The sequence below is a fragment of the Modestobacter lacusdianchii genome (genome assembly GCF_054177765.1).
In genome coordinates, this window is record NZ_JBJJTJ010000009.1 from 57,466 (window position 1) to 156,823 (window position 99,358).

Below are 99,358 nucleotides of genomic sequence, written 5' to 3' on the forward strand. Positions count from 1 at the left end.
GACGTCGAGGAGAACGCCGACCCGACCGCCTCGACCTTCACCTTCCGCGGTGAGGCCAAGCCGATCGACCTGCCCGACACCCCGCCCGTCGCCCTCACCGGCGCCGACGGCGAGGACGACGGCCCGGCGGCAGCCCAGGCCGAGTGACACCACGCCCGTCTCCGGACGGGTCATGACCAAGGGCCGTCCCCCGCGCGAGCGGGGGGCGGCCCTTTGTCATGCCCCCCGGACCGCCCGAACCCCCGCGCGTGACCGCCCCCCGCGCTTTCGCGCGACGAAGCCCCGCGCTCTCGCGCGATGAAGCTCCGTGCTTTCGCGCGATGAAGCTCCGTGCTTTCGCGCGATGAAGCCCCGCGCTTTCTCGCGATGAAGCTCCGCGCTTTCGCGCGATGAAGCCCGCGCGCTGTGGTGAGGGCGGACGGGGGTCAGTGGGGGAGCGCGAACCGGCCGTCGGGGGTCTGCTCGACCAGGCCGTCGACCAGCAGCGAGTCCAGGCACCGGGACCGCTGCACGGCGTCGTCCCAGGTCGCGGTCAGGGCCTCGGCCGGCACCGGCCCGTCTGCCGCGCGCAGCACGTCCAGCAGCCGTCCTCGGACCTGCCGGTCGGTTCCGGCGAACTTCTGCACCCGCCGTGCCGGGCCGTCGTGAGCGGGGGAGCCGGACAGCCGCCACGCGCAGCGCTCGCGCACCGGGCAGACCCCGCACCGCGGCGTCCCGGCGACGCAGACCAGCGCCCCCAGCTCCATGACCGCGACCGAGAACCGGACGGCGCGGGCGTCGTCGACCGGAGCGAGGGCGGCGATGTCGGCCAGGTCGGACGCACGGGCCGACGCCGCCTCCGCCCGGCCGTGCACCAACCGGGCGACCACCCGGCGCACGTTGGTGTCCACCACCGGCTGGCGACTGCCGTACCCGAAGCAGGCGACCGCCCGCGCGGTGTAGGTGCCGACCCCCGGCAGCGCCTCGAGCTCGGCGACGTCTGCGGGCACCACGCCGGCGTGCCGCTCGGTGATCGCGACGGCGGCCTCCCGCAGCCGCAGGGCGCGCCGTGGGTAGCCCAGCTTCCCCCAGGCGCGGATGACGTCCGCCGGGGTGGCGGCGGCCAGGTGTGCGGGGGTCGGCCAGCGCTCCAGCCAGGCGCGCCAGACCGGCTCGACCCGGGCGACCGGGGTCTGCTGCAGCATCACCTCGCTGACCAGCACCGCCCACGGGTCGGTGCCGGGCGCACGCCACGGCAGGTCCCGGGCCGCGCCGGCGTACCAGTCGACGACCACCTCACCGACCGGGACGTCGACGGGGCCGGCCTCGGGCAGGGGAGTGCTCACAGGCGTCCAGTCTGCCCCCGACGGTGCGGCTGCCGGTGCGGTGGTGGGTGGGTCCTGCCGCCACGCTGGGTCACCAAGCGCCGGGCGTCGGCGGCGGGCGGCGCGCCCCTGATCGACGAGCACTCGGGATGCGTGGCGTGGCGTGCCTGCGTGGAGCGGACAGCCGGTTAGCGTCGCGGCGTGCTGCACCCGGTCGGCCCGCTGCCAGCCTCCGTCTACTGGCGGCGGCGTCTGCTGGCCCTCGGCTGCGCCCTGGGTGTGCTCGGCGGTGGGGGATGGGTGGCCGTGGCCGCTGCGACCGGTGACGCCAACACATCGACCGACGTCGCCGGGGAGGCCGCGGCGGCAGCGGCACCCATCCCGGGCCTGGAGCAGGTGGTGCCCGCCCTGGCCGCCGTCCAGCTGCCCACCGTCCCGCCGACGACCGCACCGGCGCCGCCCGCGCCGGAGCCGGCCGCTGATGAGGTGCCCGCGCCGCCGGCGCAGGTGGCCGGTGGTCCGTGCGGCGACGACATGATCGCGGTGGAGGTGCGCCCCGACCCGGCCAGCGCACCCGTCGGCAGCAAGCCGACGTTCGACCTGGTGGTCACGAACACCTCGCCGGTGTCCTGCGTCCGCGACCTGGACAAGGCGCTGCAGGAGATCGTGCTGCTGGACCTGACGGGCACGCGGGTGTGGGGCAGCAACGACTGCTTCCCGGAGACCACGACCGACCAGCGCACGCTGCAGCCGGGCGAGACCGCCGTCTTCCCGGTGCTCTGGGGCGGACTGACCAGCGTCCCGGGCTGCACCGGCGACCGGGCGACACCGCCGCCTGGCGACTACGTGCTGCGCGCGCGGCTGGACACCGACACCAGCGCCGACGCCGCGTTCACCCTGACCTGACGGGCGCGGGGGTCGTCAGGCTCGCTGCGGGCCCTCCGTCAGCTGTAGCGGTCGAGGATCGAGGTCTCTGCGAGCCGGGACAGGCCCTCGCGGATGCCCCGGGCCCGGGCCTCGCCCACGCCCTCGACGGCCAGCAGGTCCTCGATGGTGGCGGCCAGCAGCTTCTGCAGCCCGCCGAAGTGGCTGACCAACCGGTCGATGATGCTGGCCGGCAGCCGGGGCACCCGGGCGAGCAGCCGGTAGCCGCGCGGGCTGACCGGGGAGTCGAGGGCGTCGGGGGACGTCGGCAGCCCGTAGCAGCGGGCGACGGCGGAGAGGTCGAGGAGCTCGGTGGCCGACAGTGCCCGCAGGTCGCCGAGCACCTCCTCGCCGGTGCGCTCCCGGCGACCGCTGGGCAGGTAGTCGCGGACCAGCAGACCGCGGTCCTCCTCGACGCCGGCGAGCATCTCGTCCAGCTGCAGGGCCAGCAGGCGGCCGTCGGTGCCCAGCTCGACGACGAAGCCCTCGATCTCGTCGGCGATGCGGCGGACCATCTCCAGGCGCTGGCTGACGCTCATCGCGTCGCGCACGGTGACCAGGTCCTCGATCTCCAGGGCAGAGAGGGTGCTGGCGACCTCGTCGAGGCGGAGCTTGTAGCGCTCGAGCGCGGCCAGCGCCTGGTTGGCCCGGGCGAGGATCGTGGTCGGGTGCTCGAGGGTGTACCGGCGGCCGGCCACGTACACCGAGATGATGTGCATCGACTGGCTGACCGAGATGACCGGGAAGCCGGTCTGCAGCGCCACCCGCTCCGCGGTGCGGTGTCGCGTGCCGGACTCCTCGGTGGGGATCGTCGGGTCGGGCATCAGGTGCACCCCGGCGCGGACGATCCGGGTGCCGTCGTAGGAGACGATCACCGCGCCGTCCATCTTGGCCAGCTCGCGGAGCCGGGTGGCCGACAGCGCGACGTCCAGGGCGAACCCGCCGGTGCACAGCGACTCGACCACCCGGTCGTAGCCGAGCACGATCAGCGCCCCGGTGCGGCCGGCGAGGATCCGCTCCAAGCCGTCCCGGAGGGCGGTACCAGGGGCGATCCGACCGAGCAGTTCCCGCAGTGCGGCCTCAGAGTCCACAGCGGGGGGCACGAGCGCTCCTGACGGTCGGTGGTCCTGCGTCCGATCTTACGGGGCGGGGGTGCGGCGCTGACCACCTCGGGTCATCCGGAGGGCGGACGCGAGGTGGTGCCGGTCGCACAGCGTCACCAGAGCCGGGCGAACGCGGCACCGATGTCGGGCACCTCGATCAACCGCAGGCCCTTCGGCGCCGGGCCGGAGTCCTCGGGCACGAGCGCGGCGGTGTAGCCCTGTCGGGCCGCCTCGGCCAGCCGGCGGCCGGTGCCCCCGACCCGGCGGATCTCGCCGGACAGCCCCACCTCACCCAGGGCGATCATGCCGTGCGGCAGCGGGCGGTCCTTGGACGCCGAGGCGATCGCCAGCGCCAGCGCCAGGTCTGCGGCCGGCTCCACGATCCGCACGCCCCCGACGGAGGCGGCGAACACGTCCGCGTCGGCCAGGCGGACCCCACCCCGTCGCTCCACCACGGCGTTGACCATCGCCACCCGCTGTGAGTCCAGCCCGCTCACCGCCCGCCGGGGCGAGCCGCCGCCACCCGCGGTGGCCACCAGCGCCTGCACCTCGGCCAGCAGCGGCCGGCTGCCCTCCATGGTGACGGTGACGCAGCTGCCGGGCACCGGGGCCGACCGGCGGGACACGAACAGGTGCGAGGGGTCGGGCACCCCGACGACGCCGCCGTCGCCGATCTCGAAGCAGCCGATCTCGTCGGCCGGGCCGAACCGGTTCTTGGTGGCCCGGACCATCCGGAGCGTCGAGTGCCGCTCGCCGTCGAAGGAGACGACCACGTCGACCAGGTGCTCCAGCGCGCGCGGGCCGGCGATCGCGCCGTCCTTGGTGACGTGGCCGACCAGGATGGTGGTCATCCCGCGCCCCTTGGCCACCGCGGTGAGCGCGCTGGCCACCGCGCGGACCTGGGTGGCCCCGCCGTCGGTGCCGTCGACGGCGGGGGAGCGGACGGTCTGCACGCTGTCGAGCACCAGCAGGGACGGGTTCACGTCGTCGACGTGGGAGAGGACGGCGGACAGCTCGGTCTCGGCCGCGAGGTAGAGGTCGTCGTGCAGGGCGCCGATCCGCTCGGCGCGCAGCCGGACCTGGGCGGCGGACTCCTCGCCGGAGACGACCAGGGTCGGGCCGTTGGTCGCGGCGACCCGGTGCGCCACCTCCAGCAGCAGGGTGGACTTGCCGACGCCGGGCTCGCCGGCGACCAGGAGGACGGCCCCGGGCACGAGCCCGCCGCCCAGCACCCGGTCGAACTCGGCGATCCCGGTGGGCACGGCGCGGGCACCGGCCAGCTCGACCTGGGCGATCGGCCGCGCCTTGGCGCTCACCGGCCCGGCGGAGACGGCGCGGAGCGAGGAGGCGACCGCGCCGACCTCCTGGATGCTGCCCCAGGCCTGGCACTCCGGGCAGCGACCGACCCACTTGGGGGAGGTGTAGCCGCACTCGGAGCACCGGTGGGCAGGACGGGCGGACTTCACACCGGATGCTGGCACGCCGCCATGGTGGCGGCGGGGTACGACAGTCCGGGGGGAGCGGACGACCAGCAGGTCACTCGGACCCGCCGGCCTCCTCGCCCTCGCCGTGGTGGAAGTCGAAGCCCTCGCCGCGGGGGAGGTCGCGGGACGCGATGCCGACCGGGACGGCGACGGTGACCTCGCCGGCCTCCTCGAAGGTGAAGGTGACGTCGACGTACTGGCCGACGCCGATCTCCTCCGACAGGCCGATCAGGGTGACCGCAGGGCCCGAGCCGTCGCTCATGTGCAGCACGCCGTCGGCGGGGACGGTGAGACCGAGGTCGTCGCTCGCGGCACCGTCGGCCGCCGCGGCCTCCGCGGAGGGGTCGACGACCTCGACGTCGTCGAACGCCTCACCGGTGATCGAGACGAGCGTGTCGTCGGTGGAGGCGGTGCTGGCGACCGCGCCCACCAGCCGGGCGTCGCTGCCGCTGGCGTACTGCCCGCCGGTCGGGTAGGGGAGCTGCAGGTTGCGCAGGCTCAGCGCACCCACGTCGGCGCTGTTGCCGATGTTCTGCTCCTGGGTGTTGGTCTGCGCCACCTGGCCTGCGCTGCAGGCGGTGAGCACGACCGGGGACAGCAGCAGGGCACCCATCGCGGCAGCGCGCAGTGCGCGGTTCACAGCGTCGACCTCCAGGAGACGTGATCGGCCACCGAGGACGCCGGTGGACGAGTCGCGCAGAGCCTAACGGTCACCTGAGGATGTCCGCTGGGAGGTGAGGTCGATGGCGGCACGGCGGTCTGCCCCGCAGGCAGGTCCGGGGCCCGCGGTGGGAGACCCGGCACTGGCCGACTTCCCAGCTCACGCGCCCGACACGAGGCGCTGGTGCTTCGCCGACCAGCTCGGCCCGCACTTCCTCGACGCGCCGGGGCAGCCGGTGCTGCTGGTCGAGTCGCGCGGCGTGTTCCGCCGGCGGCGCTTCCACCGGCAGAAGGCGCACCTGCTGCTCTCGGCGTTGCGGCACCGGGCCGCCGAGCTCGGCGACCAGGCCGTGTTCCTGCGGACCGACAGCTACGCGGAGGCGCTCGACCAGGTCACCGAGCCGCTCTCGGTCTGCGCGCCGACCACCTGGCCGGCCCGCGACTTCGTGCTGCAGCGCAGGGGCGTCACGGTGCTGGAGGCGCGCGGCTTCGTGACCCGGCAGGCGGACTTCCGGCGCTGGGCCGAGGGGCGGTCCCGGCAGCGGCTGCTGATGGACGACTTCTACCGCGCGGCCCGCCGCGCCCACGACGTCCTGATGGACGGCGCCGAGCCGGTCGGTGGCACCTGGAACCTCGACCACGACAACCGGGAGCCACCGCCGGCCGACGGTCGGGTGCCCGCCCCGCCGCCGGAGTGGCCGGTGGAGGACGAGATCGACGAGCAGGTGCGGGCCGACCTGGACGCGTGGGAGGCCGCCGGGGACGTCGCCTTCGTCGGCGAGGACGGCCCCCGGCTCTTCCCGGTCACCCACGCCGAGACGGTGCAGCGCCTGGAGGACTTCCTGACGCACCGGCTGCGGGCCTTCGGGCCGCACGAGGACGCCATGCTCGCCGGCGACCCGTGGCTGGCCCACTCGATGCTGTCCGCCCCGATGAACCTCGGGCTGGTCGACCCGGCCGACGTCGTGGCCCGTGCCGAGCAGGCCCACCGCGACTCGGTCGCCGACGGCGACCCGCTGCCGCTGAACTCGGTCGAGGGCTTCACCCGCCAGGTGATGGGCTGGCGGGACTGGGTCTGGCACCTCTACTGGCACCTGGGCCGGGAGTACCGGCACGGCAACGCGCTGGAGGCGCACGAGGAGGTGCCGGGCTGGATGGGCGAGCTGGAGGCCGAGGCGGTGGACGCGAACTGCCTCTCCTCGGTGCTCTCCGACGTCCGCGAGCGCGGCTGGGTGCACCACATCCCGCGGCTGATGGTGCTGGGCAACTACGCGCTGCAGCGCGGGATCGAGCCGCTGGCGATGACCGACTGGTTCCACCGGCTCTTCGTCGACGGGTACGACTGGGTCATGGTGGCCAACGTCGTGGGCATGAGCCAGCACGCCGACGGCGGGGTGCTGGCGACCAAGCCGTACGCGGCCGGTGGCGCCTACATCGACCGGATGAGCGACTACTGCGGTGGCTGCCGGTACGACCCGAGGAAGCGGGTCGGGGAGGACGCCTGCCCGTTCACCGCGGGGTACTGGGCGTTCCTGGAGCGCAACCGGGAGCGGCTGGCGGGCAACCAGCGGATGCGCCAGCCGCTCAACGGGCTCGGCCGGCTCGCGGACCTCGAGCTGGTCGTGGAGCAGGAGCAGCTGCGCGGCACGCAGGCGCCCTAGGTCAGCGCCGCGCCCCCGGCCAGCAGCAGGAGGACGTCCAGCACGGTCAGCAGCAGCACGGCGGGGAAGGCCAGCCGCCGGGCCCGCGGGTCGCCGGCCATCGCCGCGACCACGACGGCCGGGGCGGCGACGACGCAGGCGATCCAGCCGGCGGGGGAGGGGGCGCCGGCCGGGCCGAGGACGAGCAGCAGGGTGGCGGCGCCGAGCAGCAGCGCGCCGGCGACCGCGGAGGGCACCGCACCCACCCGGTGCGGCAGCCCGCGGACACCGGTGGCCAGGTCGTCGGCGACGTCGGGGGCGACGTTCGCGACGTGGGCGGCCCCGCCGAGTGCGGCCCCTGCGGCGACCAGCCACCACGGGGCGAGGGGGGCGCCGGGCGCGGCGGCGACCACGCCGGCGGGCAGTGCGCCGAAGCCGGTCAGGTAGGGGAGGGGGGACAGGGCGGTCCGCTTCAGGCCGGCGTCGTAGGCCAGGCCGCTGGCGACCAGCACGAGCAGCAGCAGCCCCGGGACGACGCCCAGGGCCAGCGACGTCAGGACGGCGACCGCGACGGCGACCGCGGTGGCGTTGCGCAGCAGTGCCGGGCTGACCAGACCGCGGACGACGGGCTTGTCGGTGCGGCCGACGGCCCGGTCGCGGTCGGCGTCCAGCCAGTCGTTGCACCAGCCGATCGAGGCCTGACCTGCCAGGACGGCCACCCCGACCAGCGCCGTCCGGCCGGGGGTGACGCCCGCGGCGACCGCGAGCAGGACGGCGACCGCCGTCACGGCCAGCGCGGGCTCGAGGTGGGTCGCGCGGGCCATCGCCGCCGCCCTCGCGAGCGGCCGGGACGGCCCTCCGGTGCCTGTCGACTGCACACCGACCACCTCCCTGTCAACCCCTCGCTGACCTCGGTCAGGCCCCTGACCAGCACTTTTGTCACGGTCTGCCGAGCCGGACGGCATTCTCCCGTGGTAACCTGGGGTGAGCGAAAGGGGTCACACACACATGGGCTTCACTGTCGGCGAGACCGTCGTCTACCCGCACCACGGCGCTGCGCTCATCGAGGCGATCGAGAAGCGGACCATCAAGGGCGAAGAGAAGGCCTACCTCGTGCTCAAGGTCGCCCAGGGCGACCTCACCGTGCGCGTCCCGGCGGACAACGCCGAGATCGTCGGCGTGCGCGACGTCGTCGGCCAGGAGGGCCTGAACAAGGTCTTCGAGGTGCTGCGTGCCCCCCACACCGAGGAGCCGACCAACTGGTCGCGCCGCTACAAGGCCAACCTCGAGAAGCTGGCCTCGGGTGACGTGAACAAGGTGGCCGAGGTCGTGCGCGACCTCTGGCGCCGCGACAAGGACCGCGGCCTGTCCGCCGGCGAGAAGCGCATGCTCTCCAAGGCCCGGCAGATCCTGGTCAGCGAGCTCGCGCTCGCCGAGGGCACCAACGAGGACAAGGCCGAGGTCCTCCTCGACGAGGTCTTGGCCTCCTGATCGACCAGCACCACCCCCGAGACACCCGGACCACTCCCGTGCACGCTGTCGGCATCGTCGCAGCGGCCGGGAGTGGTCTGCGTCTGGGTGCAGAGCTGCCGAAGGCACTGGTCGCCCTCGACGGCCGGCCCCTGGTCTGCTGGGCGGTCGACGGGCTGCGCGCCGGCGGGGTGGACGAGGTCGTCGTCGCCGTCCCGGCGCCCCAGCAGGCCGCCTTCACCGCCGTGCTCCCGGACGACGTGCACGTCGTGGTGGGCGGCGACACCCGCACCGCCTCGGTCCGCGCGGCCCTGGCCGCCGCCCGCGAGCAGGCCGATGCGGTGCTCGTGCACGACGCGGCCCGCCCGCTGACGCCACCGGACGTCGTGGCCCGGGTGCTCGCCGCTCTGGCCGCGGGCGCCCGCGCGGTCGTCCCGGTGCTGCCGGTGGTCGACACGACGGTCGTCGTCGACACCGACGGGGTGGTCGAGGCCGACGTCCCGCGGGCCTCGCTGCGCCGCGTCCAGACCCCGCAGGGCTTCGACCGGGCGACCCTCGTGGCGGCCTACGCACGCTCGCACGGCACCGCCGCGGAGTTCACCGACGACGCCTCGGTGGTCCGCGCGGCCGGCGTCCCGGTCGAGACCGTCGCCGGTGACGAGCGGGCCGCCAAGATCACCGTCGCGCACGACCTCGCGCTGGCCGAGCTGCAGGTGCGCTCGTGAACCTGCCCCGGGTCGGCATCGGCACCGACGTCCACCCGATAGAGGCCGGCCGGCCGTGCTGGCTCGCCGGGCTCGAGTGGCCGGGCGTCGACGGCTGCGCGGGGCACTCCGACGGCGACGTGGTCGCGCACGCGCTCACCGACGCACTGCTGTCCGCCGCCGGGCTGGGCGACATCGGCGGGCTGCTGGGCACCGACGACCCCCGCTGGGCCGGGGCCCGGGGCGCCGCCGTCCTCGAGCACGTGCGGGAGGTCCTGACCGCCGCCGGCTGGGCGATCGGCAACGCCTCGGTGCAGCTGATCGGCAACAACCCGAAGGCCTCGCCGCGGCGCGCGGAGGCCGAGGCGGTGCTCTCCACGGCGCTCGGTGCCCCGGTCAGCCTGACCGCCACCACCACCGACGGCCTCGGGCTCACCGGCCGGGGCGAGGGGCGGGCGGCGGTGGCCACCGCGCTCGTGGTCCGGAGCACGTCGTCGCCGCCCGTAGGATCGGCCCGGTGACCCTCCGCCTGTACGACACGGCCGCGCGCGCCGTGCGTGAGTTCACGCCCCTGCGTGCCGGACGGGTCTCCATGTACGTGTGCGGCCTGACCGTGCAGGGGCCGCCGCACATCGGGCACGTGCGGTTCGCCCTCGCCTTCGACGTGCTGCGCCGCTGGCTGGTGCACCGGGGCAACGAGGTCGCCTACGTCCGCAACGTCACCGACGTCGACGACAAGATCCTGGCCAAGGCCGACGCCGCCGGGGTGCCGTGGTGGGCCTGGGCCTACGAGAACGAGCGGGCGGCCACCCGCGCCTACGACGTCCTCGGCACGCTGCCGCCCACCTACGAACCGCGGGCGACCGGCCACGTGCCGGAGATGGTGCAGCTGATCGAGCGGCTGATCGCCGGTGGGCACGCCTACGCCGTCGACGGCGACGTGTACTTCGACGTCCGGTCGTTCCCCGGGTACGGGGAGCTGACCGGGCAGAAGCTCGGTGACCTGCAGCCGGCCGCCGACACCGAGACCGACGAGCGCAAGCGCGACCCGCGCGACTTCGCGCTGTGGAAGGGCGGCAAGGACGGCGAGCCGCTCACCGCCTCCTGGCCGACCCCCTGGGGGCGTGGCCGGCCGGGCTGGCACCTGGAGTGCTCGGCGATGGCCGAGAAGTACCTGGGCGCGGAGTTCGACGTGCACGGCGGTGGGCTGGACCTGCGCTTCCCGCACCACGAGAACGAGCGGGCCCAGTCGCAGGCCGCCGGTGACGGGTTCGCCCGCTACTGGCTGCACAACGGCTGGGTCACCATGGGCGGCGAGAAGATGAGCAAGTCGCTGGGCAACACCGCGCTGGTCGACGAGGTCGTCCGGCGGGTGCGCCCGGTCGAGCTGCGCTACTACCTCGTCGCCCCGCACTACCGCTCCACGATCGAGTTCACCGAGGCGGCGCTGGCCGAGGCCGGGGTCGCCTACCGGCGGATCGAGTCGTTCGTGACCCGCGCGCACGAGCGGGTCGCCGGCGGGTCGCCGGGGGAGTCGCCGATCACCTCCGACGTCCTGCCGGAGCCGTTCGTCGCGGCCATGGACGACGACCTGGGCACCCCGGCCGCGGTCGCGGCCGTGCACGACGCCGTCACCCGGGGCAACACCGCCCTGTCCGCCGGCGACGAGGACGGCGTGACCGTGGCCCTCCGCGAGGTGCGGGGGATGCTCGGCGTCCTCGGCCTCGACCCGCTCGACCCGCAGTGGGCCGACGCCGGTGGCGACCGCCGCCTGGCCGAGGCCACCGACGGCCTGGTCCGCCTGGCGCTGGAGCAGCGTGCCGCGGCGCGCGCCCGCAAGGACTACGCGGCCGCCGATGCCATCCGTGACCAGCTCGGTGCCCTGGGCGTGCAGGTCGAGGACACCCCCCAGGGCACACGATGGGAGCTGACCTGATGGCCGGCAACAGCCAACGACGGGGCCGCACCAGCGGCGCGAGCAAGAAGGGCGCCACCGCCGGCACCGGTGGCAAGAACCGCCGGTCGCTGGCCGGCCGGGGGGCGACCCCGCCGGCCGCGGCGCGGCCCAACCACCCGGCCTACAGGAAGGCCCAGGCGGCGGCCGCCCGGCGGGACACCCGCGCCCGGGTGCAGCGCCGCAACGAGGAGTCCCCGGAGCTGCTGCTGGGCCGCAACCCGGTGCTCGAGGCGCTGCGTGCCGACATCCCGGCGACGGCGCTCTACGTGGTCACGGGGGACACCACCCGTGGCGGCACCGACGAGCGGATCGCCGAGTCCGTGCAGCTGGCCGCCGACCGCGGGCTGCCGCTGCTCGAGGTCGGCAAGGCCGAGTTCGACCGGATGTCCGACGGTTCGCTGCACCAGGGCATCGGGCTCATGGTGCCGCCCTACGACTACGCGCACCCCGACGACCTGCTCGACATCGCCCGCGACTCCGGCCGCCCACCGCTGCTGGTCGCGTTGGACGGCGTGACCGACCCGCGCAACCTCGGGGCGATCATCCGCTCGGCTGCGGCGTTCGACGCCCACGGCGTGGTCATCCCGCAGCGGCGGTCGGTGGGCATGACCGGTTCGGCCTGGCGCACCAGCGCCGGTGCCGCGGCGCGGCTGCGGGTCGCCCGAGCGGTCAACCTGGCCCGGTCGCTGGCCGGCTACCAGGAGGCCGGGCTGCAGACGGTCGGGCTGGCCGCCGACGGCGACATGAGCGTGCACGACTACGACGGCTTCGCCGACCCGATCGCGCTGGTGGTCGGGGCCGAGGGAGCGGGGCTGTCCCGGCTGGTGCGGGAGCGCTGCGACGTCGTCCTGTCCATCCCGATCACCAAGGACACCGAGTCGCTCAACGTGAGCGTCGCGGCCGGGATCGCGCTGTTCGCGGCGGCCTCCGCCCGGCGGTGAGCTGAGCCGGGAGCGCACGGCCGGGCGGACGGCGCTCGTCAGCCGAGCAGCTGGGCGATCGTGTAGATGACCAGCCCGGCGAGGCCACCGACGACGGTGCCGTTGACCCGGATCCACTGCAGGTCCCGGCCGACCTGGAGCTCGATGCGGCGGCTGGTCTCCTCGGTGTCCCAGCGGGCCACGGTGGTGCCGACCAGGTCGGCGACGTCGCCGGCGAAACGCTCGACGGCGTAGCCGGCGGCCCGCTGGGACTGCCGCTGCACCAGCTCGCGGATCGTCGGGTCGGTCTGCAGCAGCCGGGCGGCGTGCCGGATCAGCCGCACCACGCGGGTGCGCAGCTCGGAGTCCGGGTCGGCGGCGGCGGTGACGACGGCGGTCTTCGCGGTGCTCCACAGCGAGCCCGACCAGGTGCGCACCGCCGGGTGGTCGAGCAGCTCCTCCTTGAACCGCTCGACCCGGGCCGCGGTCGCCGGGTCGGTGCGCAGCGCGTGCACGTAGGCCCGCAGCCGCTTGTCGTAGCTGCGCCGCAGCTCGTGCCGGGAGTCCGCGCCCACCTCGGCGAGGAAGCCCTGCAGCAGGTCGAACACCCGGTCGAAGACGCGGTCGTCGACCCAGTCGGGCACCCAGGCGGGGGAGGCGTCGCCCAGCCGGGCGCGGAACACCACCCGGTTGTCCGACAGGAACGTCGCGAGCCCGGTCAGTGCCGCCGACAGCACCTCCTGGTGCCGGTCGCCCTCGATCACCAGCTCGATGCCGCGGGCCACGGCCGGGGCGGCGGGGGTCTCCCGCAGCTTGCGGTCCACGAGCGCGGCGACGGCGGGCTGCAGCTCGTCGTCCTTGAGCAGGTCGGTCAGTGCGCCGAGCGCGGCGCCGGCGTCACCGGCCAGCCGCTCGGCGCGGCCGGGTGACTCCAGGAAGGCGCCCAGCCGGCCCGGGACGTCGACGGCGGCCAGCCGCTCGTCGACCACCGCCCGGGTCAGGAAGTTCTCCTGGACGAAGGTGCCCAGGCTGGCGCCGATCTGGTCCTTCTTCCGCGGGATGATCGCGGTGTGCGGGATGGGCAGCCGCATCGGGTGGCGGAAGAGCGCGGTGACCGCGAACCAGTCGGCCAGCGCCCCGACCATCGAGGCCTCGGCGGTGGCCCGCAGGTAGCCGACCCAGGCGCCGGCCTCCTCGCCCAGCAGCACACAGCCCAGGAACACCGCCGCGGCGAGCACGAACAGGCCGGTGGCCAGCCGTTTCATCTTCGCCAGGTCACGGGCCCGCTGGGGGTCGTCGAGGGACTCGGCCAGCGGTGCGGTCAGCTCGGGTCCGGGCACCCGACCGAGCCTAGGCGTCGGGCCGGGGCGGGTCCGTCGCCGGACGTGCGACGACCCCGGGGCCGCGGGGTCGGCACCGGGGTCGTCGGTCGGAGGAGGGGCCCCTGCAGCGGGGCCGGCCTCAGTCCGAGGTCTCGTCGAGGGTGACGTCGACCTCGGAGCTGTCCTGGCCGCGGCGGACGGTCAGCGTCACCGTGTCGCCGGGCTGGGCGCTGCGGATGGCGGCGGTCAGCTCCGTCGAGGTGGTGATCGGCCGGTCGCCGACCGCGGTGATCACGTCGCCGGCCCGCAGCCCGGCGTCGGCGGCGGCGGAACCGTCCTGGACGGAGACCAGCTCGGCGCCGCTGCCCACCGCGGAGCCGGACTCGGCCGCGGTCCGGGCGCTGACCCCCAGCAGGGCGTGCGACGCCGACCCGGTGTCGATGATCTGCTGGGCGATCCGCTGAGCGGTGTTCGACGGGATGGCGAAGCCCACGCCGATGTTGCCGCTCTGCGACTCCTGACCGGGCAGGCCGGTGCTGGCCACCGAGGCGATGGCGGTGTTGATGCCGACCACCTCGCCGTCGGCGTTGACCAGCGCGCCACCGGAGTTGCCCGGGTTGATCGCCGCGTCGGTCTGCAGGGCGTCGATCACCGTGCTGTCGTCCTGGGTCGAGCCGGTCTGCACGGCGCGGTCGGTGGCGCTGATGATCCCGTCGGTGACCGTGTTCGACAGCCCCAGCGGGGCCCCGATCGCCACGGCGAGGTCGCCCACCTGGACCTCGTCGGAGTCGGCGAAGGTCGCCGGGCTCAGCCCGCCGGCGTCGGCGAGCTTGACCACGGCCAGGTCCGAGGACGGGTCGGTGCCGACGACGGTGGCGTCGTAGAGCGTCCCGTCGGAGGTGCGCACCTGCACCGTCACGTCGCTGGTGCTGCTGTCCAGGCTCACCACGTGGTTGTTGGTGAGCACGTAGCCGTCCTCGGTGAGGACGACGCCGGACCCGGACCCCGAACCCGCGGCCGCGCTCACGTAGAGGGTGACCACGCTGGGTGCGGCGGCCGCAGCGGCCGCGGTGGTGCTGGTGGCGGTCTCGGCGTCCTTGATCACCACCGGCTGGGTGGTCGCGCCGCTGGCGGTGACGACCGTGTCGTCGTCGGTCAGCGCGACGACGCCGGCGCCGGCACCGCCGCCGATGAGCGCACCGGCGACCAGCCCGGCCACGCCCAGCCGCCAGCGACCGGCGCGGGCCGGCGCCGCGGGAGCGGGCGCAGCCTGGAAGGCCGGCGGCACCGCACCGGGCGCACCCGCCGGGGCGCCGCTGGTGTGACCGGTGGAGGAGCCCCAGCCGAACGGCGGCCACGGCTGGTGCGCGGGCGCCGGTGCAGGGAACTGCTGGGTGCCCGAGCCGGTCGGCCCACCGCCGACCGGGAACTGCTGCGTCGGCTGGCCGGAGGCCGCACGACCGTCGGCGGGGGCGCCCGGCGCCGGGAACTGCTGCGGGGTCGCCGGAGCGGTGGGCTGCTGCGCGGCCCAGCTGACGTCGCCGTTCCGGTCGGTGCCGTGTCCGGTCTGGTCGGCCGGGCGGTTCTGCTCGCTCACGATCTGGTCCCTCCCCACGGCAGGACCTCCCCGCCGCGATGACACCACTGTGCGTCCTGGTACTGGTCCGTCGCTGGTGGTCCGCTGTGAGTTCCCTGGACGTGTCGGTTCAGTCGTGCAGGGTGCCGCGGGCCACCTGCTCGGTCACCACCCACACGGCGATCGCCTCGGCGGCGAGCAGGCCGACCAGCACCAGCAGCTGGGCCGCGCCGGCCTGCAGCGCGCTGCCCCCGCCGAGCAGCACCCCGACGAAGGCGCCGGGCAGGGTGACCAGGCCGACCGTGCGGGTCTGGTCCAGGGCGGGCACCAGGGCGGTGGCGGCGACCGGGCGGGCCACCTCCAGGACGGCGTCGCGCGGCAGGAACCCCAGGGCCAGTGCCGCGTCCACCTCGCCGCGCCGCTGGGTCAGCTCGTCCCGCAGCCGCCGTCCGGCCAGCGAGGTCGCGGTCATCGCGCCGCCGATGACGATGCCGGCGATCGGCACGACCGCCGCCCCGTGCCGGGGGACGGCGCCGCTGAGCAGCACCAGGGCGACCACCGGCGCGCTCCCGGCCACGATCGCCAGCCCCGTCGCGGCGGCCCGGTGCCGGGCGCCCGGGGCGCGCAGCGGGAGGCCGGTCACCCGGCCGGCCGCGGTGACGGCCGCGACGGTGAGCATCAGCAGCACGAACGCCGCCGACAGCGCCAGGGACCGCAGCACCACCACCAGGACGGCGGACACCACGGTCAGCTGGACCGTCGCCCGGAGCGCGGCGAGCAGGACCGGCCGGTCCTGGCCCAGACCCGACCAGGCGCCCACCGCGGCGGCGAGCGCGGTCAGCGCGAGGAGGGCGACGACGAGCCCCGGTCCCAGGTCGACGACGGAGCTGCCCACGGCGGGTCATCGTGCCCGGCCGGCGTCCCGCCGGAGCGCGGGGGGCGACGGCGGGTCGTCCGCCGGGGACGGTGGGTGATCAAGCACCCGGTGGGGAAGGGAGGGGCGGTCGGCGCCCGCCGCGCCCGCTCCCGCCCCACCGCCCCGGAGGCCGCCGGTGCCCGCTCGTTCGTTCCTCGCCCAGACCGGGCTCGCGTTGCTGGTGCTCACCGGTGGCGCGCTCGCCGCGGTCGGTGGTGTCTCGCTCGGCCCGTCGGGGCTGGTCGCGGTCGTGCTGGCCGCGGTGGTCGCCGGCTGCCTGGGCGCCGGGACCGCCCGGGAGGGCGACGGTCCACCGTCCCGCCAGAGGGCGCTGGACGCCGCCTGGCGCACCGCTGCGCTCACCGTGGCGGCGCTGCTGGTGCTCAGCGGGTCGGTGGTGGTCGCCGGTGGCGCGGTCACCCTGCTGCTGGCCGCCGCCGTCCTGGGCGCGCTGCTGGCCCGCTGGGCGCTGCGGGCGGCCCGACGGTCGCGCGGCGCGGGGCTGGCGCCGGTCGTGCCGCTGCACGCGGTGGACGGCAGCTGGGCGCGGGGCCTGTCGGTGCGGGCGCTGGGCCAGGAGTGGGTGCGCAGCTCGGCGGCCCTCCCGGCCACGGGCGACCCGGTGGCCCGCCAGGAGCTGGTGCGCCGGCGCCAGGAGGCCCTCGACGAGCTGGAGCGCCGGGACCCGGCCGGGTTCGCTCGCTGGCTGGCCGACGGGGCCACGGTGGACAGCGACCCGGCGGAGTACGTCTCCGGCGACCCGGCGGCCGGGTCCGACGCGGCCTGAGGCCGGGCGGGCCTCAGAGCCCGGCGACGATCGCGCTGACGTCGACCGCGGTCGGGTCCTCCACGGCGGCCGCTGCGGCCTCCATGGTCGCGACCACCGCGGCGTCCAGCCGGTCGGAGACCCCCGCGGTGCGCAGCGCCGCCTGGATCAGCCGGGCGTCCTTGGCCGCCCCGGTGAGGCCGAAGCTGACCGGGTGGTCCCCGGTGAGCATCTGGGCGCCCTTGGCGTGGGCGTAGGGGGTGTCCAGCGGGCCGCCGGCGATCGCCGACAGGAAGTCCTGCGGGTCGACACCGAGCCCGCGGGCCAGCGCGATCGACTGCGCCGCCCCGGCGGTGACCATGAACAGCCAGGCGTTGCAGGCCATCTTCAGCCGGCTGCCCGCACCGGCCTCGCCCAGCCACAGCGTCCTGGACCCCAGGGCGTCGAGCACCGGGGCCAGGAGCTCGCGGGTGTGCTCCGGCCCGGAGGCGAGCATCACGAGGGCTCCCTGCTCGGCGGGGGCCCTGGTGCCCAGCACCGGGCAGTCGACGAGCACCAGGCCGAGCTCGTCGGCCACCGCCGCGGTGCGGTCGGCGCCCTCGACCCCCACGGTGCTGCACTGCAGCCACGTCGTCCCGGCCGAGGGGGCCGCCTGCCGCAGCACGTCGACCACCGCGTCGGCGTCGAACAGCATGGTCAGGACGACGTCGGCGCCCGCGACCGCCTCGGCGGGGGAGCCGGTCGCCGTGGCTCCGGTGTCGGTCAGCGCCTGCGCGCGGGCCGGGTCGCGGTTCCACATCCGCACCGGGATGCCGGACCGGCGCAGGGAGCGCACCATCCCCGCGCCCATCGTGCCCGTGCCCAGGACCGCCACCACCGGGTTCGTCATGGCCCGATCCTCACCCGTCGTCGCCGGCGCGGCAGTGCGGCGGGCCGGCCGCCCGGCTGGCGGCTGACCGGCACGGTCGGGCCGTACGGGCAGGGCGCTGCCACGTGTCCGAGGAGGCGGCCCGGTAACCTCGCCGGGTCGCCCCATTAGCTCAGTGGTAGAGCACCCGCCTTGTAAGCGGAAGGTCGTCCGTTCAATCCGGACATGGGGCTCCACCTGCGGCCGGTGCCCCGGCGTGCCAGGCTCGACGGGAGCGCTGCCGACCAGGGCGGCCTGCGTCGAGGAGCCCCCGTGAGCGACCACGTCTACCGGCTGAGCGAGATCGTCGGCAGCTCGACCACCAGCGTCGACGACGCCATCCGCACGGCGGTGCGCAAGGCCTCGCAGACGGTGCGCAACATCGAGTGGTTCCAGACCACGGAGATCCGCGGCCAGGTCGTGGACGGCGACGTCGCCCACTTCCAGGTCACCATGAAGATCGGCTTCCGCGTCGAGGACTGACGGCCCCCGTGCCGGGGGTCGCCTCCTGCTCGCCAGTGGTGGGGGCCCGAGGGCCTTCAGTCGTAGCTGCCGGCGCCACCCGACCGGTACCGGGCGCGCTTCTCGATCCGCTCGCGTTCGGTGCGTTCCGCGCGGCGGGCCGCCGTCGTCCCGGGTGGCCAGCCGGCCTTGACCGCGCGGTGCTCGGTCGTCTCGGTCATGTAGGCGAGGGAGAACATCAGCCCGATGACCAGCCCGCCACCGGCTGCGGTCACCCGGAACTCCAGCGGCACCGGCGGGACGAGCAGGCACAGCACGATCACCGGGGCGAGCTGGACGAGCGCGCGGGTGAGGTGGCGCAGCACCCAGCTGTGCCGGGTGGTGTCGTCGAGCACCCAGTCCGACAGCGAGCGGGGGAGCCCTCCGCCGTAGGCGTACCAGAGCCACTGGGCCGGGTTCGGTCGTCCAGCGTGCACGGCCCCACGGTAGGCCGCCGGCGGCCCGGCCGGGGCCCGGTCGCGGCAGGCGTACGGTGCGCCGGTGGACGAACGCCGGGTGGGGGTGCTCGCCGGCCTCGGCGCCTACTCCCTGTGGGGTGTGTTCCCGCTCTACTTCCCCCTGCTGGAGCCGGCCGGCGGGCTGGAGATCGTCGCCCACCGCGTCGCCTGGTCGTTGCTGTTCGTCGGGCTGCTGCTGAGCGTGCGCCGTGGCTGGGGGCAGGTGCGGCGGGCCGTGGGCGACCGGCGTGCCCTGCTCGTGCTCGCCGCCGCCGCCGTCCTCATCGCGCTGAACTGGCTCGTCTACGTCTACGCGGTCAACTCCGGGCACGTCGTCGAGGCGTCACTGGGCTACTTCATCAACCCGCTGGTCAGCGTGGTGCTGGGCGTGGTGGTCTTCCGGGAGCGGCTGCGCCGGTTGCAGTGGGTCGCCGTCGGCACCGCCGTGGTGGCGGTCGGCGTGCTGACCGTGGACCACGGCAGCCCGCCGTGGATCGCCCTCGCGCTCGCCCTCAGCTTCGGCCTGTACGGGCTGATGAAGAAGCTGGTGCGGGTCGAGGCGGCCCCGGGCCTCTTCGTCGAGACGGCGGTGGTGTTCGTCCCGGCGCTGGTCGTCATCGGCTTCCTGCAGGCCGACGGGCAGGCCGCCTTCGCCCACGAGGGAGCCGGGCACGCCCTGCTGCTGGTGAGCTCCGGGCTGGCCACCGCCGTCCCGCTGCTGCTCTTCGCCGCGGCCACCCGGCGGGTGCCGCTGTCGACGGTGGGGCTGCTGCAGTACGTGACCCCGCTGATGCAGCTGTCCATCGGCGTGTTCGTCTACGACGAGCCGATGCCCCCGGCCCGGCTCGCCGGCTTCGCCATCGTCTGGCTGGCCCTGGCGGTCTTCACCGTGGACAGCCTGCGGCAGGCCCGGGCCCACCGCCGGACCGTGCCGGACCCCCTGCCGGCCGGCATCTGAGGCCCGCCCGGCGGCATCGGGACCCGTCCGCCGGCCCGGGGCGTGGGGAGCCCCGCGGACGACCGGACGCGGCTACCGTCGACGGGGTCCGGACCTCCCCGGGCGGCGCGCCGTGCGCCGCCCGACGCCCCATCGACCGGAGGCACGTCACCGTGAACAGCGAGCCCGCCCCGACCGCCGGCCCGGCGCCGGACGGCGTGCCGGCCCCGCCGGCCGTCGGCGCCGGCACCGCGACGGAGACCGCCGGGGGTGGGGCTGGTGTGACGGGTGGGGCGCCTGGTGACGACACGGCTGCGGACCTGCCCGCACGTGATCGGGAGGTGCTGGCCTTCGAACGGCAGTGGTGGCGGTTCGCCGGGGCCAAGGAGGCAGCCATCCGGGAACGTTTCGGCATGACCCCCACCCGTTATTACCAGGTGCTCAACGCCCTGATCGACCGGCCGGAGGCGCTCGCGGCCGACCCGTTGCTGGTGCGCCGGCTCCGCCGGTTGCGTGGCGCCCGGCAGCGTCAGCGCTCCGGTCGGGTCCTGGGCACGGACCCCGCGCGCGACTAGCCTCTCTCACCGTGGGGAGGCATGCGGCACCAGGCAGTGACGGGAGCGCGCCGCCCGAGGTGTCCGCACCGACGGGTCGCCGCCGCGCCGACGCGCGTCGCGAGGACGCCGTCCCCGGCCCGCCGGAGGCCGACGCGCCACTGGAGTCCCGGGCCACCGGGGCCATGCAGCGGACGGCGAGCACCGGGCCGGACAGCGGTGCCGCGATGACGATGCCGCGGCAGAGCCGGGCCGAGCGGCGCCGCGAGGGGCTGCTGCCTCCCGGTGAGGACCCGATGGTGCGCCGCCCGCCGGCGCGCCCGGAGACGCCGGCGCCGGCCGCCGGCCGCCGTCGCACCGACCTGCCCGCCGCGGCACCCGGCCCCGACCGTCTGCCGACCGCGGAGCGGACGCCCGCCCCGCGGACGGCGCCGCCGGTCTCCGGTCCGATGACGTCGGCCGCGCCCCGCCCGGGTGCGCCCCGCCCGGCCGCCGACCCCTCGGCCCCGGCGACGACGGCCACCCCGCGCCCGACGCCGCCCGCGGCCCCGGCCACGCCGCCCGGCGCACGCACCAGCGGGGCGCCCGGCCGGTCGGCCGAGCCGGCCCCACTGCCCCTGGACGTCACCCAGCGGGTCTCCGGGTCCGCGCCGGCCGAGTCGGCGTGGGGAGCGGCGGCCACCGCGGTCCCGCCCGCGGCCGCCTCACCCACGACCGCCCCGCCCGCTGTCGCGCCCACCCCGCCGGTCGCCGCGCGCACCGGCCGGCCGGCCGCCGCGCCGCCGGCCGCGGGCCGGCGTCCGGCGACGCCGCCCCCCGCCGTGCCGGAGCTGCCGGCCGCCGGTCGCGCCGAGGCCGTCGAGGAGCCGGCGGCCCCGGCCCGGCGCGCCGTCGACGTCCCCGTGGGTGGACGCGCCGCGCTCCGGCTGGAGCGCCAGGCGGCCGAGGCGGCCCGCAAGAAGTCCGGCACCCGACGCCCCGACGCCGAGGCGCCGTCGGCGCAGCCACGGCTCGACCGGGACGACGCCCCCGCGGAGGACGCGCGGCGTGGCCCCCGCCGGCTGGCGCAGGGGCTGGTCGCCGTCGTGGTGGTGGCGCTCGCGGTGCTGGGCTGGTGGTCGTTCGCCTCGCCGGGCACCACCGAGACCTCGGCCCAGACCCCGGCCCCCAGCAGTGCACCCGCGCCGTCCGTTCCCCCGGTGCAGGAGAGCGTCGCGCCCGCACCGGAGATCACCCCGGCCCCGGTCGGCCCGGTCTTCGCGCCGATCACGGTGCTGAACAGCACCACCATCAACGGCCTGGCCGCCGACGTCGGCGAGCAGTTCGCCGCCGGTGGCTGGGAGGTGCTCGACACCGGGGCGTCGCCGGTCGACGACGTCGCCACCACCACCGTGTACTTCAGCGAGGGCAACACGGTGCAGCAGCAGGCGGCGACCCAGCTGGTCGAGCAGTTCCCCGACGTCTCCGGCCCGGTCGCCCGCTACTTCGAGGTGCCCGGCGTCGCCGACCCGGGGCTGGTCGTCGTGGCCACCGGGAACTGGCAGCCCTGACCCCGTCCGGCCCGGAGCGGAACCACTCCGCCGCGCCGTCCGTTGCCGCCTCCGTGCGCACCGCCTCCGGGCCGGCGCGGATCGGCCCGCGCTCCGGCGCCCGGCTGCTCCCCGCCGCCCTGCTCGCCCTCCTGCTCGCCGTCCCGTTCCTCGTGGGCACCGCCCTGCCCGCGCGGGCGGCCGAGGAGGTCACCACCACCGAGGCGACCGTCCCCTCCGGCGCGGGGGCGGACGCGGTCGAGCTGGACACCACCCTGTACGTGCCCGCCTCGGCCACGGCCGAGGAGCCGGCACCGGCGGTGCTGCTCGCCCACGGCTTCGGCGGCAGCAAGGAGTCCGTGGCCACCGACGCACGGGACCTGGCCGGCCGGGGGTACGTGGTGCTCGCCTGGTCGGCCCGCGGCTTCGGGGCCAGCACCGGGCAGATCGGGCTGGACGACCCGCGGTACGAGGTCGCCGACGTCAGCACCCTGCTCGACGTCCTGGCCGAGCGGGACGACGTGCTGCTCGACGCTCCGGGTGACCCGCGGGCCGGGGTCGCCGGGGCCTCCTACGGCGGTGCGCTCTCGCTGCTGGCCGCCGCCTACGACCAGCGGGTCGACGCGATCGCCCCGCAGATCACCTGGAACTCGCTGACCACCGCCTTCTTCCCCGACCAGACCGGCGTGGTCGCCGACGCCGGCACCCCGGCCGCCGTCCCGCGCACCGAGGACGCCGGGGTGTTCAAGCGCACCTGGGCCGGCCTGTTCTTCGGCACCGGCTCGGTGCCCGGCGGCGGGCTGCTGGGGGGCCGGACCGGCGACGGCACGGCGGACGGCGCGACCCCGGCCGACGCCGCGGCCCAGGCGGACGGCGTCGACCCGGCCGCGGTGCAGGCGCTGACCTGCGGCCGGTTCCGGGCCGACGTCTGCGCGGCCTACGAGCAGGCCGCCTCGACCGGCACGCTCACCCCGGAGGTCGCCGCCGTCCTGGACCGGAGCAGCCCGGCCGGCGTGCTGGACCGGATCACCGCACCGACCCTGCTCGTGCAGGGCACCCAGGACTCGCTGTTCGGGCTGGGTGAGGCCGACGCCAACGCCCGGGGGATCGCTGCCAACGGCACCGACGTGCGCGTGGTCTGGTACGCCGGCGGCCACGACAGCGCCGCCTCCGACCGGGTCACCGCCGAGCTGCGCGAGGAGGTCGCCGGCTGGTTCGACCGGCACCTGCGCGACGGCGGGGCCGGCGCGGACGGCGGCTTCCGGTACCCGGCGCCCACCGGGCTGGCCGGCGGGCTCAGCGCGCAGGGCGGCTCGCAGACCGTGTCCGCCGCCGAGTACCCCGGCATCGAGGGCGCGGCCCCGGTCGGGCAGCGGCGGATCGAGCTCCGCGGCGGCACCCAGCCGGTGGTGACCCCGGCCGGCGGCAGCCCCGCGGCCCTGTCGACCGTGCCCGGCCTCGGCGCGGTGTCGGCGGCGCTGGGCGGCAGCACGCTGGAGATCCCCGGCCAGTTCGCCGCCTTCGACAGCGCCGAGCTCACCGAGGCCGTCGACGTGGTCGGCGCGCCCACCGTCACGCTCTCGGTCGCCGCGCCGGCCGGGACGGCGACGATGTTCGCCAAGCTCTACGACGTCGCCCCCGACGGCACGATGACGCTGCCCAGCGGCCTGGTCGCGCCGCTCGCGCTGACCGGCCTGTCCGCGGAGCCGACCGAGGTGCCGGTGACCCTGCCCGCGATCGTGCACCGGTTCGAGGTCGGTCACACCATGCGCGTGCTGGTCTCCTCCACCGACCAGGCCTACGCCCTGCCCACGGCGTCGGCGGTGTCGACCGTGGGGCCGGCGGAGGGGACGACGCTCGCCGTCCCGCAGGTCGACGGCGAGGTGCAGGCGACCGCCGGGTCGGGCCGGTGGTGGGTGCTGCTCGGCGTGCTGGCAGCCCTGGGGCTGCTGGGCTGGCTGGCGACGGTGCTGCTCGGCCGGCGCCGGCGCCGACGGGTGTCGGAGTCCTCACCCGACGGCGAGGACGTGCCGCTGCGGTTCGAGGGGGTCACCAAGGCCTACTCCGACGGCTTCGTCGCCGTCCGGGACCTGTCCTTCGAGGTGCGCCGCGGCCAGGTGCTCGGCCTGCTCGGGCCCAACGGAGCGGGCAAGACGACCTCCCTGCGGATGCTGATGGGCCTGATCCGGCCGACCGAAGGCCGGATCGAGGTGTTCGGTCACGCCGCCGGTCCGGGCGCTCCGGTGCTGTCCCGGCTCGGCTCGTTCGTCGAGGGGACCGGGCTGCAGCCGCACCTGTCCGGCCGGGACAACCTGACCCTCTACTGGGCGGCCACCGGCCGGCCGCTGGCCGATGCGCACATGGACGAGGCGATCGAGGTCGCCGGCCTGGGCGCGGCGCTGGACAAGCGGGTGCGCAGCTACAGCCAGGGCATGCGCCAGCGGGTGGCGATCGCCCAGGCGATGCTCGGCCTGCCCGACCTGCTGGTGCTCGACGAGCCGACCAACGGGCTGGACCCGCCGCAGATCCACGCCATGCGCGACGTGCTGCGCTCCTACGCGGCGACCGGCCGCACGGTGATCGTCTCCAGCCACCTGCTCAGCGAGATCGAGCAGACCTGCAGCCACGTCGTCGTCATGGCCAAGGGTCAGAAGATCGTGCAGGGCACGGTGGAGGAGATCGTCGGCACCGGGGGAGCGGTGCTCGTCGGCCTCGCCGACCCGGCCGACACCGACCGGGCGGTCGCCGTGCTCACCGGGCTGCCCGGCGTCGGCGAGGTCGAGCGGACGGCCGAGGGCCTGGTCGCCGACCTCGGGACGACCGGCCGGGCCGCCGCGGTGGCCGCACTGGTCGAGGCCGGCATCGGGGTCGACCAGCTCACCCCGCGCCGCCGGCTCGAGGACGCGTTCCTGTCACTGGTGGGGGAGTCATGAGCCACGCGACCGACGAGCCGGCCGTGGTGGCCACCACGGCCGGAACCGGGACGGGGGCGGCGGCCGGGTACCGGCCGGAGCGGACGCTGCGGCTGGGGGTCGAGCTGCGCCGCCAGTTCAAGCGCCGCCGGACCATCGGGGTCTTCGCGCTGATGGCGGCCCTGCCGCTGGTCCTGATCGGTGCGCTGCAGCTCGGCGGCACCGAGGAGGCGTCGGAGAACACCCGGGTCAACCTGGTCGACGTCGCCTCGGCCAGCGGGCTGAACCTCACCCTGTTCACGCTGTTCGCCACCACCGGCTTCTTCCTGGTGGTCGTCTTCGCGCTCTTCTTCGGCGACACAGTGGCCAGCGAGGCGTCCTGGGGGTCGCTGCGCTACGCACTGGCCACCCCGGTGCCGCGCGCCCGGCTGCTGCGGCAGAAGTGGCTGGCCGCACTGCTGCTGTCGGTGGGCGCGATGGTGCTGCTGGTCGCCGTCTCGGTGGTCGCCGGCGGCATCGCCTTCGGCTTCGGCGACGTGCAGACCCCGGTCGGCCTGGCGCTGGACCAGGGGACGGCGCTGGTGCGGCTGGCCGGGATGGTCGGCTACCTCGCCGTCCACCTGCTGGTGGTGGGCACGCTGGCGTTCTGGCTGTCCACCGTCACCGACGCGCCGCTGGCCGCGGTCGGCGGGGCGGTGTTCACCACCGTCGTGTTCGCCGTGCTGGAGCAGGTCGAGCAGCTGGGCGGGGTCCGCGACTGGTTCCCCACCGCGTTCAACTACGCCTGGACCGACCTGCTGCAGACGCCGGTCGACTCCGGTGACCTGTTCCGCGGCGTGGTCCAGGGGCTGGTCTACTCCGCCGTCTTCACCGCCCTCGCCGTCCGGCACTTCGCCCGCAAGGACGTCACCAGCTGAGGAAGGACCCCGCTGCCCCCCGGACCTCGCGAGCTCGGCCCGGGACCCCGCAGCGGGGCCGACCACGTGGGAGCCGCGGGTTCACAGGCTGCTGAGCACCGCCTGGGCCCAGCCCTCGCCCATCGGGGCGTCGGTGACGGTGGCGTTCGGGACGGCGGCGACCCGGTCGGCCATCCCGGCCACCGCGGCGCCGTTGGCGGTGACCCACAGCCGGCCGACCGCGGGCGCCATCTCCAGGTCGCTGACGCTGTCGCCGACGGCCACCGCGTCCTCGGGGCCCAACCCGCGGCGGGCGAGGTCCCAGCGGATCGCCTCGCCCTTGGAGATCCCGCGCGGCATCAGGTGGTAGACGTGCGGCGGCAGCGCGTCGGCGTGCAGCGTCATCCGCGGGGTGGCCGGCACCGCGCCGTTGTCGTTCATGGTCAGCCAGCCCCAGCCGCGCTCGGCCAGCCAGGCGTCGACCGCGGCGGCGTCCACCCGGCCGCGCAGCAGCGCGTCGGCGGAGTGGGTGGCGTGCCAGGGCTCGTGCCACTCGATCCGGCCCGGGTGGGCGGCGATCAGCTCCGCCACCACGCCGAGCTCGGCCATGACGTCCATCGGCGTCCGGCCGGCGTACTGCGCGGGCAGGTCGCCGGTCAGCAGGTGGGTCTCCCGGCCGCCGGCCCAGCTGACCAGCGAGCCGAGCTCGGCGATCGCGCCGTCGGCGGCGAAGATGCGGCCGGCCTCCAGCAGCTGGGCGTGGGTGCGGCCGCTGACCAGCACCAACGGCACGCCGGCCCGGTGCAGCTCCAGGAGCGCGGCGGCGGGGGAGGCGGTCGGCACGCGGTCGGCGGTGTGCCAGAAGGAACCGCGCGGGCCGACCATCGTGCCGTCGAGGTCGGTGTAGACGATGCGGGTGGCCACGGGCCCATCCTGTCGGTGCCGGGCGGGCCGGGGTGCTCCGGGTAGAGTCGGTGACGTTCCACTCATCCAGAGGGGCAGAGGGACACGGCCCGATGAAGCCCCGGCAACCGCCGTCTGTGCGCATGCGCAGCGGGAGGTGCCAATTCCGTCCTGCGCGGCTCGACGGCCCGACGCGGGGAAGATGAGGAGGTAGTCGTCGAATGACCCTGACCGCTCCCGGTTCCGCCCAGGCAGACGTGCACGCCGGTGGCCCCGTGCCGCCCAACCCGGCCAAGGGCCTGGTCTGTCGCAACTGTGGCGCCACCTTCGGCCTGATCGCCGAGCACGCCTGCGCCGAGTGCTTCGGCCCGCTCGAGGTCGACTACGACAAGGACCTCCTGCGGGCGGTCACCCGCCAGCAGATCGAGGCCGGCCCGCAGAACATCTGGCGGTACGTGGCCCTGCTGCCGGTGGGCCACGACCCCGCCGACCGGGTCACCCTCGACCCGGGCATGACGCCGCTGGTGCGGGCCGACCGGCTCGCCGCCGAGCTGGGCCTCACCGGCGGGCTGTGGGTCAAGGACGACTCGGCCAACCCCACGCACTCGTTCAAGGACCGGGTGGTGAGCCTGGCCGCGACCGCGGCGAAGACCTTCGGCTACGCCAAGATCGCCTGCGCCTCCACCGGCAACCTGGCCAACTCGGTCGCCGCGCACGCCGCCCGGATGGGGCTGCCCTCGTTCGTGTTCGTGCCCAGCGACCTGGAGCCGGGCAAGATCACCCAGTCCGCGGTCTACGGGCAGGCGCTGGTCGCCGTCGACGGCAACTACGACGACGTCAACCGGCTGACCAGCGAGCTCGCCGAGACCGACGAGTTCGAGGACACCGCGTTCGTCAACCAGAACGTCCGGCCCTACTACGCCGAGGGCTCGAAGACGATGGGCTACGAGATCGCCGAGCAGCTGGGCTGGCGCATCCCGGCCCAGGTGGTCATCCCGATGGCCTCGGGCTCGCTGCTGACCAAGGTCGACAAGGCCTGGCGCGAGCTGGTCGCCGCCGGCATCGTCGAGGACACCGAGTGGAGGGTCTTCGGCGCCCAGTCGGCCGGTTGCGACCCGATCGCCACCGCGTTCGACAACGGCTGGGACGTCGTCAAGCCGGTCAAGCCCACCGGCATCGCCAAGTCGCTGAACATCGGCAACCCCGCCGACGGGCCCTACGCCCTGGACGCCATCCGGCGCACCGGTGGCTCGGTCGGCCGGGTCGGGGACGACGAGATCGTCGCCGGCATCCGCGACCTGGCCCGCACCACCGGGGTGTTCGCCGAGACCGCCGGCGGCGTGACCACCGCGGTGCTGCGGCAGCTGGTGGAGAAGGGGCTGCTGGACACGGCGAAGGAGACCGTCGTCCTGAACACCGGTGAGGGGCTCAAGACCCTGGACCCGCTGCTCCCGGTGGTCGGCCCCTCGCACCACGTCCAGCCGTCGCTGAGGTCGCTCCGCGAGGCCGGCCTCATCGCCTAGGCCCCGTCCGGAGGTCGCCCCGAGCGTGCGAGGGGTGAGGGGGACGGGGTCCCTTAACACACCAGCGGGTGACCCGCGCGCGGGCCAGTGACCAAGAACACCCCGTTCCTGTACCGTTCCGCGCGGTTTCAGTTCCACGTTCGTGATCGGCGGGCGGAAGGGCGAGACCCGACCTCCCGGATGCAGGGGGGTCGTCCGCACGCACCGAACGTGGGAGCACACGTGGCACAGGGCACCGTGAAGTGGTTCAACGCCGAGAAGGGCTTCGGCTTCATCGCCGTGGACGGCGGCCAGGACGTCTTCGTCCACTACTCGGCCATCCAGATGGACGGGTACAAGAGCCTCGACGAGGGCCAGCGGGTCAGCTTCGAGGTCGTCCAGGGCGAGAAGGGGCCGCAGGCGGACGCCGTCCGCAGCGCCTGACCGGCGGCACCACCGCCGCCCTCACCGGCGGCGCAGCGAGGCCCGGTCCCCCTCGGGGGCCGGGCCTCGTCGTGTTCCGCGACCGGGCCTGCTGCCTGCGGGAACAGCCGGAGCCGACCCCCCGTTCTTGCACTCGCACAGGCCGAGTGCCAGACTCCTTCTTGGCACTCACGCCTGTCGAGTGCCAACCAGGTCGGAACGGTGAGGTACCGGGACGTGGGCCGCAGGAGCGTCCACGCCACCAGTGCCGTCCGTCGCGGGCGCCGGAGCCGGCCGTGCAGCGATCCACGCTCGGAGGACATCACCACATGGCCAAGATGATCGCGTTCAACGAAGAGGCGCGCCGCGGCCTCGAGCGAGGGATGAACACCCTCGCCGACGCCGTCAAGGTGACCCTCGGCCCCCGTGGCCGGAACGTCGTGCTGGAGAAGAAGTGGGGCGCCCCCACCATCACCAACGACGGTGTCTCCATCGCCAAGGAGATCGAGCTCGAGGACCCCTGGGAGAAGATCGGGGCCGAGCTCGTCAAGGAGGTCGCCAAGAAGACCGACGACGTCGCGGGTGACGGCACCACCACCGCCACCGTGCTGGCCCAGGCCCTCGTCCGCGAGGGGCTGCGCAACGTCGCCGCCGGCGCCAACCCGATGGCCCTGAAGAAGGGCATCGAGAAGGCCGTCGCCTCGGTCTCCGAGTACCTCCTGACCACCGCCAAGGACGTCGAGACCAAGGAGCAGATCGCGGCCACCGCCTCGATCTCCGCCGCGGACCCGGCCATCGGCGAGCTCATCGCCGAGGCGATGGACAAGGTCGGCAAGGAAGGCGTCATCACCGTCGAGGAGAGCAACACCTTCGGGCTCGAGCTCGAGCTCACCGAGGGCATGCGCTTCGACAAGGGCCACCTGTCGGCCTACTTCGTCACCGACACCGACCGCATGGAGACCGTGCTCGACGACCCGTACATCCTGGTCGTCAACAGCAAGATCTCCTCGGTCAAGGACCTGCTCCCGCTGCTGGAGAAGGTCATGCAGTCGGGCAAGCCGCTGGCCATCATCGCCGAGGACGTCGAGGGCGAGGCCCTCGCGACCCTGGTGGTCAACAAGATCCGTGGCACCTTCAAGTCGGTCGCCGTCAAGGCCCCCGGCTTCGGTGACCGCCGCAAGGCCATGCTCGCCGACATCGCCATCCTCACCGGTGGTCAGGTCATCAGCGAGGAGGTCGGCCTCAAGCTGGAGAACGCCGACCTGTCCCTGCTGGGCCGGGCGCGCAAGTTCGTCACCACCAAGGACGAGACGACCATCATCGAGGGCGCCGGTGACGCCGACCAGATCCAGGGTCGCGTCAACCAGATCCGTGCCGAGATCGAGAAGTCGGACTCCGACTACGACCGCGAGAAGCTGCAGGAGCGCCTGGCCAAGCTGGCCGGTGGCGTCGCCGTCATCAAGGCCGGTGCCGCGACCGAGGTCGAGCTCAAGGAGCGCAAGCACCGCATCGAGGACGCGGTGCGCAACGCCAAGGCCGCCGTCGAGGAGGGCATCGTCGCCGGTGGTGGCGTCGCCCTGGCGCAGGCCACCGCCGTCGCCTTCGAGAAGCTCGACCTCGAGGGTGACGAGGCCACCGGTGCCGCCATCGTGCGCGTCGCGCTCGAGGCCCCGCTGAAGCAGATCGCCGTCAACGCCGGCCTCGAGGGCGGCGTCGTGGCGGAGAAGGTCCGCAACTCCGAGACCGGGCACGGCCTCAACGCCGCCACCGGCGAGTACGTGGACCTGGTCGCGGCCGGCATCATCGACCCGGCCAAGGTCACCCGCTCGGCGCTGCAGAACGCCGCCTCCATCGCGGCGCTCTTCCTCACCACCGAGGCCGTCATCGCCGACAAGCCGGAGAAGAACGCCCCGGCCATGGCCGGTGCCGGCGACGGTGGCATGGGCGGCATGGACTTCTGACGAAGGACCACGTCGCCCCCCACGACGCGCTCCGCGCGCCGCGGGTCCCTGCGACGTAGCCGCACCAGCACTGCCCGGCAGGGGCGGTCCCGCTTCCGCGGGGCCGCCCCTGTCGGCGTCCGTGGCTGGGTCCGACTCCAGCCGGCCGCGACACGTCGGTGATCACCTCGGGCTGACGGGGGTCACCGGCCGGGTGAGACGCCGCTCAGCCCGTGGTGATCACGTCGGGTGCTGGCTGGGTCGCTCATGACCCGTCGGGGGCGAAGCAGCAGAACTCGTTGCCCTCGGGGTCGGCGAGCACGTCCCAGCTGATCGAGCCGGTGGCGTGATCGGCGTCGTCCCGGGCGCGCACCACGGTGGCGCCGAGGGCGAGCAGCGCGGCGGTGTCGCCCACGACGTCGTGGTGCACCCGGTTCTTGACCGTCTTCGGCTCCGGCACCGGGTTGACCCAGATCCGTGGCCCGGCGCCGGCCGGGTCGACGATCAGCACCGGGCCGGCGAGGTCCGCACCGGGCGGGGCGTGCCGGGTGTATCCCATCGCGGCGCACCACCAGTCGGCCAGCGCCTGGTGGTCGACGGCGTCCAGGCACAGGTCCAGGAACCGGGCGGGGGAGTCGGTCATGGCCGAGCAGGGTAGGCGGCTCCGGTGACGGTGGTCATCGGGACGTCGGGCTGGCAGTACCGCGACTGGCGCGGCCGCTTCTACCCGCCGGTGCTGCCGCAGCGGCTGTGGCTGGAGCACCACGCCGAGCACTTCGCCACCGTGGAGAGCAACAACGCCTTCTACCGGCTGCCCGAGCGCCAGACCTTCGAGCGCTGGCGTGAGCGCACCCCGCCGGACTACCGGTGGGCGGTGAAGGCCTCCCGGTTCCTCACCCACCTCAAGCGGCTGCGCGACCCGGCCGAGCCGGTGGCCCGGCTGATGGAGCGGGTCGTCGGGCTGGGCGACCGGCTGGACGTCGTCCTGCTGCAGCTGCCACCCACGCTGCAGGCCGACGTCGACCTGCTCAACGAGTGCCTGGGCCAGTTCCCGGCCGGTACCCGGGTGGCCGTGGAGCCGCGGCACGTGAGCTGGTGGACCGACGAGGTGCGCGCGCTGCTGGAGCGGTACCAGGCGGCGTTGTGCTGGGCCGACCGCGGCGAGCAGCCGGTCGCGCCGCTGTGGCGCACGGCCGAGTGGGGGTACCTGCGGCTGCACACCGGCCGCGACGGCTGGGACTACCGCCCCGAGACCCTGCAGCTGTGGGCGCAGCGGCTGCAGGAGACCTACGGCGACGACGACGTGCTGGTCTACCTCAACAACGACCCGGGCGGTGCGGCCACCCGGGACGCGGTCACCCTCGCCGACGCCGTCCGGGCCGCCGGCGGCACGCACACCCGGGTGCCGACGATGGCGCAGGCCAGCGGCGCGGCCTGGCCGCCCAAGCCGCCCCCGCGGAGTCAGAGGACGGCGGGGTCCTCGGCGAAGGCGACGCCCAGCTGACCGGCGGCCTGCTCCAGCACCGCCTGCACGGCGAGGGTGTCGGCCAGCGGCATCACGGCGCTCTCGGTGCGGCCGGCGCGCAGGCACTCGGTGACCTCGATCAGCTCGTGCGAGTAACCGCCGCCCAGCTGCGGGAGGGTGATCTCCTCAGCGTTCGCCCCGGCGCGGTGCAGCACGATCGTCTGCGGGTGGTGGAAGCGGGGGAGGACGTCGATCCAGCCCGCCGTCCCGAACACCCGTGCCTGGCCGGGCAGGGCGTTGCGCAGCGAGGTCATCAGCGTCGCCGAGCGACCGTCGGCGTACCCGAGCAGCAACGACGCCTCGGCGTCGACGCCGGTCTCGAACCGCGAGCCGGTGGCGGTGACGGTGTCCGGGTCGCCGAGCAGCATCTGGGCGAAGGAGACGACGTAGACGCCCAGGTCGAGCAGCGCGCCGCCGCCGAGCTCACGCGCGAACAGCCGGTCGGTGGGGTCGAACTCGCGCTGCACGCCCAGGTCGGCCTGCACCGAGCGCACCTCCCCGATGGCGCCGTCGGCGACCAGCTCCCGCAGCCGGACGACGGCCGGCTGGAAGCGGGTCCACATCGCCTCCATGACGAAGACGTCGGCGGCCCGGCTGCGCTCGACGACCTCTCGGGCCCCGGCGACGGTGGCGGTGAACGCCTTCTCCACCAGCAGCGCCTTGCCCGCCTCGATGGTGGCGAGCGCGACGGCGTGGTGCTGCGGGTGCGGGGTGGCGACGTACAGCACGTCGACGTCCGGGTCGGCGAGGACCTCGGCGTAGGAGCCGTGCGCCCGGTCGATGCCGTGCCGGCCGGCGAAGTCCCGGGCGCGGTCCAGCGAGCGGGAGGCGACCGCGACCGCCCGCGCCCCGTCGACGACGGCGAAGTCCTCGACCACCTTCTCCGCGATGCGGCCCGGCCCGACGACTCCCCAGCGGATCTCCTCAGTCACGCCCTGACCGTAGCCGGGGCAGACTGTCGGGGTGGCACTGCTGATCGACACCCCGGTGTGGCCCTGGCGGGGGCGGCGGTGGTCGCACCTGGTCAGCGACACCGGCTACGACGAGCTGCACGCCTTCGTCCAGCAGCACCTCGACATCCCGCGCCGGGCGTTCCAGGGCGACCACTACGACGTCCCGGAGGAGCTGTACGCCCGGGCGGTCGCCGCCGGCGCCGAGCCGGTGGGCAGCCGGGAGCTGCTCCAGCGGCTGATGGCCGCCGGGCTGCGCCGCAAGAAGGCCCGGGCCTAGTAGGACTCCTCCGTGGTGGAGCGGCGGACCGGGCCGCCCTCGTACCCGTCGGTGCGCACCACGCGGCGGCGGCGCGGTGCCCAGACCGCCAGTTCGACGAGGACGCCCAGCGCGCCGACGGCCATCAGGATCCAGCCGACGACGTCGAGGTCGACGCCGCTGACCTGGGCGCTCACCGCGAAGGTGAGGATGGCGCCGAGAGCGAGCAGGAAGATGCCGGTACCGAGGCGCACGAGGAACTCCTCCGTCAGGCGACCGGTCCCGGACGGGAGCCGCCGGGTCGGCGGCGGGTCGCCGGGCCACCCTGGACCAGGGGCGCGCCCGGCGCGACCCGATGATCACCCGATCGGGTGGACCGGGTCAGCTGCGGGCGCGCAGCAGGGTGAGCTCGGCGGTCAGGTTGGCCCGGGCCGGCTCGGTCCACCGCTCGGCCGCGGCCGGTACCCGGAACAGCTGCGGCAGGGCCAGTAGCTGCTCCAGCACCGCGATCCGCCCGGCGGTGAAGTCGGCGTCGGAGAGGTGGCCGTACTCCGCGCGCACCGCGGAGGCGTAGCCGGCGTAGGCCGCGGGCGGGCTGGCCAGCACGGCCAGGTCGGCGTCGCAGAGCACGGCCCCGTTCGGGTCGTCGTCCGCCGGGTCGTGGCCGGCGGTGAGCAGCACCAGGCGCTCCACCTCGGCGACCGTGGCGTCGGGGACCAGCCCGAGCAGCCCGATCCGGGCGCGGGCCGCGCTGACCTCCTCGTTGTCGCTGCGCTCCGGGTCGTAGGCGACGTCGTGGTACCAGGCGGCCAGCCGGACGGCGGTGGGGTCGGTCGCGTGCCCGGCCAGCTGGTCGACGATGCCGAGGACGGCGGCCAGGTGGGCCAGGTCGTGGTAGCTGCGGTGCGGCTCGGACCAGGCGCCCACCAGCGCGGCCCACTCGGTGCGCGAGGTCTCGGAGTCCCCGGCCAGCGCCGTCCAGTCCTCGAAGCCGACGCCGCTCATGGGCGCGAGTCTGGCACGGCTGGGCGAACGGGCATGGCTGGCGAACGGGCATGGCTGGCGAACGGGCATGGCTACCGTCGGCGCGTGACGCAGCCACCCCCGCCGCCGCCCGGCTGGTACCCCGACCCGGCCGGGGGCGGCGGCGTCCGCTGGTGGGACGGCCGGGACTGGACGGCGCACGTGCAGCCGCCCCAGCCGCACGGCGGGCCGCGGTCGGTGCTGCTCGAGCAGCCTGTGCTCGTGGTCGAGCAGCGGGCGAAGCTGGTCGAGCTGACCAACGAGTACGCGGTGTCCGACGGGAACGGCCAGCAGCTGGGCGCCGTCGTCCAGATCGGGCAGAGCGCGCTGCGCAAGGCCTTCCGGTTCGTCTCCCGGTACGACCAGTTCCTCACCCACCGGCTGGAGGTGCGCGACCCGACCGGCGTGGTGGTGGTGCTGACCCGGCCGGCGAAGCTGGTGCGCTCCCGGGTCCTGGTGACCGGGCCCGACGGCCGCCCGGTGGGGGAGATCGTGCAGGCCACCGTGCTCGGCCGGATCCGCTTCGACCTCGTGGCTGGGGGTCAGCTGGTGGGTGCGGTCCAGGCGGAGAACTGGCGGGCCTGGGACTTCGCGATCACCGACGCGGGCGGGGTCGAGGTCGCCCGGATCACCAAGCGGTGGGAAGGCCTGGCCCGGACGCTGTTCACCACCGCGGACCGGTACGTCGTCCAGGTGCACCGGCGGCTGGAGGAGCCGCTGGCCGGCCTGGTGCTGGCGGCCGCGCTGACCGTGGACACCGCGCTCAAGCAGGACCGGCGCGGCCTCGACTGAGGCCCCCGCCATGTGTGTCGGGCCGACCCTCGCGGGTACGGTGAACGACGTCCGGGCCGGGCGACCTGTGTCCCCGGGCTCCACTAGATAACTGCCGCTGGGGAACACCGCCCCGACTCCGGTCGGGGGCCTGGAGCCCCAGATGTGCAAACCGCCGCGAGGCGACCAGCGCTCGGTCCGGACCCACTCCGCAGAACGGCCCCTCTCCTGGTCGGAGAGGGGCCGTTGCGCGCTTCTCAGTCCTCCGTCTGGCCGAGCAGCCAGCCGTGCTCGCCGGCCAGCTCGTTGGCCGCCGCCGGGCCCCAGGACCCGGGCTCGTAGGGCTGCACCTCGGGCCGGTCGTCGAGCACCGGCTGCAGCGCCCGCCAGGTCTGGGCCAGGCCCTCGCTGGTGGTGAACAGCGACCGGTCACCGACCAGCACGTCGTGGATCAGCGACACGTAGGGCGGCAGCGGCTCACCGCCGGGGATCTTCGACAGGTCCAGCGACACCCGGGCCGGGGCCATCGCCAGGTCGGGGCCGGGGCGCTTGGCCATCACGTCGATGTCGACCGCGCCGGCGCCGGCCAGCGACAGGGAGACCACGTTGCCGTTCGCCGGCACCCCGTTCACCGGGCCCTTCGGCCGGTGCAGCACCAGGCTGACCCGCTGCTGCTTGGCCGCCATCCGCTTGCCGGTGCGCAGCAGGAAGGGGACGCCCCGCCAGCGGCCGGAGTCGATGAACAGCCGGGCGGCGACGAAGGTGTCGGTCTGGCTGTCGTCGGGCACGCCGTCCAGCTCGCGGTAGCCGTCGAACTGGCCCAGCACGACGTCCTCGGGGGCCAGCGGGCGGAAGTTCTTCAGCACCGACTCGCGGGCGGAGAGGATGTCGTCGGCGGAGAAGCTGACCGGCGGCTCCATGGCGACCTCGGCGGCCACCTGGAACAAGTGGGTGACCAGCATGTCCAGGGTGGCGCCGGTGGCGTCGTAGAAGTCGGCACGGTCGGCGACGTCGAGGTCCTCGGGGACGTCGATCTGCACCTGGGCCACGTGCTCGCGGCTCCAGATGTGCTCGAACAGCCCGTTGGCGAAGCGCAGCACGTGCAGGTCCTGGGTGCCCTCCTTGCCCAGGAAGTGGTCGATCCGGAAGACCTGCTCCTCGTCGAACACCGAGTGCACGACGCCGTCGAGCTCGCGGAAGCCGTCGGGGGAGTCGCCGAAGGGCTTCTCGTAGACCACCCGCGAGCCCTCGGCCAGCCCGTGGGCGCCCAGCGCCTCGGTGTAGCCGGTGAAGGCCTTGGGCGGCAGCGACAGGTAGTGCACCAGCTGGGCGTCCTCGCCGACCTCGGCGCGGGCCTTCCCGACGACGTCCAGCAGCTGGCCGGGGTCGTCGGCGGTGAAGCCGCCGCCGGCGAAGCGCAGCCGGGTGCGGAACTCGTCCCACGGCCCGTCGTCGGGCGCGGGCCCGAACTCCTCCAGCGCGCCGCGCACGTGCTCGACGAACTCCTCGTCGGTGCGCTCGCCGCGGCCGCTGCCGATGAGCCGCCACTCGTCGGGCAGCAGGCCCTGCTGGGCCAGCTGGAAGAAGGCCGGCAGCACCATCCGCCGGGCCAGGTCACCGGTCGCGCCGTACAGCACGAACACGGTGGGGGTCAGGTCGTTCGTCGTCCCGGTGTCGGACACGGGGCTCCTCTCGATGGGCGCCGCGGGGCGCCGTCCAGTGGTTCGTGTGTCCCCAGCGGTTGGTCCCCACGCCGGTGAGGTGGACGACCCGTGGAGCTCGTGTGGTGTGGAACCGCGGACACCCGGGCAGCAGTCCCGGTGTGACCCGACACCATCGTGCCCTGCCCGCCGTCGCGATCGCAGCCGCGGTCGCGCTCTCCTCCGCCTGCGGGTCCGGGGACGGCGCCTCCGTCGCCGGCGACGAGCTGTCGCCGTCCTCACCGGCCACGGCCGGGGCCACGACGGTGGCGCCGGACGGGGAGGCCGGCAGCGGACAGCAGGCCGAACTCGAGTTCGAGGACCAGGCCGGCGACGGCAGCACCGTGGTCGTGGGCACCGTCTCGGCGCCGGAAGGGGGCTTCGTCGTGCTCACCGCCGACGGCGCCGACGACGCCGTCCTCGGCTGGTCCGAGGTCCAGGTCGGCACGTCGGCCGACGTCGAGGTGACCCTCGACCCGCCGCTGGACGCCGACACCGACCTGGTCGCGACGCTGTACGCCGACACCGACGGCGACGGGTCCTTCGACCCCGAGGCCGACGAGGTGGTGCCCGCGCCGATCGACGGCGGGGACACCGACGACGACGTCTCCGAGCTCTCCGACCCGGTGCAGGACGACGCCCGGTACAGCCTCGGCTGACCGTGGTTCCGCACCGGGGGATCCGGGGCATGGGCAGACCGTGACCCGTCTGCGCGCCGCCGTCCTCCTCGCCCCCGCCACCGTCCTCGTGCTCTCCGCCTGTGGCGGGGGCGACGAGGACGGCGACCCGGCCCCGGCCGTGGGGACCACCTTCGCCAGTGACTCGGCGGCCGCCTCGTCGGCGACCGCGACCGGCAGCGCGGCGGCCACCGGCGAGGTCGCCGACGTCGCGTTCGAGGACCAGTCCGGCGCCGGTGACTCCGCCGTCGTGGCCCGCGTCGTCCTGCCGGTGGCCGGTTTCGTGGTGATCACGGCCGACGACGGGGACGACGGGACCGACGACCTGCTGGTGGGCACCGTCGCGCTGCCGGCCGGGGAGTCCACCGACGTCCAGGTGCCGCTGTCCCCGGTGCTGACCGAGGACACCGACCTGGAGGCCACCCTCTACGGCGACACCGACGACAGCGGCACCTTCGACCCGGCGATCGACCAGCAGGTGCCCGACTCCGACGACGAGGGCGATGACGACGGAGATGACGACGGCGACGTCTCGGAGGACGCCGACTACGACGTGCGCTGATCCCCTCGGGATGCCGGAGGTGAGCCGGCTCACTACGGTGAGCCGGACGCCGCGGCACCGACGGAGGGCAGCCCCATGGCCGGCACCACAGAACAGGTCACCGGGACGACCGAGCGACACCGACTGCCGATCCGGACGCTGGTCTCGGCCAGCATCGGCAACGCGGTCGAGTGGTTCGACTGGACGGTCTACGCGACGTTCGTCGTCTACTTCTCCACCCAGTTCTTCCCCAGCGACAACGAGGCGCTGGCGCTGATCGGCGCGACGTCGACCTACGCGCTGGCGTTCTTCTTCCGGCCGCTGGGCGGCTGGCTGCTCGGCCGGTTCGCCGACCTGCGCGGCCGCAAGGCCGGCATGCTGCTGACCATCCTGCTGATGGCCGGCGGCTCGCTGGTCATCGCGGTCCTGCCCACCTACGAGGCGGTGGGCTGGCTGGCGCCGATCCTGCTGCTGCTGGCCCGCATCGCCCAGGGCATGTCGCTGGGTGGTGAGGTCTCCAACGCCTCGGCCTACCTCGCCGAGATCGCCCCGCCGGCCCGGCGCGGCCGGTACTCGGCGTTCTTCTACATCTCCACCGGCACCGCCCTGCTGGCCGCCTCGCTGCTGGGCGTGCTGCTGACCAACGTGCTCGACGACGACCAACTGAGCTCGTACGGCTGGCGGATCGCCTTCGCCATCGGCGGGCTGCTGGGCTTCGTCGGGCTGTGGCTGCGCCGCTCGCTGTCGGAGACCGACCAGTTCGAGGAGAACGCGGCCAAGGCCCGGGCGGTGAAGAACCCGCTGTGGATGACGGTCAAGGAGCACCCGCGGGCGGTGCTGCAGCTGTGCGCGTTCACGATGCTGTCGACGCTGTCGTACTACACGTTCTTCAGTGCCCTGACCCCGTTCGCGATCAACTTCCGGGACGCCGACGCCAGCGACGTCTTCGTCGCGCTCTCGATCGGGACGGCGCTGTTCGTGGCCTGCTGCTACCCGTTCGGCGCGCTGTCGGACCGGTTCGGCCGCAAGCCGCAGATGCTGGTGTGGGCGGCCGGGATCGCGTTGCTCATCGTGCCGCTGTCGTTCCTGGTGCAGGACGACCTGGGCTCGCTGGTCGTCGTCTTCAGCACCGGGCTGGTGCTCTACGCGCTGCTGGCCTCGATCGCCCCGGCGGTGATGAGCGAGCTGTTCCCGACCGAGCTGCGGGCCACCGGCATCGGCGCCTGGTACAACCTCACCGTCGCCGTCTTCGGCGGGACGGCACCCCTGGTGATCACCGCGCTGTCCGAGGCCGGGCACCCGCTGTGGTTCTTCTGGTACGTCGCGGTGGCGGCGGCGATCGCCTTCTGCGCGATCCTCACCCTGCGCGAGACCAAGGGCACCGAACTGCGCTGACCTGAGGGGCCTCAGACCGCTGGGGCCCACCTGAGGGGTGCACCACTGCGTGGTCGACCGATGTGCCGGCCACCCCCTCAGGACGAACGTCCTCCTCGTCCCGATCGAACGGCACGAGGAGACGTCATGACGCAGTACCCGAACCCGGCACTGGAAGCGGAGCTGGCCTACCGGCACGAGCTGATCCGGTCGGCGTCCCGGCGCAGCGGGAGCCGCCGGGGCTCCTGGCTGGGGCGGCGGCGAGCGCACTGAGCGGGTCGCCGGCCGCCGCGGCACCGGCGGTGCTGTCGGTGGGCTCTGCCACGATCGGCGCCGTGCGGCGCTGGGAGGACTCACCACTCATCGGCCGGGCCGACGAACTGGCCCGGCTGGTGGCGCACGTCGAGCGGGCGGGGCCCGGTGGCCCGTCGGCGGTGCTGGTCTCCGGCGACGCCGGGGTCGGCAAGACCCGGCTGCTCGACGAGCTGGCGCGCCAGGCCACCGCCCGCGGGGTGCGTGTGCTCACCGGCCACTGCGTCGACCTCGGCGACGTGGGCCTGCCGTACCTGCCCTTCGTCGACCTGCTCCGCCCGGTGGTCGCCGACCCGGCGCTCGCGCCGGTGCTGGCCGGCCACCCGGTCCTCACCGGCCCGCTGACCGGCCGGCCCGGTGCGGTGGTGCCCGAGAGCGCCGCTGCCGAGCTGGGCCGGTCGCTGCCGGGGTCGGGGCTGCGCCCGCCGGACGACGACGGCCGCCTCCAGCTGTTCGAGTCGGTCGCCGCCCTGCTCGGCGAGCTGGCCGCCCACCAGCCGCTGCTCGTCGTCCTGGAGGACCTGCACTGGGCCGACCGGTCCAGCCGCGACCTGCTGCGCTACCTGCTGGCCCGGCTGGTCGACCGGCACGTCGAGGAGCCGGTCACCGTCGTCGCCTCCTACCGCACCGACGACCTGCACCGCCGGCACCCGCTGCGCCCGCTGCTGGCCGAGCTGGTCCGGCTGCCCGGTGTCGAGCGGCTCGAGCTCGACCCGCTGCCGGACGCCGAGGTGGAGCAGCTGGTCCGCCGGCTGGCCGCCGAGTCCGGCGGGGCCGCTGCCGCCACGATCGAGGACGTCGTGGCCCGCGCCGAGGGCAACGCCTTCTACGCCGAGGAGCTGGTCGCCGCGGGGCTGGCGGGGGAGGTGCTCCCCGGCGGGCTCTCCGACGTCCTGCTGGCCCGGGTCGAGCAGCTGAGCCCGGCCGCCCAGCAGGTGCTGCGGGTGGCGGCGGTCGCCGGTCGCCGGGTGCGGCACGAGCTGGTGGCGGCGGTGAGCGGGCAGGCCGACGGCGCGCTCGAGCAGGCGCTCGCCGAGGCCGTGCACCACCACCTGCTGGTCGTCTCCGAGGGTGGCCGCTACCGCTTCCGGCACGCGCTGCTGCGCGAGGCCGTGCTCGCCGACCTGCTGCCCGGCGAGCGGGTGCGGCTGCACGCCGCCATCGCCGCCCAGCTGGCGGCCGAGCCGGGGGCCGGCACGGCGGCGGAGCGGGCCCACCACCTGCGGGAGAGCAACGACCTGCCCGGTGCGCTGAGCGCGTCGCTGGAGGCGGCCGACGCCGCCCGCCGGGTGGGCGCACCGGCTGAGCGGCTGCAGCACCTGGAGGCGGTGCTCAGCCTCTGGTCGGCGGTGCCCGACGCTGCTGGGCGAGCCGGGCGGCAGCAGTGGGCGGTGCTGCTGGACACCGCCGCCGCGGCCCGCGCGGTCGGTGACCTGCACCGGGCCGTGGCGCTGCTGCGGTCGGCCCAGGAGCTGCTGGGCGCCGACGGCGACCCCGAGGCGCGGGCCCGGGTGCACTACACGGCGGCCCAGGTCCTCGGCCGGATCGAGGAGGCGGCCGAGGCGCACCGCGAGAGCGCGGCGGCGATGGCGCTGGTGCCGGCCCACCCGCCCTCGGTGGTGCGCACCTGGGCGGCGGCCACCCATGCCCGCACCAGCTACAGCCTGGGCCTGGTGGCCGAGGCCGATGCCGCGGCGGAGGAGGCGCTCGCGGCGGCCGACGCCCTGGGGCTCGACAGCGCGTGGGCCGACACCGCGGTCTCCCTGGTCCGCGGCTCGGGCGTCGGCGACCGGGAGGCGGTGCGGGCGCGGTTCGCGGAGGCCCGGGCCCGGGCGCAGCGGTCCGGGGACGCCGACGTCGAGATGCGGGTGTGGTTCAGCCAGGCGGTCACCGCCCACGACGCCGGCGACATGGCCGAGGCGCTGGACCACGCGACGGCGGGGCTGGCCCGGGCCCGGGCGCTGGGGGTCGACTGGTCGTTCTACGGCGCCGAGCTGCGGCACCTGGAGGTGCTGGCCCGCTACGTCCTCGGTGACTGGGACGGCAGCCTGGCCGCCGCCGATGCGCTGGCCCGGGTGCCCGACATGGCCGCGCACGTGCGTGCCGACGGGCTGCTGGTGCTGGTCGGCCGCGGTGACCCCCGGGCGGCCGAGCGGCTGAGCTGGGCGCAGGGGCCGGCCGCCCGCTGGGACAACCACGTGCTGCTCATGCTGGCCACGGTCGCCGCGGAGATCGAGCTGGCCGGCCAGGCCGGTGACGCCGCCACGGCGGCGGAGCGGGCCCGATGGGCCGACCGCCGGCTCCGGGAGCTGTGGGGCGATGAGCGGCTCGCCTCCGTGCGGCTGGTCGCGACCGCGCTGGCGGCGGTCGGCGACGCGGCGGTCGCCGCTCGGCGCGCGGGGGACGACGATGCCGTGGGCCGCTGGGTGGCGGCGGCCGCGGACCTGGCCGAGATCGGCCGCGCAGCGACCCGGACGCCCTGGCCGGTGGGCATCGAGGCGCGCGCCTGGGGTACGCGGCTGGCGGCCGAGCTGGCCCGGGTGCGCGGCGAGGCCGCGGTCGAGCAGTGGCGGCAGGCGGTCGAGGAGTTCGGCTACGGCCACGTCTTCGAGCAGGCCCGCTCCCGGTTCCGGCTGGCCGAGGCGCTGCTGGCCGGCGACGACCGCACCGGCGCAGCCGAAGAGCTGCGGGCCGCGCACGAGGTGGCCGTGCGGCTGGGCGCGGTGCCGTTGCGCACAACGGTCGAGGCGCTGGCCCGGCGCGGGCGGCTCGAGCTCCCCGGGGTGCTGACCGCGACCACCACCGTCTTCACCCCGCGGGAGGCGGAGGTGCTGGCGCTGGTCGCCCAGGGACGCACCAACCGGCAGGTCGGGGCCGAGCTGTTCATCAGCGAGAAGACCGCCAGCGTGCACGTCAGCAACATCCTGGCCAAACTCGGCGCCGCCAGCCGCGCCGAGGCCGTGGCCATCGCCGCCGCCCGCGGCCTCCTCGGCTGACCGGCGTCCCCGCCGTCCCGTCGTCCCGTCGTCCGTCCGTCGTCTGCGCGCATCCGGCCGTCGCCACCGGAGTCGGTCATCGGTGAACGGGTGCCCGCGCTGTGGCGGGCGGCCGGGCGCTGACGCCCGCCGGGTCAGCGCGTGCGCTGGCGGGTGACGGTGCCGCGGAGCCGCTCGACCCAGCCGTCGAGCAGGTTCGTGCGGTCCTGCGGGGTGGCCGGCGCGGTCGGCATCAGCAGCCACAGCGCCAGGTAGAGGAACAACCCGGCGCCGCCGGCGAAGACGAGCGCGACGAACCCGAGCCGCCAGAGCAGCGCGTCGATGCCGGTATGTCGGGCCAGCCCGGCGGCGACGCCACCGACCAGCAGGTCGGTGCGGTCGCGCAGCAACGGCGGACGCTCGGCGGCGCGGTACGGCGTCCCGGCCTGGAGCTGCGGGGTCTCGATCTGCGGGGTCTCGGTCTGCGGGGTCTGGGTGTGCACCGTCTCGGTCATGACACGAGCCTGCGCCCGGCGGCGCCCCGCCGGCATCGGGGAACGCCCGGATCCGACCCTGGTCCGGCAGCTCAGGGTCGCGGGGAGCCGGCCGTCCCGGCGCCCGCCATCCAGCCGATCACCGAGTGACAGCTGGGCGGGCTCTCCGGCTGCCCTCAGCCCCGCTCAGCCGTCACTCGGTGACGGCAGCGGGGCGGCCGCTCGCGGCAGCGGGCGTCAGAGCATGGTGCGGAGGCGCTCACGGCGGGCGCGGAGGACGTCGACCGACGCCGACGCCGACGGCGGGCCGGGCACCGACTGGCGCAGCTGGGTGTGCACCACGGCCTGCGGGGTGGAGGTCTTCGCGGCGATCCGGTTGACCAGCCGGTTGATCTCCCGGCGGAGCTCGGTGGCGTCGCGCCAGGAGCGGCCGACCTCGTCCTCCTCAGGGTGGTCCTCGACGACCATGAAGCCGTCGTCGTCGCCGTTGCGGTGCGAGGCGGCGATCCGGGCGCGCAGCTCGTCGTCGCGCTTGGCCAGCAGCTCGGCGGTCTGGGCGGCGGTGAGCAGGCCGGGGATGCCGAGGAAGTCCTCCGCATCGGCCTCCAGCGGCTCGACGGCGCCGCCGCTGCCCTCGCCGGTGTGCGCCGTCCCGCTGGACAGCACGTGCGCGAACCGGGCGTCGGCCTCCAGCGCCTCCCACTGCTTCATCTCGCCCTCGCGCGGCTCCCGCGGCGGCAGGTCGAGCGCCTCCAGCTCCTCGTCGGGCTGGCTCTTCGGCGGGGGCATGACGTGGTTGCGCTGTTCCTCCATCGAGGCGGCCAGCGCGAGCAGCGGGCGCACCGCGGGGAGGAAGACCGTGGCCGTCTCGTGCGGCGCCCGGGAGCGCACCACGCGGCCGACGGCCTGGGCGAAGAACAGCGGCGTCCGGTAGGAGGTCATCCAGGCCAGGACGGCGGCGCGGGGCACGTCGACCCCCTCGGACACCATCCGCACGCAGACCGCGATCCGGGCCCCGCCGAGGTTGAACTTCTCGATCTTCTTCGACGCCTTCGGGTCGTCGGAGAGGATCAGCTCCGGCGCCTTGCCGGTCACCCGGCGCACGATCTGGGCGTACTCGCGGGCGTCGTCCTGGTCGCTGGCCAGCACCAGGCCGGCGGCGTCCGGCATCCCGGACTCGCGCAGGTGGGTGATCCGGTCGTCCATCGCGGCGATCACGTGCGGCACCCACTGGCCCTTGGGGTCCAGGGCGGTGCGCCAGGCCTGCATCTCCACCGAGCGGGTGCCGGCCTCGCTCAGCGAGGCGGCGACGACCTCGCCGGCGGAGTTCCGCCAGCGCGAGGTGCCGGTGTACGCGGCGAACACGACGGGCCGGACGACGTTGTCGGCCAGCGCCTCCTTGTAGCCGTAGGTGAAGTCGGCCATCGACATGAGGCCGCCCTGGCCCTCGAAGCCGTCCTCGACGTACCGCACGAACGGGATGCGCTCGTCGGCCTTGGTGCGGAACGGCGTCCCGGTCAGGCACAGCCGGCGGGCGGCGCGGCCGTAGGCCTCCTCGACCGCCTCGCCCCAGGAGAGGCCGTCACCGGCGTGGTGCACCTCGTCCAGGATCACCAGCGTCTTGACCGTGGTGGCCCGGGCGGCGTGCAGCATCGGCTTGCCGGCCACCTGCGCGTAGGTGGTCACGTAGCCCTGGGTGCCGGCGCGCACCGGGCCGACGGCGTTGGTCAGGTTCGGGTCGAGCACGATGCCCAGCGCGTCGGCCGCGTCGGCCCACTGCATGCGCAGGTGGTCGGTCGGGCAGACCACGATCACCCGGGCCACCTCGCGGCGCGACAGCAGCCGGGCGGCCAGGGTCAGGGCGAAGGTGGTCTTCCCGGCGCCCGGGGTCGCGGTGACCAGGAAGTCCTTCGGGGACTCCTCCTCGTACTTGCCGAGGGCCGCCTGCTGCCAGGCCCGGAGCGGTCGGCTGGTCGTCTGCGGGGCCCGGGCCGCCGCCTGTGTTGCAGTCGCCATGTCGGGAGTCATTCTGGACGGCGGCCGGGCAACACGCCCAACCACCCACCTCCCGCGCGCGTCCCCTGCCGCCGCGTATGGCGGGCGCCGGCGCGTCGCTGACCTGGGCATACGCGCCCGCTGAGCGGGAGGTGTGGTGCTCGTCATGTCCCGGGCCGGACCGTCCCGTCACCCTCCCCGGCCCCGCCGTCCCCAACCGCCCCGCAGCGCGTCGGCAGACTCCCGGGAGTGACCCGCGGAGCCGACCTGTCCCTGTCCTGGCTGACCTCTGCCGAGGCGGTGCCGGAGGAGGTGCGGGCCGAGCTCACCGCGTGCTGGCGGGACGTCGCCAACGGCGGGGGAGCGGTCGGGTTCGCCCAGCAACTGCCGGTCACCGACGCCGTCGTCCGGCCGGTGCTCGACGACACCGTCGACGCGTTGGGCACCCACGCGCGCCTGCTCGTGGCCCGGCGCGGGGGAGCGCTGGCCGGCTGGCTGGTGCTGACCACGAACGCCGGCCCGGTGCTCGCCCACTGGGGGCGGGTGACCCGGGTGCAGACCGCGCCCGCGCACCGCGGCACCGGTGCCGCCCGGGCGCTGATGCGCGAGGTGGCCCGGTACGCCCGGGACGAGCAGGGGCTGGAGCTGCTGCGGATCGAGGTGCGCGGCGGGGAGGGGCTCGAGCCGTTCTACGAGCGGTTCGGCTGGGAGGTCACCGGCCGCTGGCCCGGTGCGCTGCAGATCACCCCGGACGACCGGCGGGACGAGGTGCTGATGACCCTGTCGCTGACGCACCCACCCGCCGCGTCGTAAGCTGGGTCACGGCCCCTCGACCAGGAGGCCCGATCGGCCCGGCCACCAGCGGGACACCCCCCGCTGCCCGGCGCCGCCTCACCCACCGTGCTGCCTCCTGGAGTCCTCCCGTGTCCTCGTCGGTGCTGTCCCCGTCCTTGCCCCAGCTCGCCCAGCGGCTCACCGGGGTCGCCAGCTCGCCGGTGCGTGAGCTGCTCGCCCTGCTCGACCGGCCGGGCGTCATCTCCTTCGCCGGCGGCCTGCCCGCCCCCGAGCTGTTCGACCTGGACGGCGTCCGGGCCGCCTACGACAGCGTGCTGTGGGGCCCGCGCGCCCGCCACGCGCTGCAGTACGCCCCGACCGAGGGCGACCGCGCGCTGCGGGCACGGGTGGCCGGCCGGATGACCGCGCGCGGCATGTTCAGCTCGGTCGACGACCTGCTGGTCACCACCGGCTCGCAGCAGGGGCTCACGTTGGTCGCCACCGCGCTGCTCGACCCGGGCGCCGTCGTCCTGGTCGAGGACCCGACCTACCTGGCCGCGCTGCAGTGCTTCCAGCTGGCCGGCGCCCGCGTCGTCCCGGTCGCCACCGACGAGCACGGGGTCGACCCGGCGGCGCTGGAGGAGGCGATCGAGCGGGAGGGCCCGGCGCTGGTCTACCTGGTGCCCACCTTCGCCAACCCCACCGGGCGCACGATGCCCGAGCACCGGCGCGCCGAGGTCGTCGAGCTCACCGCCCGGCACGGGGTCTGGCTGGTGGAGGACGACCCGTACGCGGAGCTGCGCTACCGGGGCACCGACGTCGCGCCGCTGGCCGCCCAGCCGGGGGCCGACGGGCACGTCGTCCACCTGGGCAGCTTCTCCAAGATCGCCGCGCCGGGGCTGCGGCTGGGCTGGCTGCGGGCGCCGTCCCGGCTGCTGCCGGCGCTGACCGTCGCCAAGCAGGCCGCCGACCTGCACACCTCCACCGTCGACCAGGCGGCCGCGGCCGCCTGGTTCGCCGCGGCGGACGTGGACACCCACCTGCGCACCCTGCGGCGGGCCTACCGGCAGCGCCGCGACGCGATGGTGGCCGCGCTGCCGGGGACGCTGCCGGCGGGCAGCACCTGGACCGAGCCGGACGGCGGCATGTTCGTGTGGGCGCGGCTGCCCGGCGACGTCGACACCGCCGAGCTGCTGCACCGGGCGCTGGCCGCCGACGTCGCGTTCGTGCCCGGGGCCGCGTTCTACGCCGGGACGCCGGACCGGTCGACCCTGCGGCTGTCGTTCACCACGCACACCCCCGAGCGCATCGCCGACGGCATGGCCCGCCTCGGCGCCGTCCTCCGCGCCTGACGCCGTCCCCGGGCGGCCATGTCGGCCACCATGGCCGCCCCTGGCCCCCTCGCAGGGTCCCGGTCGGCGCGGAGCGGCGGTCGGGGGCGAGGGGGTCCTTCCTCAGGCGCCCTCGTCAACCCAGTCGGGGCCGTTGACCTCGCCGGGGCCGGCCAGGTCGGCGGCGTCGACGATCGTGTAGGCGTAGCCCTGCTCGGCGAGGAACCGCTGCCGGTGCGCGGCGTACTCGGCGTCCAGGGTGTCGCGGCTGACCACGGTGTAGAAGTGCGCCTGCCGGCCGTCGGCCTTGGGGCGCAGCACCCGGCCGAGCCGCTGGGCCTCCTCCTGGCGCGACCCGAACGTGCCCGACACCTGGACGGCGACGGCGGCCTCGGGCAGGTCGATGGAGAAGTTGGCGACCTTGGAGACGACCAGGGTCTTGATCTCCCCGGTGCGGAACGACTGGAACAGCCGCTCCCGCTCCTTGTTGGTCGTCGACCCCTGGATGACGGGTGCGTCCAGTGCCGCGCCTAGCTCGTCGAGCTGGTCGAGGTAGGCTCCGATCACCAGCTTCTGCTCCTCGGGGTGCCGCTCCAGCACCCGGCGGATCACCGGCAGCTTCGACTGCGCGGTGGCCGCGATCCGGTACCGCTCCTCGGGTTCGGCGACCGCGTAGGTCATCCGCTCCTCGTCGTCGAGCGAGACACGCACCTCGATGCACTCGGCGGGCGCGATGTAGCCCTGCGCCTCGATGTCCCGCCACGGGGCGTCGTACCGCTTGGGCCCGATGAGGGAGAAGACGTCGTCCTCGCGGCCGTCCTCGCGCACCAGCGTCGCGGTCAGTCCCAGCCGGCGGCGGGACTGGAGGTCGGCGGTGAGCCGGAAGATCGGCGCCGGGAGCAGGTGCACCTCGTCGTACACGATCAGGCCCCAGTCCTGGGCGTCGAAGAGGTCCAGGTGCCGGTACTCGCCCTTCCGGCGGGTGGTGATCACCTGGTAGGTCGCGATGGTGACCGGCCGGATCTCCTTGCGCTCGCCGGAGTACTCGCCGATCTCGTCCTCGGTCAGCGACGTGCGCGCGATCAGCTCGCGCTTCCACTGCCGGCCGGAGACGGTGTTGGTCACCAGGATCAGCGTGGTCGCCTTCGCCTCGGCCATCGCCGCGGCGCCGACCAGCGTCTTGCCCGCGCCACACGGCAGGACGACGACGCCCGAGCCGCCGGCCCAGAAGCCGTCGACCGCCTCCTGCTGGTAGTCCCGCAGGTGCCAGCCCTCCTGCGCCAGGTCGATCGGGTGCGCCTGCCCGTCGACGTACCCGGCGAGGTCCTCGGCCGGCCAGCCCACCTTGAGCAGCGCCTGCTTGAGCCGCCCGCGCTCGGAGGGGTGGACGACGATCGAGTCGGCGTCGATCCGGGCGCCGAGCATGGGGGCCACCCGCTTGCTGCGGACGACCTCCTCCAGCACGGCCTTGTCGGTGCTGGTGAGCACGAGCCCGTGCACCGGGTTGTTGGCCAGGGTGAGCCGGCCGTAGCGGTCCATCGTGTCCGCGACGTCGACCAGCAGCGCGTGCGGCACCGGGTAGCGGCTGTAGCGCACCAGGGCGTCGACGACCTGCTCGGCGTCGTGACCCGCGGCGCGCGCGTTCCACAGCGCCAGCGGGGTGATCCGGTAGGTGTGCACGTGCTCGGGGGAGCGCTCCAGCTCGGCGAACGGTGCGATCGCCGCCCGGCACTCCTTGGACTGCGGGTGGTCGACCTCGAGCAGCAGCGTCTTGTCGGACTGGACGATCAGGGGTCCGTCACTCACGCGGGCGCATCCTTCGGCTGGGGGATCCGGCGCAGACGTCGCGCGCGGACTGACCACGGTAACGCCGCCGGACGACGTCCCCTTCCGGCCGACGGTGTGCGGCTGGTCGCCCGCGGGTCGACCCGACCGAGGCAGGGTCGAACCGCGAGCGCCCGCGGCGCACCCCTGCCCGGTGCGGGTCAAGCCGCACCAGGGAGTCCGGCGCGCCCCCCAGGGGCCGTCGTCGCGACTTCGGCCCCTGGGGGCGGGTCAGGTCCAGGCGGTGCGGCGGAGCGGGGGGTGCTCGCCGCCCGTGCGCTGCAGGAGCACCTGGTTGACGCCCATGTCGCCGGCCTCGAAGGTGAGCGCGCTGGCGGCCATGTAGAGCCGCCACACCCGGGCCCGGCCCTCGCTGGAGGCGGCGACGGCGGCGTCCCAGTTCGCCTCCAGCCGCTGCACCCAGGCCCGCAGGGTGAGCGCGTAGTGCTGGCGCAGCGCCTCGACGTCGAGCACCTCGAGGTCGCGGGACTCCAGCAGGCCCACCGTCTCGCCCAGGCCCAGCAGCTCGCCGTCGGGGAAGACGTATCGGGAGATGAAGGTGTCCGGGTTCCAGGTGGAGTGGCCGGCGTTCCAGCTGATGGCGTGGTTGAGCAGCCGCCCGCCGGGGCGCAGCAGGCTGCGGAGCTGGTCGACGTAGGCCGGCATCTGCGCCCGCCCGACGTGCTCGGCCATCCCGATCGAGCTGATCGCGTCGAAGGGCCCGTCGTCCACGGCGCGGTAGTCCTGCACCCGGATGTCGACCTTGTCGGTCAGCCCGGCCTCGGCGACCCGCTTGCGGGCCATTCGGGCCTGCTCCTCCGACAGCGTGATGCCCACGACCGTCGCGCCGTACCGGCCCGCGGCGTGGATGGCCATCGACCCCCAGCCGCAGCCCACGTCGAGCAGTCGGGCGCCCTCGGTCAGGCCGAGCTTGCGGCAGACCAGGTCGAGCTTCGCCTCCTGGGCGGCCTCGAGGCCGGTGTCCGGCGACTCCCAGACGGCGCAGGAGTAGACCATCGAGGGGCCGAGCACCAGCTCGTAGAAGTCGTTGCCGACGTCGTAGTGGTGCGAGATCGCGGCGGCGTCCCGGGAACGGGAGTGCCGGTGCCCCTGACTGCCGAGGTCGGCCTCCTCGGCCGGGGGCGCCGGCTCGGGGCCGATCGCGCCCAGGCGCAGTGCGGTCCCGAGGAGGGCCAGCCGCTCCCGCCAGGTGGTCGCCGACGCGGGGCCCTCCTGGTTGAGCCGGCCGGCCGAGCGGAGCGCGGCGAACGTCTCGAAGACGTCGTCCTCCATGTCGATCTCGCCGGCCACGTAGGCCCGGCCGAGGCCCAGCTGCCCGGGTGACCAGAGCATCCGGCGCAGTGCCCGGCGGGAGTGGACCGCCACGACCGGGGCACCGGGCGGGCCGGCCAGCGATCCGTCCCAGCCCCGCAGCCGCACCGGGAGCTCCGTCGTGCCCAGCACCGCACCGAGGGCCTGTGCCAGCCGGTCGGCGACCGTGCGCTCGCTCATGTCCACGCTCCAGGATCCGAGGCGCGTCCCGCTGCCCGTGGGCCGGACAGTGGTTGCGCGCACCAACTGTCCCGCGCAACGCCGGGCGGAGGCAAGATCATCCCGGAGATCCCCGATCAGGGGAACGGGGTTCACGACGGTGCGGAGGAGTCCTCCGACTCGACCAGCGCCACCGAGGTGATCCGGTGGACGGCGAAGGTGCGGTTCTCCCCGCGCCCCTCGTCGAAGCCCTGCAGGAAGCCACCGACCAGCGAGACCGGCTGCACGATCCGCTGGCTGCCGCTGCCCTGGGCGTCGACGTAGCCGAGCCATATCGGCAGCGCCTCGCGCACGGCCCGGGACAGCAGCTCCAGGGTGCTGGCGGTGGTCACCCCCGGCACCTGACGGACCGGTTCGCTGCGCCGGGCGGCGAGCGCGGCGTCGCCGGCCCGGATCTCCCGCACGGTCGCCGCCACGTCCTCGGGCGCCAGCCGCCGGGGCCCGGACGGCGCTGCGGTGCCCGGTCGCCGGCCGGCCGCGCGCGAGGGCGCCTTCGGGCGGGTGAGCACCGCCCCTCCCGAGGACTCCCCGGCCGGGGCGTAGCCGGCCGCGCGCAGCACCGAGAGCACCTCCTCCGGCGGCAGTCCGCTGACCAGTACACCCGGGGCGAGCCGGCGCAGCTCGGCGTTCGCGGTGCGCCGGTCGCTGAGCACCTGGGAGACCAGCCCGTGGTCGTCGGAGCGCACGTAGCACTCGATCGCGCCCACCCGCAGCCGGCCGTGCTGCCGGGCGACGTCGTCGACCAGGTACTCCAGCGCCTGCGGCACCGGGGTGCGGGAGGCGCGGGTGAAGAAGTCGTGCAGGTCGGCCGCCGACCAGCCGGCGTCCAGCGCCCGCCGGATGCTGCCGTCGGAGACCCGGTAGACCGTCGCCCCGCCGGAGGACTCGACGTCGGCGACGACGGCGAGCGTGCCGGCCAGCTCGGCCACCAGCGGGCCGGGGGCGATCAGCGACAGGTCGGGCTGGGCGAGGACGTGGTCGACCGGCTCGGGCAGCAGGCCGCGCATGCCGTCGGCGGCGGCGTCCTCCCCGCCGGCGAGCAGCCCCCGGCCACCCGTGCTGAGCACCCCGCCGACGGCGATGCCCAGCCGCTCGGCCTCGGCCAGCAGGTCGGGCACCGGCGCCAGCCGGTCGGCCCGCCGTGGCGTGCGCCAGCGCAGCAGGGTGACCAGCTCGGGGGCGGTCAGCCCCTCGCCGGGCGGGAACTCGGCCAGCACGGCCAGCGCCGAGCGGCGCAGCGCTGGTGCGGTCTGCCGGACGACGTCGGGCGACAGCACGTTCACCGCCTTGCCCGCCACGTCGCGTTGGCCCACCAGCGAGATGAGCCGGACGCTGGTCAGCCAGCCCTCGGCGAGCACCGCCCAGCGGTCGGGGAGGTCCTGCTCGCGCCAGGCGTCGTAGCCGCGGGTGGGCAGCCACTCGTCGCGCTGCGCGCCGCCGACGTCCAGCAGGCCGGCGGCGTGCGCCAGCTCGACCAGGAAGGCGACGTCGCCCTCGCCGATCCGCAGCTCCTTGGCCAGCCGCTTCTGGTCGCGCACGCCGAGCCCGCCGCTGCGCAGCAGGCCGGCCGGCTCCTCCTCCAGCGCGGTGAGCACGTCGGTGACCCGGCCGATGACCTCGAGCGCGGCGCCGGCGGCCTGCCGGTCGACGATCGCCGGGTCGCGCCGGGTGACCGCCGGTTCGGGGCGCAGCCGCGGTGGGCCCAGCGGGTGGTCGCCGCGCAGCGCGAGGCCGATCTCCCGGGGGAGCTCGACGTTCACCGCGTCGATCCGGGCCAGCAGCCCGGCCTGCAGCAGCCGGCGGGCCGGGGTGAGCGCGCCGCCGGTGCTGTCCGGCAGGTGCCCGACCGGCCGGTCGGCGCTCAGCCGCTCGAGCACGCCGCGCTCGTCGGGGTCGAGCCCGGCGAGGGTGCCGGGCACGTCGCCGGGCAGCGGCACCCGCAGGTCGACGGCCCGCCGGCCGAGCCCGGCCGGGTAGCGGACGGCGCGGCGCACCGGCTCGGGGGCGTGCAGGTCGGCGTCGCCCCACAGCAGCGCCCGGGTGGTCAGCGTCCCGACCGCGGCGTCGACCACCTCGGCCGGCACGTCGGGCAGCAGCCCGGGGAGCTCGTCGCGCGGCACGCCGTCGGTGGGGGAGAGCAGCACCGCGTCGAGCACCTGCAGGGTGGCGGCGTCCAGCTCGTCGAGCGCGCGGTCGACCGAGACCGGCACCGCCAGCCGGGTGGCGAGGCCCACGACGTCGGAGGGGGCGGGGCGCGCCACGTCGGGCCGGGCCACCAGGAGGGCGCCCAGCTGCTCGTCGGTGCGGGTGCGCAGCCAGGCGGCGAGCGTGGCGGGCTGGTCCGGAGACATCCGCTCCACGCTACGTCGCCACCCGCCGCGGCCGCCGGGCCGCACCGGGCTCTGTCACCATCCCGGGGTGCCCGCCCTCGACGACCCGCAGACCCGCACCGACCTGGCCGCGCTCCGCGCCGGGGGGCTGCGCTGGCTGGGCGGCGGGCTGCTGGCCGTCGTCCTGGGGTTCGTGCTGGGCGCGGCCGTCGTCCGGATCGCCGAGGACGGCGGCACCCGGCTCCCCGGCGGTGGGCTGCTGGTCGTGGCCCTGGTGCTCGGTGGGCTGGTCGCCGCGGTCGCCGGGCTCGGCTCGCTGCTGCGCACCCGCCGGTGGGCCGCGGCGCTGGCCCGGGCGCCCTGGCGGTCGGGCCGGCTGCGGATCGCCGGGCCGGCGGTGCTGCGAGTCGAGCCGGACGACCCGGACGACGAGCCGCTGCCCCTGCGGCTGATGTCGACCGCGGTCTGGCGCACCCGGGCGGTGCAGCGGCTGGACGGCGGCGAGGTGCGGTACGCCGAGGTCTCACCGACCGAGTGGGTGCTCACCGCCGACGGCGCCGGCACGGTCTACGGCGCCCGGTTCGCCCGCCGGCGCTGACCCCTCCCAGCGACACGGGGACCCGCGGCGTGCGTGCGGGCTGCCCGGCACGGGAAGATGACCGGTGAGGCACCCGGGGAGCTGACCCGGGCCCCGCACGCAGATGGAGGCGTCATGTCCAAGCGCAAGGAGAAGCACGCCCACCTGGTCGAGCCGACCTGGGGGCAGTCGGAGGGCGACGGCCCGCCGGTCACCGAGCTGGTCAGCGAGATGGCCGGTGGCCTCTCCCCGTTCGGCGAGGACCACGCCTTCCCGCTCCCGCCGGAGCGGCTGCGCTACGTCCACCCGCAGGACAAGCCCAACCGGGCCGGCCTGATGGCGGGCGAGGGCAGGTGAACGCACCCGCGCTGCCGTCCTACAGCAGCGGCACCTCGACGGTGCCCCTGCTGGGCGACACGATCGGGGACGACCTCGACCGGACGGCAGCGCGGGTGGGCGACCACGAGGCGCTGGTGGAGTGCGTCTCGGGCCGCCGCTGGACCTACCCGGAGCTGGTCGCCGACGTCGACGCCTGCGCCCTGGGGCTGGACGCCCTCGGCGTGGCCAAGGGCGACCGGGTCGGCATCTGGGCGCCCAACTGCGCCGAGTGGGTCTTCGTGCAGTACGGGACGGCGAAGCTCGGCGCCGTCCTGGTCACGATCAACCCGGCCTACCGCACCCACGAGCTGGCCTACGTGCTGCGCCAGGCGGGCATCTCCGTGCTGGTCGCCGCACCGGAGTTCAAGGGCAGCGACTACCGGGCGATGGTCGAGCAGGTGCGCGCCGACTGCCCCGACCTGCGCGAGGTGGTCTTCCTCGGCGACCCGCAGTGGCAGCAGCTGATGACCACCGGCCGCGCCGCCGACCACGGGCTGCTCGCCGAGCGGGCCACCCAGCTCTCCCCGGACGACCCGGTCAACATCCAGTACACCTCCGGGACGACGGGCTTCCCGAAGGGCGCCACGCTCACCCACCACAACCTGCTCAACAACGGGTTCTTCGTGGGCGAGGGCTGCGGCTACACCCAGGCCGACCGGGTGTGCATCCCGGTGCCCTACTACCACTGCTTCGGCATGGGGATGGGCAACCTGGGCTGCACCTCGCACGGCGCGACGATGGTCATCCCGGCGCCCGGGTTCGACCCCGCGGCGACGCTGCGGGCGGTGCAGGACGAGCGGTGCACCTCCCTCTACGGCGTCCCCACGATGTTCATCGCCGAGCTGGGCCTGCCCGACTTCGCCTCCTACGACCTGTCCAGCCTGCGCACCGGGATCATGGCCGGCTCGCCGTGCCCGGTCGAGGTGATGAAGCGGGTGGTCGAGGAGATGGGCATGACCGAGGTGACCATCTGCTACGGCATGACCGAGACCTCGCCGGTCTCCACCCAGACCGGTGCGGACGACGACCTGGACCGGCGGACCTCCACGGTCGGCCGGGTGCACCCGCACCTGGAGGTCAAGGTCGTCGACCCGCGGACCGGCCTGACCGTGCCGCGGGGCACGCCGGGGGAGTTCTGCACCCGCGGCTACTCGGTGATGCTCGGCTACTGGGACGAGCCGGAGAAGACCGCCGAGGTGCTCGACGCCGCCCGCTGGATGCACACCGGTGACCTGGCGGTGATGGACGCCCACGGCTACCTGAACATCGTCGGCCGGATCAAGGACATGGTCATCCGCGGCGGGGAGAACGTGTACCCCCGGGAGATCGAGGAGTTCCTGTACACCCACCCCGACGTCGTGGACGCCCAGGTGATCGGCGTCCCGGACGTGCGGTTCGGTGAGGAGCTGATGGCCTGGGTGCAGCTGCGGGAGGGGGCCGAGCCGCTCACCGTCGCCGCGCTGCGGGAGTTCTGCGCCGGCAAGCTCGCCCACTACAAGGTGCCGCGGTACCTGAAGCTCGTCGACGGCTTCCCGATGACGGTCACCGGCAAGGTGCGCAAGGTCGAGATGCGCGAGGTGTCGATCGAGGAGCTGGGGCTGCAGGACGCGGCCGCCTCCCGCTTCGCCTAGGGCGGGGCGCTCCGCGCACCGAGCCGGCAGGTCAGCCGTGCCGGAGCAGCAGGTCGGTGGTCAGGCCGCAGAGGGCGGCGAGCACCACCAGCGCGGTCGCCAGCGCGGCGGCGCGCGGCGCGCGGGCGTCGCCACCGGCCACGGCCGCGGCCTGGGCCTCCCGCTGGCGCCGGGGCGCGACCAGGCCGAGCACGGCCAGGGCGGCGATCGCGGTGACCGCGGCCGGGACGACCAGCCGCAGGTCGCCGTGCACCGCCGCGCTGCGGACGAGCAGGCCGGTGACCAGCAGCAGGCCGATGCCGGTGCGCTGCCAGGCCAGCGCGGTGCGGGCCGGCTGGGTCTCCCCGGAACCGCGTACCGGTGGGCTGCCGGTCACCCGCGGACGATGTCCACCACGACGAGCACCAGCAGCGCCACGACCAGCACCGCGACCAGCGCGGTGACCCAGCGGGCGGCCGCGCTGGCGGGCAGCGGCTGGTCGGCGGCGATCGCCCGCTCGTTGCGGCTGTACCGGCGGTGGCCGGCCAGCGCGGTCACCAGGCCGGCGACGAGCAGGGCCACCGAGACCGCCTGGCCGCCGCCCGGGAAGCCCAGGCGTGGGGCGAACTGGGTCATCGCGACCCCTCCGGCGACCAGGGCCAGGCCGGTGCGCAGCCAGGCCAGCAACGTGCGCTCGTTGGCCAGGCTGAACCGGTAGTCCGGGTGCGGCGGCGGCGCCGGGGAGCCGGGCGGGGTCGACACGGCGGCCAGCGTAGGGGCCGGGTGGCGGCGTCCCCGGAAAGCCCGCCCGGCGCCGTGCCCGGCCGGGCTAGCCTGGGGACCGAGCGGCCGAGGACCGGCCGCGGACGCCCCGGCCGGGACGGTCGGGGGCCGGCGACGAGTGACTGAGGGATCGACGTGCCCAGCGGCAAGGTGAAGTGGTTCAACCCGGAGAAGGGCTTCGGTTTCCTGGCCCACGACGGTGGACCGGACGTGTTCGTGCACAAGGACGCGCTGCCCGCCGGCACCACCGAGCTCAAGCCCGGCCAGCGGGTCGAGTTCGGCATCGTCCAGGGGCGCCGGGGTGACCAGGCGCTGCAGGTGCGCGTGCTCGACCCGCTGCCCTCCGCCGTCGCCGCCACCCGCAAGAAGCCCGACGACCTGGTGCCGATCGTCGAGGACCTGATCAAGCTGCTGGACGACGTCTCGGAGGGGCTGCGGCACGGCCGGCACCCCGACAAGCAGCACGCCCGCAAGGTGGCCGCGGTGCTGCGCGCCGTCGCCACCGACCTCGACGCCTAGGTCACGGCACCGGGGCCCGCCCCCCGCGCGGGGGGCGGGGCCCGGGCACTCCGCGCCCGGGCCGCCGTCAGCCGGCCGGGGGCGCCTCGGTGGTGGCCTCGGTCGGGCCGGCCGCGGTGCGGATGAAGCCGACCGGCCACGCGCCGGACAGCCCCTCGCACGCGTCGGCGTCGGAGTCCTGCACGACCACCAGGTAGAACGTCGCCGGGACGACGTCGGAGGTGGAGATCTCGTCGAGGACGGTGGTGCCCGCCTCGACGTCCACCTCACCGATGCGCTCCTGGAGGTCCTCGTCGAACACCTGCACCTCCCAGCCGGACTCGGCCACCGCGTCGGGCACCTGCAGCACGACGGTGGTCTCCGGCGCGACCTCCAGGATCGGCGGCGAGGTCTGGTAGCGCTGCCCCTCCCCGTCCAGGCAGTACTGGGTGGCGTCGGCGGTGATCGGGTCGCCGCCGGCCTGCACGGTGACCGAGGGGGCGACGGTCTCCCGGCTGCCCGTCCCGGAGTCCCCGCAGCCGCCCAGCAGCGCCAGCCCGGCCAGCAGCGCGGCCCCCGTCGACGCCCGTCCTGCCGTGCTCACGTCATGCCTCCCGATCGATGGTGCGGACGGCCCGGCGGCTGCGCAGGCTCCAGAGGGTGAGGCCGACGGCGAGCACGAGCAGCGCCGCGGCCACGGTGAAGCCCAGCCAGCCGATGGTGGGCAGGGCGACCCCGAGCGCGCCGCCGACGACCCAGGCCAGCTGCAGCCAGGTCTCGGAGCGGGCGAACGCCGAGGCCCGCAACCGGTCGGGCACCTCGCGCTGGATGATCGCGTCGAGGGCCGACTTGCCCAGGCCGTTGGCGACCGCGGCCACCCCGGCGACCAGCGCGGCCATCGGCAGGCTGAAGGTGACGGCGGCCAGCACGGTGATCGCGGCGGCCACCCCGGCCGCCACCAGCACCACCTTGTCCGGGCTGGTCGTGTGCAGCCGCGACCCGGCGGCGGTGCCCAGGAAGCTGCCGGCCCCGGCGGCGACGGCGATCGAGCCGAGCGCGACGGTGGCCGCCCAGCCGTCGTCCACGGTCGCCTGCACCAGGAAGGCGGAGAAGATGGTGAGGAAGCCGCCGAGCCCGCGCAGCGCCGCGGTGGCGCGCAGCGCGGTGACCACGTGCGGGGTGGTGGCCCGCCGCCGTCCGGGCAGGTCGATCGGCGCGGTGCGCAGCACGTCGGCTGCCTCCTCACCGGCCGGGACGTCGACGTGCGGTGGCAGCCGGAGGGCGAGCACCGCGGCCACGGTGAACACCGCCGCGGTGGCACCGAGCTCCCAGCCGAAGCCGAGCACCGCCGCGATCCCCGCGCCGACGGCCCCGAGCACCCCGCCGGCCGCCAGGCCGAAGACCGACAGCCGGGCGTTCGCCGAGGTCAGCGACATCGGCCCGGGCAGCACCCGCGGGACGACGGCGGCGCGCAGCACGTTGAACCCCTTGCTCAGCACCAGCACGCCGAGCGCAGCCGGGTAGAGCGCCAGGTCGTCGTGGTGGGCGGCCATCAGCAGCGCCAGCACGGCCCGCGCGGCCAGGCTGCCGCTCAGCGCCCAGCGCCGGCCGCGCTGCAGCCGGTCCAGGGCCGGCCCGATCACCGGCGCCACCAGCGCGAAGGGCGCCATCGTGACCAGCAGGTAGAGCGCGACGTTGCTGCGCTGGGCGTCGGCCGCGGCGGCGAAGAACAGCGTGCCGGCCAGCGAGACGGCGATCATCGCGTCGCCGGCGACGTGCAGGGCGTTGACCCAGACCAGCCCGGACAGGCCGGTGTCGCCGGCGCCGTCGGCCCGGCCGGCGGCCCGCACCCGGCGGACGGCGGCGCCGCCCAGCTCGCGGGTGCGCGCTGCGGCCACTCGGGTGACGGTCACCTTCGGCGCACGGGCCCCGAGTCCGGACGACGTGGCACCGGGTGCGGCCGGGGTGACCCCGGGGCCGACCGTGGTCGGTGCGGTGCCGTCGGTCGTCGGGCGGCCGGCGGCGCTCGGTGGCTGCGCGGCGGCAACCGGGCGGGCGGCGGTGGGGGTGTCGTCACCGGGCGGCTGGCTCGCCGCCACCGGCAGCGGCCGGGTCTGCTGACGGCGGACCCCCATCGGCGAGGTGTCGACGCCGGGCTCCGGCGCCCGGCGCGCGGCACGCAGCCGCCGGCGGGCGCGAGGGGCGGAGGAGTCGGGCACGGCGCCCATGGTGCCGCAGCTGCCTGTGCCGGTCCGCTGCCCTCGGCCTCGCCCTGAGCCCCGGCCCCGGCCTCGGCACCCGGTCGCGGCCGTGCCCCGGACCGGCGGTGCCGCAGGCGCCCGGTCCGGCCGGCCGGCCCCGGCCCCGGGTGCCTGGTCGGCGCTCGTGGGTACGACCGGCGACGCGACACCCGCCCGGGTGGCGCCATCGGTGACAATGGGGGGCGTGTCCGACTCCGAGTACGCCGCTGCCCCTGGCCCCACTCCGGACGAGGTGCTGGCCGCCGCCGTCGAGCAGGCCCGTGCCGCCGCCGTCGAGGTCGCCGGGGACGCCGCCGCCGTGGGCGAGCACCTGGGGGTGACCCCCGAGCCGGTCGGCGTGGACGAGGCCCTCGAGCTCGGCGCCGTCCGCACCCACTCCTTCGCCGCCACCCTGCCCGGCTACGTCGGCTGGCACTGGGCGGTGACCCTGGCGGTGGTGCCCGGCGACGCGGCCCCGACCCTCGACGAGGTCGTGCTCCTCCCCGGCGACTCCGCGCTGCTCGCCCCCGCCTGGGTGCCCTGGAGCGAGCGGCTGCGCCCCGGTGACCTCTCGGTCGGCGACGTGCTGCCCTCCACCGAGGACGACCCGCGCCTGGTCCCGTCCTACCTGGCCGACGACGACTCCGCCGACGACCCGGCCGGCCGGGTCGTCGCCGAGGAGCTGGGCATCGGCCGCGAGCGGGTGCTGTCACCCGAGGGGCGCAACGAGGCCGCCACCCGTTGGCGGGAGGGCGACTTCGGTCCGCGTTCGTCGATGGCCCGGCACGCGCCCGGCCCCTGCGCCACCTGCGGGTTCTACCTGCCGCTGGCCGGGTCGCTCCGCCTGTCGCTGGGGGCCTGCAGCAACGCCTTCTCCCCGGCCGACGGGCACGTGGTCACCGCCGACTACGGCTGCGGGGCGCACAGCCAGGCCAGCCTCGAGCGCACCGACGGCGAGCCGGCCGAGTTCACCCCGAGCGCGCGCTACGACACCGCGGACTTCGACGTCCTCTGAGCGCAGGGCTCAGCGCTGGCCCTGCCAGCGCATGAGGGCCAGGCCCAGGCCGGGCAGCACGACGCCGGCCACGCACGTCCAGGTCCAGACCGGGTCGACCCGATCGCCGAGGAACAGCAGCACGACCAGCGCGACCGCCCAGAGCGCCGTGCCGGCCAGCACGACCCGGGTGGTGTCGACCTGCAGCGGCGGGGGAGAGGGGCGGGTGGGCGCGGGCACGCCCCGACCCTAGGTCCGGCGCAACCGGAACGGAACGCAGGTGGAACGACCTGGCCCGGCGCGTGTGGCACGCTGTCGCCGCTCGATGTCAGCTGCGCCGGGCGGTCCGCCGGTGTGTCGACACCGCCGGGGCCGTGCCGGTCGCCGTCCCCCGGGGGTCACCCATGCCCGACAAGTCCCGCAACCGTGCCCGCAAGGTCGCCGGTGGCGCGGGTGCGACCGCAGCCACCGGCACGGCGCCGGCCCCGGCGGACGCCGGCGTCCCCGCCGAGGTCGTCACGGGCCCGCGGCGCAGCGCCGGCCCGCAGATCCGGCCGAGGAACGGGGTCGACCGGTACTTCGAGGTCACCGCGCGGCGCTCCACCTTCGGGCGCGAGGTGCGCGGTGGGCTGACCACCTTCTTCACGATGGCCTACATCGTGGTGCTGAACCCGATCATCCTGTCCGGTGCGGACATCGACGGGAACACGCTGCCGTTCGCCTCCGTCGCCGCGGTCACCGCCTTCGTGGCCGGCGCGCTCACCATCGCGATGGGCGTGATCGGCCGGTACCCCTTCGCCCTCGCGGCCGGCCTGGGCATCAACGCGATCGTCGCGGTCTACGCGGCCACCGAGCTGACCTGGCCGGAGATCATGGGCCTGGTCGTGCTGGAGGGCCTGCTCATCACGGTGCTGGTGCTCACCGGGTTCCGCCGGGCGGTGTTCGAGGCGATCCCGGCGCAGCTGAAGATCTCCATCGCGGTGGGCATCGGCTTCTTCCTCACCATCATCGGCCTGGCCGACGCCGGGGTGATCCGGCCCGGCTCGCCGCTGATCAGCTTCGGCGTCGGCGGTCAGCTGGCCGGCTGGCCACTGCTCACCTTCGTCGTCGGCCTGCTGGTCACCAGCGTGCTCGTCGTCCGGCGGGTCAAGGGCGGGCTGCTCATCGGCATCGTCGTCACCACGCTGTTCGCCATCGTCGTGGAGGCGATCGCGCAGGTCGGGCCGCGCACCGGCGCCGACGGCAGCGAGGCCAACCCGCGCGGCTGGGCGCTGCAGGTGCCCTCGTGGCCCGACGACTGGATCGGCCTGCCCGACCTGTCGCTGATCGGGGACTTCTCGCTGTTCGGTGGCTTCTCCCGGATCGGCGTGCTGGCCGCCGTCCTGATCGTCTTCGCGATCATGATCGCCGACTTCTTCGACACGGTCGGCACGGTGACCGCCGTCGGCGCCGAGGGCGACCTGCTCGACGAGGACCGCAACCTGCCCCGCTCCCAGCCGGTGCTGCTGGTCGACTCGCTGGCGGCTGCGGCCGGTGGTGCCTCCAGCGTCTCGTCGAACACCACCTACATCGAGAGCGCGGCCGGGGTCGGCGACGGTGCCCGCACCGGGCTGGCCAGCGTCGTCACCGGCGTGGTGTTCCTGGTCGCGGCCTTCTTCACCCCGCTGGTGCAGGTGGTGCCCTCCGAGGCCGCCGCACCGGTGCTGGTCATCGTCGGCGCCATGCTGATCAGCCAGATCCGCGACCTGGCCTGGGACGACATGTCGCTGGTCATCCCGGCCTTCCTCACCATCGCGCTGATGCCGTTCACGTACTCGATCACCAACGGGATCGGCGCCGGGGTGGTCAGCTTCGTGCTGCTGCGGCTGGCGGTCGGCCGCCGCCGGGACGTGCACCCGCTGATGTGGATCGTGGCCGCGGTGTTCGTCGTCTACTTCGCGCTCGAGCCGATCCAGCAGCTCCTCTGACGAAGGACCCCCGTCCTCCCCACCCTTCGCGAGCTCAGGGCGGGCCCCTGGACGGGGGCCGTTCCAGTACGTCGCCTCGCTCGGGGCGGGCCCCCGGACGGGGCAGGTCGTTAGTCATGCTTCCTTTCTACGGTTAAGGTGGAACACGTGGCACGGACGACGCTGGACACCGCGGCGCTCGCCCACGACCTGCGGCTGGCGGTGATGCGCTTCTCCCGGCGGCTGCGCAACCAGCGGGTGGACACCTCGGTGACCCTCACCCACCTGGCCGCGCTGTCGACGCTCAAGCGGCACGGGCCGATGAGCCCGGGCGAGCTGGCCACCCACGAGCGGGTGCAGCCCCCGTCGATGACCCGGGTGGTGGTGGCGCTGGAGGCCAAGGGCCTGGTCACCCGGACGCCGCACCCGACCGACGGGCGGCAGGTGGTCATCGAGCTGACGCCTGCGGCCGAGGAGCTGATGAACGAGGAGGTCCGGGCCCGGGAGGCCTGGCTGTCCGGGCACCTCCAGGAGCTGACCGCCGAGGAACGCGCCGTGCTGCGCGAGGCCGCGGTGATCATGGACAAGCTCGCCAGTGGGTGACCTCGACGGCTGCTGACCCCACCCCGCGCGCCGGCATGTTCCGGGCGCTGCGCGTGCGCAACTTCCGGCTCTACGTCTCGGCCAACCTGGTCAGCCAGACCGGGACGTGGATGCAGCGCATCGGGCAGGACTGGCTGGTGCTCCAGCTGTCCGGGGACAGCGGCGTCGCGCTCGGCATCACCACGGCACTGCAGTTCGGGCCCACCCTGCTGTTCAGCTTCTACGGCGGCGTGCTCGCCGACCGGTACGACAAGCGCCGGGTGCTGATGCTCACCCAGGCGGTGATGGGCGTGCTGGCGCTCGGGCTCGGGCTGATGGTGGCCACCGACTCGATCGACCTCTGGCACGTCTACCTGCTCGCCCTGGGCCTGGGCGTCGTCTCCTCGCTGGACACCCCGGTGCGGCAGTCCTTCGTGTCGGAGATGGTCGGCCCGGGTCTGCTGGCCAACGCGGTCAGCCTCAACTCCACGGTGTTCAACGGGGCTCGGCTGATCGGGCCCGCGGTGGCCGGTGCGCTGATCGCGGTCTCCGGCGGGGACACCGCCCCGGCGTTCCTGGTCAACGCCGCGAGCTTCGCCACCACCATCGCGGCGCTGGCCTTCATGCGGGTCGGGGAGCTCGACCGCAGCACGCCGGTGGCCCGCTCCCGCGGGCAGCTGCGGGAGACGCTGGGCTACACCCGCCGGCACCCCGACCTGATCCTGGCGATGGTGCTGGCCTTCACCGTGGGCACCTTCGGCTTCAACTCCCAGATCACCATCGCGCTCATGGCCAAGGAGGTCTTCGGCCTGGGCGCCGGCGCCTTCGGTCTGCTGTCCACCGCCTACGCGGTCGGGTCGCTGTCCGGCGCGCTGCTGTCCACCCGCCGCAGCGCCCGGCCGCTGCAGCGGTTCCTGGTCGTCTCCGCCGTCGCCTTCGGGCTGCTGCTGGTGGTCAGCGGCCTGATGGGGCACTACGTCGCCTTCGCCGCGCTGCTCGTCCCGACCGGTGCCGCTGCCCTGGTGTTCAGCGTGGCCTGCAACAGCTTCGTGCAGCTGGGCGTCGAGCCGCAGATGCGCGGCCGGGTGCTGGCGCTGTACTTCATGGCCTTCATGGGCGGGACACCGGTGGGGGCACCGCTGATCGGCTGGGTCTCCGAGCGGTTCGGCGCGCCGTGGGGCCTGATCGGCGGCGGCATCGTCTGCATCGTCGTGGCGGCGGCCGCGGGCGTGGTGCTCTCGCGGGGGGCACCGGGTACGCCTCGAGCTGCACGTCGTCCCGCCCAGCGCCCACCTGCACGTGGCCCCGGCGCGGCTGCCGAACCGGGTCGCGGGCCTCGCGGAGGCCGCGGACGGGGCCGTACCCGGGGAGCAGGCGACGCGCGACCCGGTCCGCTGAACCGGTCGCGGACAGCGTTCGCGTTGTCACACCGCGCTGACGGACGTACCGTCGCTCCGTGCCCTCCGCAGGGTCGGTCGCCGCAGACCTCACCACGAGCTCGCTGCACCTCGCCGTGATCATCGCCATGGTCGCCGCAGGGGTCGCCGTGCTCGTCTGGTTGCTGCGCGTCTTCACCGGGCAGCGGCAGCGCGACGTGGCCGCCCAGCGGCGGGCCCGCGAGCAGGTCGACCAGCCGCCCCGGCCACCGGCCGCCCCGTCGACCCGGTTCATGGAGGCGACGCCCCCCGGCCCGGGGGTCGCCCCGCCCCGCCGCCGTCCGGCTGCCGGGCACCACCCCGCCGGCCGCCGGGCCCCCGGGACCGGCCAGCAGCGGGCGGTCTCGTCACCGCGGGCGGTGTCACCCGCCGTCCGCCGTCCGCTCCAGCTCGTCGCCGCCGACCTGCGGCGGCTCACCCGGGAGCTGACCACGGTGCCCGGTGGCATGCCGATGGCCCGCCGGCGCGGGCTGCTGGCCGCCTACGACGATGTGCTGGTCGAGGCCGCCGACCTGCTGCAGGTGCCGCACCGGCTGCTGGACACCCCCGAGACGGCCCGGGAGTTCGAGCGGCTGCGGCTGCTCGGAGAGCTGGAGGCCGCCGGGCTGGTGACCGGCTGAGCGGGTCGGCCGGCCGGCTGTTCCTCGCCGTCGACCCACCGGCGGCGGCGGTCACCCACCTCGACCGTGCCCTCGCGCCGCTGCGCTCCGCCCCCGGCGCCCCGCGGTGGACGCCGTCCGCGCGGTGGCACCTGACCCTGCTCTTCCTCGGCGAGGTGCCCGGTGCCCGGCTCGCCCCGCTGACCACCGCGGTCGGCCCGGCCGTCGCTGCGGCCCCGGCGATGTCCCTGCAGCTGGCCGGGGCCGGGCGGTTCGGCTCCCGTCGCCGTCCGGCGGTCTGCTGGGCCGGCCTGGCCGGCGACGTCGCGGAGCTGACCGCGCTGGCCGGCCGGCTGGCCGCTGCCGCGCGCGGGCTGGGTCTGCCGGTGGAGGAGCGCCCGTTCCGGGCGCACCTCACGATCGGCCGGTGGCGGCCCGGTCAGCCGGCCGACGGCGACCTGCCCGAGCGGCTGGCCGGGTACCGGGGGCCGGTGTGGCCGGTGCCCGAGGTGGTGCTGTGGCGCAGCCACCTCGGGCCCGAGCCGCGCTACGAGCGGGTCGCCGCCTGGCCGGTCGGCTGAGGCACTGCTGAACTGAGCGGCCGCTCGTCGCCGCCGTCCCCGGCTGCCGCCGCGTCCCGCGGGAACAGCCGCTGGAGCACGTCGGTGAGGGTGATGACCCCCAGCACCTCGCGGTCGTCGGTGAGCACGGCCAGGTGGTTGCGGGTGTCCCGCATGGTGGCCAGGGCGGCGTGCACCGTGGTGTCGGCGGGCAGGGCGAACACCGGCCGGGCGAAGTCGGCTGCGGCGGCGTCGCCGGGTGCGGCCAGCGTGTCGCGGACGTGCACCACCGCGTTCGGGCGCTCGCCCGGGCCGACCCCCAGCAGCACCCGGAGGTGGCCGGACTCGCGGGTGGCCGCACGGACCTGCTCGACGGTCGCCGCGGCGGGGACCCCGGTCAGCTCCCTGCCCGGGGTGAGCAGCTCACGCACGGTCAGCTGCTCGAGCTCCAGCACGCCGGCGATCTGCGCGGAGTAGCTGACCTCCAGCGCGCCGACGTTCGCCGAGTGCTCGACCAGGTGCCGCAGGGCCTCCGGCGTGGAGCCGACGGCGACCTGGTCGGCCGGCTCGACCCCCACCCGGCGGACGAGGGCGTTCGCAGCGGCGTTGAGCGCCCGCAGCAGCGGCCGGGTGAGCACCAGGAAGCCCCGCATCGGCAGCGCCAGCAGGGTGGCCGACCGCTCGGGGTGCGCGATGGCCCACGACTTGGGCGCCATCTCCCCGACGACCAGGTGGATGAAGGTGACGATCACCAGCGCCAGCACGAAGCCCACCACGTCGGCGGCGACCGCGGGCAGCCCCCACCCCTCGAACAGCGGGGTGAGCCAGTGGTGCACGGCCGGCTTGGTGATCGCACCCAGTGCGAGCGTGCAGACGGTGATGCCCAGCTGCGAGCCGGCCAGCAGCAGGGTCAGCTCCGAGGAGCTGCGCAGCGCGGCCCGGGCCGAGCGGCTGCTCGCCGCGGCGTCCTCCAGCCGGTGGCGCTTGGCCGCCATGAGCGCGAACTCCACGGCCACGAAGAAGGCGCTGAGCCCGACGATGGCGACGGTCGCGGCCAGGACGACGATCGGGTCGTCGGTCATCGGGAGACCTCCTCGTCGGTGCGGTCGGCGGACCCGGCCGGGGCGGTGCCCGGGAGCTCCAGGCGGAGCCGGGACGGGACGTGCCGGTCGACGGCGAGGACGGTGACCCGGAGCAGCCGGGTGGCGGGCGCGTCGTCGTCCACCAGGTCGGCCGGGTCGGCCGGCAGCTCCACGTCGACGACGGTGCCGACGTCGGGCAGGTCGCCGTGCACGGCGATCACCAGGCCGGCGACGGTCTCGTGGTCACCGCGCGGCAGGTCGATGGCCAGGGACCGCTCGACCTCGTCGACGTGCACGTCACCGGCCATCTCCCACACCCCGTCGTCGGCCACCGGCTCGTAGCCGGGGTCGGCGGGGTCGTGCTCGTCGGTGATCTCGCCGACCAGCTCCTCCGCGAGGTCCTCGAGGGTGAGCACGCCGGTGAAGCCGCCGTACTCGTCGATCACGCAGGCCAGCTGCTGCCCGGCCCGGGTGAGCTGGTCCAGCGCGTCGGGCAGCGCGGCCAGCGAGGACACGACCAGCGGCGGCCGGGCGATGGCGGCGACCAGGGCCGTGTCGGGCTCCCGGGTGCGCAGCAGGTCGGCCAGCTGGACGACGCCGACGACGTCCTCGCTGCCGGCGGCGAGCACCGGGTAGCGGGAGTGCCCCTGGGCCATCAGCCGCCGCAGGTCGCCGAGGGTGGTCGTCTCGGGGACGGTGGCGACCCGCGACCGCGGCACCATCGCGTGCTCGACGTCCCGCCGGGGGAAGTCGAGGATGCGGTCGAGCATCATCGACAGCTCGGCCGGCAGGTCCCCGCTCTCCCGGGAGTCCTCCACGATGTGCTCGAGGTCCTGGGCGGTCGCAGCGTGCTCGACGTCGTGCACCGGCTCGATCCGCAGCGCGCGCAGCAGCAGGTTCGACGCCTGGTCGAAGACCCAGATCAGCCAGCCGAACACCGCCAGGTACACCGCGGTGGACCGGGACAGCCACCGGGCGACCGGTTCGGAGCGGGCGATGGCCAGGTTCTTCGGGAACAGCTCGCCGAAGAGCATCTGCACCAGGGTGGAGAACAGCAGCGCCAGGACGGCGCCGGTGCCCATGGCCACCGCGGTCGGCACACCCGTGCCGCCGAGCAGCTCGCCGAGGGAGTCACCGATCAGCGGCTCGGCCACGTAGCCGACCAGCAGACCGGTGACGGTGATGCCCAGCTGCGCGCCGGAGAGCATGAACGACGTGCGGCGGGTGATGCCCAGCGTGCGGGCTGCGGCAGCGTCGCCGCCTGCCGCAGCGGCGCCCACCCGGGAGCGGTCGACCGCCATGTAGGCGAACTCCTGGGCGACGAAGTACCCGGTGGCCGCCGTGATCAGCAGGACCACCAGCACACCCGTGCTGAGGGAGAGGAGCGTCGTCACTGGCCAGGCACCGCCTCGGTCGAACAGCAGTGCCTGGCCTGGGGTATGTGGTGTGCGCTCATGTCTCTCTGTCGGTGGGGGCCCAGGACTCCCGGGCCCGTGGACTCCGCCAACGGGCCGGGTCGCCGAGCGGTTCCCACGGGGGTCCCGGACCACCCGTGCGGGCGAGCCGGTGCCGCGACTGCGGTGGTCACCGGACACCGGCCGGAGGCGGGCCTGGCACCCTGACCGCCGTGCCGCAGCCCGAGCCCACCTCCGCCTTCGACGCCGCCACCGCGGTCACCCGCAGCGAGGGCGGTGGCCTGTCCGCGACCCTCGACCCCGGCTGGGACGTCGGCGGTGGCGTCCTCAACGGCGGCTACCTGCTCTCCGTGGTCGCCCGGGCCGCCGTCCTGGAGTCCCCGCACGCCCATCCGGTGGCCCTGTCGGCCAGCTACCTGCGCGCGGCCGCGGCGGGCCCGGCGTCGCTGACGGTCACCCCCGGCCCGGCGGGGCGGACGCTCGCGCACTCGACCGTGCTGCTCTCCGACGCCACAGGGCCGGCGGTCAGCGTCCAGGCCACGACCGCGACCCTCACCGCCGACGAGCCGGCGTTCTCCTCGCCGATGCCGGCCGCCACCCCGGTGGCCGACTGCTTCTCCCTCGCCGGGAACGCGCACCTGGCGCCGTCCTCGGTGTCGGTCCCCGGGCTCACCCGGCGGGTGGAGACCCGGCTCGACCCGGACACCGCCGGGTGGGCGCTCGGGCAGCCGGGGGAGGAGCCGGTGCTCCGGGCCTGGGTGCGGTTCGCCGACGACCGTGAGCCCGACCCGCTGGCGCTGGTCACCTTCGCCGACGTGCTGCCGCCGACGCCGTGGGCGCTCGGGCTGTTCGGCTGGGCCCCGACCGTGCAGCTGCAGGTGCTGGTGCGGGCCCTGCCGGCGCCGGGCTGGTGCCTGGTCGAGGCGCGGGCGAGCGAGATCGCCGGCGGCTGGATCGACGAGGACTACCGGATCTGGGACTCCACCGGCCGGCTCGTCGCGCAGAGCCGCCAGCTCGCCCGCGCCCCCCGCTGACGCCCAGCATCGATCAGGTCCCCTGATCGAACACTGTCCTACCGCAGCAGCGTTGGTGCGGTAGGACAGTCAGTGATCAGGGGACCTGATCACTGCTGCGTCCCAGCGCGGGCCTCAGGCCTCCTGGCGGAGCACCGTGGCCGGGTCGGCGCGGTCGGCGGCCCGCTGGGCGTAGAGGGCGGCCAGCCCGGCGACGACCAGGACGACGACCGCGCTGAGCGCCAGCGCGGGCCACGGCACGTCCAGCAGCGGGGTCGGCGGGCGCACCCGGTCGACGTCCAACCGCCGGTAGACCAGCGCCACCGCGCCCGCGGCCAGCACCCCGCCCAGCAGCACGCCGGCGACCGCCACCCCGATCAGCTCCACGAGCAGTGAGCGCAGGTGCGCCGCACGGGTCAGCCCCAGCCGCCGGGCCATCACGTAGCCCGCGACCCGGGTGCGCGAGCGGGCCTCCAGGTACAGCAGCAGCCCGCCGACGGCGATCACCCCGACGAACACCGCCAGCGCCGACAGGTAGCCGAACGTCCAGGTGATGCCGAGGAAGTTGGCGGTGTTGAGCACGACCGCCGGGGTGATCTGGCGCCCCGGCAGGCCGCCTGCGTCGACGAGCGCCTCGACCGCCGGGGCGAGCGGCCCGTTGGTCCAGACCTCCGACTGCCGGTTCGAGCCGGCGTTGCGGTCGATGGCGGGCACCCGGTCGGCGGCGACCAGGACCATCGGGTCGACGGTGCGACGACCCGGCAGCACCCGGGCCTGCGCGACCACCTCGGCGGCCAGCCGCGTGCTGCCCAGCCGGAGTTCCGGATCGCCCAGCGGCACCCCCTGGGTCACCACCGGCACCCGGCCGTCGACCTCGGGACCCTGCAGCGCGGCCATCAGGTCGGGGAGGGACGCATCGGCGAAGGAGTCGTCCCAGAACGCCGTCCCGGCGAAGGTGTCGGGGTCGACGGCCAGCACCTGGACGTCCACGCGGTCTCCCTCGGCGTCGACGACGTCGCCCTCGTACCGGACGACGAACGTGCCGATCCGCTCGACGCCGGGCACCGCGTCGATCCGGGACACCGACGTGAGGGCGCGCGCGGCACCGACCTGCACCCCGACCTTCGCGTCCAGGGTCGTCTGGGAACTGGCGGTCAGCGTGGCCGTGTAGCCGAGGACGGCGACCGGCAGGGTCACCGCGACCAGCAGCGTCGCGGTGGCCAGGCGGGCGGCGGTGAGCCGGTTGACGGCGAGGAAGACGGCGGGGGAGCGGCGGCCGGCCCAGCGGCGGAGCCGGGGCAGCAGCGCGGTGACCAGCCGGGCCAGCAGCGCCGCGGCGCCGGCGACCGCCAGCAGCGGGAACGCCACGAGCAGTCCGTTGACCTGCGCCACCCCGGCGTCGCTGACCACCGCGTCCCGGCTTTCCAGCAGCACCCAGCACCACGCGGCCGCGACCAGCAGCGCCAGCTCCCACGGCACCTTCGCCGGCCAGCGGGGTGCCGCGCCCAGCGGACGTTCGGCCGTGCCCCGCGCACGGAGCCCGGCGACGGCGGCTGCCGCGCCCAGGCCGACGACGAAGGCCGCCACCCCGGCCCAGCCCGCGGCCGTGGTCGCCGACCGGTCGAGGTCGTCGGCCGGCCCCAGCCCGGCGATCAGCAGGCGGGACGCCGCCCAGCCCAGCGCCGCCCCGGCCAGCGCCGGCAGGCCCAGCTCGAGCGCGGTCTTGCCGGCCAGCGGCACGGGCCCGACCCCGCGGGCGGCCAGCAGCCGGACCTCCGTGGCCCGCCGGTCGGCCCAGAAGCTGCCGGCCGCGGCGACCAGGACCAGCGCGAGCAGCGCCCCGGCGACGGCCACCGGGATCACCGGGCCACGCAGCCCGCGCTCGATCAGCGAGGCGCGGTCGGCCGCCTCGGCGAGGCGTGTGTTGACCGCGGCACCCCGGTCCCCGGGGTCCAGGCCCGTCGCCGTCCGCTGGGCCGTGGCCTGGGCGTCGATCAGGCGACGGGCCTCCGAGATCGAGAGCTCGTCCCGGTCGAGGGGCACCTCGGCCAGTTGGCTGACCCCGCCCATGCCGGGGCTCAGTTCGTAGAAGACGGCGGGGTCGGTGGTCAGGGCGAGCGCCGGCGGCGGGACGTTCGCGCTGGTGTCGTTCGCGTACAGCTGGCGGTAGTCGCACCAGTAGGGCCCGGGGTCGACGCTGTAGAGCGCCGTGTACAGGCCGACCACGTCGACCGGGACGCCGGCGACGGCGATCCGGTCACCCAGCGCGATGCCGGCTCCGTCGGCGTAGTCGGCGGGCAGCCAGACGCCTGCGCCCGGCCGCTCCGCCACGACGTCGACGTGCTCGAGCGCGGCCGGCCGGTGGAAGAGGGTCACGCCGATGGACGCCGGCTCACCGGCGGCCGTGGTGACCCCGCCGCCGCCAGCCACCAGCACCGGCCGGCTGTCCCGCCCCTGCTCGCCCCAGGCAGCGGCCAGGGCCTCGTCGGTGGCCGCGGTGGTCGGCGTGCCCGAGGGGTCACCGTTCTGGTCGAACTGCTGGGTGCCCAGGCCGGTCTGCAGCCAGCCGGCCTCGGCGCACTGGGGTGCGAGCTGCTGCTGCAGGGCCGCCGAGCGGGCGGAGGAGAGGAACAGCGGGGCGGAGGCGACCGCGCAGGCCAGGATCGCGGAGGTGATCAGCACGGCCAGCACGGCGGCGGGCTGGCGCAGACCCAGCCACGGGGCCCGGGTCCAGGGCGCCAGGCGCCACAGCGGGGGCCGGCTCACGACGGCGCCCCGTCGGTGAGCACGCCGTCGCGCATGGACAGCACCCGGTCGGCGCGGGCCCAGGCGATCTCGTCGTGGGTGGCGATCAGCACCGCCGAGCCCTCCCGGGCGGCGTCGGTGACCGCGTCGAGCAGCCGGTCGGCGTGGCCGCGGTCCTGGTGGGCGGTGGGCTCGTCGGCCAGCAGCACCGCCGGCCGCAGCAGCAGCGCACGGGCCACGGCGACCCGCTGCTGCTCGCCCAGGGAGGCCTGGTGGGGGTAGCGGTCGGCGAGGTGGTCGACGCCGAAGTCGGCCAGCAGCGCCCGGGCGCGGGGCTCCGCGTCGGCGGTGGCGCCGCGCAGCCGCGCGGGCAGCAGCACGTTGTCGGCGAGGCTGAGGTCGGCGACCAGGCCGAGCGCCTGCGGCACCAGCGCCAGCTCGCGCCAGCCCAGGTCCGCCGGTGACCGGCCGGCCAGCGGGCCGAGCTGCTCCAGCCGGCCCTCGTCGGCGGTCTCCCAGCCGCACAGCAGCGCCAGCAGGGTGCTCTTGCCCGAGCCCGACGGGCCCACCAGCGCGACGAACTCCCCGGCGTCCACCCGCAGGTCGACCCCGGCCAGCGCGGTCACCGTCTCCGCACCGCGGGCGAACCGCTTGACCAGGCCGGTGGCGGCGAAGCCGCCGGCCGGCTGCAGCCGGGGGCTCACGCGGCGACCAGCCGGCCGTGGTCCAGCCGCACGAACCCGTCGGCGATCGCCATCACCCGCGGGTCGTGGGAGGAGATGACGAACCCGACGCCGGCGGCGGCGAGGTCCTCCATCGCGACCAGCACCCGTTCGGCGGCGGCGGTGTCCAGCTCGGCGGTCGGCTCGTCGGCGACCACCAGCGCCGGGTCGCCGACCACGCCGCAGGCGACGGCAAGCCGCTGCTGCTCACCACCGGAGAGCTGGGCGGGGTGGTGGTCGGCCCGCTCGCGCAGGCCGAGCCTGCCCAGCAGCTCCAGGGCGTCGTCCTCGGTGGCGGGAGCACCGCGCAGCGCGGCGGCCAGCCGGATCTGCGCGACGGCGTCCAGGTAGGGCAGCAGGTTCTCGCCGGGCCGCTGGAACAGGTAGGCGACCTGCCGCTGGCGCAGCCTGCGCCGGGCCCGGGCACCCAGCCGGTCGACCCGCTGCCCGGCGATGAGCACCTCCCCGGCGTCGGGTGAGTCGATGCAGGCCAGCAGCCGCAGCAGCGAGGACTTGCCCGACCCCGACGGCCCGACCACCACGGTCACCTGGGCGCGGGGGATGGCGACCGTGACGTCGTCCAGCGCGGTCACCGACTCGGTCGCCGTCCGGTAGGTCTTGCGCACCCCCCGGCACACCGCGGCCGGTGGCGCCTCGGGCGTGCTGAACACCGGGGCGGCCAGCGGGTCGGCCGCGAAGTGGAAGCCGTCGTCGGTGCTCATCGAGGCGAGAGCCTAGGTGCTGGGCGCAACCACGGCGGGGAGCTGCACGTCGCCGGTCAGGTAGCGCTGGACGGTGGGGCCGACGGCCGCGACCAGCTCCTCGGCGGTCGCCGACGCGAGCGGCTCGACCCGCAGCACGTAGCGGGCCATCACCACCCCGATCAGCTGGGAGGCCACCAGCGACCCCCGGGCCTCCGCCTCGGCGGCGGGCAGGCCCAGCGTGCCCACCACCCGGCGCAGCACCTGGGAGACCAGGAACTCCCGGAGCAGCCGGGCGGTCCACTCGTTGGTGACCGCCGACCGCACCAGGGCGAGCCCGGCGGACCGCCCCGGCCCGTCCCAGACGTGCAGCAGCAGCCGGACGACGCGGGCGCCGAGGTCCGCCGTCCCGCCGGCGAGCAGCTCGGGCAGCAGCTCCTCGGGGTCGGCCGGCGCCTCGATCGCGGCGAGGAACAGCTTGTCCTTGCTGCCGAAGTAGTGGTGCACCAGGGCGGGGTCGACACCGGCGGCAGTGGCGATCACCCGGATCGAGGCGCCGTCGAAGCCGCGCTCGGCGAAGGTGGCGCGGGCGGCGGCGAGCACCGCGTCCCGGGTGTCCGGGTTGCCGGGCCGTCGTCCGGTGGGCCGGGCGCGGCGGGCGGGCTGGCTCAGCTGGTCCTCCTCCGCAGGGTGGCCGCCGCCAGGCCCAGGGCCAGCAGCGCGGCGCCGGCCACGACGCCGACGTCCACCCACATGGTGCCGGTCGCCGCCGAGGAGGCGCCCACCTCCTGCAGCGCCTCCACCGCGTAGGTCAGCGGCAGGACGTCGCTGACCGCCTGCAGCCACCCGGCCAGCTGGTCGCGGGGCACCAGCAGCCCGCACAGGAAGAACTGCGGCAGCACCACCACCGGCATGAACTGCACGGCCTGGAACTCGCTGCGGGCGAAGGCGCTGGCCAGCAGCCCCAGGGCCACGCCGAGCACCGCGTCGACGACGGCGATCAGCACCACCAGCGCGAGCGGGCCGGCGACGTCCAGGTCGTAGGCGGTGGTCGCGACCGTCACGGTGACCACCGCCTGCAGCGCCGCGGCCAGGCCGAAGGCCGCGCCGTACCCCAGCAGCAGGTCCAGCCGGGACAGCGGTGTGGTGAGCAGCCGCTCCAGCGTCCCGGACGTCCGTTCCCGGAGCATGGCGATGCTGGTGACCAGGAACATCACCACGAACGGGAAGGCCCCCAGCATGGTCAGCCCGACCCGGTCGAACGTCGCCGGCTGGCCGGGCGGGGTGGGGACGTCGGCCCACAGCAGGTACAGCAGCCCGAGCAGGGCGCTGGGCAGCACCAGCAGCATCGCCACGGTGCGGTGGTCGTGCCGCAGCTGGCGCAGCACCCGCCCGGCGGTGGTGGAGGTCAGCCGCGGGGAGAGCGCGGTGGTCATGTCGGCACCCCCTCGGCGCGGACCAGGGAGAGGAACGCCTCCTCCAGGTCGTCGGTGCCGGTGCGGGCGCGCAGCTGCGCCGGGGTGGAGTCGCTGAGCAGCCGCCCGTCGCGGAGCAGCAGCAGCTGGTCGCACCGGCCGGCCTCGTCCATCACGTGGCTGGAGACGACGAGCGTCGTCCCGGCCGCGGCGAGGGCGTGGAAGTGCGCCCAGAGCTCGACCCGCAGCAGCGGGTCCAGCCCGACCGTCGGCTCGTCGAGCACCAGCAGCTCGGGCCGGGCGACCAGGGCGCAGGCGAGCGAGGCCCGCCCGCGCTGCCCGCCGGAGAGGTCGCCCACCAGCTGCCCGGCGGCCGCGCCCAGGCCCACGTCGGCCAGTGCGGCGTCGGCCGCAGCGGCGCCCCGGCCGGCGAGGGCGGCGAAGTAGCGGGCGTTCTCCCGCACGGTCAGGTCGGGGTAGACGCTGGGCGACTGGGTCACGTAGCCGACCCGGGCACGCAGTTCCGCGGTGCCGGCGGGCCGGCCCAGCACGGTGACGGTGCCCGAGTGCACGCGCTGCACGCCGACCACGGCGCGCAGCAGGGTGCTCTTCCCGCTGCCGCTGGGGCCGAGCAGGCCGGTGACCCGGCCGGGTGGCACGGAGCAGCTGACCTGGTGCAGGACCCGGCGTGCACCGCGGTGCACCACCAGGTCGGAGACGGTCACGGCGGCGGTCATGGGCCCTCCCGAGACAACTCAACGGCTGATGAAATCAACGCTAGATGAGTTGTGCTGGCAGGACAAGAGCCCGGGCGTCGCCGGGGAGTTCAGCTGGTGCGGCCCAGCTCGGTGAGCAGCCGGCGACGGCGGTCGTGCTCGTCGGTCGAGAGGTCGTAGAGCTCCACGTCGCTCTGCCGTTCCTTGGCGACGTACATGGCCACGTCGGCCTGCCGGAGCAGGGCGCCGATCTCCACCGGCTCGTCGCCGGTAGCGGCCACGCCGATGCTGGCGCCGATCTCCAGCGCCAGCCCGTCGACCGGGAACGGCGCGCGCAGCGCGTCCCGCAGCTGCCCGGCCGTGGTGCACGCATCCCGCGCCGTGGCCTCCGGCAGCAGGACGGCGAACTCGTCGCCGCCGAGCCGGGCCAGCAGGTCCTCGTCCCGCAGCAGCGGCCGCAGCCGCGGCCCGACCTGGGCCAGCAGGCGGTCGCCGTAGCCGTGCCCCAGGGTGTCGTTGACCTCCTTGAACCGGTCCAGGTCCATCAGCAGCACGGCCAGCCGCGCCCGAACCGTCAGCAGCTGGGCACCCCGGGCGAGCAGTGCCGCCCGGTTCGGCAGGCCGGTCAGCTCGTCGTGCGTGGCCTGGAAGGCCAGCCGGCGCTGCAGCTCCAGCCGCTCGGTGACGTCCCGCGCGGTCACGAGCAGGCCGCCGATGACCGGGTCGCTGCGCCGGTCGGAGGAGCTGATCTCCAGGTGCCGCCAGCCACCGTCCCGGTGCCGGGCCTGCACGAGGAAGACCTGGGAGGGGTCCTGGTCGCGGGTCACCGGCTCGCCGTCCGCGGTGAACAGGTCGGCGTCGTCGACGTGCAGCAGGTCCTGCGCCCGACTCCCCAGCAGCTCCTCACGGGACCAGCCCAGGACGTCGGAGACCGAGTCGGAGACGAAGGAGATCTGCCCGCCGGGCGTCAACAGGGCCAGGACGTCGTTCGTCGCCTGCACCACCGACCGGAACCGGCGCTCCCGTTCCAGCGCGACGAGCAGGGCGTTGAACGCCGCGGCGGTGGTGCCCAGGTCGTCGGCGGAGCCCACCGGCAGGGCCAGGGCGGTGGCCGGTGGCACCCGGCCCTGCGCGGTGGCCACCGGGTCGCCGACGGTGTGCGCCACGTCGGTGAGGCGGCCGGCGAGCAGCCGCAGGCGGCTGCCGATCACGTGCCGGGCCAGCAGCCAGTTGGCCGCGCCCAGCACCAGGCCGGCCGCCAGGCAGGCGACCCGGAACACCGGGTCCTCGGCGTACCGGGCCGGCACACCGAGCAGTTCGGCGAACACCGGGAAGACCGCGCCGACGGCCAGTCCGAGCAGGGCCATCCCGACCGCCAGCCGGGTGAAGGCCGACCAGCGGGCAGGGGTGTCCCCTCGACCCGTCGTCCGCGGTGGCGCCATGGGGCCAGATCGGCACCCGGGTGCCTCGACTGGACCCCCGGGAGGCCGGTCTCCCCCCGGCGAGGGGGACCCGGGGCCAGTCACCGGCCGGCGCGTCGGCGACGCACGGCGTCCAGCACGGCGATCAGCAGCAGCGGGACGATCGACCACGCAGCCAGCACCCACAGGGCCCGGACGACGCCGTCGTCGCCGAAGTAGGCCGCGCCGCGGAGCGCCCGCACGGCCACCCCGGGCGGCAGGATCCCGGCCAGGGGCTGCATCCACGGCGGCAGGTACTCCGCCGGCAGGTTCCCGGTGCTCGTGGCGTTGCCCAGGATGATCAGCCCGATCGAGGTGACGAACGTGCCGCCCGAGCCGATCACCCGCAGGACCAGCGCGGCCGGTGCGGCCACCGCCAGCGCCAGCAGCCCGACCAGCAGGGCCAGGGTCCAGAACCCGGCCGGGACGGCGTCGAACAGCACCCCGGCGGCCCAGGCGACCAGCAGGCCGGAGACCGTCGCGAACAGCAGGATGCTCACCACCCGCCAGCGCAGCGGCAGCTTCGGCGCGGCCTGGTAGGAGTTGATCCCGAACAGGAAGCCGCCGAGCACCACCCCGAACGCGCTGTAGAAGATGCCCAGCCCGCGGGAGTCCCCGGCCGACAGCGGCTGCAGGTCGACCACCTGCAGCCCTTCGGCGATCGGGCCGAACGCCTGGGTGAGGGTCTGGGTGACGCCCTGCCCGTGGGCGCCGGCCACCAGCAGCCGCGGCTGCGGGCCGTCGAGCAGCAGGGCGCCGTAGACCTCGGCCTGCCGGACGGCGTCCCGGGCGACCGCCTCGTCGGGCAGCGACCGGACCGCGAGCCGCCCCGGGGACTGCTCCTCCAGCGTGCCGGCGACGGACTCGACCTGCTGGCTGCTGCCGACGACCGCCACCGGCGGGTCGTGCGGCACGGCGGCGCGGAAGGCGTCCAGGAACACCATCACGAAGGCCAGCCCGACCACGGTGGCGACCAGCGCCGGGACGCCGACGCCCCGGACCAGCGCGGCGCCGCGTGAGCCGTTCGAGTTCTCGGTCTCGGCCGCCGCGTCGGACGGTCCGGGTGAGGGGCTGAATCCTCCGGGCACGCGTGCTCCCCGTCTCCTCGGTCGGCGGGTCCGGTCAGTCGGTCGGGCCGGCCAGTGCGGTGCCCAGGGCGTCGCCGGAGCGCCACGCGCTCTCCACCTTCGAGGGCGCCGACCAGCCGTCGCCGCACAGCCCGATGCCACCGGTGACCGCGAACGGCTCCTCCCGCGGGGCGGCCGGCTTGGCGAAGCTCCAGCGGTGGACGTGCGTCCACTCCGGCTCATCGTGCAGCCCCAGCACCGCACGCACCGCGGCGAGCACCGCGGGCACGGCCCGCTCCGGCTCGTCCAGGTGCTCGGCGGCGAGGGCCGGCGTGGTGTGCGCGACCAGCACCGGTGCGCCGTCCCCGCGCCGGTCGCCGTCGTCGGCGACCCACTCCAGCGCGGGGGAGTCGTGCACGAACGCGCCGTGCAGGTCGGCCGGCCAGCGACGGCCGGAGAAGCTCAGGGCCACCGCGAGCGTCGGCTGCCACTCGGTGGGCTGCAGGCTCCCTGCGATCGCCGCGCCGGGGCCGAGCAGCCGGGCCGCCTGCGGGTCGGGCATCGCCAGGACGACGGCGGCGGCCGGGGCGCCGTCCACGGTCGGACCACCGTCGCCGTCCACCCGGGTGACCGCCCGCTCCAGCTGCACGTCCAGGCCGGTGGCCAGGTCGGTGACCAGGCTCCGCAGGCCGCCGGGGGTGCCGTAGCGCAGCGGGCCCGACGTCGTCCGCTCGATGCCGTCCGGCCCGGCGACGGCGAAGGTGTCGGTCCACGGGCGGGCCAGGCCGCGGTCGACCCAGCCGGAGACCACCGGGGCGAACGGCGAGCCGTCGGCGACGGTCAGGTAGGAGGCGCCCAGGTCGACCGGCCGGCCGTGCAGCGTGCGGCCGCCCATCCGGCCGCCCAGCCGGCGGCCGCGGTCGACCACCTGGACGGGCCGGCCCCGGTCGGCCAGCGCCCGGGCGCAGGCGATGCCGGCGATGCCGCCGCCGATGACGACCGTGCTGCCCGGGCTGCTCACGGCACGATCCTGCGGTCCACGACGCGATCGTGCCCGTCGGGGCACGCAGGGGCCGGGTGACCTGACCGCCGGACGGCGCCGGGGATGATCCTCGTCGTGCCCGTCCTCCCCGTGCTGATCACCGACCCCGCCGACGAGCGGGTCGCCGACTTCCGCGACCTGGTCGCCGGCGACCGGAAGCCCGGCACCGAACGGGGCACCGGACCGGTGATCGTGGAGGGCGTCCCGGCGGTCGAGCGGCTGCTCGCCTCGGGCTACCCGGTGCGCAGCGTCTTCGGCGTCCCCGGCCGGGTGGCCGCCCTGCGGCTGCCCGACGACGTGCCCGCCTACGAGGCCGACCGGTGGGTGCTCTCCGACGTCATCGGGTTCCGGCTGACCCGGGGCGTGCTCGCCTCCGCCGACCGGCTGCCCCCGCCGGACCTGGACGAGCTGCTGGCCGGCCCCGACCCGGCCGCGCCGCGCCGGCTGGCGGTGCTGGAGGGGCTGAACGACCACGAGAACATCGGGTCGATCGCCCGGTCGGCGGTGGCGCTGGGCGTCGACGGTCTGCTGCTGGACCCGACCTGCGCCGACCCGCTGTACCGGCGGTGCGTCCGGGTGTCGATGGGGCACGTGCTGTCGCTGCCGATCGTGGTGCTCGGCGACTGGCCGGGCGGGCTGGAGCGGCTGCACCAGGCCGGGTACCTCACGATCGCCCTCACCCCGGCGGCCGACGCTGTCGACCTGGCCGACGTCGACCTCGCCGCCCACCCGCGCACCGCCGTGCTGCTCGGGGCGGAGGGGCCGGGCCTCAGCGCGGCGGCCAAGGAGACGGCCCGGGTGCGGGCCCGGATCCCGATGCGGGCGGGCGTCGACTCGCTCGGGGTGGCGGCCGCTGCGGCGATCACCTTCGCCACCCTCCGCTGACCTGCTGACGGCTGGGCTCCTGGCGATGCCGCGTTCCGGCCCCTACCGTTCCACCATGACGTTCTGGATCGTCCTCGGTGTCCTGCTGGCGGCGCTGCTGGCCGGAACTGCCCTGATGGACCACCGGGCCCGGGCCCGCGGCGCCCGGGTGGCCGGCGACGTCGGCCGGAACGTGTCCCGGGGCGCGGTGCACGGCGATGCCGATGCCTACCGCGGCGCGGACGCCCAGGGGCACCGCACCAGCGGTGGCATGAACGGCCCGTGACCGCCCGGGCGCTCGCCCGCTGAGCGAGGCCCGCCCCCTGATCCACACGGGGGCCGGGCCTCGGCTGAGCTGCGGCGTCGTCAGCCGCGCAGCGACAGGCGGGCCAGCTCGGCCCGGGCCTGCTCGGCGAACTGCGGGGCGCACATCACGTCGTAGCGGCCGGCCACGATCCGGCTGGTGCTGGTGAAGTCGCGCTTGCCCTGCGAGGCCGCGTACCCCACGGCGCCGAAGACGGCCCCGAACACCAGCCCGATCAGCAGGCCGCTGAGCACCGAGCCGAACCAGTCGCTGCCGTCGGCGGCGAAGATGCCCAGCAGCAGGCCCACGAAGAGCCCGAACCAGGCCCCGCTGGCCGCGCCCGCGCCGATCGCCCGGCCCCAGCTGAGCCGGCCGGTGACCCGCTCGACCTGGCGCAGGTCGCTGCCGATGATGGTCACGTTCTCCACCGGGAACTTCTCGTCGGAGAGGAAGTCCACCGCCCGCTGGGCCTGCTGGTAGTCGTCGTACGAACCCACCTGCACGCCGCCCAGCGGCATGGACACAGAAGCTGACATCTCGATCTCCGTTCCGAGTCGGCCTGCTGATGGAGGCCGGACGTTCCGGCCGCCACGGGTGCCCACCAGGACGACGACCGGCTCACTACCCGAAACGATCTTCCGGGACACCCTGTTCCTCCGGCCCCGCTGCAGGGTCCCGCGCCGCGCGGAGCGTGGCGTGGGGGCAGCGGGGTCCCTCATCACACCAGGCTGTCGGCCCAGGCGCGGTGCAGGTCGGCGAACCGGCCGGTGCCGCCGACCAGCTCGGCCGGCGAGCCGTCCTCGACCACCCGGCCGGCGTCCATCACCAGCACCCGGTCGGCGATCTCCACGGTGGAGAGCCGGTGGGCGATGATCAGCGCCGTCCGGTCGGCGAGCAGCGTCTGCAGGGCCTGCTGCACCAGCACCTCGGAGGGGACGTCGAGGGAGCTGGTGGCCTCGTCGAGCACCAGCACCGCCGGGTCGGCCAGGAACGCCCGGGCGAAGCTGACCAGCTGGCGCTGCCCCGCCGACAGCCGGCCGCCGCGCTTGGCCACCTCGGTGTCGTAGCCCTCGGGCAGCGCCCGGATGAAGGTGTCGGCACCGATCGCCCGGGCCGCTGCCTCGATCTCGCTGCGGGTGGCGTCCGGCTTGCCGAAGGAGATGTTGTCGGCGATCGACCCGGAGAACAGGAAGCTCTCCTGGGTCACCATCACCACGGCCCGGCGCAGGTCGGCGTCGGTCAGCCGGTCCAGCGGGACGCCGTCCAGCCGCACCTGACCGGCGACCGGGTCGTAGAACCGCGCAGCCAGCCGGGCCAGCGTGGACTTCCCGGCGCCGGTGGCACCGACCAGGGCGACCGTCTGGCCGGCCGGGATGGTCAGGTCGAGCTGCGGGAGCACGGTCGACCCCCCGTAGCCGAAGCGCACGTCGTCGAAGACCACCTCGCCGGCGACGGGGTCGGGCAGCGGCTGCGGGTCGGCCGGCTCCGGCACGGCCGAGCGCTCCTCCAGCACGCCGGACAGCTTCTCCAGCGCGGCGCTGGCCGACTGGTAGCTGTTGTAGAACATCGCGATGTCCTGCAGCGGGTCGAAGAAGCGGCGCAGGTACACCAGGAACGACAGCAGGAAGCCGACCTCGAGGTCGCCGTCCATCACCCGCAGTGCGCCGTAGCCGAGCACCGCGACGGTGACCAGGTTGCCGATCATCGTCACGCTGGGCACGAAGACGGCGATCAGCCAGAACGCGTGGTGGTGGGCCTTGCGGTTGGCCTCGTTGAGCTCGGCGTGCAGCGCGTCGTTGCGGGGCTCCCGGCGGAAGGCCTGCACGGCGCGGATGCCGCCGAAGGTCTCGGTGAACTGCACGATCAGCGCGGCGATGGTCTGCCGGGTGTGCCGGTAGGCGACCGTCGAGCTGCGCTGGAACCAGCGGCCGACGAGGTACAGCGCGGGGAGGCCGAGCAGCGCGACCAGGCCCAGCGGCAGGTCGAGCACGAGCATGAGCACGCCGATGGAGACCACGCTGAACAGTGCGGTGAGCAGCCCGTCGAGCCCCTCGTCGAACAGCTCGGCCAGCGCCTCGACGTCGCTGGTCAGGCGGCTGATCGTCTTGCCGGACGTGTACCGCTCGTGGAACGACAGCGGCAGCCCCTGGACGTGGGTGAACACCCGCCGCCGCAGGGTGAGCAGCACCGCCTGGCCGACCCGACCCGAGCCCATCAGGAAGCGGTAGCGCAGCCCGGTGTCGAGCACGGCGGCGACGACCATGGCCGCGGTGACCCAGACCAGCGGCCACGGATCGTCGTCCAGCAGGGCGGGGACGGCGACCTCGATGCCGATGCCGATCAGCAGCGGGCCGGCCAGCCAGGCGAGGTTCTGCACGACGATGACGGCCAGCAGCAGCCACAGCGCCCGGCGGTGCGGCCGCAGCAGCTCACCGAGCAGCCGCCGCGAGCGGCCGCGGAGGAAGGAGCTGGCGGAGGCGTCCAGGTCGTCGGCGTCCTCGCCGGCCACGCCGCGCCAGTCGGCGTGCGCGTCGGCCGGTGCGCCGCCGGCGTCGGTGGTCACGGCCGCGCCGGTGCCCGGGGTGGTCATCGGGCGCCCACCTCGCTCAGGTCGGTGCCGGTGAGGCCGGCGAGCTCGGACTCGGAGGAGAGCAGCGCCCGGTAGGCGGGCACCTGCGCGAGCAGGTCGGTGTGCCGCCCGACGGCGGTGATCCGGCCGCCCTCCAGCAGCGCCACCCGGTCGGCGAGCAGCACGGTGGAGGCCCGGTGGGCGACCACCAGCGCCGTCGTCTCCGCGAGCACCTCGCGCAGCGCGCGCTCGACGAGCGCCTCGGTGTGCACGTCCAGCGCCGACAGGGGGTCGTCGAGCACCAGCACCGACGGGCGGCCCAGCACGGCGCGGGCCAGCGCCAGCCGCTGCCGCTGCCCGCCGGACAGGGACAGGCCCTGCTCGCCGATGCGGGTGTCGAGACCCCAGGGCAGGTCGTGCACGAAGTCGGCCTGGGCCACCTGGAGCGCCTCGGCCACCTCGGCGTCCCCGGCGCCGGGGCGGCCGAGCGTGACGTTCTCCCGCACGCTCATCGAGAACAGCGTCGCCTCCTCGAACGCGGAGGCGACCACGGTGCGCAGCTGCTCCAGCGGGAGGTCGCGGACGTCGTGCCCGTCGAGGGTGACCCGCCCGCTGGTGACGTCGTACAGCCGGGCGACCAGGGCGGTCATCGTCGTCTTGCCCGAGCCGGTGGCGCCGACCAGGGCGACGGTCTCGCCGGGCCGCACCTCCAGGTCGACGTCGGTGAGCACCGGGTCGGCGGTGCCGGGGAAGCGGAAGCCGACGTGCTCGAACCGCAGCCGGGCGGGGCTGCCCACCGCGGCCGGCCGCACGCCCGGGGCGTCGGTGACGGTGAGCGGCGCGTCGAGCAGCTCGCCGATCCGGTCGCAGGCGCTGGCGGTCTCCTGGGCCTGGGCGAGCAGGAAGCCCAGCGAGAGGATCGGCCACAGCAGCACGGTGTACAGGGCGACGAAGCCGACGAGCCCGCCGACGGTGAGGGCGCCGCTGCTCACCGCGAGTGAGCCCCCCACGAGGATCACCGCCAGGGTGATCTGCGGCTGGAACTCGAACAGGCACCAGATCAGCGCCAGCGTGCGCACCTTGCGCAGCTCCAGGCTCTGCAGCCGCAGGGCCTTGCGGTCGTACCGGCCGAACACCAGGCCGCTGCGGCCGAGCGACTTGACCACCCGGATGCCCTGGACCGCCTCCTCCACGTCGGTGGCCAGCTCGCCCTGCTCGTCCTGCACCAGCCGGGACTCGGCGTTGTAGCGCTTCTCCAGGCGCAGCCCGAAGAAGGTCAGCGGCAGGCAGGTGACCAGCACCGCCACGCCCAGCGGCCAGTAGGTGGCCACGAGCAGCGCGCCGACGACGGCGCAGGTGACCAGGTTGACGACGAGGAAGACCGCACCGAAGCCGACGAAGCGCCGGATGGTGGAGACGTCCGAGGTCGCGCGGGACAGCAGCTGCCCGGAGGACCAGCCGTCGTGGAAGGCGACCGGCAGCCGCTGCAGCCGCTGGTAGAGGGTGTCGCGCAGGTCGCGCTCGATCTGCAGGCTGCTGATGTTCATCGCCCAGCGGCGCAGGAAGAACAGCGCCGCCTCGGCGACGCCGAAGACCAGCGCCAGGGCCAGCAGCGGGACCAGGCCGGCGCGGTCGCCGCGGGCGATCGGCCCGTCGACGACGGCCCGGGCGATCAGCGGCACGGCGAGCTGGGTGAGCGTGGCCAGCAGCGCGCCGGTGAAGGTCAGCGCGATGAGGCCCCGGTAGGGGCGGGTGAAGGGCAGCAGGCGGGCCAGCGCGGAGAGCCGGCCCCGGGTGTCGGCGGCGGGGGCGGCGGTCTCGGTCATGGCGCGCTCAGGCTAAGCCGGGGTGCCGACAGCAACGAACCATTTACGCCCGGGGCGGAGCCGCCCCCGTCAGCGGTTCCGGCGCACGCCGAAGACGATGTCCTCCCAGGCGGGGATCCGGGCGCGCGGGTCGTCGGTCTCGCCCTCGCCCAGCCGGCCGAGCACCAGGGTGTCCTGGGTGTCGGGGTCGACCTCGTCGTCGTGCCCGGGGCCCCGCGGTGCGGACGGGTGCTCGAGGTCGCCGGCGAGCTCGTCGTCGGGGGTGCTCTCGGCCGGGACGACGTCGGTCACCCCGTCGTCGGGCAACTGGTCGCCGGTGTCCAGCTCGTTCGTCTCGGTCAGCTCGTCGCCCCGGACCACGGCGACCCCGCGCCGGGAGATCGGCGCCGCCGGCAGCCCGGCGGGGACGTCGGGGACGACGCGCACCAGCCGGGTGCCCTCGGCGAAGTCCATGGTCGTGGCGTCCACCGGGGTGACGGTGCGGGCCGGCAGGTCGTAGCTCCACCGCGTGGTGCCCGACTTGTGCCCCGCCCGCCAGTCGGCGCGGACCTGCCAGGTGCCGTCCTCGGTGCGGTGGGCGTCCCAGCTGACCGCGTCCAGGTCGGCGCCGAGCAGCCGCAGCCGCTCGGACATGAACTGCTCCAGCGGGATGCTCGGGACGCCCTCGGACAGCCGCACCCGCGCCTCGCGGGCCTGCTCGGCGACCCGGATGCGCTCCTGCAGCACCGGGTGGGCGAAGCGCATGATCCGCTCGACCCGCGTCCCGGAGGACTCGGCGACCTGCTCGGGGGTCTCCCCGGCCCGGATCCGGGCCTGGATCACCCGGGGCGGCAGGTCCGGGGCCTGGGCCGGCCGGGCCGGTGCGCGGTCCGGCCCGGCGAGGGCGGCCCGCAGCTCGTCGTCGACCGGCAGCTCGAAGCGCTCGCCGTCCTCCGTGGCGTCGGTCTGGTCGGGCGCGTCCGCGGCCAGCACCAGTCGCTTGCCGTCCGCGGAGAGCGCCACGAGGCGCAAGGAGCGCATGAGGACGACCTCCAGCAGGGGTTCGGTGCGGGTCCGGGAGCGGGGACCAGCGCCACGCTATCCGCGCCGCCGGGAGCTGCACCCACCGACACGCCCGGTCCGGCGCGTCGGCTCGACAACGGGCCCCGGGAGACCCCCGGGTCCGCGGGGCCCGGTCGCCGCGACCGGCGGGAGCCACCAGAATGGGCACCTCGGCGAACCCGGAACCTCCTCGCGTCGTCCGCAGACACCCGGGGAGGGTGGCGGGACGGACGGTCGGCGCAGCGCGGCGCGGCAACCAGGACAGGGGAGGGGCGCTCGTGTGCGGCATCTCGGGTGAGGTCCGGTTCGACGGCGGGGTGGCCGACATGGCCGCGGTCGCCGCGATGTGCGACCAGTTGCAGCGGCGGGGCCCGGACGGCTCGGGTGGGTGGCAGGCCGGGCCGGTGGCCCTCGGGCACCGCCGGCTCAAGATCATCGACCTGACCGACGCCGGCGCGCAGCCGATGGTCGACGCCGAGCTCGGCCTGACCGTGGTCTTCAACGGGATCATCTACAACTACAAGGAGCTGCGCGCCGAGCTGCAGGGTGCCGGCTACCGCTTCTTCTCCACCTCCGACACCGAGGTGGTGCTCAAGGCCTACCACCGCTGGGGCGCGGCCTGCGTCGAGCGCTTCCTCGGCATGTTCGCCTTCGTGGTGGTCGAGCGGGAGACCGGCCGGGTGGTCATGGGCCGCGACCGGTTCGGGATCAAGCCGCTCTACCTCAGCCGCGGCCCGGGCCGGCTGCGCTTCGCCTCGTCGCTGCCCGCGCTGGTGCGCGCCGGTGGGGTGGACACCAGCATCGACCCGGTCGCGCTGCACCACTACATGTCCTTCCACGCCGTCGTCCCGGCGCCGCGCACGATCCTGTCCGGGGTCGGGAAGCTGCCGCCGGCCACCGTGCGCACCTACGAGCCCGACGGCCGGGAGTCCGACTGGGAGTACTGGCACCCCGTGCACGAGCGCCGTGCCGACCTCGCCGGCCTGCGCCCGGAGGAGTGGCAGGAGCGGGTGCTCGAGTCGCTGCGCGTCGCCGTCCGCCGGCGGATGGTCGCCGACGTCCCGGTCGGGGTGCTGCTCTCCGGTGGCATCGACTCCAGCCTGGTCGTCGGGCTGCTCGCCGAGGAGGGGCAGCGCGGGCTGGCCACGTTCTCCATCGGCTTCGAGGCCGTCGGTGAGCGCTCCGGTGACGAGTTCGTCTACTCCGACGTCGTCGCCGAGACCTTCGGCACCGACCACCACCGGCTGATGATCCCCAGCGCCGACGTGCACGCCGGGCTCGACGGTGCGATCGGCGCGATGGCCGAGCCGCAGGTCAGCCACGACGCGGTCGCCTTCTACCTGCTCTCCCAGCAGGTCAGCCAGCACGTGAAGGTGGTGCAGAGCGGCCAGGGCGCCGACGAGGTGATGGCCGGCTACGACTGGTACCCGCCGCTGGACGGCGTCCCGGCCGACCAGGCGGTCGAGGCCTACGCCCGCGGGTTCGTCGACCGCACGCACGACGAGCTGGCCCAGCAGCTGTCCGCGCGCTGGCTGACCTCCGAGGACGTCAGCCGGGCCCTGATCGCCGAGCACTTCGCCCGCCCCGGTGCCGACACCGCGCTGGACAAGGCGCTGCGGCTGGACTCCACGGTCATGCTCGTCGACGACCCGGTGAAGCGGGTGGACAACATGACGATGGCCTCGGGCCTGGAGGCGCGGGTGCCCTTCCTCGACCACGAGTTCGCCGAGCTCGCCGCGGCCGTCCCGCCGGAGCTGAAGCTGCTGCACGGCGGCAAGGGCGTGCTCAAGGACGCCGCCCGCAAGGTGATCCCGGCCGACGTGATCGACCGGCCCAAGGGCTACTTCCCGGTGCCGGCGATCATCGACCTGCACGGCGACTACCTGGAGACGGTGCGCGCCGCGCTGCACGCGCCGGAGGCCCGCGAGCGTGGCCTGTTCCGCACCGAGTACGTCGACCGGTTGCTGGCCGAGCCCAACGCGCACCGCACCACGCTGGGGGCCAACCAGCTCTGGCAGGTCGGCCTGCTGGAGCTGTGGCTCCAGCGGCACGGCATCTCCTGACCCGCGGCACGGGCCCGCAGGGGGCGGGGACACCTCCTCGACACACCGCTGGTGCACTCTGGCAGCGGCCTGCCGAGAACTGGCCCGTCCCCGAGGAGGTGCGATGACCGACGCCCTGCGGTCGCCCGGACTGTCCACCGAGGTGCGCCTCGCGATCGCGGAGATCGCCGCCGCCGCCGGAGCCTGGGTGCCGGCGCTGTCGCCGGCCGCCGACCGGGTGGCCTACGTGAGCGACCGCTCCGGGCTGCCCCGGCTGGAGGTGGCCACCCTCGACCAGCAGACCCCGCCGGCCGTGCTCTCCGGGGCCGACGAGGAGGTCGTCTCGGTCGCCTGGTCACCCGACGGCGAGTGGATCGCCTACCTGGTCAGCCCCGGTGGCTCCATCTGCGCCCAGCTGTGGGTGGTGCGCCCCGACGGCAGCGACCGGCACCTGGTCGCGGGGGAGGACCCCCGGGCCACCGTGTTCGCCGGGGGCTGGACGGCGCCGGGCCACTACGTCTGCTCGATCGCCCCCGGCGACGGGCCGGACGCCGACGTCGTCCTGGTCGACGTGGTCAGCGGCGCCCGCCGCACCCTGGCCAGCGGCGGCTTCCTCGCGGTCACCGCGGTGTCCGCCGACGAGCGCACCGTGCTGGCCCGGCGTGGCCCGCGCGGACACCGGCACGTGGTCCTGGTGGACGTCGCCTCCGGGGTCCAGCGGCGGGTGCTCCCGCTCAGCGCCCCCGGTGGGGCGGCGTCCGAGGACGGCCGGTTCGCCCCCGACGGCACCGCGGTCTACCTGCGTGCCGCCCTCCCCGGCCGGCCGGGGGTGCCGCGCAGCGACCGCACCGGGCTGGTGCGGGTGCCCCTCGACGAGGAGCGGGTGCCCGGCCCCGGGCAGGTGCTCCTCGCCCGGGCGGACGCCGACCTCGACGCCTACGCCGTGCGCACCGACGGCACCGTGCTCTGCGTCTGGAACGTCGACGGCGTCACCGAGCTCGACCTGCGCGACCTGGCCGGCGGTGCGCTGGTGCGGTCCGTCGCACTCCCGGAGCCGGTCCTGCCCGGCTGGTCGCTGTCGGCCGACGGCGGGCTGCTGCTCGCCGAGCTGACCGGCCCGACGGCGCCCCGCTCGCTGTGGGCCGTCCCGCTGGACGGCGCGGGGGAGGTGGTCCCGCTGCCGTCGTCCCCGCGGCGTCCGGACCCGCGCCTGCTGGTCACCCCGGTCTGCCTGCGCTACCCGGCCGCCGACGGCACCGAGCTGGACGGGTGGCTGCACACCCCGCCCGGCGTGCACGGTCCCAACCGCACGGTGGTGACCTTCCACGGCGGCCCGGAGGGGCAGGAGCGGCCGGCCTTCAACCCGGTCGCACAGTCGCTGGTCGCCGCCGGGCTGACCGTGTTCGCGCCCAACGTGCGCGGGTCCGGCGGCCACGGCCGGGCCTTCATGGCCGCCGACGACCTGACCGCCCGGGAGTCCTCGTTCGACGACGTGGTGGCCACCGTGGACCACCTGGTGGCCGAGGGGATCGCCGCACCCGGGCAGGTCGGGGCGCACGGCTGGTCCTACGGCGGCTACCTGACCCTGGTCGCGCTCACCCGGTGGCCGGACCTGTTCGCCGCCGGGGCGACGCTGGCCGGGATGAGCGACCTGCGCACCTTCTTCGCCGGCACGGAGCCGTGGATGGCCGCGGCGTCGGTGACCGAGTACGGCGACCCGGTGGCCGACCGGGAGATGCTGGCGGCGATCTCGCCGATGACCGCGCTGGACCGGCTCACCTCCCCGGTGCTGCTGACCCACGGCGACCGCGACACCAACGTGCCGGTGCTGGAGTCGGTGCAGGCGCACCAGGCGCTGACCGCGCTCGGCGCGCCGGTCGACCTGCTGCTGCTGCGCGGCGAGGGACACACGATCGTGGGACGGGAGAACGTGCTGCACCTGTCCGAGCGGGTGGCCGAGTGGTTCGATCGCTGGCTGTGACCCAGCGATGACCAGCGTGTTCGCCCGTTACCCCGGCACCGGCCGGGACGAGGCGGTGGGCCCGGACGGTGCGGTGCGGCCCGCCTACCGGGCGGTGGCGCAGGTGCTGGAGGCGCTGGGTGGTGGCGGGATCGCCGCGGTCGCCGGTGCGGTCGACCGGGAACGCCGGCTGCGCGGGGTGGTGGTCGGCGACCACGTGGACGGCCGGCTGCAGGAGCGCCCCCTCCCGCTGTGCCCGGTCCCGCGGGTGCTCACCGCCGCGGACTGGTCGTTCCTGGCCGCCGGGGCCGAGCAGCGCACCCGGGCGCTCAACGCCTTCCTCGCCGACGTCTACCGGCCGGCCGGGCGGCGCCGTGGCGACCCCGACCGACACCCGGAGGTGGTGCGGGCCGGGGTGGTGCCCGCCGCGCTGGTCAGCGCCAGCCCCGGCCACCGCCCCTCCGCCGTCGGTCTCGCCGGGCCCGGGCAGCAGAGGGCCACCGCCGCCGGGCTGGGGGTGCTGCGCGGCCCGGACGGGTGGCTGGCGCTCAGCGACGACCTGTGCGCCCCGGCCGGCCTGGGCCACGCGCTCAGCAACCGGGAGAGCAGCCGGACGGCGCTGCCCCGGCTGCACGCGGCTGCCGAGGCCGACGGGCTGGTCGACCCGGCGACGGCGGTGCCGCTGCTGCGTGCCGCGCTCGCCGACGCGGCGCCGCGGGAGTGCCCCGGCGACCCGCGGCTCGCCCTGCTCAGTGGTGGTCCGGGCGAGCCCACCTGGTTCGAGCAGCAGCTGCTGGCCGAGGCGCTGGGCGTCCCCGTGGTCACCCCGGGCCAGCTCTGGCCCGCGCCCGACGGCGGGGTCGTCGCGCACGTGGACGGCGACCGGCTGCCGGTGGACGTGCTGTACCGGCACCTCGACGAGGCCGAGCTCGCCGCGCACGTCACCCCAGCGGGCGCTCCGCTGGACGTGCTGCTCGGCGAGGCGGTGCGCGCCGGCCGGCTGACGGTGGCCAACGTGCCGGGCAACGGCGTGGCCGACGACCCGGCGCTGTACCGCTGCGTGCCGGAGATGATCCGCTTCTACCTGGGCGAGGAGCCGGTGCTGGCCACGGTGCGCACCTGGGTGCTAGCCGACGACCGCGACCTCGCCCAGGTGCGCGACCGGCTGCACGAGCTGGTCCTGCGGCCGGTCGACGGGTACGGCGGCCGCGGACTGGTCTCGGGCCCGCTGTGCTCGGCCGCCGAGCTGGCCGAGCTGCAGGCCGAGGTGCTCGCCGCCCCGCACCGCTTCGTCGCCTCCGAACCGGTGGACTGCTCCACCGTGCCCGCGGTGGTCGACGAGGCGCTCGTGCCCCGGCCGGTGGACCTGCGGGTGTTCACCGTGGCCGGCCGCACCACCCGGGCGCTGCCGGCGCCGCTGACCCGGGTGGCGCCGGTGGACGGCGCCCGCCTGGTCGGCTCCGGCCCGGGCAGCGTCACCAAGGACACCTGGCTGCTGGCCTGACGGCCCTCCGGGGCCGGGCCGCTACAGCTGGCCGACGACGTGCTCGATGCTGGCGGTCAGCGCGCTGACGTCGTCCGGGTCGATCGCCGGGAACATGCCGACCCGCAGCTGGTTGCGGCCCAGCTTGCGGTAGGGCTCGACGTCGACGACGCCGTGCGCGCGCAGCACCTTCGCCACCGCCGCGGCGTCGACCGACTCGTCGAAGTCGATCGTGCCGACGACGTAGGAGCGCTGCTCGGGCTCGGTGACGAACGGAGTGGTGTAGGAGGTCTTCTCCGCCCACTCGTACAGCCGGCGGGAGGACTCCTGGCTGCGCGCCACCGCCCCCGACAGGCCGCCGAGGCCGAGCATCCAGTCGATCTGGTCGGCCAGCAGGAACAGCGTGGCCACGGCCGGGGTGTTGTAGGTCTGGTCCTTGCTGGAGTTGTCGACGGCGATCGACAGGTCGAGGAAGCCGGGGACCCAGCGGCCCGACGCCTTGATCTCGGCCACCCGCTCCAGCGCCGGCGCGGACATCAGCGCCAGCCACAGCCCGCCGTCGCTGGCGAAGGCCTTCTGCGGGGCGAAGTAGTAGACGTCGGTCTGGCTGACGTCGACCGGCAGGCCACCGGCACCGGAGGTGGCGTCGATGAGCACCAGCGCGTCGGGGTCGATGCCGGCCGGGCGGAGCACGGGCGCCATGACACCGGTGGAGGTCTCGTTGTGCGCCCAGGCGTAGACGTCGACCCCGGCCTCGGCGGTGGGCAGCGCGAGCGATCCGGGCGGCGCCTTGGCGATCACCGGGGCGTCCAGGAACGGCGCCTCGGCCACCCCGGAGGCGAACTTGGCGGAGAACTCGCCGTAGCTGCCGTGCGCGCTGCGCTGCCGCACCAGGCCGATGGTGGCGGCGTCCCAGAAGGCCGTCGTCCCGCCGTTGCCCAGCACCACCTGGTAGCCGTCGGGCAGGTCGAACAGCTCGGTCAGGCCCTCCCGCACCCGCTTGACCAGGCCCTTGACCGGTGCCTGGCGGTGCGAGGTGCCCATGACACCGGCGCCGACCGTGGCCAGCGCCTGCAGCGCCTCGGGTCGGACCTTGGACGGGCCGCACCCGAACCGGCCGTCGGCGGGCAGCAGGTCGGTGGGGATGGAGATGCTCATGCTCGTCGTCCTCCGGTCGGCTGTGCGGCCCCGGTGCAGGGGCCCACCACGAGCGTGCGAGTGGTGGGGGGCACCGGGGTCCTTCTTCACGAGGGGGTGGGCTCGTCGAGGGCCGTGGTGGTGATGGTGTCCCAGCCCTCGACGTCCTGCGGCTTGCGGGGGGCGGGGCCGACGTAGCGGGCCGAGGGGCGCACCAGCCGGCCGGTCTGCTTCTGCTCCAGGACGTGCGCGCACCAGCCGGCGGTGCGCGCGCAGCTGAACATCGAGGTGAACATGTGGCTGGGCACCTCGGCGAAGTCGAGCACCACCGCGGCCCAGAACTCGACGTTGGTCTCGATCGGCCGGTCCGGGCGCCGCTCGCGCAGCTCCGTGAGCGCGGCCTGCTCCAGGGCGAGGGCGGCCTCGAAGCGCGGGGCGCCGAGCTCCTCGGCGGCGCGGCGGAGCACCCGGGCGCGCGGGTCCTCGGCGCGGTAGACCCGGTGGCCGAAGCCCATCAGCCGCTCACCGGAGTCGAGCAGGCCCTTGACGTAGGTCTCGGCGTCGCCGGCCCGCTCGACGCCGTCGAGCATGTGCAGCACCCGGGAGGGAGCGCCGCCGTGCAGCGGACCGGACATCGCCCCGATCGCGCCGGAGAGCGCGGCGGCGACGTCGGCACCGGTGGAGGCGATCACCCGGGCGGTGAAGGTCGAGGCGTTCATGCCGTGCTCGGCCGCCGACGTCCAGTAGGCGTCGACCGCGGCGACGTGCCGCGGGTCGGGCTCGCCGCGCCAGCGCACCATGAAGCGCTCGACGATGGTCGAGGCCTCGTCGACCCGCTTCTGCGGCACGGCCGGGACGCCGATGCCGCGGGCGGACTGCGCGACGTAGGACAGCGCCATGACCGCGGCGCGGGCCAGCTCGTCGCGGGCCTCCGCGTCGGAGATGTCCAGCAGCGGCCGGTAGCCCCAGATGGGGGTGAGCATGGCCAGCGCGGCCTGCACGTCGACCCGCACGTCGCCGGTGTGCACCGGGATGGGGAAGGGCTCGGCCGGCGGCAGCCCGGGCCCGAACTGGCCGTCGACCAGCAGTGCCCAGACGTTGCCGAAGGTGACCGTGCCGACCAGGTCCTCGATGTCGACGCCGCGGTAGCGCAGCGCGCCGCCGTCCTTGTCCGGCTCCGCGATGGTGGTCTCGAAGGCGACGACGCCCTCCAGACCCGGTACGAAGTCGTCGGCCATCTCGCATGCCCCTCTGCGCGCGGGTGGTGACGGACGCCGGTCAGCGCACGACGAGCCACAACTTAGGGGGTGGCGGGCCCCGGGGGAGCACCCGGGCGGGCGGTCACCCGGCGGTGCACCGCGCAACGGTGACAGCATGGACGTGTGCCCGACCTGATCCGCATGCGCAGGGACTACGACGACAGCGGCTTCGGGGAGGACGGCCTCGCCCCCACCTGGGTCGAGCAGTTCGACCGCTGGTTCGCCGACGCCGTCGCCGCCGAGCTGCCCGAGCCCAACGCCATGGTGGTGGCCACGGCGGACGCCGACGGCGCCCCCGACGCCCGGGTGGTGCTGATGAAGGGCTACGACGCCGACGGCTTCGTCTTCGGCACCAACTACGCCTCGGCCAAGGGGGCCCAGCTGGCGGTGAACCCGCGCGCGGCGCTGGTGTTCCCGTGGCACGCCCAGCAGCGGCAGGTCCGGGTCACCGGCAGCGTCGAGCGGGTCGGGCCGACCGCCTCCGACCTGCTCTGGGACCCGCGGCCGCGCGGGTCGCAGCTGGCCGCGGCCGCCTCGATCCAGTCCACGGTGGTGGAGTCCCGGCAGCTGCTGCGCACCCGGGTGGCCGAGCTGGACGAGCAGACCCCCGCCGGGCAGCTGCCGCGACCGGAGAACTGGGGCGGCTACCGGGTCGTGCCCGAGCGGGTGGAGTTCTGGCAGGGCGGCCATGACCGCCTGCACGACCGGCTGGTGTTCGTGCGCGATGACGAGGAAGGCGGCGGCTGGGTCGTGCAGCGACTCGCCCCATGACGGAGGGTGGAGGACCCCGCCGCCCACCACACCTCGCGAGCTCGGCGCAGGACCCTGCGCCGGGGCCTGGTCCCCACGGCTCGCGGGCTCGCCGCGGGCTCCTGCGACGGGGCCGTTCCAGCACCTCACCAACGCCGACGCCGGTCGACCCGGTCGAGGGCGGGCTGGGCGTCGAGCAGCCGCAGCCGGTGACCCGCCGCCGCGGCTGGGCGCTGGACACCACGCCGCTGCGCAACCGCGCCTTCCGCCGCATCTTCGGCGGCGTCGCGGTGACGATGCTCGGCCAGCAGATGACGCTGGTCGCCGTCCCGTACCAGGTCTTCCAGCTGACCGGCTCGTCGCTGATGGTCGGGCTGACCTCGCTGGTCTCCCTGGTGCCGCTGGTCGTCTTCGGGCTGCTGGGCGGGGCGATCGCCGATGCGATGGACCGCCGTCGGCTGATGCTGATCAGCTCGGTCGGCGCCGCCGTGACCAGCGCACTGCTCGCGGTGCAGGCGCTGCTGCCCGGCGACGGGCACCTGTCGGTGCTGTGGGTGCTCGCCGCGGCCGTCTCGGCCTTCGCTGCGGTGAACCAGCCGGCCCGCAGCGCGGTGATCCCGGCGATCGTCGGCACCGACGCCGTCGCGGCGGCGAACGCGCTGGCCTCGACGGTGCGCCAGGCCGGGGTGATCGTCGGGCCGTTGCTGGCCGGGCTGCTGATCGGCCTGGGCGACCTGTCGGTCCTCTACACCGTCGACGCCATCGGGTTCGTCGCCGCGGTGCTGCTGCTGCGCGGGCTGCCGTCGCTGCCGCCCGAGGGGGTCTCCGGGCCGGTGCGGCTGCGGTCGGCCGTGCGCGGGGTGGGGGAGGGCTTCACCTTCCTGCGCACCCAGCCGCTGCTGCTGATGACCTTCGTCGTCGACGTCATCGCGATGCTGTTCGCCTGGCCGCAGGCGGTCTTCCCCGAGCTGTCGCAGACCACCTACGCCGGCACCGCCAACAGCCTGGGCTGGCTGTTCGCCGGGGTGTCGATCGGCTCGCTGGTGATGGGGCTGACCTCGGGCTGGGTGACCCGGGTCGACCGGCAGGGCGCGGTGGTGCTGGGCGCCATCGCCGTGTGGGGGGTGGCCATCATCGGGTTCGGGCTGGCCTCCAGCCTGTGGCTGGCGGTCTTCTGCCTGGCCGTCGCCGGGGCCGGGGACATGGTCAGCTCGGTGCTGCGCTCGGCGATGCTGCAGACCGCGGCGCCGGACGAGATGCGCGGCCGGATGCAGGGCGTGTTCATCGTGGTCGTCGCCGGTGGCCCGCGGCTGGGCGACGTGCGGGCCGGCCTGCTGGCCAGCAGCGTCGGGGTGAGCGCGGCGATGGTCTCCGGCGGCGTCGTCATCGTGGTGGCGATGGTGGTGGTGGCGGTCGCCGTCCCGTCGTTCTGGCTGTACCGGGCGTCGCAGGCCGACGAGGTGGCCCGGGAGGCCCGCCGCCGGCTCGCTGCCGAGTGACCTCCGCCGTCGGTCACGAGCTGCTGGCTCGCGGCGGCCGAGGCAGCACGTCGTGACCGACGGGTGTGGCGGGCCTGGAACGGGTAGGCGCGTCGGATGGCGCTCCCGCGGGTCCTCGTCCTCGTCCTCGCCGGCGGCAAGGGCAGCCGGCTCGAACTGCTGACCGAGACCCGGGCCAAGCCCGCCGTCCCGTTCGCCGGGGTGTACCGGCTCATCGACTTCCCGCTGTCGAACTGCGAGCACTCGCAGATCCCCGACGTGTGGGTGTCCGAGCAGTACCAGCCGCAGTCGGTGAACGAGCACCTGGCCAACGGCCGACCGTGGGACCTCGACCGCACCACCGGCGGGCTGATGATGCTGCCGCCGTTCCAGGGCAGCGAGCGGGGCGGCTTCACCGAGGGCACCGCCGACGGGCTGTGGCGGCAGTCCGAGCTGATCCGGCAGTTCGCGGCCGACGCCCTCGTGGTGGTCAGCTCCGACGCGGTCTACAAGCTCGACTACCGGGACGTGGTCGACGCCCACCTGGGCTCCGGTGCGGAGGTCACGATGGTGACCACCGAGGTCGAGCCGGACGACGCCAGCCGCTACGGCATCGTCCGGACGGCGGACGACGGGGAGGTCACCGACTACGCCTACAAGCCCGACGAGCCGGCGACGACGACCGCCACCAACGAGGTGTTCGTCTTCTCGCCGACCGAGACCCTCGACCGGCTCGAGGCGATCGGCGACCAGGTCGGCGACGACGGCCTGGAGGACCTGGGCACCCACCTGCTCCCGGCGCAGACCCGGGACGGCGTGGCCCGGGCGTACCCGCTGAACGGCTACTGGCGCGACGTCGGCACGGTGGAGTCCTACTGGGAGGCGCACCGGGACTTCCGCTGCGAGGAGCCGCCGATCGACCTGGACGAGGAGGGCTGGCCGATCCACACCCGCGGCGGCCGGCACAGCGCCGCCCGGCTGCTGCGCGGCGCGGTGGTCGAGGACAGCCTGGTCTCCGGGGGCACCCGGGTGGCCGGGGAGGTGCGCGGCTCGGTGCTCTCGCCGGGGGTGGTCGTCGAGCCCGGGGCGACCGTCGTCGACTCGGTGCTGCTGCCCGGCGTCCGGGTGCGCGCCGGGGCCACCGTCACCCGCACCGTCCTGGACGACGGCGTGGTGGTCGGGGAGCGGGCCACCGTCGGTGGCGACGGCGAGGTCACCCTGGTCGGACGGCGGGCCGAGCTCGCCGCCGGCACCGAGCTGGCGGCCGGCGCCCGCTTCCCGGAACCCCGGGAGGACTGACCCGGGAGGGCCGGAGTCGCGACGTCGGCCCTCCCGGGTCAGGCGAGGACGTGGGCGACGACCCGGAGGTCGGCGACCAGGGCGTCGTAGGCGGCGGCGCGGGCGTCGTCCGGCGTCCGCAGCACGGCGGAGGGGTGCGCGGTCGCCAGCACCCAGGTCTGGTGCGGGGCGTCCTCGTCCTGGTCGGCCTCGGGCAGCCCCGCCTCGGCGGCCCGCACGCCCGGCGGCGTCCACGGCATCAGCTGGCCGCGCTCCCGGGTGATCCGGAACGACGGCGCGATGAGCGCCTTGGCGGCCACGGCCCCCAGGCAGACCACCACCTCCGGCTGGAGGACGGCGAACTCCGCCTCCAGCCACGGCCGGCAGGCCTGCAGGTGCTCGGCGCCCGGTGACTGGTGGATCCGCCGCTTGGGCGTGGGCGTGAACCGGAAGTGCTTGACCGAGTTGGTCACGTAGGCGTCGCCGCGGTCGATCCCGGCGTCGGTGAGGGCCTTGTCCAGCAGCCGGCCGGCCGGGCCGACGAACGGCTCGCCCTTCCGGTCCTCCTGGTCGCCGGGCTGCTCGCCGACGAACACCACCCGCGCCGTCTCCGGCCCCTCGCCGAACACCGTCTGGGTCGCCGGCTCCCACAGCTCGCAGGCCCGGCAGCCGGCCGCGGCCTCGCGCAGCCCGGCCAGGCCGACACCGCTGGGCACCTGCGCCGGGTGGTCCTCGCTGCTCATGCCCTGATCCCACCCGAGGGAGGGCGCATCCGCAGCACGAGCGGGGGACACACCGCACCGTTCACTTGACGAGTTGGAAAGTCATCGGACAGTCTCGCCCCGGGACAACCTCACGAGACAGCACGCACACACCGAACCCCCGGAGGGGCAGTGCTCGAGTTCGACGGCCTGGTCAAGGCCTACGGCGACAACCAGGTGCTGAAGGGGGTGAGCTTCTCCGTCGCCCCGGGCCAGATGTTCGGCTTCTGCGGCTCCAACGGCGCGGGGAAGACCACCACCATGCGCATCGCGATGGGCCTGGCCCGGGCCGACGCCGGGGAGGTGCGCTGGACGGGGCGGTCGGTCGACGAGGCCGTCCGCCGCCGGATCGGCTACATGCCCGAGGAGCGTGGCCTCTACCCGAAGATGAAGGTCGGCGAGCAGCTGACCTACTTCGCCCGGCTGCACGGCATGGACGCCGGCCCCGCTGCCCGCGCCGCCGAGACCTGGGCCGAGCGGCTGGGCCTGGGCGAGCGCCGGGGCGACCGGGTCGAGAAGCTGTCGCTGGGCAACCAGCAGCGCGTGCAGCTGGCCGCCGCGCTGGTCAGCGAGCCCGACGTGCTGATCCTGGACGAGCCCTTCTCCGGCCTCGACCCGGTGGGCGTCGACTCCCTGGCCGAGGCGCTGCTGGAGCAGGCCCGCCGCGGCGTCCCGGTCGTCTTCTCAAGCCACCAGCTCGACCTGGTGGAGCGGCTGTGCGACGCCGTGGGCATCCTCGCCCGCGGCTCGATCGTGGCCAGCGGCACCGTCGCCGAGCTGCGGGCCACCACCGCGGGCCGGCAGCTGCGGGTGGTCGCCCCCGACGCGCCGGTCGGCTGGGCGGGGGCCGTACCGGGCGTCCGGGTGGTCTCCGAGCAGCGTGGTGACACCGTGCTGGAGCTCGGACCCGGCACCGACGACCAGCAGGTGCTCGCCGCGGCCCTGGCCACCGGCCGGGTCAGCCACTTCGCCTGGCGCGAGCCCACCCTCGTCGAGCTCTTCCGCGACGCCGTCTCGACCCCCCAGGAGGTGGCGGCGTGACCGCGACCGCAGACCGCGGCGTCCGCACCCCGGCGCCGGCGCACTCCGACGTGAAGCCGCACAGCCCCGGCCAGCTGGTCCGGCTCGTGGCCGGCCGGGAGATCTCCACCCGGATCCGCGACAAGGGCTTCCTGGTCGGCTCCGCCGTCCTGATCCTGCTCATCGTGGGCATGCTGGTCTTCCAGGTGGTCATCAACAGCGGCGAGGACACCACCCGGCTCGGGGTCGTCGGCGGTGACGCCACCGTCACCGAGGCGCTGCAGCGCCAGGGCGAGGCGCTGGGCACCGACGTGGAGGTCGTCGAGTTCGACGACGAGGCCGCCGCCCGCACCGCCGTCGAGGACGGCGACGTGGAGGGCGCGCTGCTCAGCCCGTCCGGTGTCCAGCCGGAGCTGCTCGTGGAGAGCGAGGGCGGTCAGGTCGAGACCCTCGTGCAGGGCGCGGTGCAGGGGCTGTCGCTGGACCAGCAGCTGGCCGACGCCGGCGTCACGCTCGAGGCGCCGCCAGAGGTCGACGTGGTGGCGCTGGACGCCGACGACGAGACGGACTTCGAGGCCATCATCGTCGCGCTCGTGGGCGTCGCCGTGCTGTACAGCCTGCTGCTGCTGTTCGGGCAGTTCGTCGCCCAGGGCGTGGTCGAGGAGAAGTCGAGCCGGGTCGTGGAGCTGCTGCTGGCCACCATGCGCCCGTGGCAGCTGCTCGCCGGCAAGATCATCGGTCTGGGTGTGCTGGCGCTGGGGCAGATGCTGGTCATCGCCGTCATCGGGGTGGCGGGGGCACTGGCCTTCGACCTGGTCGCACTGCCCGGCGACCTGATCGGCACGGTGCTCACCGTGCTGGCCTGGTTCGTGCTGGGCTACGCCTTCTACGCGTCGCTGTTCGCCGCCGCCGCGTCCCTGGTCAGCCGGCAGGAGGACCTGGGCAGCGTGATCACCCCGGCCAGCCTGCTGCCGATCGTCGGGATCGTCGTCGCCATCCAGGCCGCGCAGGACCCGACCAGCACGCTGGCCGTGATCGCCTCCTACGTCCCCGGGGTGTCGCCGATGGTCATGCCGCTGCGCCAGGCCGCCGGTGCCGCCGCGTGGTGGGAGGTCGTCCTCTCCGTCGGCCTCATGGTGCTCACGATCGCCGTCATCGTGCGGATCGGCGGGCGGGTCTACGCCGGGGCGCTGCTGCGCACCGGTGGCCGGGTCAAGCTGCGCGAGGCCCTGGCCTCCGAGAAGGCCTGACGCGGCGCGGCGTCTGATCAGGTCACCCGGTGTCAGGGGGTCGTCGCATCACCCCAGCTGAGGGGTGCTGTCGATGGTGGCGACGCGGGCGAACATGCGGGTGTTCTGGGCGGGAATTGCTGAGGGGCTGCCGACGGCGGC

General features: G+C 75.3%; 93 protein-coding genes, 1 tRNA gene and 1 riboswitch (1 of these 95 cut by a window edge). Of the genes, 50 read left to right on the top strand and 44 right to left on the bottom strand.

All coding sequences use genetic code 11. From position 1 onward, the window contains the following. Positions 1–147, top strand: the final stretch of a protein-coding gene (locus ACJTNH_RS08665; protein ID WP_458174802.1) for an ATP-dependent Clp protease ATP-binding subunit. The gene continues 2,397 nt to the left of window position 1, outside the view; the window shows 147 of its 2,544 coding nt (coding positions 2,398–2,544); its start codon lies beyond the left edge, outside the window; it ends in the stop codon at positions 145–147. A 278-nt stretch (positions 148–425) separates the two neighbouring features. Here the strand turns inward: ACJTNH_RS08665 and ACJTNH_RS08670 are convergent, their stop codons facing one another. After that, positions 426–1,325, bottom strand: a complete 900-nt coding sequence (locus ACJTNH_RS08670; RefSeq protein WP_458174633.1) for an A/G-specific adenine glycosylase — start codon at positions 1,323–1,325, stop codon at positions 426–428. Positions 1,326–1,505: 180 nt separating this feature from the next. On the opposite strand from ACJTNH_RS08670, the gene ACJTNH_RS08675 reads away from it, so the two are divergent. Continuing rightward, positions 1,506–2,210, top strand: coding sequence for a MucR family transcriptional regulator (locus ACJTNH_RS08675; RefSeq protein ID WP_458174635.1), 705 nt, complete (start codon positions 1,506–1,508; stop codon positions 2,208–2,210). Between the two features lie 38 nt (positions 2,211–2,248). Here ACJTNH_RS08675 and disA read toward each other — a convergent pair whose 3' ends face one another. The 3 genes from disA to ACJTNH_RS08690 all read right to left on the bottom strand — a co-directional run bounded on the left by disA (position 2,249) and on the right by ACJTNH_RS08690 (position 5,455). Continuing rightward, positions 2,249–3,331, bottom strand: coding sequence for a DNA integrity scanning diadenylate cyclase DisA (disA, locus tag ACJTNH_RS08680; RefSeq protein ID WP_458174637.1), 1,083 nt, complete (start codon positions 3,329–3,331; stop codon positions 2,249–2,251). A gap of 113 nt (positions 3,332–3,444) precedes the next feature. Next, complete coding sequence (gene radA / locus ACJTNH_RS08685; protein WP_458174639.1) at positions 3,445–4,812, bottom strand: DNA repair protein RadA; 1,368 nt, start codon at positions 4,810–4,812, stop codon at positions 3,445–3,447. A gap of 55 nt (positions 4,813–4,867) precedes the next feature. After that, positions 4,868–5,455 (bottom strand): copper chaperone PCu(A)C, encoded by a 588-nt coding sequence (locus ACJTNH_RS08690; RefSeq protein WP_458174641.1) that lies wholly within the window; start codon positions 5,453–5,455, stop codon positions 4,868–4,870. 148 nt (positions 5,456–5,603) lie between these two features. On the opposite strand from ACJTNH_RS08690, the gene ACJTNH_RS08695 reads away from it, so the two are divergent. Further along, positions 5,604–7,136: a cryptochrome/photolyase family protein gene (locus ACJTNH_RS08695; protein ID WP_458174643.1), complete on the top strand. Its 1,533-nt coding sequence runs from the start codon at positions 5,604–5,606 to the stop codon at positions 7,134–7,136. Here the strand turns inward: ACJTNH_RS08695 and ACJTNH_RS08700 are convergent. Then, a complete protein-coding gene (locus ACJTNH_RS08700; RefSeq protein ID WP_458174645.1) occupies positions 7,133–7,939 on the bottom strand; it encodes a UbiA family prenyltransferase in 807 nt (268 codons plus the stop codon). The two genes, ACJTNH_RS08695 and ACJTNH_RS08700, sit on opposite strands and share 4 nt — an antisense overlap. 184 nt (positions 7,940–8,123) lie before the next feature. On the opposite strand from ACJTNH_RS08700, the gene ACJTNH_RS08705 reads away from it, so the two are divergent. Genes ACJTNH_RS08705 through rlmB form a run of 5 tightly spaced genes read left to right on the top strand, consistent with a single transcriptional unit; the run spans position 8,124 to position 12,187 of the window. Continuing rightward, positions 8,124–8,606 (top strand): CarD family transcriptional regulator, encoded by a 483-nt coding sequence (locus ACJTNH_RS08705; RefSeq protein ID WP_091057700.1) that lies wholly within the window; start codon positions 8,124–8,126, stop codon positions 8,604–8,606. 38 nt (positions 8,607–8,644) lie between these two features. Next, a complete protein-coding gene (gene ispD / locus ACJTNH_RS08710) occupies positions 8,645–9,310 on the top strand; it encodes a 2-C-methyl-D-erythritol 4-phosphate cytidylyltransferase (RefSeq protein WP_458174647.1) in 666 nt (221 codons plus the stop codon). Beyond that, entirely contained in the window at positions 9,307–9,810 is a 504-nt protein-coding gene (ispF, locus tag ACJTNH_RS08715; RefSeq protein WP_458174649.1) for a 2-C-methyl-D-erythritol 2,4-cyclodiphosphate synthase, read from the top strand. The genes ispD and ispF overlap by 4 nt, the downstream gene beginning before the upstream one ends. After that, the gene (gene cysS, locus ACJTNH_RS08720; RefSeq protein WP_458174651.1) at positions 9,807–11,225 is read left to right on the top strand and encodes a cysteine--tRNA ligase; all 1,419 of its coding nucleotides are present in this window, start codon (positions 9,807–9,809) and stop codon (positions 11,223–11,225) included. The genes ispF and cysS overlap by 4 nt, the downstream gene beginning before the upstream one ends. Then, complete coding sequence (gene rlmB, locus ACJTNH_RS08725) at positions 11,225–12,187, top strand: 23S rRNA (guanosine(2251)-2'-O)-methyltransferase RlmB (protein ID WP_458174653.1); 963 nt, start codon at positions 11,225–11,227, stop codon at positions 12,185–12,187. Before cysS ends, rlmB begins: the two co-directional genes overlap by 1 nt. Positions 12,188–12,225: 38 nt before the next feature. Here the strand turns inward: rlmB and ACJTNH_RS08730 are convergent, their stop codons facing one another. The 3 genes from ACJTNH_RS08730 to ACJTNH_RS08740 form a co-directional block, all read right to left on the bottom strand. Further along, the gene (locus tag ACJTNH_RS08730) at positions 12,226–13,506 is read right to left on the bottom strand and encodes a DUF445 domain-containing protein (RefSeq protein ID WP_458174655.1); all 1,281 of its coding nucleotides are present in this window, start codon (positions 13,504–13,506) and stop codon (positions 12,226–12,228) included. 121 nt (positions 13,507–13,627) lie between these two features. Further along, a complete protein-coding gene (locus ACJTNH_RS08735; protein ID WP_458174657.1) occupies positions 13,628–15,085 on the bottom strand; it encodes a S1C family serine protease in 1,458 nt (485 codons plus the stop codon). A gap of 109 nt (positions 15,086–15,194) precedes the next feature. Further along, a complete protein-coding gene (locus ACJTNH_RS08740) occupies positions 15,195–15,959 on the bottom strand; it encodes an ABC transporter permease (RefSeq protein WP_458174659.1) in 765 nt (254 codons plus the stop codon). 157 nt (positions 15,960–16,116) lie between these two features. Between ACJTNH_RS08740 and ACJTNH_RS08745 the strand changes: the two genes are divergently transcribed. Further along, complete coding sequence (locus tag ACJTNH_RS08745) at positions 16,117–16,767, top strand: hypothetical protein (RefSeq protein WP_458174661.1); 651 nt, start codon at positions 16,117–16,119, stop codon at positions 16,765–16,767. 13 nt (positions 16,768–16,780) lie between these two features. Here ACJTNH_RS08745 and ACJTNH_RS08750 read toward each other — a convergent pair whose 3' ends face one another. Then, positions 16,781–17,635, bottom strand: coding sequence for an NAD(P)-dependent oxidoreductase (locus ACJTNH_RS08750; RefSeq protein WP_458174662.1), 855 nt, complete (start codon positions 17,633–17,635; stop codon positions 16,781–16,783). A 140-nt stretch (positions 17,636–17,775) separates the two neighbouring features. On the opposite strand from ACJTNH_RS08750, the gene ACJTNH_RS08755 reads away from it, so the two are divergent. Continuing rightward, positions 17,776–17,850, top strand: a tRNA-Thr gene (locus ACJTNH_RS08755). Positions 17,851–17,926: 76 nt separating this feature from the next. Then, positions 17,927–18,136 (top strand): dodecin, encoded by a 210-nt coding sequence (locus ACJTNH_RS08760; protein WP_458174664.1) that lies wholly within the window; start codon positions 17,927–17,929, stop codon positions 18,134–18,136. A gap of 56 nt (positions 18,137–18,192) precedes the next feature. Here ACJTNH_RS08760 and ACJTNH_RS08765 read toward each other — a convergent pair whose 3' ends face one another. Continuing rightward, a complete protein-coding gene (locus tag ACJTNH_RS08765) occupies positions 18,193–18,591 on the bottom strand; it encodes a DUF5313 family protein (RefSeq protein ID WP_458174666.1) in 399 nt (132 codons plus the stop codon). A 64-nt stretch (positions 18,592–18,655) separates the two neighbouring features. Here ACJTNH_RS08765 and rarD point away from each other — a divergent pair, with 64 nt between their 5' ends. From rarD to ACJTNH_RS08790, 5 genes are all read left to right on the top strand, one after another. Beyond that, positions 18,656–19,570, top strand: coding sequence for an EamA family transporter RarD (gene rarD / locus ACJTNH_RS08770; protein WP_458174668.1), 915 nt, complete (start codon positions 18,656–18,658; stop codon positions 19,568–19,570). 260 nt (positions 19,571–19,830) lie between these two features. Beyond that, a complete protein-coding gene (locus tag ACJTNH_RS08775) occupies positions 19,831–20,124 on the top strand; it encodes a DUF3263 domain-containing protein (RefSeq protein ID WP_458174804.1) in 294 nt (97 codons plus the stop codon). Positions 20,125–20,183: 59 nt separating this feature from the next. After that, positions 20,184–21,653, top strand: a complete 1,470-nt coding sequence (locus ACJTNH_RS08780) for a LytR C-terminal domain-containing protein (RefSeq protein WP_458174670.1) — start codon at positions 20,184–20,186, stop codon at positions 21,651–21,653. 53 nt (positions 21,654–21,706) lie between these two features. After that, complete coding sequence (locus tag ACJTNH_RS08785) at positions 21,707–24,565, top strand: alpha/beta fold hydrolase (protein ID WP_458174672.1); 2,859 nt, start codon at positions 21,707–21,709, stop codon at positions 24,563–24,565. Next, positions 24,562–25,461: an ABC transporter permease gene (locus tag ACJTNH_RS08790; RefSeq protein WP_458174674.1), complete on the top strand. Its 900-nt coding sequence runs from the start codon at positions 24,562–24,564 to the stop codon at positions 25,459–25,461. The genes ACJTNH_RS08785 and ACJTNH_RS08790 overlap by 4 nt, the downstream gene beginning before the upstream one ends. Before the next feature lie 81 nt (positions 25,462–25,542). Here ACJTNH_RS08790 and ACJTNH_RS08795 read toward each other — a convergent pair whose 3' ends face one another. Then, complete coding sequence (locus tag ACJTNH_RS08795; protein ID WP_458174676.1) at positions 25,543–26,364, bottom strand: HAD family hydrolase; 822 nt, start codon at positions 26,362–26,364, stop codon at positions 25,543–25,545. Between the two features lie 59 nt (positions 26,365–26,423). Continuing rightward, positions 26,424–26,552, top strand: a riboswitch (SAM riboswitch). 12 nt (positions 26,553–26,564) lie between these two features. Between ACJTNH_RS08795 and thrC the strand changes: the two genes are divergently transcribed. The 3 genes from thrC to groL all read left to right on the top strand — a co-directional run bounded on the left by thrC (position 26,565) and on the right by groL (position 30,229). Further along, positions 26,565–27,866 (top strand): threonine synthase, encoded by a 1,302-nt coding sequence (thrC, locus tag ACJTNH_RS08800; RefSeq protein WP_458174678.1) that lies wholly within the window; start codon positions 26,565–26,567, stop codon positions 27,864–27,866. A 222-nt stretch (positions 27,867–28,088) separates the two neighbouring features. Then, positions 28,089–28,289: a cold-shock protein gene (locus tag ACJTNH_RS08805; protein ID WP_369140645.1), complete on the top strand. Its 201-nt coding sequence runs from the start codon at positions 28,089–28,091 to the stop codon at positions 28,287–28,289. A 308-nt stretch (positions 28,290–28,597) separates the two neighbouring features. Beyond that, entirely contained in the window at positions 28,598–30,229 is a 1,632-nt protein-coding gene (gene groL / locus ACJTNH_RS08810; protein ID WP_458174680.1) for a chaperonin GroEL, read from the top strand. 244 nt (positions 30,230–30,473) lie between these two features. Here groL and ACJTNH_RS08815 read toward each other — a convergent pair whose 3' ends face one another. Next, a complete protein-coding gene (locus ACJTNH_RS08815; RefSeq protein WP_458174682.1) occupies positions 30,474–30,851 on the bottom strand; it encodes a VOC family protein in 378 nt (125 codons plus the stop codon). A 24-nt stretch (positions 30,852–30,875) separates the two neighbouring features. Here ACJTNH_RS08815 and ACJTNH_RS08820 point away from each other — a divergent pair, with 24 nt between their 5' ends. Then, positions 30,876–31,712: a DUF72 domain-containing protein gene (locus tag ACJTNH_RS08820; protein WP_458174684.1), complete on the top strand. Its 837-nt coding sequence runs from the start codon at positions 30,876–30,878 to the stop codon at positions 31,710–31,712. Here the strand turns inward: ACJTNH_RS08820 and ACJTNH_RS08825 are convergent. After that, entirely contained in the window at positions 31,670–32,665 is a 996-nt protein-coding gene (locus ACJTNH_RS08825) for a Gfo/Idh/MocA family protein (RefSeq protein ID WP_458174686.1), read from the bottom strand. The two genes, ACJTNH_RS08820 and ACJTNH_RS08825, sit on opposite strands and share 43 nt — an antisense overlap. A 31-nt stretch (positions 32,666–32,696) precedes the next feature. Here ACJTNH_RS08825 and ACJTNH_RS08830 point away from each other — a divergent pair, with 31 nt between their 5' ends. Then, the gene (locus tag ACJTNH_RS08830) at positions 32,697–32,963 is read left to right on the top strand and encodes a DUF4031 domain-containing protein (protein WP_458174688.1); all 267 of its coding nucleotides are present in this window, start codon (positions 32,697–32,699) and stop codon (positions 32,961–32,963) included. Here ACJTNH_RS08830 and ACJTNH_RS08835 read toward each other — a convergent pair. Then, the gene (locus ACJTNH_RS08835) at positions 32,960–33,196 is read right to left on the bottom strand and encodes a DUF6458 family protein (protein ID WP_458174690.1); all 237 of its coding nucleotides are present in this window, start codon (positions 33,194–33,196) and stop codon (positions 32,960–32,962) included. The genes ACJTNH_RS08830 and ACJTNH_RS08835 overlap by 4 nt on opposite strands. A 127-nt stretch (positions 33,197–33,323) precedes the next feature. Further along, complete coding sequence (locus ACJTNH_RS08840) at positions 33,324–33,947, bottom strand: HD domain-containing protein (protein ID WP_458174692.1); 624 nt, start codon at positions 33,945–33,947, stop codon at positions 33,324–33,326. A gap of 84 nt (positions 33,948–34,031) precedes the next feature. Here ACJTNH_RS08840 and ACJTNH_RS08845 point away from each other — a divergent pair, with 84 nt between their 5' ends. After that, positions 34,032–34,757 carry a phospholipid scramblase-related protein gene (locus ACJTNH_RS08845; RefSeq protein ID WP_458174694.1) on the top strand — a complete coding sequence of 242 codons (726 nt, stop codon included), beginning with the start codon at positions 34,032–34,034 and terminating at the stop codon, positions 34,755–34,757. A 236-nt stretch (positions 34,758–34,993) separates the two neighbouring features. Here the strand turns inward: ACJTNH_RS08845 and ACJTNH_RS08850 are convergent, their stop codons facing one another. Continuing rightward, entirely contained in the window at positions 34,994–36,418 is a 1,425-nt protein-coding gene (locus tag ACJTNH_RS08850; protein ID WP_458174696.1) for a glucose-6-phosphate dehydrogenase, read from the bottom strand. Positions 36,419–36,558: 140 nt separating this feature from the next. Between ACJTNH_RS08850 and ACJTNH_RS08855 the strand changes: the two genes are divergently transcribed. From ACJTNH_RS08855 to ACJTNH_RS08875, 5 genes are all read left to right on the top strand, one after another. Then, entirely contained in the window at positions 36,559–37,095 is a 537-nt protein-coding gene (locus tag ACJTNH_RS08855; protein ID WP_458174698.1) for a DUF7282 domain-containing protein, read from the top strand. Positions 37,096–37,135: 40 nt separating this feature from the next. Further along, positions 37,136–37,675, top strand: a complete 540-nt coding sequence (locus ACJTNH_RS08860) for a DUF7282 domain-containing protein (protein WP_458174700.1) — start codon at positions 37,136–37,138, stop codon at positions 37,673–37,675. A gap of 75 nt (positions 37,676–37,750) precedes the next feature. Then, positions 37,751–39,049, top strand: coding sequence for an MFS transporter (locus tag ACJTNH_RS08865; RefSeq protein WP_458174702.1), 1,299 nt, complete (start codon positions 37,751–37,753; stop codon positions 39,047–39,049). Positions 39,050–39,175: 126 nt separating this feature from the next. Beyond that, positions 39,176–39,301 carry a hypothetical protein gene (locus ACJTNH_RS08870; protein WP_458174704.1) on the top strand — a complete coding sequence of 42 codons (126 nt, stop codon included), beginning with the start codon at positions 39,176–39,178 and terminating at the stop codon, positions 39,299–39,301. Positions 39,302–39,339: 38 nt separating this feature from the next. Beyond that, the gene (locus ACJTNH_RS08875) at positions 39,340–42,336 is read left to right on the top strand and encodes a helix-turn-helix transcriptional regulator (protein ID WP_458174706.1); all 2,997 of its coding nucleotides are present in this window, start codon (positions 39,340–39,342) and stop codon (positions 42,334–42,336) included. Between the two features lie 134 nt (positions 42,337–42,470). On the opposite strand, the gene ACJTNH_RS08880 is transcribed toward ACJTNH_RS08875, so the two are convergent. Beyond that, a complete protein-coding gene (locus tag ACJTNH_RS08880) occupies positions 42,471–42,830 on the bottom strand; it encodes a PspC domain-containing protein (protein WP_458174708.1) in 360 nt (119 codons plus the stop codon). A gap of 216 nt (positions 42,831–43,046) precedes the next feature. Further along, positions 43,047–44,825, bottom strand: coding sequence for a DEAD/DEAH box helicase (locus tag ACJTNH_RS08885; protein WP_458174710.1), 1,779 nt, complete (start codon positions 44,823–44,825; stop codon positions 43,047–43,049). A 228-nt stretch (positions 44,826–45,053) separates the two neighbouring features. On the opposite strand from ACJTNH_RS08885, the gene ACJTNH_RS08890 reads away from it, so the two are divergent. Both ACJTNH_RS08890 and ACJTNH_RS08895 read left to right on the top strand, forming a co-directional pair. Then, on the top strand, positions 45,054–45,617 hold the full coding sequence (locus tag ACJTNH_RS08890) for an N-acetyltransferase family protein (RefSeq protein WP_458174712.1): 564 nt from the start codon (positions 45,054–45,056) through the stop codon (positions 45,615–45,617). Positions 45,618–45,727: 110 nt separating this feature from the next. Then, the gene (locus tag ACJTNH_RS08895) at positions 45,728–46,930 is read left to right on the top strand and encodes an aminotransferase-like domain-containing protein (protein ID WP_458174714.1); all 1,203 of its coding nucleotides are present in this window, start codon (positions 45,728–45,730) and stop codon (positions 46,928–46,930) included. A 102-nt stretch (positions 46,931–47,032) separates the two neighbouring features. Here the strand turns inward: ACJTNH_RS08895 and ACJTNH_RS08900 are convergent, their stop codons facing one another. From ACJTNH_RS08900 to ACJTNH_RS08910, 3 genes are all read right to left on the bottom strand, one after another. Then, positions 47,033–48,715 carry a DNA repair helicase XPB gene (locus ACJTNH_RS08900; protein ID WP_458174716.1) on the bottom strand — a complete coding sequence of 561 codons (1,683 nt, stop codon included), beginning with the start codon at positions 48,713–48,715 and terminating at the stop codon, positions 47,033–47,035. 249 nt (positions 48,716–48,964) lie between these two features. Then, on the bottom strand, positions 48,965–50,245 hold the full coding sequence (locus ACJTNH_RS08905; RefSeq protein WP_458174718.1) for a class I SAM-dependent methyltransferase: 1,281 nt from the start codon (positions 50,243–50,245) through the stop codon (positions 48,965–48,967). 131 nt (positions 50,246–50,376) lie between these two features. After that, complete coding sequence (locus tag ACJTNH_RS08910; RefSeq protein ID WP_458174720.1) at positions 50,377–52,635, bottom strand: helicase C-terminal domain-containing protein; 2,259 nt, start codon at positions 52,633–52,635, stop codon at positions 50,377–50,379. Positions 52,636–52,702: 67 nt separating this feature from the next. On the opposite strand from ACJTNH_RS08910, the gene ACJTNH_RS08915 reads away from it, so the two are divergent. The 3 genes from ACJTNH_RS08915 to ACJTNH_RS08925 all read left to right on the top strand — a co-directional run bounded on the left by ACJTNH_RS08915 (position 52,703) and on the right by ACJTNH_RS08925 (position 55,200). Beyond that, entirely contained in the window at positions 52,703–53,212 is a 510-nt protein-coding gene (locus ACJTNH_RS08915) for a hypothetical protein (protein WP_458174722.1), read from the top strand. Between the two features lie 114 nt (positions 53,213–53,326). Beyond that, the gene (locus tag ACJTNH_RS08920; protein ID WP_222192423.1) at positions 53,327–53,548 is read left to right on the top strand and encodes a hypothetical protein; all 222 of its coding nucleotides are present in this window, start codon (positions 53,327–53,329) and stop codon (positions 53,546–53,548) included. Next, positions 53,545–55,200 (top strand): AMP-binding protein, encoded by a 1,656-nt coding sequence (locus ACJTNH_RS08925; RefSeq protein WP_458174724.1) that lies wholly within the window; start codon positions 53,545–53,547, stop codon positions 55,198–55,200. The genes ACJTNH_RS08920 and ACJTNH_RS08925 overlap by 4 nt, the downstream gene beginning before the upstream one ends. Positions 55,201–55,231: 31 nt before the next feature. Here ACJTNH_RS08925 and ACJTNH_RS08930 read toward each other — a convergent pair whose 3' ends face one another. Further along, a complete protein-coding gene (locus ACJTNH_RS08930; protein ID WP_458174726.1) occupies positions 55,232–55,576 on the bottom strand; it encodes a DUF202 domain-containing protein in 345 nt (114 codons plus the stop codon). Then, positions 55,573–55,941, bottom strand: a complete 369-nt coding sequence (locus ACJTNH_RS08935) for a YidH family protein (protein ID WP_458174728.1) — start codon at positions 55,939–55,941, stop codon at positions 55,573–55,575. Before ACJTNH_RS08935 ends, ACJTNH_RS08930 begins: the two co-directional genes overlap by 4 nt. Before the next feature lie 156 nt (positions 55,942–56,097). Between ACJTNH_RS08935 and ACJTNH_RS08940 the strand changes: the two genes are divergently transcribed. Then, positions 56,098–56,481, top strand: a complete 384-nt coding sequence (locus ACJTNH_RS08940) for a cold-shock protein (protein WP_222192419.1) — start codon at positions 56,098–56,100, stop codon at positions 56,479–56,481. 67 nt (positions 56,482–56,548) lie between these two features. On the opposite strand, the gene ACJTNH_RS08945 is transcribed toward ACJTNH_RS08940, so the two are convergent. Beyond that, positions 56,549–57,064, bottom strand: coding sequence for a DUF2771 family protein (locus ACJTNH_RS08945; protein WP_458174730.1), 516 nt, complete (start codon positions 57,062–57,064; stop codon positions 56,549–56,551). A 1-nt stretch (position 57,065) separates the two neighbouring features. Continuing rightward, a complete protein-coding gene (locus ACJTNH_RS08950) occupies positions 57,066–58,679 on the bottom strand; it encodes an MFS transporter (RefSeq protein ID WP_458174732.1) in 1,614 nt (537 codons plus the stop codon). A 217-nt stretch (positions 58,680–58,896) separates the two neighbouring features. Here ACJTNH_RS08950 and ACJTNH_RS08955 point away from each other — a divergent pair, with 217 nt between their 5' ends. Beyond that, a complete protein-coding gene (locus ACJTNH_RS08955; RefSeq protein WP_458174734.1) occupies positions 58,897–59,715 on the top strand; it encodes a DUF3027 domain-containing protein in 819 nt (272 codons plus the stop codon). A gap of 9 nt (positions 59,716–59,724) precedes the next feature. Here ACJTNH_RS08955 and ACJTNH_RS08960 read toward each other — a convergent pair whose 3' ends face one another. Next, a complete protein-coding gene (locus ACJTNH_RS08960; RefSeq protein WP_458174736.1) occupies positions 59,725–59,934 on the bottom strand; it encodes a DUF2530 domain-containing protein in 210 nt (69 codons plus the stop codon). Between the two features lie 164 nt (positions 59,935–60,098). On the opposite strand from ACJTNH_RS08960, the gene ACJTNH_RS08965 reads away from it, so the two are divergent. The 5 genes from ACJTNH_RS08965 to thpR all read left to right on the top strand — a co-directional run bounded on the left by ACJTNH_RS08965 (position 60,099) and on the right by thpR (position 64,838). Continuing rightward, on the top strand, positions 60,099–61,661 hold the full coding sequence (locus ACJTNH_RS08965) for an NCS2 family permease (RefSeq protein WP_458174738.1): 1,563 nt from the start codon (positions 60,099–60,101) through the stop codon (positions 61,659–61,661). 147 nt (positions 61,662–61,808) lie between these two features. Further along, positions 61,809–62,243, top strand: coding sequence for a MarR family winged helix-turn-helix transcriptional regulator (locus tag ACJTNH_RS08970; protein ID WP_222192414.1), 435 nt, complete (start codon positions 61,809–61,811; stop codon positions 62,241–62,243). After that, the gene (locus ACJTNH_RS08975) at positions 62,240–63,739 is read left to right on the top strand and encodes an MFS transporter (protein ID WP_458174740.1); all 1,500 of its coding nucleotides are present in this window, start codon (positions 62,240–62,242) and stop codon (positions 63,737–63,739) included. The genes ACJTNH_RS08970 and ACJTNH_RS08975 overlap by 4 nt, the downstream gene beginning before the upstream one ends. After that, positions 63,679–64,278 carry a hypothetical protein gene (locus ACJTNH_RS08980; RefSeq protein ID WP_458174742.1) on the top strand — a complete coding sequence of 200 codons (600 nt, stop codon included), beginning with the start codon at positions 63,679–63,681 and terminating at the stop codon, positions 64,276–64,278. Before ACJTNH_RS08975 ends, ACJTNH_RS08980 begins: the two co-directional genes overlap by 61 nt. 17 nt (positions 64,279–64,295) lie before the next feature. Next, a complete protein-coding gene (thpR, locus tag ACJTNH_RS08985; RefSeq protein WP_458174806.1) occupies positions 64,296–64,838 on the top strand; it encodes an RNA 2',3'-cyclic phosphodiesterase in 543 nt (180 codons plus the stop codon). Here thpR and ACJTNH_RS08990 read toward each other — a convergent pair. Together ACJTNH_RS08990 and ACJTNH_RS08995 are read right to left on the bottom strand one after the other, a co-directional pair. Next, a complete protein-coding gene (locus ACJTNH_RS08990) occupies positions 64,805–65,899 on the bottom strand; it encodes a CNNM domain-containing protein (protein WP_458174744.1) in 1,095 nt (364 codons plus the stop codon). The genes thpR and ACJTNH_RS08990 overlap by 34 nt on opposite strands. After that, complete coding sequence (locus tag ACJTNH_RS08995; RefSeq protein WP_458174746.1) at positions 65,896–67,293, bottom strand: hemolysin family protein; 1,398 nt, start codon at positions 67,291–67,293, stop codon at positions 65,896–65,898. Before ACJTNH_RS08995 ends, ACJTNH_RS08990 begins: the two co-directional genes overlap by 4 nt. A 233-nt stretch (positions 67,294–67,526) precedes the next feature. Between ACJTNH_RS08995 and ACJTNH_RS09000 the strand changes: the two genes are divergently transcribed. Then, entirely contained in the window at positions 67,527–68,348 is an 822-nt protein-coding gene (locus tag ACJTNH_RS09000; RefSeq protein WP_458174748.1) for a thioesterase family protein, read from the top strand. Positions 68,349–68,462: 114 nt separating this feature from the next. On the opposite strand, the gene ACJTNH_RS09005 is transcribed toward ACJTNH_RS09000, so the two are convergent. The 9 genes from ACJTNH_RS09005 to ACJTNH_RS09045 form a co-directional block, all read right to left on the bottom strand. Continuing rightward, a complete protein-coding gene (locus ACJTNH_RS09005) occupies positions 68,463–71,093 on the bottom strand; it encodes a hypothetical protein (RefSeq protein WP_458174750.1) in 2,631 nt (876 codons plus the stop codon). Beyond that, a complete protein-coding gene (locus ACJTNH_RS09010) occupies positions 71,090–71,776 on the bottom strand; it encodes an ABC transporter ATP-binding protein (RefSeq protein WP_458174752.1) in 687 nt (228 codons plus the stop codon). The genes ACJTNH_RS09005 and ACJTNH_RS09010 overlap by 4 nt, the downstream gene beginning before the upstream one ends. Further along, positions 71,773–72,516 (bottom strand): ABC transporter ATP-binding protein, encoded by a 744-nt coding sequence (locus tag ACJTNH_RS09015; RefSeq protein ID WP_458174754.1) that lies wholly within the window; start codon positions 72,514–72,516, stop codon positions 71,773–71,775. Before ACJTNH_RS09015 ends, ACJTNH_RS09010 begins: the two co-directional genes overlap by 4 nt. A gap of 12 nt (positions 72,517–72,528) precedes the next feature. Then, positions 72,529–73,098, bottom strand: coding sequence for a TetR/AcrR family transcriptional regulator (locus ACJTNH_RS09020; RefSeq protein WP_458174756.1), 570 nt, complete (start codon positions 73,096–73,098; stop codon positions 72,529–72,531). Between the two features lie 65 nt (positions 73,099–73,163). Further along, positions 73,164–73,931 carry an ABC transporter permease gene (locus ACJTNH_RS09025; protein WP_458174758.1) on the bottom strand — a complete coding sequence of 256 codons (768 nt, stop codon included), beginning with the start codon at positions 73,929–73,931 and terminating at the stop codon, positions 73,164–73,166. Continuing rightward, positions 73,928–74,647 carry an ABC transporter ATP-binding protein gene (locus tag ACJTNH_RS09030; RefSeq protein WP_458174760.1) on the bottom strand — a complete coding sequence of 240 codons (720 nt, stop codon included), beginning with the start codon at positions 74,645–74,647 and terminating at the stop codon, positions 73,928–73,930. The genes ACJTNH_RS09025 and ACJTNH_RS09030 overlap by 4 nt, the downstream gene beginning before the upstream one ends. 89 nt (positions 74,648–74,736) lie before the next feature. Next, a complete protein-coding gene (locus tag ACJTNH_RS09035; protein WP_458174762.1) occupies positions 74,737–76,068 on the bottom strand; it encodes a diguanylate cyclase domain-containing protein in 1,332 nt (443 codons plus the stop codon). An 80-nt stretch (positions 76,069–76,148) separates the two neighbouring features. Further along, positions 76,149–77,174: a hypothetical protein gene (locus tag ACJTNH_RS09040; RefSeq protein WP_458174764.1), complete on the bottom strand. Its 1,026-nt coding sequence runs from the start codon at positions 77,172–77,174 to the stop codon at positions 76,149–76,151. A gap of 34 nt (positions 77,175–77,208) precedes the next feature. Continuing rightward, positions 77,209–78,174: an NAD(P)/FAD-dependent oxidoreductase gene (locus ACJTNH_RS09045; RefSeq protein WP_458174766.1), complete on the bottom strand. Its 966-nt coding sequence runs from the start codon at positions 78,172–78,174 to the stop codon at positions 77,209–77,211. 96 nt (positions 78,175–78,270) lie between these two features. Between ACJTNH_RS09045 and ACJTNH_RS09050 the strand changes: the two genes are divergently transcribed. Together ACJTNH_RS09050 and ACJTNH_RS09055 are read left to right on the top strand one after the other, a co-directional pair. Further along, complete coding sequence (locus tag ACJTNH_RS09050) at positions 78,271–79,080, top strand: TrmH family RNA methyltransferase (RefSeq protein WP_458174768.1); 810 nt, start codon at positions 78,271–78,273, stop codon at positions 79,078–79,080. Positions 79,081–79,135: 55 nt separating this feature from the next. Next, the gene (locus tag ACJTNH_RS09055; RefSeq protein ID WP_458174770.1) at positions 79,136–79,345 is read left to right on the top strand and encodes a hypothetical protein; all 210 of its coding nucleotides are present in this window, start codon (positions 79,136–79,138) and stop codon (positions 79,343–79,345) included. 80 nt (positions 79,346–79,425) lie between these two features. Here ACJTNH_RS09055 and ACJTNH_RS09060 read toward each other — a convergent pair whose 3' ends face one another. The 4 genes from ACJTNH_RS09060 to sepH form a co-directional block, all read right to left on the bottom strand. Beyond that, positions 79,426–79,899, bottom strand: a complete 474-nt coding sequence (locus ACJTNH_RS09060; RefSeq protein WP_299956113.1) for a general stress protein — start codon at positions 79,897–79,899, stop codon at positions 79,426–79,428. A gap of 182 nt (positions 79,900–80,081) precedes the next feature. Further along, a complete protein-coding gene (locus ACJTNH_RS09065; RefSeq protein WP_458174772.1) occupies positions 80,082–81,953 on the bottom strand; it encodes an ABC transporter ATP-binding protein in 1,872 nt (623 codons plus the stop codon). Continuing rightward, entirely contained in the window at positions 81,950–83,758 is a 1,809-nt protein-coding gene (locus ACJTNH_RS09070; RefSeq protein ID WP_458174774.1) for an ABC transporter ATP-binding protein, read from the bottom strand. Before ACJTNH_RS09070 ends, ACJTNH_RS09065 begins: the two co-directional genes overlap by 4 nt. 69 nt (positions 83,759–83,827) lie before the next feature. Next, on the bottom strand, positions 83,828–84,778 hold the full coding sequence (gene sepH, locus ACJTNH_RS09075; protein WP_458174776.1) for a septation protein SepH: 951 nt from the start codon (positions 84,776–84,778) through the stop codon (positions 83,828–83,830). A gap of 299 nt (positions 84,779–85,077) precedes the next feature. Here sepH and ACJTNH_RS09080 point away from each other — a divergent pair, with 299 nt between their 5' ends. From ACJTNH_RS09080 to ACJTNH_RS09090, 3 genes are all read left to right on the top strand, one after another. Continuing rightward, a complete protein-coding gene (locus ACJTNH_RS09080; RefSeq protein ID WP_458174778.1) occupies positions 85,078–86,862 on the top strand; it encodes an N-acetylglutaminylglutamine amidotransferase in 1,785 nt (594 codons plus the stop codon). A 103-nt stretch (positions 86,863–86,965) separates the two neighbouring features. Continuing rightward, the gene (locus ACJTNH_RS09085) at positions 86,966–88,822 is read left to right on the top strand and encodes a S9 family peptidase (RefSeq protein ID WP_458174780.1); all 1,857 of its coding nucleotides are present in this window, start codon (positions 86,966–86,968) and stop codon (positions 88,820–88,822) included. Between the two features lie 7 nt (positions 88,823–88,829). Continuing rightward, a complete protein-coding gene (locus ACJTNH_RS09090; protein WP_458174782.1) occupies positions 88,830–90,305 on the top strand; it encodes a circularly permuted type 2 ATP-grasp protein in 1,476 nt (491 codons plus the stop codon). Between the two features lie 21 nt (positions 90,306–90,326). On the opposite strand, the gene serC is transcribed toward ACJTNH_RS09090, so the two are convergent. After that, the gene (serC, locus tag ACJTNH_RS09095; protein WP_458174784.1) at positions 90,327–91,442 is read right to left on the bottom strand and encodes a phosphoserine transaminase; all 1,116 of its coding nucleotides are present in this window, start codon (positions 91,440–91,442) and stop codon (positions 90,327–90,329) included. An 86-nt stretch (positions 91,443–91,528) separates the two neighbouring features. Next, positions 91,529–92,659, bottom strand: a complete 1,131-nt coding sequence (locus ACJTNH_RS09100) for a citrate synthase 2 (protein ID WP_458174786.1) — start codon at positions 92,657–92,659, stop codon at positions 91,529–91,531. 144 nt (positions 92,660–92,803) lie between these two features. On the opposite strand from ACJTNH_RS09100, the gene pdxH reads away from it, so the two are divergent. The 3 genes from pdxH to ACJTNH_RS09115 all read left to right on the top strand — a co-directional run bounded on the left by pdxH (position 92,804) and on the right by ACJTNH_RS09115 (position 96,207). Next, positions 92,804–93,451, top strand: coding sequence for a pyridoxamine 5'-phosphate oxidase (gene pdxH / locus ACJTNH_RS09105; protein WP_458174788.1), 648 nt, complete (start codon positions 92,804–92,806; stop codon positions 93,449–93,451). Positions 93,452–93,639: 188 nt separating this feature from the next. Then, positions 93,640–94,929 carry an MFS transporter gene (locus tag ACJTNH_RS09110; protein ID WP_458174790.1) on the top strand — a complete coding sequence of 430 codons (1,290 nt, stop codon included), beginning with the start codon at positions 93,640–93,642 and terminating at the stop codon, positions 94,927–94,929. A 96-nt stretch (positions 94,930–95,025) separates the two neighbouring features. Then, positions 95,026–96,207 carry a glucose-1-phosphate adenylyltransferase family protein gene (locus tag ACJTNH_RS09115; protein WP_458174792.1) on the top strand — a complete coding sequence of 394 codons (1,182 nt, stop codon included), beginning with the start codon at positions 95,026–95,028 and terminating at the stop codon, positions 96,205–96,207. A gap of 38 nt (positions 96,208–96,245) precedes the next feature. Here ACJTNH_RS09115 and ACJTNH_RS09120 read toward each other — a convergent pair whose 3' ends face one another. Beyond that, positions 96,246–96,929, bottom strand: a complete 684-nt coding sequence (locus ACJTNH_RS09120; RefSeq protein ID WP_458174794.1) for a UdgX family uracil-DNA binding protein — start codon at positions 96,927–96,929, stop codon at positions 96,246–96,248. Between the two features lie 150 nt (positions 96,930–97,079). On the opposite strand from ACJTNH_RS09120, the gene ACJTNH_RS09125 reads away from it, so the two are divergent. Both ACJTNH_RS09125 and ACJTNH_RS09130 read left to right on the top strand, forming a co-directional pair. Continuing rightward, entirely contained in the window at positions 97,080–97,988 is a 909-nt protein-coding gene (locus ACJTNH_RS09125) for an ABC transporter ATP-binding protein (protein WP_458174796.1), read from the top strand. Then, entirely contained in the window at positions 97,985–99,217 is a 1,233-nt protein-coding gene (locus ACJTNH_RS09130; protein WP_458174798.1) for an ABC transporter permease, read from the top strand. Before ACJTNH_RS09125 ends, ACJTNH_RS09130 begins: the two co-directional genes overlap by 4 nt. Positions 99,218–99,358 lie beyond the last annotated feature (141 nt).

Bases quoted from the DNA above. Each gene is read 5' to 3' on its own strand.
- ACJTNH_RS09070 (WP_458174774.1), bottom strand. From the start codon at position 83,758: ATGACCGAGACCGCCGCCCCCGCCGCCGACACCCGGGGCCGGCTCTCC.
- ACJTNH_RS08705 (WP_091057700.1), top strand. From the start codon at position 8,124: ATGGGCTTCACTGTCGGCGAGACCGTCGTCTACCCGCACCACGGCGCT.
- ACJTNH_RS08840 (WP_458174692.1), bottom strand. From the start codon at position 33,947: ATGAGCGGCGTCGGCTTCGAGGACTGGACGGCGCTGGCCGGGGACTCC.
- ACJTNH_RS08910 (WP_458174720.1), bottom strand. From the start codon at position 52,635: ATGTCTCCGGACCAGCCCGCCACGCTCGCCGCCTGGCTGCGCACCCGC.
- sepH (WP_458174776.1), bottom strand. From the start codon at position 84,778: ATGCGCTCCTTGCGCCTCGTGGCGCTCTCCGCGGACGGCAAGCGACTG.
- groL (WP_458174680.1), top strand. From the start codon at position 28,598: ATGGCCAAGATGATCGCGTTCAACGAAGAGGCGCGCCGCGGCCTCGAG.
- serC (WP_458174784.1), bottom strand. From the start codon at position 91,442: ATGAGCATCTCCATCCCCACCGACCTGCTGCCCGCCGACGGCCGGTTC.
- ACJTNH_RS08955 (WP_458174734.1), top strand. From the start codon at position 58,897: ATGGGGGGCGTGTCCGACTCCGAGTACGCCGCTGCCCCTGGCCCCACT.
- ACJTNH_RS08880 (WP_458174708.1), bottom strand. From the start codon at position 42,830: ATGACCGAGACGGTGCACACCCAGACCCCGCAGACCGAGACCCCGCAG.
- ACJTNH_RS09030 (WP_458174760.1), bottom strand. From the start codon at position 74,647: ATGACCGCCGCCGTGACCGTCTCCGACCTGGTGGTGCACCGCGGTGCA.
- ACJTNH_RS08750 (WP_458174662.1), bottom strand. From the start codon at position 17,635: ATGACGAACCCGGTGGTGGCGGTCCTGGGCACGGGCACGATGGGCGCG.
- ACJTNH_RS08815 (WP_458174682.1), bottom strand. From the start codon at position 30,851: ATGACCGACTCCCCCGCCCGGTTCCTGGACCTGTGCCTGGACGCCGTC.
- ACJTNH_RS09015 (WP_458174754.1), bottom strand. From the start codon at position 72,516: ATGAGCACCGACGACGGCTTCCACTTCGCGGCCGACCCGCTGGCCGCC.
- ACJTNH_RS08870 (WP_458174704.1), top strand. From the start codon at position 39,176: ATGACGCAGTACCCGAACCCGGCACTGGAAGCGGAGCTGGCCTACCGG.
- ACJTNH_RS08790 (WP_458174674.1), top strand. From the start codon at position 24,562: ATGAGCCACGCGACCGACGAGCCGGCCGTGGTGGCCACCACGGCCGGA.
- ACJTNH_RS09035 (WP_458174762.1), bottom strand. From the start codon at position 76,068: ATGGCGCCACCGCGGACGACGGGTCGAGGGGACACCCCTGCCCGCTGG.
- ACJTNH_RS08920 (WP_222192423.1), top strand. From the start codon at position 53,327: ATGTCCAAGCGCAAGGAGAAGCACGCCCACCTGGTCGAGCCGACCTGG.
- ACJTNH_RS08965 (WP_458174738.1), top strand. From the start codon at position 60,099: ATGCCCGACAAGTCCCGCAACCGTGCCCGCAAGGTCGCCGGTGGCGCG.
- ACJTNH_RS09115 (WP_458174792.1), top strand. From the start codon at position 95,026: ATGGCGCTCCCGCGGGTCCTCGTCCTCGTCCTCGCCGGCGGCAAGGGC.
- rlmB (WP_458174653.1), top strand. From the start codon at position 11,225: ATGGCCGGCAACAGCCAACGACGGGGCCGCACCAGCGGCGCGAGCAAG.
- thrC (WP_458174678.1), top strand. From the start codon at position 26,565: ATGACCCTGACCGCTCCCGGTTCCGCCCAGGCAGACGTGCACGCCGGT.
- ACJTNH_RS09060 (WP_299956113.1), bottom strand. From the start codon at position 79,899: ATGTCAGCTTCTGTGTCCATGCCGCTGGGCGGCGTGCAGGTGGGTTCG.
- ACJTNH_RS08990 (WP_458174744.1), bottom strand. From the start codon at position 65,899: ATGACCGACGACCCGATCGTCGTCCTGGCCGCGACCGTCGCCATCGTC.
- ACJTNH_RS09025 (WP_458174758.1), bottom strand. From the start codon at position 73,931: ATGACCACCGCGCTCTCCCCGCGGCTGACCTCCACCACCGCCGGGCGG.
- ACJTNH_RS08865 (WP_458174702.1), top strand. From the start codon at position 37,751: ATGGCCGGCACCACAGAACAGGTCACCGGGACGACCGAGCGACACCGA.
- ACJTNH_RS09055 (WP_458174770.1), top strand. From the start codon at position 79,136: ATGACGTTCTGGATCGTCCTCGGTGTCCTGCTGGCGGCGCTGCTGGCC.
- ACJTNH_RS08885 (WP_458174710.1), bottom strand. From the start codon at position 44,825: ATGGCGACTGCAACACAGGCGGCGGCCCGGGCCCCGCAGACGACCAGC.
- ACJTNH_RS08700 (WP_458174645.1), bottom strand. From the start codon at position 7,939: ATGGCCCGCGCGACCCACCTCGAGCCCGCGCTGGCCGTGACGGCGGTC.
- ACJTNH_RS09085 (WP_458174780.1), top strand. From the start codon at position 86,966: ATGACCGACGCCCTGCGGTCGCCCGGACTGTCCACCGAGGTGCGCCTC.
- ACJTNH_RS09090 (WP_458174782.1), top strand. From the start codon at position 88,830: ATGACCAGCGTGTTCGCCCGTTACCCCGGCACCGGCCGGGACGAGGCG.
- ACJTNH_RS09065 (WP_458174772.1), bottom strand. From the start codon at position 81,953: ATGACCACCCCGGGCACCGGCGCGGCCGTGACCACCGACGCCGGCGGC.
- ACJTNH_RS09100 (WP_458174786.1), bottom strand. From the start codon at position 92,659: ATGGCCGACGACTTCGTACCGGGTCTGGAGGGCGTCGTCGCCTTCGAG.
- ACJTNH_RS08905 (WP_458174718.1), bottom strand. From the start codon at position 50,245: ATGAGCGAGCGCACGGTCGCCGACCGGCTGGCACAGGCCCTCGGTGCG.
- ACJTNH_RS09120 (WP_458174794.1), bottom strand. From the start codon at position 96,929: ATGAGCAGCGAGGACCACCCGGCGCAGGTGCCCAGCGGTGTCGGCCTG.